The sequence below is a fragment of the Chryseobacterium sp. MYb7 genome (genome assembly GCF_002979455.1).
Taxonomy (GTDB): domain Bacteria; phylum Bacteroidota; class Bacteroidia; order Flavobacteriales; family Weeksellaceae; genus Chryseobacterium.
Genome location: NZ_PCOU01000009.1, coordinates 1 through 115343, shown reverse-complemented (window position 1 = coordinate 115343; position 115343 = coordinate 1). Strand labels below are relative to the sequence as shown.

The following is a 115343-nucleotide window of genomic DNA, read 5'->3' as shown; positions in this document are numbered from 1 at the left end:
CTTCTACTCCAAACATTCCTTTCATCTGTGGGTTGATAGAAACTCCTCCATAGACTGCCATTGTACGAACCTCTCTTTTCAGATTTTCTGTAAACGCTCTAAAAACTTCATCAATCTGAATAGCCAGCTCACGGGTAGGAACCAATATTAAAACCTGAACATTACGGTCTTTTTTAACCTCTGCATTCTGCAATTTTTCTAAAATCGGCATCACAAAACAAGCCGTTTTCCCGGAACCTGTCTGGGCTATTCCCATCAGATCTTTTCCTTGTAAAATAACGGGAACCGCTTGCTCCTGTATAGGAAACGGTTTTAAATATCCCAATTTTTTAACAGAACGAATAATATTGTGTGATAATCCTAAAGACTCAAATGACATAAAAATACTTATTTCCTGCAAAGATACGCTATTGATATTTGGTTTATGCCTCAAAACCTAATACACTGCAGACAAAATTTAATTATTTTAATTTTAAACACCTACATTCCGGGAGTATTATAAAAATTACATTGCCGATTTGTCCGATAATTGGGTTTTGGACAAATTTTTGCCAATTAGTTTTGTAAATTTATCAAAAATTCGAGAATTTAAAATATGAAAAAAGCATTAATAATAGTGGATGTACAGAATGATTTTTGTGAAGGCGGAGCACTTGCAGTCCCTGGATCCAACGAAATTATTCCCTATATCAATCTTCTGATGGAGGAAAATGAATATGATCAGGTAGTTCTTACACAAGACTGGCATCCTGTAGGTCATAAAAGTTTCGCAAGCAGCAATGGCAGAAAGGTAGGAGAAAGTATTATTTTAAATGGTGTTCCACAGTTTATGTGGCCAGACCACTGTATTCAGGGAACTTTCGGAGCAGAATTCCATAAAGATCTGAATAGAGATAAAGTAACCCATATCATCCAAAAAGGTAAAAATATGGAAATAGACAGCTACAGCGGTTTCCAGGATAATAATCACTTTATGAAAACAGGGTTGGATGATTTCCTGAAATATCATGACATTCAATTGGTAGAAATTGTAGGATTGGCATTAGACTATTGTGTTAAGTTCACAGCACAGGATGCAGTAGCCAATGGATATGTAACCTGTCTTCATTTCAACGGAACACGTGCTGTAAACGTAAAGCCGGACAATGCCAGAGATGCAATCTACGACATGATTGGAAAAGGAGTGACAGTCTTAGGGTAATTATGAATTATAAATGATGAGTTATGAATTCCTACATTTAAACCTTAATATAATAAAAAAGCGCAGAAAATATTTTCTGCGCTTTTTTATTCTTTATCCTAAAGATACTTTTTTGAAAGAATGAAATAAGTTAGAAACCTGAATCTTTCATTCATAATTCATAACTCATCATTTATCATTATTTTAAAGCATTTTAAGGTTGTTTACTTCCAGTTCGCTAAGGATTCTCCAGTGTCCTCTTTTGATGTTCTTCTTCGTTAATCCTGCAAACATTACTCTGTCTAAAGATTCTACTTCGTATCCTAATCTTTGGAAAATTCTTCTGATAACACGGTTCCATCCGATATGAATCTCAATTCCGATCTCATTTTTAGGTTTCCCTTCAATGTAAGAAATCTGATCTACCACTGCTACTCCTTCATCAAGACGGATACCTTCAGTTATAAGACGTAGATCTTCAGCAGTCAGTTTTTTATCCAGCGTTACATGATAAATCTTTTTAGCATCAAAAGATGGATGCGTTAATTTTTTAGTCATGTGTCCGTCATTCGTTAATAAAATAACTCCTGTTGTAGAACGGTCCAGCCTTCCAACCGGGAAAAGTCTGTAAGGTGAAGCATTCGCCACAAGATCCATTACAGTTTTTCTTGCTTTATCATCTTTTGTCGTAGAAATATAACCTTTTGGTTTATTCAAAAGTACATATACAGGCTTTTCAGGAGTAATACCTTGCCCGTCAAAAACTACTTTATCAGTTTTCTGTACCTGGTAACCCATTTCAGTCACTACCTGTCCATTCACTTCCACTAATCCCTGAGTAATCAGTTCATCAGCTTCTCTTCTGCTGCAGATTCCTGAATTCGCGATATACTTATTAAGACGGATACTGTCTTTATGAACGTCTTTTTCAATTTTACTCAGTCTTCTTTTCTGTACAAAAGATCTCGTTTTGTCATCATTTCTTTCATCACCGTTAGAAGGTCTTCTTCCATATTTCAGACTGCCTCTTTCATACTTATCTCTGGTATCGAAACTTTTTCCACCTCTTTTAGGTTTTCCGAAAGATTTTTTCTCATAGCTCTCACTTTTGTTCGTGATATAAGCTTTTTTTTCAGATTTTGAACCTGATTCTTCGTTGGAATTTTCGAAGCTGTCTGTATTTCTTTTGAAAGGTTTCTTTTCAAATCTTGAGTTGGATCCCTGATGTTCTGATCCTTTTCTTGCCCCGTCTTTAGAAAACGGTTTCTTAAAAGGCTTTGATCCTGAAGAATTTCCAGATCTGGAAGCACGAGAATCATCAGAACTTTTCTTGGTTGAAATTCTTGGTCTCTTTGGTCTGTCTGAATTATTATTATCTCTGCTCATTCTAAAAATTTCTGCAAAGATAGTAATTTAGTTACGAGTTAAAAATTAAGAATCATAACTTTGCACTATAGTTTACATTTTAACTTTACATAAAATAGAAGATGATAACAATATTAAACGATAATTTTTCTCAGCTTAATGAGTTTCTTCACGAAAAAACTTTCAGTAAAATTTTCATTCTGGTAGATGAAAACACTCATGAATACTGTCTTCCTATTCTTTTAGGAAATATGGAAACAGATCTTGGCTTTGAAATTTTGGAGATTGAAGCCGGAGAAGAAATGAAAAATATCCAGACTGCCAATCAGCTTTGGGAAATTCTTACAGAAATGCAGGCAGACAGAAAAGCACTGGTTATCAACCTTGGTGGCGGTGTGATTACTGATATGGGCGGATTTGTGGCATCTACTTATAAAAGAGGAATACAGTTTATCAACATTCCTACTACCCTTTTATCCATGTGTGATGCTTCAATAGGAGGAAAAACAGGCATTGATCTGATGCACTATAAAAATATGGTGGGTACTTTTGCCTTCCCACAACAGATTTTCATTTTCCCTAAATTTTTAGAAACATTACCTTTTAAAGAATTAAGAAGCGGATTCGCAGAAATGCTGAAACACGGATTAATTGCTGATAAAAATCATTGGGATCAGCTGATTCAGATCCGTAAACTGGAAGTAGAAACTGTAATCCCTCATATTCAGACTTCTATGAATATTAAGCAAAATGTTGTAAACAAGGATTTTCACGAGCAGAATATCAGAAAAACCCTGAATTTCGGACATACAATAGGCCACGCTGTAGAAAGTTTATGTTTGCAGCAAGGAAATCCTATCCTTCACGGTGAAGCAGTGGCTATGGGAATGATTGCAGAAGCTCATCTTGCTTATCTTGAGAATCTTATTACTGAAGATGATGCGAAAGCGATCATTGAAAATGTTCAGAGGTATTATCCTTACCTTGATATCAGCGATTTTAAAGATGAAGATATCACAGCATTATTACTGAATGATAAAAAGAATACAGACAGTAAAATCAATTTCTCTCTGCTTTCCGGAATTGGTGCTTGTACTTACGATCATCAGTGCAGCCAGGAAAATATTCTTGAATCACTCTCTTTTTATAGAAAACTGAATGATGCTTAATCCCTTTTTGGAAAAATATATTCATTTTAAATAAGGTTTTTGACAAAATTGTCAATTTAGACCATATCTAAACAAATGTTTATTTAAAATTATAATAAATTAATAATCAGTTTGTTATTTTAAAAATCACTTAAACACTAAGTGATTTTTTTATTGATTTTACTCATAAAAAATATTTTTGGCAAGCAATTTGAAAGATACTCTGCGTTCAACTGAAAATGCTGAACAGTAGTAAAATTTAAAATTAAGAAAGAGTAAAATTAAAAAAATTAAAGTTATGAAAAAGTTAATTTTAGGATTAGCGTTAACTGCAGGAACATTCGCATTCGCTCAACAGACAGGAAATACATCTTCTAATCCGGTAACATTCGGGGTAAAAGGAGGGATGAACGTATCTTCACTTTCAAAAGACAGCGGTCTTGATGACCAGAAATCTAAAATAGGATTCAACGCAGGTGTATTTGCTAATATTCCATTAGCAGCTTCATTCAGTGTTCAGCCGGAGGTACAGTACTCTCAATATGGTAATAAATCAAACTATACGATAGGAAACACAAAGTTTTCCGCTTCTACTAAGTTAGATTATATTACAGTACCTGTAATGTTCCAGTACAACCTGATCCCTAATCTTTATGTGGAAGCAGGACCAGAATTCGGTTTCATGGTAAGTGCTAAAAACAAGTTTAAAAATGAATCAACCGGGCAGTCTAATACAACAGATAACTACAAAGACAATCTGAATACATTCAACTTTGGTATCGGTCTTGGTGCTGGATATTATTTCACTCCAAACTTAGGACTTACCGCAAGATATGTTGCAGGTTTAACAGATGTAGCGAAAAACAGACCTAGTGGATCTGATGCTACAAGAAACAACCTATTCCAGGTAGGTTTAGCTTATAAATTTAAATAAGCTTATACATTCACTAACAAATTTTATATTCAATAGAAAAGATCAGATTAAAAAATTAATCTGGTCTTTTTTTTATGTTAAAAAAATATTATCCCGGAAAAAGCTGATGAATAAAGATTCAGAAGCAATATTCAACTTTGGCACACCGTTTGATGACTAATGAAATGTTAAATAAAACTTAAAAACTATTAAAATATAAACTTATGAAAAAGTTAATTTTAGGCCTGGCTTTAGTAGCGGGTACTTTCACTTTCGCTCAGAAGACTTCAACTTCTACTGCTGCATCTTCTCCAGTTAGATTTGGATTAAAAGCAGGTCTTAATATCTCTAGCATTTCGAACAGTGATGCAAATTCAAAAGCTGGATTTTATGGTGGTGTTTTTGCAAACATTCCAGTAGCACAAGACTTTTCTGTACAACCGGAAGTATTATACAGCGGTATGGGTGCTAAGGCTAAGGCAAACAGCAATGTAAAACTAAATACAGATTATATTGCAGTACCAGTAATGTTACAATACAACCTGATTCCTAACCTATATGTAGAGGCTGGTCCTCAATTCGGGTTCCTTATCAGTGCTAAAGGAAAAGCTAACGGTGCATCTGTAGATGTTAAAGATGACTTCAAAACTTTTGATTTCGGACTAGGTCTTGGAGCTGGATACTATTTCACTCAAAATATCGGAGTGAATGTAAGATATACTGCTGGTTTATCTGATATTGCTAAAGATAATGGTGGTGATGCTTCAAGAAACGGAGTATTCCAGGTTGGTTTAGCTTATAAATTCTAAGAACTTAGGAAGCTTTTAAAAGCAACCTTTCTAATCAATACAAAGCCAGATTAATATTTAATCTGGCTTTTTTTGGAGTAAATGAAATATTTTTCTCTTAACATAGAATTAAATGCATCTAAAAAAATATAACTTAATATATAAAACACAATGAAAATCAATTTATGGAAATTAATAATCGGATAAAAAACATACCCAATACAAAAACTCTTACAGCTTCTACTCTTCTTAAGCATTTTTCAATTCTCACCTATTTAGTAGATGTCCAGAAGTTAAGAAATATCATTCCTCAAAAATTTGATATTTATACGATTAAAGTTGATGGCAAATCATTTGGCCTTATCAGTGCAGTGACATTTATAGACCATGATTTTCATTTTAAAAAAATATTTCCATTTTGCAAATTTCAATTTCCTCAAACCAATTATAGAGCATATATTATAGACAAAGATACTAAGGAAAAATGCGCTTGGTTTTTTGGAACCGGACTAGGCTCACCTTTAGTATTTATACCAAGAAGAATATGGAAAATGCCATGGTTTTATTCAAAATATAAAACCAAATTCGAGTATTATAATAATTACATCTCATACAAAATAGAAATTTCAGCGTTCAATAATTCCGCAAATATTGATATTATGGAAGATGAAAAATCTAATTTTATTACTAAAGACTTTGATAATTTTGAGGAAGCGATATTAGTATTAACTCACCCAGTTACAGGATATTTTCAAAGAGCGGATAACCATATTGGCAAATATAAAATATGGCATACAAAAATGGATATAAAAACAGGGAAATGCAAAAATGCATATTTTGAAAAATTCGAAAAGCTAGGACTTCTAAACAGAACACAGATGAAACAACCCTACTCTGTTTTATTAACTAAAGAAATAGAGTTTATTATTGATTTACCACCAAGAAAAATTGAATAACTATTATATATTTAGTGTTTTGAGTTTGGCAAGAAATTTGCGTATTGAGTAATGATTGTACTCTATTGCGGAAATTTCCAACTTATAGTTTCTGTTTTTACAATAAATAGTATTGATTCAATTGATAAATCAAATGAATGTACTGCTAAAAATCTAACTATTACCATTATAAACTTTTTTAACAGAAACAGCATTGAGTTGACTAACGTCTTACAGTGCAAAGCAAATACTAAAAGTGTTTTGCTCCATAATTAGATACATTTTGATTTCAATAGAAAAAGTCAGGTTTATTAGTTTAAGCCTGACTTTTTCGCTTTACAGCATGATTTTTATCACTTCTCCTCTTTGTGGCAGATATTTTGCCGCGAAAAAGAAAATTTAAAACTTTAATCATGAAAAAGATATTTTTGGGGTTTGCATTAGCCGGATCACTTTTAATGAACGCTCAGGAAAAAGAGCAGCCAGCATCTTCAAAATCTCCTGTCAGATTTGGTGTAAAAGCAGGATTCAATGCTTCTACACTTAGTAATAGCAACAGAGAATATGGAGATAATAATGAAAAAATAAAGCTTGGTTCTCATGTTGGAATATCTGTTAATATTCCCGTTGCAGAAAAGTTCAGTATACAGCCTGAGCTTCTTTTTAGCCAAATGGGTTCAAAAACAGAAGAAAAATATGTTTATCCATCAGGTTTGGACGGCCATATGATAAGACAGGAATTCAGCTATACAACAAATTTGAATTACCTTACTCTTCCAGTGATGGTTCAGTACAATATTCTTCCTCAGCTTTATGTAGAAGCGGGACCAGAATTCGGGTATCTTTTAGGTGGAAAATCAAAAGGAGACCAAAGAACTGAAAATACATACGGCAGCTCAACAACGGTTACTAGTGAAAGCTTCTCGAATAAAATCCCAATGGAGCTTTATAATAGATTCAATTTTGGGATAGGTATTGGTGCAGGATATTATTTCACTCAGAGTTTTGGAGTAACAGCAAGATTTACAGCAGGTATTACAGAGCTTTTTAAGAATAACTATTATAACAATAAAGTAAGAAATAATGCTCTTCAGATAGGAGTAGCTTATCAATTTAAATAGAGATATTTATTATTTTCAAAATGAATGCCGGACTCTTTTTTAAAGTCCGGCATTTTTATTTCCATCCTAAAAACAACCCGAACAGCTTATTATTTTACTAAAAAATACTGTTGTTTTTTATTTTTTTTATCATTTCAATGATCTGCAATGATACTTTTTTAATATTCAACTTTTTTCACAAAATATGGAGTATGACATCCTATTTATTCATTAAAAAGGGAAAAACATTGATGAAAATCATTTTAAAAACCTTCTAAAAAGCCCTTTAAATAGGTGTTTTTCGACTTTGGCAAGCAATTTGCAAAATAATTGGAGTCAGATTGAGTAATCACCCGACACACAAATAGTAAAATTAAAAAATTAAATTATGAAGAAGTTAATTTTAGGATTAGCATTAACTGCTGGTACACTAGCTTTCGCTCAAGAAACAAAGACAGAAACGAAAACAGTAAATGCATCACCTCTAAAAAAAGATGTTCAACCCGTTAGATTCGGGATCAAGGCAGGAGGAAACTCAGCTTATTTCAGTGAGCAGAAGTTTGGTATCAATAGCCAGCAACTAGGTTTCCACGCAGGTGCATTCGTTAATATTCCAATTTCAAAACAATTCAGTATCCAACCAGAGGTATTATACAACCAAATGGGTGCAAAGGATGTATTTTCTTCTACAGAAACTGATAATGGAGTTACGAATGTAAAGACTAAAGAAGAAGGCAGAATAAAGATGAACTACATTTCAGTTCCATTAATGGTTCAAATGAGACCTACTGATAAGTTTTATATTGAAGCAGGACCTGAATTCAGTTATTTCATCAATGGTAAAACTAAAGGAGAAACTACTGTAGCAAGTACTACAGGAGGTGTTACTACCACTACTACAAGCTCAAATACTGAAGACATCAACAAAGATGATATCAATAGATTCAACTTTGGATTGGGTCTTGGTTTAGGATATGACATCACTCCTAATATCGGTATCAGTGCAAGATATGTAAACAGTTTGACAAAAATTGAAAAGAGCAGACCTGCCGCTGAAAACAACAACAGAGTGTTTCAGTTAGGACTGAACTATAAATTCTAATTAGAAGAACCAATTTTTTAACCGAAGTGCATTAACCTGCACACATAAAATAGCCGGAAGAATTTCTTTCGGCTATTTATTTTATGCATTTGAGTCATCTCAATTGTTATTCAAATATTCTCGGGTCATCACTGATCACTCCGTCTATTCCCATTTCTTTTAATTCTTTTAATCTTTCTTTGGTATTCACAGTCCATGGGATGACTTTCATGCCTAATGCGTGACATTCCTGTACCAATTGGGATGTAACAAGATGATGATCGGGGCTGTAAATAGTTGGAGTAAAGCTTAGAAATTTCATATCTCCTGCCACTCCACTCAAATGATTGGGATACATCTTGAATTTTTCTGCAGGAATGTTTTTAAAATAAGCCTGCTGCTGAGCCAGTTTTTTATCATCTACTTTTTCTACCAGTAAAGCAGTCTTGATTTTAGGATATTCTTTGTGAAGTATCTCCAGTGTTCTGGGATCAAAAGACTGGATGATCACTCTGTCCTGAATCTTTTTTTCGATAATGATCTTCATCATCAGATCCACAAATTCTTTCGGCTCCGGATGAAATATATTGTCAGAGAAAGGACGGGTTTTTGTTTCTATATTATAAAAAGGCAACGGCCTCTTCAGTTTGCGGGCATACGCTTCACTTGCGTCTATAACGTCTGAAAAGAGAGGTTTCTGAACCTTCATTTTCTTTTGATCCGGATAGTTATATAATTTTTTCAAACCAACATCAAATGTTTTAATCTTTGCATAAGACATTTCATAGATTTTGTAATAAAACCCAGAATCTTTTGGGATATAAGTTCCGTCCGGCTTTGTAACCAGCTCAGGTGAAAGAAAAACATCGTGGGAAAGAATAACTTTTTTGTCTTTCGTGATGGCAAGATCCATTTCCAGGGTGTTAACGTTCATTTTCAGAGCATTCTTCATTGCCGGGATTGTATTTTCAGGATAAAGAGATTTTCCTCCGCGGTGTGCCTCATTATCAAAAGTCTGTGAAGAATAAAGCTGGGTAAATACAAGAAAAATACCCATGAAAAATGTATGTTTCATATCCTGAAGTTTTAATTCAACAAAATTAAAGCTCCATTATATATTGTATACTACAGTAATATTAAGCTTTTGCTACATTTATACAACGAAATAGCCGGATTATAAACCCGGCTATTTATTTTTATGAATTCAATAAAGAGATTAGTTGAATAAATCTACCTCTTCACCTTTTCCTACAGGATATTCTTCTGTAAAGCATCCGAAACAGTGATTAGCTGATCCTAAAATGTCTTTCAGGTTGTCTATGCTTAAAAATTCCAAGGAATCTACTCCTAGATAGTTTTTAAGTTCTTCTGTTGTCATATTCGCTGAGATCAGATCATCTTTAGACGGAGTATCAATTCCCAGATAACATGGAGCGATAATAGGTGGAGAAACACTTCTGAAGTGGATCTCTTTTACGCCTGCATCTTTTAGAATTTTAACCAGTCTTTTGGATGTGGTTCCACGAACGATAGAATCGTCGATGATCACGACTCTCTTATCTTTCATCTCGGAGATGATCGGGTTCAGCTTAAGGTTCACTACCCTTTCTCTCATTTCCTGTGTAGGAACGATGAAACTTCTTCCGATATATCTGTTTTTGATCAAAACAGGACGGAAAGGTATTCCTGAAGCTTTTGAGAAACCAATAGCAGCCGGAACTCCGGAATCCGGAACTCCAATCACCAGGTCAGCTTCTACGGGAGCCTGTTCCCAGATTTTCTCGCCAGATTTCTCTCTGATCTCATATACATTGATATTTTCTAATGTAGAGTCAGGTCTTGCAAAATAAATGTATTCAAAAGAACAGATTCTCTGCTTTCCTTTCGCTTCATCCATCATATAAGAATGAAGTTTTCCAGGTTCATTTTCATTGGTATAAATGATCTCACCCGGAAGAATATCACGTACGTATTGAGCTCCTACAGCATCCAGTGCCACAGATTCTGAAGCAACTACATAAGATCTTTCATCGATAGCTCCTAACACCAATGGACGGATTCCGTTGAAGTCTCTGAATGCAAAGAATTTATTTCTGGTCATCCCAACTACGGAATAAGCACCTTCAATCTTTTCCATGGTTGCTTTGATAGCACCACGAAGACCTAAATCAAGGTTTTTCTGGATCAGTCTCAGGATCACTTCAGAATCGGAAGTTGCTCTGAAAACTACGCCTTCAGCCTCTAATTCTTCTTTTAATACTTTTGCATTGGTAAGGTTACCGTTGTGTGCTATAGAAAGTATAATCTGATCGTATTCGTTTTTCGCGAAAAATGGCTGGAAATTATATTTCTTTTTATCTCCTGCAGTGGTATAACGGGTATGCCCAATTGCAGAATTTCCCATAAAAGTTTCAGGTTCCTGAATTTCTTTATAAACATCTAAAACCAGTCCTTCGTCTTTCATGTTTGTGATTCTTCCGTCTTTTAAAACGGAAATACCACAAGCTTCCTGACCTCTGTGCTGTAATGCAAAAAGTCCGAACTGTGAAAGCGAGAAGGTATCCAGATCATTATCCGAATACAATCCGAAGATCCCACACTCTTCATTAGGAGCATCCAGTCTTTCCTCTTCCTGAGTTCTGAAAAGATTTCTTCCGTAAATCTGGGTTTCAAACTGTTTTAAATATTCACTTTTATGAATGTCTAAACTTTTCATTTCTATTTTTTCTAATGATTAGAAGTTAGATATTAGATGTTAGAAATTAGTCTAAGTTAACTTCAATTATAATTTTAAACTTGCTTTTAATGAATAAATTTCAGCTACAAGTTCCTTCAAAGGAATTATTTCTAAAATTATTTTGCAAGTAAATTCTTAAGACGATTATAGATTTCAACATAAGCTTCAGTAACTTCTCCTAAGTCTCTTCTGAATCTGTCTTTATCTAATTTCTTCATGGTATCTTTATCCCAAAGTCTGCAAGTATCAGGAGAGATTTCGTCTGCTAAGATGATTTCACCGTCTGAAGTTTTACCTAATTCGATTTTAAAATCTACCAGGATAATATTGATTTTGTCAAACAGGTCGATAAGGATTTCGTTGATATCAGAAGTTAGCTCATACATTTCGTCAAGCTCTTCATAAGTAGCTGCTCCTAGGAAAACTGCGTGGTGATCATTGATAAGCGGATCTCCCAACTCGTCTTTTTTGTAGCAAATATCGAAGATGGTTACCGGAGATTTGATTCCTTCTTCCACTCCTAATCTTTGTGCCATACTTCCTGCAGAGTAGTTTCTTACTACCATTTCCAAAGGAATGATAGATACTTTTCTTACCAGCTGCTCTCTTTCGTCTAATTGTTTGATGAAATGAGTTTTGATTCCTTTTTCATTTAAGTATTCAAAAATAAGGGTTGTGATCGCATTGTTCATTTCTCCCTTCAGATCCACCTGACCTTTCTTTTGAGCGTTAAATGCTGTAGCATCGTCTTTGAAACGCACTACTACTTCATCAGGATTATCGGTAGCAAATACCTGTTTTGCTTTCCCCTCGTACAACATTTCTTTCTTTTGACTCATAATTTTACTTTCTAAATTGTAGTTAGATTTATTGATTTATTTTATAATTATTCCTGTTAAGACAGCCAGCCCAAAACTCAGCAGTGTACCAATTAATACATATTCTGTAAGTTTTCTCTGTTTTGCCTGTGCAAGGTCGCTGAACCTGAAAACAGATTTTGCAGCTACCATGAAACCTACGCCTTCCCAATGATTCACCATGATAAAAGTAAAAACCAGCAGACGTTCTAAAATTCCGATATATTTTCCGGCACTTGATAAAGATTCGGTTTGAATAGTATTGGGGCCATCCGGAGCAGGCGTCCATGATGACAATAAGATTTTGATAAAAATAGATGCAGGTGTTGTCAGAAACAATGCCGCCATGATGATCTTTAAAAATTCCTGATTCTGTAAAAATCCGAAGCTGAATTCCTGGAAATAAAAAGAAACTCCGGCAATCACCAGAACATGCAGCAGCTGATCAATGAAAAACCATCTTTTTTTAGTCTTTACCTTCTGAAAGATAAGCTTCGCGGCATCAATCATGAAGTGAGTGACACCCACCAGTAGAGCTACCCACCAAAGTTGTAAATCCCAAAGGAAAATAAAACTTAAAGCGGTGTGAATCAGAATATGAAAGTATAAAAACTTACTTTTTAGTTTACAGTTTTCCTTATCTGCAACCCATGAATTTGGCTGAAGTATAAAATCTCCAAGTAGATGTGCCAATATGAGTTTGATGAAGATCATGCCTATAATTCTGAGATTTTTTTTCTGAAATACTGATTGGTCTCCACGATGAGCTCGTAGTTGGCTCGTTTCAGTCTCTGGCTTACAGAAGACTGTGAAATAGCAAATCTCTTAGCAAGATCTTCCTGTGTAATATCCTGATTCATGATCATTTCATGAATAATCTCTGCCGTAGCCATCGTCCAGTTATCAAAATCTTTGGACGACCATTTCAACAGAATGTTAAGATCTCTGTCCACAGGGTCACTCGATGTTTTGATAGCCACAGTATGGCCGTCATTCTTAATATCATTAAGCAGTCTTCCGGAATTGACATAGGCTGTACCATTAGATTCCGTGATTTTCTCAGAAGAGAAACTTTCTTCACCGATGCCTATGGCCATTCTTACATCTAAATTTTCCTGACTTTTAATAAGAGATTTTATGGCTAGAAAACGCCAGAAAACGTCATCAATATTGCATTTGAACTGAAACTCATCTCCTCTGTAGATTTCCCATGTGCCAGGAGCGCTTCCCCATTTTTCGAGAAGATGTTTAAGTCTGGTAATCCAAACTTCAGTATCCGCATGCTGTGAATTTATAATATCACCGGTAATGACCGCTATCATACTGCAAATATAAGCATAATTACTTATATATAAAAGATATAAGCAGAAACACTTATAGATATTGATTATTAGCCAATCAGCTTATATCAATTATGTAGTAAACATAAGGTTTTTAAGGCTTTAACAAAAACTATAAAATTATAAAAAAGTGAAAAATTGACAAATATTCTGTCATTACATTTACTTTAACTCCACATTTCGCTCTTTATTTTTAGTGGAGAAGCTTATTCCTGCTATCCGCTCATACTCCTCGCTCCTACCTATTCCGGCTCCTTAACCCTCCAACTCTCCCACTTATACTCCGGGGTAACCGCTGCTATCAGGGCTAGAATAGTCATAGCGAGCAAAGCGAAGCAATCTCATTACATATGACACCTAAAAAATAACCTTGACAGGTTTGCCAAGGTTAATATTTGTTTCTCTTTAATAGTATTACTTTTTAATAAACTGATGTGCTTTCTCATCAAGCTTTAAGAAATATATACCCGTTGGAATTCCCTGTACTGAAATATTTTTCTTATACCTGAAAGGATCCTTCTCTGTATAGATCACTTTCCCGGAAAGATCTATAATCTGGGCTGTTTTTACTTTTCCTGTTTCTCCGTTTACATAAAGATTATCATACACTGGATTTGGATAGATGGTAAATTCATTATTAGTAGTAATCAATTCTTTAGTAGACAGTGTACCACCCAGATTCTGACAGTAGTTGGAAGGATAAGAATCCCACTCTCCTATACTGAATGTACTCGTTGGCTGATTGATAATACTCTTTCTGTATAAAGATACATTTCCGTTATTATTGGTTGTAAATTTTGTTCCGATTGCATCTACAGTCACGGTCTTATTATAAGCAAGTTCTACATAGTTTCCACCCGCATACATCATAGGATCAGAAGCCGTTGCAAATTTTGCCTGCCCGGCGGTATAACATGACAAGGTTCCTTTTGGATTTAAAATAACAAATGTTTCGTTATTCCCTACTTTGCCTTCCAGTTCGTAGGTATCTCCACTATAATAAGCTCCTGAACTGTTATTTCTGAACTGAATATTAATTCTGTAATTATTTAGATTGACTTCATGCCCAGTTTTATTAACAATTTCAAGCGCATTATTCTTAACGAATTCTGTATTGGTTCCCGAAATATATTTGGTAATCATAAGATCCGGAGCATAAGAATCCGAAGCAATAGTGGAAACTGTAACCGTATTACTGAACGGAGATTCAAGATATCCTTTATCAAAAGCTTTTACAGTAAAAGTATAAGTGGTTGAAGGAGCCAGATGATCAATGCTTATAGAAGTTCCTTTTGTAACAGCAACAGGCGTTGTAGAACCGTTCATATAAATCCTGTATCCTAAAACATCAGCATCAGGAGAAGCAGCCCAGCTCAGATTAACGAAATAAGCATTCTGCTGTGTAGAAACCAGTGATCCTGGAGCTGCAGGAGCTACACTATCAGGAGTTTCAGACCAGATCATATCAATCCATTCAGGGTGATCAATAAATGGGTTTCTGTTTTTTTGTATGGTATAGATCGCATTGTTCCTCTCAATTTCTCTTTGCGAAACAGGGTCTGCGTTGCTCCATTGCTTCAGCATAGCGATATAAGGAAGATCAATAGCTCTTTCTTCCGTTCCGTCAAGCGGACACTGATCCGTAGCAGGAGTTATGGTTGATGATGTACTATAAGCTGTATTAAATGAACCCAGTTTCCCTTCATATCTTACCGCAAAATATAATAAAGTCCTTGCAATATCACCTTTAAACTCATTAATAGGCTCATAAACCCTTCCGGTATAAGGATAATTGGGAATAGCTGCATTAGACATCCTTGAAGTGTTGCTGAAAATATAATGGTTCGTGCTGTTTCCTATTCCGTAAGGATAATTATTTCTTAACTGATTAATTCTAGCATCAGCAGGAATAATAAAATTAAGATCTGAATACATTGGATAATCACTGATTGATGAGCTTGTACTGAAAGTACTTTGAGGCATCATATGCTCCCTGTTGTATCCCAGTCCTTCCGCACCTGCTGTACCTGTCATCTGATCTACGGTATACTCATAAGCATCCGGCCCCGAAGGAATTTCAGAATAGATATCCAAAAGATACTGAGTATTGGAGGCATCATGGTCATAATATTTGTCAAGATCAGTCTGGCCATAATATCCCTTAAGGTCGTCATAATGCCAGTTGATCATTTTCTCCGAAATAATATCGTGAAGTTTTGATTTCAGGGCATAACCCGTCAACCCTGCTGTTCCATTATAATATCCGGCAGGTGCCTGCGCAGAAAAATAAGAGGAAATTAAAATAAGAGGAAATAGAATTTTTTTCATGCCTTAAAAATTGGGGGACTAAAATAGTGAAATAAAAAATGTAAAAGACTGAAAGTTTTATTAAGAAAGTATTAATTATCGAAATATAAAAAATTGAAAATTAAAAGCATTGCCTCTTAAATTTTACGAATGAAATAATTTGTTTTAGCATTCCGTCAATTTGGTTATCTTTGGGAACTAACTATTATTATATGAATACAGAGACTATTGACAACATCAAAATGATCGCGGAGACGGCTAGAGAATTTGCAGAAAAGAACATTAGACCAAATATTATGGAATGGGATGAAAGCCAGACTTTTCCAAAAGACTTATTCCACCAGTTAGGTGAGATGGGTTTTATGGGGATTGTTGTTCCTGAACAATATGGAGGTTCCGGCTTAGGTTATCATGAGTATGTTACAATTCTGGATGAAATTTCTCAAGTTGACCCATCTATTGGTCTTTCAGTAGCAGCACACAACTCTCTTTGTACTAATCATATCTATGAATTCGGAAATGAAGAACAGAGACACAAATGGCTTCCTCAGCTGGCTTCCGGAAAAGTAATCGGGGCTTGGGGGCTTACAGAACACAATACAGGTTCAGATTCAGGAGGTATGTCTACTACCGCTGTAAAAGATGGTGACGAATGGATCATCAACGGAGCTAAAAACTTTATTACTCACGCGATCTCAGGAGATATTGCTGTAGTAATGACAAGAACAGGAGAAATAGGTGCTAAGAATAACTCTACAGCTTTTGTTTTAGAAAAAGGAATGCCTGGATTCTCTTCAGGAAAAAAAGAAAATAAATTAGGAATGCGTGCTTCCGAAACTGCAGAACTTATCTTTGATAATGTACGTGTACCGGATTCCCACCGTTTAGGTGAGGTAGGTGAAGGTTTCAAGCAGGCTATGAAAGTATTGGATGGTGGTAGAATTTCTATTGCTGCCCTAAGCTTAGGTACTGCAAGAGGAGCCTACAAAGCTGCTTTGAAATATGCAAAAGAAAGACATCAGTTCGGAAAACCTATTTCAGATTTCCAGGCGATCAACTTTATGTTAGCAGATATGGCAACAGAAATTGATGCTGCTGAACTTCTTATCCAAAGAGCTTCTACATTGAAAAACGCAAAACAGAAAATGACAAAAGAAGGAGCTATGGCAAAATTATACGCTTCTGAAGCTTGTGTAAGAATTTCCAACAATGCAGTTCAGATCTTCGGAGGATACGGTTATACAAAAGATTTCCCAGCTGAAAAGTTCTATAGAGACTCTAAGCTTTGTACAATCGGTGAAGGTACTTCTGAAATCCAGAGATTGGTTATCGGAAGAGATATTACAAAATAACCTTAATTTAAAACACATACAAATGATTAAACAAGCCTTATTAGGTGAATTTCTGCATGAAGCAGAGAACACAAGAAAAATTTTAAAAGCAATTCCCGACAGTGCCTTAAACTGGAAACCATCTGAAAAAAACTGGACAACAGGTCAATTAGCTTCTCATATAGCAGAAGTATATAATTGGTATGAATCCACTTTCAATCAGGATGTTTTTGATATGGGCACTTACAAGTATGACAAAGGAGATATTTCCAAAGCAGAAAATATCGTTGCCAAGTTTGAAGAAAATGTAGCGAAAGCTCAGAAAGTTCTTGAAAACTCTGATGAAAACGCTTATTTTAATGAATGGAAAATGGAAATGAACGGTAATGTACTCTTCCCTCCTATGCCAAAAGTTCAGGTGGTAAGAGCTTTTCTTTACAATCACCTGTACCATCACAGAGGGGAACTGGTTGTCTATTTAAGATCAACCGGAAATAAAGTTCCCGGACTTTACGGTCCTACCGCTGATGATAATATGTAATTAAATAAATATTATATCAAACCATAAGAATGACATATACTTCGGTATGTGTCATTTTTCTTTTAATAAAAGGTTTTTTCAATTATATTCAATGCATCACATAATATATTAAATAGATAATCTAAAATAATCTTAAAAAATTTTGTTTTCCATAACATATTTTTTATTAGCTTTGATATTCCACAATCAAATTTAATATTTAATATGAAAAAACAATTAACGCTGATTGGAATGCTCCTGATTTCGGGTATTTCTTTCGCACAGACTGACCGTCTTTGGTCTGAAGGTTCCAGAAAAACTTCATCAGAGATTTTTGAAAACAAAACCGGCATCAGCAATCCAAAGGTATACAACCTGGATATCAACGGATTGAAGAATGTTCTGGCAAAAGCTCCCAAAAGACTGGCTGCAGGCGAAAAGTCAGAACTCATCATCTCTTTTCCGAATTCTGAAGGCAGAATGGAAAATTTTAAAGTGAGGGAGAATTCCAATTTTGCCCCTGAGTTGGCAGCAAAATACCCGGATATCAAATCCTATGTAGGACAAGGTCTGGATGACCCTAATTCCACAGTCTATTTCAGTGTTTCTCCACTAGGACTGTCATCCATGGAAATTTACGGTGATAAATCTGCAGTTTTCATCGAACCCTACAGTAAAGATCTTTCTTCTTATGTAGTGTACAGAAAATCCGACAAAAAAGATGATCTTAACAAGTTTGAATGTACAGTAGTAGACGCTGCACAGAAAGGAGTTTCCAACTCTGCTCTTGCTGCAAGACCTAACGCTGATGATGCCAAACTAAGAACATTCAGACTGGCACTATCTTGTACCGGAGAATACACCACTTATTTCGGAGGTACAAAAGCTCAGGCTTTAGCTGCAATGAATACCACAATGACTCGTGTAAACGGTGTTTTTGAAAAAGATTTCGCAGCAAGAATGGTTCTGATCGCCAACAATGATGCTGTCATCTACACCAATGCTTCTACAGACCCTTATTCTGCAGCCTCAGGAATGAGCAGCTGGAATTCCCAATTACAAAGTACTTTAACTTCTGTAATTGGTGAAGCTAATTACGACATCGGACACTTATTCGGAGCTTCAGGAGGTGGCGGAAATGCAGGATGTATCGGCTGTATCTGTACCAACGGATCAAAAGGAAGCGGATACACTTCTCCCGCAGACGCTATTCCATCAGGAGATAATTTTGATATCGACTACGTAGCCCACGAAATGGGACACCAATTTGGAGGAAATCACACATTCTCAATGAACAATGAAGGAACCGGTGCCAATATGGAACCTGGATCCGGATCAACCATCATGGGATATGCTGGAATTACGAGTCAGGATATCCAACCTCATTCTGATGCATTCTTCCACGCAATAAGCATTCAGCAGATCACAAATAATATCAAAGCTAAAACCTGCTCTGTCAATACCAACACAGGAAACTCAATTCCTACAGCAAGCGCAGGTTTAGATTATACCATTCCAAAAGGGACTCCATTTGTTCTTACAGGTACCGGAACAGACGCTGACGGAGATTCTTTAACCTACATCTGGGAGCAAATGGACAACGCTTCTTCTTCTCAGACAGGAGCAAGCTCAGCAGCCAGCGCAACTAAAGCTTCAGGACCTAACTTCAGATCATGGACTCCTACCACTGCTCCTGTAAGATATTTCCCAAGAATGGCTTCTGTTTTAACAGGTGCAACCACTACAGCAGGTTCTGAAATTACCGTAGAAGCTCTTTCTTCAGTGGCAAGAACATTGAACTTTAGATTTACCGTTCGTGACAACAAAGCCGGAGGTTCAGGAAACAATTCTGATGATGCTGTAATCACCGTTAACGGGACCGCAGGACCATTCAACATAACTTCACAGAATTCAGCAACTACTTACGCAGGAGGAAGCTCTCAAACTGTTACATGGAACGTAGCGGGAACTACAGCAAATGGTGTAAACGCTGCTAATGTGGATATTCTTTGGTCTACAGACAACGGAAATACATGGACTACTCTATTGGCAGGAACTCCAAATGACGGTTCACAAGCTGTTACCATTCCTAATTCTACTACCACTACAGGAAGAATTATGGTAAAAGGATCAAATCACATTTTCTTTGATGTCAACAATGCCAATATCTCTGTAAATGCAGGTTCAGGAACTCCTGATACAATAGCTCCAACAGCTCCTACACTTGCCGCTTCAGGAACTACTGCTACTACAACCAATCTTTCATGGTCTGGTGCTACAGACAATGTAGGCGTTACCGGATACGATGTATATCAGGGAGCTTCATTAATTGGTTCTACTGCTTCTACTACTTATACTGTGACTGGGCTTTCTCCAGCAACTACGTATTCTTTCTCTGTTAAAGCAAAAGATGCAGCAGGAAATGCTTCTGTTTCCAGCAACACAGTAAGTGTTACTACGCTTTCAGGAGGAACTGTTTCATACTGTTCTTCTTCAGCGTCCAATACTGCTGATGAAAGAATCGGAAACGTAACATTCGGATCTATTAATAATACTTCTACAGGAACTGCGGGTTATGAAAACTTCACGTCAGTTTCCACTAATGTTACAAGAGGAAGCGCTTACACAATTTCTATTACTCCGGTTTGGACTTCTACAAAATACAGCGAAGCATATGCTGTTTATATTGATTACAACGGAGACGGAGACTTTACAGACAGCGGAGAGCTAGCATGGACAAAAGCAGGTTCTACAACCAGCCCGGTTACCGGATCTATCACAATCCCATCTACAGCAACTGTTGGGTCTACAAGAATGAGAGTAATGATGAAATATAGTTCAATCCCTACTTCTTCATGTGAAGCATTTACTTACGGACAGGTTGAAGATTACACCCTTAACATTGTTTCTTCAGGAAAAGGAGATCTTCAGAATACGAAAGACCTGATCACAGATGTGAAGCTTTATCCAAACCCAGTGAGAGATCAACTTTTTATTTCAAATACGACATCAGAAGATTATAAAATCTTCGATATGGGTGGAAAACTAATTGACTCAGGAAAACTTCAAAGAGGTTCTGTGAACGTAAGCAATCTTGTAAAAGGTGCTTATATGATTCAAATCGGAGAATCAGCTAAGAGGTTCATTAAAAATTAGTAACTAATAGACTTTTTTAAATTAAACGATGTGAAAACCTGTTCTATGTAGAACAGGTTTTCTTTTTTATTGAATTTTATAAAATATTTTTAATACTTCTTTCTATTTAAGGGAATACTGACAAAAAACATCCAGATAAAATATATTTTCAGGCATTTTTTTTACTATTTTTGATGAAAATACATTTGCGTGAAAAAACAATTATTAATGACGGGGATGCTCGCATTGTCGGGTATTACATTCGCACAGACAGATCGTTTATGGACCTTAGGCTCCTCAAAAACATTCTCTCCGATTTTAGAAAACATGTCACGTTTTGAAAATCCACAGCTATATCATCTGAATATAAATGGATTAAAAAATGTATTGGCAAAAGCCCCAAAAAGATCAACACAGAAATCTGAAACAATTATCTCTTTTCCCAATTCAGCTGGGAAAATGGAAAATTTCAAAGTAGCAGAAAATTCTAATTTTGAACCTGAGCTGGCTGCTAAATATCCGGATATCAAATCCTATATAGGCGTAGGCGTGGAAGATCCTGCATCAAAGGTTTATTTCAGCATTTCTTCCCTGGGACTTTCTTCTATGGAAATTTATGGTGACAAATCTGCTGTTTTTATTCAACCTTACACCAAAGATCTTTCAACTTATATCATTTACAAAAAGTCAGACAATAAAGACAACCTGAATAAACTTGAATGTAAAGTTTTAGATGTAGCTCAAAAGGGAAATCTTAAGGCCGTATCAAATAAAAATGCAGATGATGCCATATTAAGAACATTCAGGCTTGCTCTTTCTTGTACAGGAGAATATACCTCTTATTTTGGGGGAACAAAAGCTCAGGCTTTAGCAGCTATGAACAATACAATGACCCGCGTAAATGGTATTTTTGAAAATGATTTTTCAGCAAGAATGGTTCTTATTGCCAATAATGACGATATCATTTACACCAATGCATCCACAGATCCCTACTCTCCATCTTCACAAATGAAAAAATGGAACCTGGAGCTTATGAATACACTAAACTCTTCCATTGGAAATAATAATTTTGATATAGGACACCTTTTCGGCAGAGATGGCAGTGGTGGCAATGCAGGATGTATCGGGTGTATTTGTGATAATGATATGTCTACTTATGAAGATCAGGGTATAACCTATCCCAGCAGTTATAAAGGAAGCGGATACACCTCTCCTGCAAACGGCAATCCTTCAGGAGATACTTTTGACATTGATTTTGTAGCTCATGAAATGGGACATCAGTTTGGAGGAAACCACACATGGTCATACGAACCACAATCTGGGTTAAAACCTGTAGAACCAGGTTCAGGATCTACCATCATGGGATACGCAGGTATTACCAATTATGATGTTCAGAAAAATTCAGATCCGTTTTTTCACGCTTTGAGCATTGAACAGATTACCAATAATATCAAAACAAAAACTTGCTCCCTCAACACCCCTACCGGAAATTCAGTTCCTACAGCAAATGCAGGGCTTGATTATATTATTCCTAAAAGCACGCCTTTTATGCTTACCGGATCCGCAACTGATGCAGACGGAGATCCGCTCACCTATATCTGGGAACAAATGGATAAAGGAACTTCTTCTGAAACAGGAGCTAATTCTGCAGCAAAAGAAACAAAAATTGCAGGCCCCATATTCAGATCATGGACTCCTTCAAGTTCTCCTGTAAGATATTTTCCAATAATGTCTTCTATTTTAGCAGGTGCTCTTAAGACAACAGGAATGCAAATAGATGTTGAAGCTCTTCCCGCTGTTGCCAGAACTTTAAATTTCAGACTCACTGTTCGCGACAACAAAGCCGGAGGTGGTGGAAATAATTCGGATGACACTAAGATCACTGTTAATTCAGCAGCAGGGCCATTTGCCATAACATCGCAAAACACAGCAGTTTCCTATGTAAAAGGGAGTTCACAAATAGTGACATGGGATGTAGCAGGCACCACAGCCAACGGAGTAAATACAGCCAACGTAGATATTCTGTGGTCAACAGATAATGGAATTACATGGACCACATTATTAACAGCAACTCCTAATGACGGATCGGAAACCATTACAATCCCTGATACTTTAACTAATTCTGGTAGAATAATGATTAAAGGAAGCAATCATATTTTCTTTGATATCAATAATGCCAATATTTCTGTAAAAACTTCTGATGATAAACCAACAGATGTAAATTCATCATCTACAGAAATCAAAATGTATCCTAATCCCGTAAAGGATATTCTTACTCTTACCAACACCAGCAATGAAGAATATAAAATCTATGACATGGCCGGAAGACTTGCCAGCGCAGGAAATCTGGAAAGCGGAACAGTGAATGTCAATAAACTAACCAATGGCACCTACGTAATCCAGGTTGGAGGATTTGCAAAACAATTCATTAAAAAGTAACAAGAAAATAATTCAATCAGAAAGCTGCTCATTCGGGCAGCTTTTTTTATTCGAAAAAAAATAAAAAATATAAATTCAAATACGTTTATTATTTAATTAAATTTCACAATAACATTTTATTTGAAACAAAATAACTAATATTTAAGTTTTTTAATTTACATTTATCACATAGTAATATTTCATTGTGCCGTTTACCCAGATTGTATTTAAGGGAGCTCCAAGCCGTTTTTTAACGTCTGATGCAGTTGCTTCTTTTGACTCTGTTTTGATATAAATTGGTATTTCCGGCAATTTATGGTCAGAAAAGTATATTATTAAACCTAATCCAAGTCCTGAAAAATTTTCTTTTACAGCCTGGAAAATAGAAATAATATTCAAATCAGTATTTCACCTAAGATCTTTGTAAAGAAAGTAATGTTTCAAAAAAGGCAGCCCCTCTAATACCTCAATAATTTTAAAATAATTTAAAATTTTTTATATGAAACATTTATTTAAGTACTTCTTTTTTTTAACAATTACTACGCTCTCGGTAGCCTGTAGTTCAGACAATGATGATGTAATAGACATCAATCCTGACGTTACCTCTGTATTCTACAAAACGGCTGATGAGCTGGCAGCAACTTATGACAGCAACAACTCGGTAAGTCAGGCCATCAGAAATCAAGCTTATGATCTGTATAAAAGAGGTAAATGGAGTGAACTGGAATCCCTTTTTAAGGCTAATAATTTAAATGGCGGATGGCCGCCTGCTAATGGAGGCTACAATATTGTTGACGATGTTCCGTTACAAGTTGGACAGAAGTTTGACCGATATAGCGGAGCTGTTGGCAGTTATAACGGAACAGGTGTTCCTACTTTAGGGGGAAGCTTTACAAGTCCGATCATCAACGGATATGTGTATACTTTCACACAAAGAGCTTTGAACCAGACTGAAGACAAATACGATTTCTATTACGAAATTGATGTATTGAACAATTCCATGCAGTTTAAAACCCAGACAGCAGATATTATTCCTTGGTTTAGCCAGGCAGGAAAAGGAAAACAAACCATGTGGAAAATCCCTCTCGACATCAACACAGGATATCAGAAAACATGGAATAAGCTGGCAGAAGAAGGTTATATAAAAATCACCATTAAGAAAAGTCCAAGCGGAAAATATCCTAACTTAGTAGGCACAGTTATTCAGCCATAAATTACCCCAGATGTATTCAATCTCAGAAAAAATAAAAATTACAGAAAAAGCTTCTGTTGAAAAAAGCACCTTTATTAATGATGAAGCTCTTCCATCAGCAATAACAACTTTCAACTGCAGTCATTGCAATCACAAAAATACCCTTGAAATAGCACCCTATTCATCTGGATTCCCTATCCTTCAACTGTATCATGAAGATAAAGTGATATCCAAAGATGAATTGTTACAACACGGAATCGCCAACGGAACCTCTCAGAGTATGTTTCATTTTGGAGAACTGACCGTTAATAATATGCCCACTTTGTATTTTGGAACAGATTGTTCTTCCTGTCATTCAAAATATCTTTGTGTGTTCAGCTATGGAGAAAAACAGCCGGGATTGATGATGCTAACCGTTTCTGGTATCTGGAAATATGAGTAGTTGCAGTAATTGAATAGAATTAAAATATTTCAAAATAAAACCACAATTTTTATAGTTGTGGTTTTATTGATTTTTGCAGATTAAATTTTGTTTTGAAAAATTTTCAATCAATTCTTTATTCACACATTTAGTCCTGTACATTTCACATTTTACAAATCCTTTTCTATCTTTGTGGGAAATAAAAAAATTCATGGATAAAATTGATAGTTTGAACCAAGTAGCAGAATTCCATACTACTTTCAAAGCCCCTATTTTAGATACACCACAAATTCCTTCTCCTGAAAGATGTAACCTGAGAGTAGAACTTTTACAGGAAGAATTAAACGAACTGAAACAAGCCATTGCAGATAACAATATTGTAGAAATTGCTGACGCATTGTGTGATCTTCAGTATGTTTTGAGTGGTGCTGTTCTGGAATTCGGACTTGGCAGCAAATTTGTAGAGCTATTCAACGAAGTTCAGCGCTCCAATATGTCGAAAGCATGTGATAATGAAGAACAGGCAAAGGAAACTGTTGAATTCTACAAAGAGAAGGAAGTAGAATCTTTTTATGAAAAGTCTGGAGAAAAATTCAATGTTTACAGACAGGCTGATCATAAAGTATTAAAAAACAAATACTACTCTCCTGCTGATTTAAAATCAATTATCGAAAAATAAAATATGAAAAAATTTATTACCAATATTGTTGCCTTTTCAAGCTTATTTTTAGCTACTCAACAGCTTAGCGCTCAAAAAGTAGTGGTAAACAGAGAAGTTGACACACAGAAAGATGGAAAGATGCTTTTAGGAAACCAACTGAAAGAGCAGTTTTTAAAAGCTCCTTATGCAGATTGGTATGTAAAAGAACATGATGAGTATGCTATTGACGAAAAAGCAGTCAGCGAATTAAGAAAAGGAAAAATTGGTACTTATGACATCATTGTTTTTATGGGAACATGGTGCGAAGACAGTCACAGAGATTTTCCAAGACTGATGAAAATATTGGAAGCAGCCAACTATCCTGAAAATAAATTAAATATTATAGCGGTAAACCGTAAAAAAGAATCTCCTACAGGAGACGAAAGCCTTTATAATATCCAGAAAGTTCCTACCATTATCCTGAAAAGATACGGAAAAGAGGTTGGTAGAATCATAGAAATGCCTACTACAGGATATATTGAAAGAGATTTAGTTCAAATTCTTAAAAAGAATGATTCATCTGTCATCAAAGAAATTTTTAAATAGATTTTGAGAAATTATAGAACCATATTATCCTTTGCAGCAGGTGCCGGAGCCATGGTGCTTCTGTTTTTTGGTCTGAAATCCTGTCTTAACCTTGGAAGTAAAACTGAAAAGTCGGATTATTACATCCTGACCAATCAGATTTCCAAGATGAATAAGATGGTGGTGATGGAGCAGAATACTTCCAGTATGCAGAAAACCAAAATGGGTTATGAAGTTTTTGGGAAAGAAATTTCCAGCAACAGCATTATTACCTATACCAAGACCAATGCACAGGTTTCTTATGACCTTAACAAAATGAAGATCGAAGTAGATTCCATCAATAAAAAATTGATCATTACTGAGCTTCCTGATGCTGAAATAAGAATTACACCAAGTGTTGAGATTCAATCTTTGGATGATTCTTTTATTAACAGAATTTCGGAAAAAGATATTAAAAATGTTACCCAGAAAGCTAAAGAAACAGCAGAGAAATCAATTGATCAGAATCAATTACGAACAGAAGGTCGTAAACAGCTGATGGAAAATCTGAATAATGTTTTCGTTTTGGCCAAGGCTTTAAATTATGAAATAGAGGATAAAACCGGAAAAATTGGTATCTTAGGTCTTTAAAAGGATAAGATTTTAAGTATTCCCATTTTTGGCAAACACTTTGAATGATAATATCATATAGTATTAAAAATTCAAAGTTATGGATAAAAAAGGAAACACCCACAAGAAAGAATCTGCCAACACCGCAGAAACCCAAAAGCAAAATCAGGATTTCCAGGATATTCCTGCAGCTTCGAAAAAGACCAATCCGCCTGATATTGACAAAGAAGATATTCAAAAGTCTTCCAAAAATAAATCAGGAAAAACGGATAATACAAAATAACAAAGAGCTGTAAAGGCTTATTGATATTAAAAAAAACGAAAAGTTCCGTCTCATACGAGGCGGAACTTTTCTTTCTAACTATCTAAATGAACTTTTTTATACGATGGTTGATTTTCCGATCTTGATATTTTCAAAATTGTAATAGGACTTTTCTGAATATCTGATATGATCTGCAATAAAGCTTCCTACCTCACTTGTTGAGTAATATTGTTTGGTATTAAGATCAATGGTAACATACTTGTTTTCAATAGCATGTTCTACAGATTGTCTCAATTTGTCTGCTGCTGCCTTTAAATTAAGATGATCCAGCATCATTGCCACACTTAAAATAGATGCTACAGGATTGGCAATTCCTTTTCCTTTTGCCTGTGGATATGATCCATGAATAGGCTCAAATAAAGCGTTCTTTTCTCCTACCGAAGCAGATGGCAGCAATCCGATAGACCCTCCGATCACACTTGCTTCGTCTGAAATAATATCACCAAACATATTTTCCGTTACAATAACATCAAAATGCTTAGGATTAAGAATCAGCTGCATAGCAGCATTGTCTACAAACATATAATCCAGCTGTACATCAGGATATTCCGATGCAATTTCCTGACACGTTTTTCTCCACAATCTTGAAGTATCAAGAACATTGGCTTTATCAATAAGGGTAAGCTTTTTATTTCTTTTCTGAGCTTCCTGAAACGCCATATGAACAATCGGAATAATATCTTCACGGCTGTATTTACAGACATCATAAGCATAAGCTCCTTCAGGATCTGTAAATTTTTCACCAAAATAAATTCCGCTTACCAGTTCTCTGAAAATCTGAATATCTGCTCCTTCAATAATTTCTCTTTTCAAAGGACTTTTATCGATCAGAGATGCATACGTTTTCAAAGGACGGATATTGGCAAACAATCCCAACTCTTTACGAAGTTTCAATAATCCCTGTTCAGGTCTTACTTTGGCTTCAGGATTGTTATCAAAAACCGGATCACCAATAGCCCCGAAAAGCACAGCATCAGATTCTTTACAAATCTTTAAAGTTTCTTCAGGCAAAGGATTTCCTGTTTTAAAAATAGCTTCTGCACCTATTAATCCATAATCAAAATGAAATTTGCATTGAAAAGCTTCAGCAATAACATCTAATATTTTAATGCTTTCACTGATGATTTCCGGGCCAATCCCATCTCCGGGAAGAACCGCAATTTTAAAATAACTGTCGCTCATTTGCTTTTTGTGTTTTTAATTCAAATTCTGTGATCGTCTGCTTTCTGCTGATTAAAAAATCAATATCGTCATAGCCGTTTAGCAGGCATATTTTTTTGTAAGAATCAATTTCAAAGGTTTCCGTGGTATCTTTAAAGCTGATGGACTGTAATTCTACATCAATGGCAATTTCATTGTCAGGATTTTCGTTGATTCCTTCTAAAATTTCTTTTAAAAATTCTTCGGAAACCTTTACAGGAAGAAGTCCGTTGTTCAGAGCATTTCCTTTGAATATATCAGCAAAATAGCTTGAAACAATTACTTTAAATCCATAATCTGTTAAAGACCAGGCTGCATGTTCACGGCTGCTTCCACAACCAAAGTTATTACCTGCTACCAGAATCTCACCTCCGAATTTAGGATTGTTTAAAACAAAGTCCGGATTGGGTTCTCCTGTATGCATATTGAATCTCCAGTCTCTAAACAGATTTTCTCCAAAACCTTTTCGGTCTATACTTTTCAGGAATCTTGCCGGAATAATCTGGTCTGTATCTATATTTTCTGCCGGCAATGGAACTGCGCGGGATTTTAAAACAACTAATTTTTGCATGTACTTTTAATCTGTTTAGTTTACACTTTCAAAAGCTGAGATTTTACCTTCTATGGCTGCTTTTGCTGCGGTAAGCGGGCTGGCAAGAATTGTTCTTGAACCTTGTCCCTGTCTGCCTTCAAAGTTTCTGTTGGAAGTGGAAACACAATATTCTCCTTCCGGAATTTTATCATCATTCATCGCCAGACACGCTGAACATCCCGGCTGACGAATCTGAAACCCTGCATCATTGAATATTTTATCCAAACCTTCTTCATAAATCTGTTTCACCACTTGCTGAGATCCCGGAACAATCAGTGCTTTTACAGCTTCTGACTTGCTTTTCCCTTTAATATACTGGGCTGCAGAGCGGAAATCTTCTATTCTTGCGTTGGTACAGCTTCCTATGAAAACATAATTAACCTTGATACTATTAACAGCCTGTCCAGCTGCCAGTCCCATATATTTCAATGCTTTTTCTTCTGATTCATTTTGTGGTGTCGGAATAACTTCGCGGATTGAAATCCCCATTCCCGGATTGGTTCCATACGTAATCATTGGATAGATATCTGAAGCATCAAAGCTTAATTCTTCATCAAAAATGGCTCCTTTATCTGTTTTCAAAGTTTTCCAATAGGCTACTTTTTCATTCCATTCCTCTCCCTCTGGAGCAAATTTTCTTCCCTGTACATATTCAAAAGTGGTTTCGTCAGGAGCAATCATTCCGCCTCTGGCACCCATTTCAATACTCATATTGCAGACTGTCATTCTTCCTTCCATTGACATTTCTTCAAACACATTTCCTGCATATTCACAGAAATATCCTGTTCCTCCGTCTGTACCTATTTTTGAAATGATATAAAGAATAACATCTTTAGGTTGAACATTTTCATTCAATTTACCACTGACTGTAATTCTCATTGATTTTGGCTTATTCAACAGCAGGCACTGGCTCGCAAATACCTGCGCAACCTGACTGGTTCCGATACCAAAAGCAATAGATCCAAATGCACCATGCGTAGAAGTGTGGCTGTCACCACAAACAATACTCATTCCCGGCTGGGTAATCCCTAATTCCGGAGCGATGATGTGAACAATTCCCTGATATTGATGTCCTAATCCGAAAAGCTCAATATTGTTTTTCTGACAGTTTTCTGTAAGCTGCTCTACCTGATTTCTTGAAAGTTCATCTCTAATTGGTTGTTCCTGATGCAAAGTAGGAACATTGTGGTCCGCAGTGGCTACAATCTGTTCCGGTCTGAATATTTCCAGGTTTCTGGATCCAAGTTCTGCAAAAGCCTGAGGGCTGGTTACCTCATGAATAAGATGTTTGTCTATATAAATGATCTGAGGTCCCTCCGGAATGGTTTCTACCACGTGAGCGTCCCAAACTTTATCAAAAAGTGTCTTTTTACTGTTGTTCATTGTTTACTTTATCTTGATTTAAATCAAACCTATCCAATTTTTCTGTTGAAAGAATCCATCATCAGGCTCAGATCATCATTACATATTTCTTTTTTAAGGTCAGCGATTTTTAAAAACTCCTGATATAGGTAATCAAGTTCATTTTTGGTCACTTCATAACCGATATGTTTGAAGCGGTAAGCCAATGCTGAACGTCCGCTTCTGGCAGTAAGAATAATCGAAGAAGCATTCACACCTACTTCTGCAGGATCAATAATCTCATAAGTTTCTCTGTTTTTAATAACACCATCCTGATGAATTCCTGAGCTGTGAGCAAAAGCATTAGCTCCTACAATAGCTTTATTAGGCTGTACAGACATTCCCATAAGATCAGACACCATTGTACTCATTTCATTCAACATTCTGGAATTCACATCGGTATGCAGGTTCAAATCTTTATGTTGTTTCAAAATCATGACGACTTCCTCCAAAGCCGTATTTCCTGCTCTTTCTCCCAATCCGTTGATGGTACATTCAATCTGACGCGCACCATTGATAGCTCCGGCAATAGAATTGGCAGTAGCCAATCCAAGATCATTGTGACAATGACATGAAAGCACCACTTTTTCGATTCCTTTTACATTTTCCCTGAGGTATTTTATTTTCTGACCATATTCTTCCGGCAGGCAATATCCTGTGGTGTCAGGAATATTCAGGACAGTTGCTCCCGCTTTGATAACGGCTTCGCAAACCCTTGCCAAATATTCATTATCCGTTCTTCCGGCATCTTCAGCATAAAATTCTACGTCTTCCACGTATGTCTTAGCATACCTTACAGCATCTGCTGCCCTTTCAATAATATCTTCTCTTGTTGAGTTGAATTTGTATTTAATATGAGAATCAGAAGTTCCGATTCCAGTGTGAATTCTTGGTTTCTTTGCCAACTTCAGAGCTTCAGCTGCCACATCAATATCTTTTTTGTTTGCTCTCGTCAGTCCGCATACCTTTGCATTTTTTACCAGTTTTGAGATTTCTGAAACAGATTCAAAATCTCCGGGACTTGAAATTGGGAATCCCGCTTCAATGATATCAATTCCCAACTCGTCAAGCCTTTCAGCAATAATCAGCTTCTGTTCCGTGTTCAGTTTACATCCCGGAACCTGTTCCCCATCTCTCAGTGTCGTATCAAAAATTTCGATTTTTTCGGAATTCATAAGTGAAGTTTTTTACTTAATTTTGGCTCAAAACTACAGCATGCAATATTTTTTTATTTTCATTTTTTCTGAAAATTACAATATTCAACAGCTAAAAAAACAATTGTATTCATTTGTTAATCAATAATTTAATTTATAAAAATTTACAATGGCAGAATTGCAGAAAGATTTTTTGTTTGTATTGGTAAAGTCATTGACCACCTCTGAAAAAAGACAGTTTAAGTTATATGTAAACCGTCTCGGGATTAACGTAGATGCCAAATTTCTATTGTTATTTTCCGAAATGGATAAGATGAAGGAATATGATGAAAGCATTATCATTGAGAAAAAAATTTCCACCAAACAACAGCTTTCCAACCTGAAAGCCCATCTTTACAAACAGATTCTGGTGAGCCTCCGTATGAACCCAAGTCATCAGAACTACAGAATCCAGCTTCGTGAACAGTTGGATTTCGCCAATATTCTGTATCAAAAAGGGCTTTATAAACAGGCTTTAAAGATATTGGATAAGACCAAGCAAACCGCATTGGAATTGGATGAGAAAAGTATCGCTTCTGAAATCATAGATCTTGAAAAAGTAATTGAATCCCAATTTATTACACGAAGTATTGAAGGACGTGCAGAAGAACTGATCAAGCAATCTCAGGATATCAGTAAACAGAATCGTTACACCACAAAATTATCTAATCTTTCATTGAAATTATACAGTGAAATGCTTACCCACGGCTATGTAAAAAATGATACAGACCGACAGGAAGTGATGGATGTTTTCAATGCTCAGATTAAAAATATAAACCCCGAAAAGCTGAATTTCACAGAAAAACTTTGGTATTACAAAGCTCATGTCTGGAAAAACCAGCTTTTACAGGATTACAAATACACGTTGAAATATGCGTATCAATGGGTAGATCTTTTTCATAAGAAACCGGAAATGATCTACAGCCATCCGGTTTGGTATATCAAAGGGAATACTTATCTGTTGAAAATCCTGTTTTTGTATGGAAATATTGATATTCTGGAAGAACATTTTGAGAATTTCAATACAATGGTACATGCAGAAAATTTTGTTCAGAACGAAAACCTTCAGTCTCTTATTTTCCTTACTCAGTATAACACACTGATGAATATTCACTTTGTAAAAGGAGAGTTTTTTACAGGAACCAAGCTCATTCCTGAAGTAGAATTAAAAATGGAAAGACTTAGAGAGAGAATTGATGAGCACCATTTCATGATTCTTTACCTTAAAATGGCGGCCATGTTCTTTGGCAGCAAAATGTTTGATAAGTCCATTGAGTATTCTATGAGAGTGATAGAATCTAAAGGAAATGTGCAGGAAGATCTTTTGTTCCATACACGAATTCTGATCTTAATGGCAAAATATGAGTCTGGAAATGATGAAGATTATGATGAATTTATTGCTTCTACTTTGAAGTTTGCCAAGAAAATGAAGAAGCCGGAAGAATTCCATTTTGAGAGTATTCAGTTTTTTAAGAATCTTAATAATCAGGTCTTAGATCAGAGACAGAAAGCATTTGAAAGTTTTGACAAAAAGCTGGAAGAGTATTCCAACAACGAATATTACAGACGATCATTATTTTATATTGACATTCATGGATGGATCAAATCTAAAGTACAGAATGTGGATGTTATTGAGATTATCAAGCAGAAAGTAAAATATAAAAGAAAACATTAATTAAAAGTACGTAAATCATTATTTTATAGATATTTAAAATACTTTATTTAATGTAAAATAAAATACCAAAATCAGTTATTTCCCTTTTAATATATGTCCTCATAGATTTAACAATTCTAGCAGGTTTTTTATCCTATCAGCTCAATTTATGGGTGAATAAAATCATCTAAAATTGTAAAGCAAAATATTTTATTTCATTACCAATACTAAGGATAATTATATTGAAAATATTAATATTTATGGCATGTGTTAACAGGTCGCTCCTCTGGAGCTTTATTTTGAGAAGACTTCATTTTTTTCTATTAACACTAAATCCCGATGGGATTCAATCCGGCTCCAATAGGAGCTAACGGTTAATAGGACATATTTGTTTTAAAATGATAGCTCCGAAGGAGCGACCTGTTAATTATGCTTTGATTTAATAAGACAAAAATGATTTTATTTATACATATTCTTTATAAAATTCAAAACATTTTTATGACTGATTTTTTCTACCAGCTCTGATGAAAAGCGTTCTTCAATTTCTTTATTGATGGCAGGATAGCCAGAAGCGTTGGAATGTTCCGGGAAGAAAAAAGGATGACGGGACTTGTCCGGATGATCTTTCCAGTAGAAATAATCTGCTCCATAAGCAATGCTTTCTTCTCCACCAAGATCCAAACCGTATTGAATGTGTTCATAAATTCTTTCGGGATTCTCGATATCAACATAATCTTTAATAAAATTAAGACCAATTAAACCCTTTCTGTTAATGGCTTCTTTTACCAGTTCATCAGGAAGATTTCTGTTGTTTTTATAAACAGATCTGTAATTGGAATGGCTTGCCAGAATAGGAATTGAGTAATTCCTCTGATCAATATAGGTGAAAATATCATAGGCCAGCTGATCACTTGTATGTGCTAAATCAATGGCAATTTTTCTGTCGGCAATATAATCTATCAGTACTTTTCCGTCTTCTTTTAAGCCTGCTGCTGCATTATTTCCACCACCGAAACGGTTTTCCAGATGATGGGTAATACCAATATAAAAGACTTTTTGTACATTCTCAATAATCGTTTCCAGATTTTTGAATCCGGAATCAAGACTTTGGTTTTCATCACAGAAAGCGGATGCATTCTCTATAGAAGCAAGAACTCCTACCCGATTTTTATTTTCCTCAGCCTCATAATTATTGTGATTAAAAAAGAAAAAATTCTCGTTTTTAATAAGGTTTGAAAACAACTTACTCTGCTCCAGGCCATAAACTGTACTGTTTGCTCCTGTTCCGGCATACATTGCCATGATCTGAAGTTTTACATTTCCTTCCTGTAAATAAGGCAGTGAACAGCCAATTTCTTTGTCATCAATAGCAGCATCGGATCTCAGCAGATAATATAATAAATCGCAGTGCAGATCCATATTTATAGTATTCATAGTAGTGTAATATTGGAATTTTTTATTTCTTTACTTTGTTCAGTTCATCATTGATAAATTCCACAGAACTATTTTCAAAAACTTCAAGCAGTTTCTGTACGAAAGCTCCGAATGTTTTATATTTTCTCCTGTTAGAATTATATTCTTTTACTTTTTCTTCTAATAAAGGGATAAAAATGAAATTATTTTTCAGATGATATTCCTGAAGTCTTTTTACCCTTTCCTCATCTTTTTGAATTCTGGCGGTTTCAATTTCGCCTAATCTTACTAAATGTTCAGCAACGCAAGTCTGATAATCTCCATAACCTCCAGTTTTGATCATGGTTTCCTTTAGTTTTGATTTTTCAAATAACTCTTTAAATTTAGTAAGCTTATCTGTTTGTTGATTAACTTCTTTATTAACAAAGGAATGTCCAAATTCATGAACACTTAAAAATCTGGCCTGAAACTGATTGTCATACCCAAATTCTCCCGGTTTCTGTACCCTCACAAAAGGACTTGCAATCTCATAAATATTCTGTTTTCCAGATGGTAATATCACATTGGTAGCAATTCCTCTTCCTTCATTATCTTCAATAGGCCACATCATCATAGGAGAAATAATGATAGTATAGGTGTTAAAACTTTCACCATAAAATTGTTCCATGGCTTTTGTAAATCCGTCAGGAATCTGTTTGTTGTATTCCGCTATTCCGCCATTATAAAAGATTTGATTCTCTTTAAAAAACTGCCCGATATTCTCCTGAATGTAAAATTTTGAAAGCGCTGAAAGATAATTTTTAATTAAATCTGTTGCTTCTTCATTCTGTTCTTTTGTAAGATTATTGTTTTCAAAGCGATAATCATTAATCCATTCCACATCCGGAAATTCCTTATGATACATCAGAGGTTTCATCATTGCATCATTTCCGGCACCATATTTTTCCATTAAAATATCATTGAGTCTGGCAGTTGAAACAGCAATATCTGAGTTTTTCAAATGGCCGTATTTCTGTAAAGCATTTTTAACAACCGGTTGATAAACAGAACATTCTTTTATCTTATAAAGTTCAAAATCCTTATTATTCTTTCGGTGCTCTGCAGACAGTATTTCTGCAAGAAAATAAGTCTCAATATTTCTATTGTAAGTAACAGAAAATGTGGATGTACTTTTCTGCGAAAAACAGAATATGGCACTCAATGAGACAAAAACCACGAATAACTTTTTCATTTTAATATTAATTCTCATTCTAAATATAGGCTAATATAGTATTTTATCTAAAAATTCCGTATTTTTGCATCTTAAAATTTCTTAGTAAACAATGATAAAAATTACACTTCCAGACAATAGCGTCAAAGAATTCGAAGGAGCAGTAACTCCTCTAGATGTGGCAAAATCTATAAGCGAGGGATTGGCAAGAAACACCATCTCCGCAATTGTTAATGATCAACAAGTAGAAATCACCACACCTATAACCACGGATTCTACGGTACAGCTTTTGACCTGGAATGATGATCTTGGAAAGAAAGCTTTCTGGCATTCTTCTGCCCACCTTTTGGCGCAGGCAATCCTTGAGTTTTATCCTAATGCTAAGTTAACGATCGGTCCAGCTATTGAAAGCGGATTCTACTATGATGTAGATTTCGGGGATGAAAGCTTATCTGAAAAAGATTTTGAAAAGATTGAGAAAAAGATCTTAGAAAACGCGAAGAAAGGATCTACATTCTCTCTATATCCGGTTTCTAAAGAAGATGCTTTAAAAACATATGCAGACAACCCTTACAAAGTAGAATTGATCTCTAATCTTAATGATGGAGAAATCACTTTTGTAACGCACGATGACTTCACAGACTTATGTCGTGGTGGTCACATTCCAAATACAGGAATTGTAAAGGCAGTTAAGATTTTAAATGCAGCAGGAGCTTACTGGAGAGGAAATGAAAAAAATCCTCAATTAACAAGAGTATACGGTATTTCTTTCCCTAAGCAGAAAGATCTTATTGAATACCTTGAAAGATTAGAAGAAGCTAAAAGAAGAGACCACAGAAAATTAGGTAAAGAACTTGGAATTTTTGCATTCTCTGAAAAAGTAGGTGCCGGCTTACCCCTTTGGCTGCCAAAAGGTACTGCTTTAAGAAGAAAACTAGAGAATTTCCTTTCTGATGCTCAGAAAAAAGGGGGTTACGAATTTGTAATGTCTCCACACATCGGGGCAAAAGAACTTTATGTAACTTCTGGACACTGGGATAAATATGGGGAAGACAGCTTCCAGCCGATTAAAACTCCAAATGAAGGAGAAGAATTCTTACTGAAGCCAATGAACTGTCCGCACCACTGTGAAATTTACAAGACTTCACAATGGAGTTATAGAGATTTGCCAAAAAGGTATGCAGAATTCGGTACGGTATACAGATATGAGCAAAGTGGAGAGCTTCACGGATTAACGAGAGTTCGTGGATTTACTCAGGATGACGCTCACCTTTTCTGTACTCCGGATCAGCTTTCTGAAGAATTTGAAAAAGTAATTGACCTTACGCTTTATGTTTTCAAGTCTTTAGGTTTTGAAGATTTTGTCACTCAGGTATCATTAAGAGATCCTGAAAACAAACAAAAGTATATCGGTTCTGATGAGAATTGGGAGAAAGCAGAAAGCGCGATCATCAATGCAGCTCAGAAGAAAGGTTTAAAAACGGTAGTAGAATACGGAGAAGCAGCATTCTATGGTCCTAAGCTTGACTTCATGGTGAAAGATGCTTTAGGAAGAAAATGGCAGCTTGGAACTATCCAGGTGGATTATAACTTACCGGAAAGGTTTGACCTTCACTATATTGGAAATGATAATGAAAAGCACAGACCGGTAATGATCCACAGGGCACCATTTGGTTCTATGGAGCGTTTCATTGCTATCTTACTGGAAAACACAGCTGGTGATTTCCCATTATGGCTGAGCCCGGATCAGTTTATTATTCTACCGATCAGTGAAAAATATGTAGATTATTCAAAAAAAGTTTCACAATTTTTGGAAAATCACGATATTAGCGGTCAGATTGATGACAGAAACGAGAAGACAGGTAAAAAGATCCGTGATGCTGAATTGAACAAGATTCCTTTCATGCTTGTGGTGGGAGAAAATGAAGAAAAAGAAGAAACGATTTCTGTAAGAAGACGTGGAGAAGGAGATCTTGGAGTGATGAAACTGGAGGATTTCGTTGCTTACTTCAAAAAAGAAGCAGCAATATAAATTTAAAATAAAAGATTGAAGGATTCAAAGATTAAAGAATTAATGAATCTTTCAATTTTAAATATTTAAATCAATTAAATTAAGTAGTTAACCAATAAAATTATAATACAATAGCACAAAGATTTAACAACAGGGGCCCACAAAGACGTCCGGTACAAGAGGACTTACACTTGATCAACGATAAAATTCGTGTGAGAGAGCTTCGTTTGGTGGGCGATAACGTAGAGCCAGGAATTTATCCAATTGACAAAGCAAGACAGATTGCTGCAGATCAGGAATTGGATTTAGTAGTAATTTCTGATAAAGCAGAACCTTTTATTGCAAGAATATTAGAATATAAAAAATTCTTATATGAGCAAAAGAAAAAACAAAAGGAACTTAAAGCTAAGCAGGTAAAAGTGGTAGTGAAAGAGATCCGTTTCGGACCTCAGACAGATGACCACGATTACGAATTCAAAAAGAAGCATGCTGAAAAATTCCTTGAAGAAGGTTCAAAATTAAAGACCTACGTATTTTTTAAAGGACGTTCGATTATCTTTAAAGACCAGGGAGAAATTTTGCTTTTAAAGCTTGCTCAGGAACTAGAGCATGTAGGTAAAGTAGACCAACTTCCTAAACTTGAAGGAAAAAGAATGATTATGATGATGAGTCCTAAAAAACCAGCAAAATAATTAAGTCATTATTTTAATATAAAGAAACCTCAAATTACTTTGAGGTTTTTTTATGCTTTAATTTTAAGAAAAGATTGCTCCGGACTACTCTATCTATCCTCCAAAATCACCACAATCATGCTCCGTAAAAAGAGACAAGGCTTTTTGAGTGGTAAAATAGGCAGCTATTCTTTTATTTTTCATTTCAAGCTTCTTGCCTTCTATAATAAGTTCGTAAACGGGAGCTTTATCTATTTTGGTTAAAATATAAGTCCGTTCTGGTGTTTTGAAAATAGTTTTATTTCCTTCTATAGAATATGAAAAATCATGGATTTCAAAGGTGTCTTTTTCATCACAGACATTAGCCCATCTTATTTCCTTCTTTGTGATAGACAAACTTGTTAAGTCACAGGAATAACAGTTACCCGAGAATTCTATACCATATTTCTCATACACATTTGTGCTTTTACCATTCAATACATCAATAGGAACTAACGATGTAAAATCAACGGGTATTTCTAATTTTGATATATCCTTTTTTTCCGGATCAGTTTTAGAAACCGAAGCGGGAGCTGTTATTACATCTGGAGAAGCATTTTTCTCCACTTTTTTTTCTGTAGCAGGTGAGCAGGAAGTTAACAATACGATCACAATGGAAAGGCTGGTTATTACGTTTTTCATCTTTTTAAAATAATCTATAATACTTGGTTTATCATTTTGTAAAATTCTCCAAATTCTATCGTTCAATATATCCCGGTTTTCAGCCATTTATTCCCTATATCAGGTGATTTTGTTGGCTACAGGTGTGAATACTGATACATTTGCCCAAAATATAGAAAATGAAAATACTCAATCAAATCGTTATATCATCTATGGTGGTTTTTGTGGGATGCAGTCAACAGAACAAAACATCAGAAACTAAAACAGCAAAAACTGAAGTTAAGCAAAAAATAATAACACTTGTCGATTTCAAAAAAACAAAAGGAGTGGATAATGTTCAGGAGGTGCCCTTTCAATTATTTACCAAGCTGGATTCTATACAGTTTTTTGTTGCTCCGAATAAAGATGCCGCTCATCTGAAAGTAGCCTACAATAAGTTCGATAATTATTATGGATTTGAAGAGTTTGAAGACTTCTACTCTATTCATTACAGCATAAATAACAATATTTCGAACAGCATTGAAGCTTTTGTTTTGAAGTCAGAATTCACTTCGTCATTTGAATTAACTTTAAATGGTGTGGATCTTTATGAGATCAGAAGCAGCACATTTAAACAATCTGATGATTTTAAAAATAAATCTTTTAAGAAATTTGGAACTATTGCAGAGATTTCAGAGCAGGAATTTAAAACCAGTTCAAAAAATAGAATGAATGAACCATTGGTAAAAAATCCGAATATAAAACTACATGATGATAACTGGGTATATATTGAAAATGGCAGAAAAGAGGTTATTACACAACATGAAAACATCTCTACAGAGACCGGACCGCTTGCTAATGAATATGTAGGACGGTCACCTTACTTAAATCTGGAGGTTTTCAAAGAAAACTCTGATGAAGTTGCAGGTTCTTTCTATTCTTTTTACAATATAAAAAATGCAGTGATGTTTGAGTTAAGTACTGATGGCTATCCACAAATTCTTCCAACCAAGAGCTGGGTTACCTTTGTTTCATCTAATAATGATGTGGGGAGTAATTTTATTATCGCTAAATATTTACCGCAAACCAAGAAACAGGACAATCTTTTATACGTGAATTTCACCAACTTCAAAATAGCTGATGATAAAAAGGCATTCTGGACAGATAACAATACCTTTTATGCAGAAGTTTTTCCACTTAATTCTACTGCGGTAAATGGTAAAAAGCAGAAAACAGCTTATATAAAGATCCAGTTAAAGGCGGATTTGTTTTAACCTATTAATAAGATAAAAAACCCCTGAAAACAGCCAGTGTATAAGGGAATAAAGTCTAATATCTTTGCTGCAATTATTTAAAAAGATACAATGAAAAAATTAAGTTTGACGATTCTTTTTTGTTTATTAAGTTTTATGACTTTCGCACAATCATTAAAAGTAGTGATAAAACAGGACGGAAAAGTAATTCAACCTGTGAACGATGTTTATGAGCTGAAGAAATCCACTTTCCAGTTCGAAATCACTTCTACCAATCTGGAAGGATTTTTAGTTGGAGCTACTACAAACAAGGATATTTATGCAGGAGCTTTGGGACTTTTAAGCACACAGGAGGTTCCGTGGTTTCAGAATACGGGTATGGCTGAGGAATTGTACAATAAAGACAAAGAAATGTTTCTGATGGATTCTGCTCCTTCTTATTGGTATTACACAGATGCGAAAGATCACAGATTTGATAAAAATCCTAAAGGTAACGCAAAGCAATGGACTGCCACACGTACTATTACAAGGTTTTATGATATTATGGTAGATCAGCCTATCAATTTAAAAGATTTTGACGGCAGAGTTTTCATCCTAATGTATCAGCCTGAATATAACGACGAATATGATTTAATAGGAAAGAAAAACCTGTTTCAGGCTGCGTTGAAATTCAAAGATTAAAAAACACACCAATTATTTGATTATATAAGAAAAAGGTCTGCTTTTACGATGTAAGCAGGCCTTTTTTGTAGATGAATATTTTATTCAATAATCAATCCATATTCTATTGCTAATTTGATGGCTGAGCTAAGATTGGATGTCTGGAATTTCTCAATAAGGTTCTTTCTGTGGCTTTCTACGGTATGCGGACTGATAAACAGTTTTTCTGCCATTTGATTGGTGGTAAGTCCTTTCGCAGCTTCCCCAAGAATTTCCTTTTCTCTTCGGGTCAGTTTGGGTACATGATTTAACCCATCAGTTGATTTTTTCTCCAAAACAGACTTAGTTTGCGAACATAAAAATTGAGTCCCTTCATACACGCTGGTAATCCCTTCCAGAATTTCAGAAACTGAAGCATTCTTCTGAATGTATCCACAGGCACCTTCAGCCAAAGAACTATTAATGACAGGCAGTTCATTGTGAACACTGAGAATAATAATCTGAAGATTGCTATACTTTTTCTTTAAAGGTTTTATGAGTTCAATGCTGTTGGTATCTGCCAGATTGATATCCAGCAATAAAATGTCAATAGCATTTTTTGCAAGACCGGTATTCATTTCTGAAACGTTTTTGAAACAATCTACTACATCTATGGTATCGCTGTTTCCTAAAATATTCTTCAATCCTTCTAAGAGAAGTGGATGATCATCTGTTATAGCTACTTTTATCATGTTTAATGAATAGGAATTTGAAGTTCTATACTGGTACCAATATTCAATTCGGAAGTGATATTCATTGTTCCTTTTAAAAATTGGATTCTTAATTCTATATTATGAAAACCTGCTGTTTTTCTAACGTCTAAACTTTTAGGATCAAAACCTTGGCCGTTATCTTCTACCGTTATGTTTAATACATTTTCTTCTTCACTTATCTGAATAATAATTTCCGAAGTATGAGCATGCTTTATGGCATTATTGACCAATTCCTGAATGATTCTGTATATGATCAATTGTTTTTCCTGAGATACAGAATTCCTGTGATTGATAAATTCTGTGTGAATTTCTAAAGCATTATTGGAAATACGGGAAGCAAACTCCTGAATAGCTACTTCCAGACCATATTTCATTAACAGATCCGGCATTAAATTGTGCGCAACACGCCTTAACTCCTCTACAGCGCCATCAATCTGATCAATTGATTTGGAAATTCCTTCTTCTATATTTTCAGACTGATGAGGGTTTAAATAAGACAACTGATGCTTAGTTCCGGAAAGCAGACCTCCCAATCCGTCATGAAGATCACGGGCAAGCCGGCCACGTTCCTGCTCCTGCCCTTCAAGCAACGCGGTAAGCGTAGATATTTTTGAATTTTGTTTCTCCTGTTCCATGGCTAAAGCATGCAATTCATCTCTTCGCTTAAGAGACTTGGCGCGTTGTTTATAAGCATACAACAATAACAGGATCAGAATAATGAAGAATATGATAAAGAAAATGTAGTAGGTATTGATCTTTTCTTTAAATGCCAGCAGCTTTTTATAGTTGTTAATATCATTACTCTTCTGTTGGGTTTCTAATTTTGCCAAACGAAGCTGCTGTTCCTTTTTCTCCGATTCAAGTTCTGAGAATTTCAATCTTTCGCGTTGATTTTCTTCTACCAGTTTTAAGTTGTTGTATACCTGTTCACGTTGTGCCCGAAGGATATTGATCAACTTAATTTCCTGCGCTTTTTTATCGCTTTCCAGCTGCAGTTTGATATATTTCTGTTCCTGGCGTTCTTTATCAAACTGAGATTCTAATCTTTTGGTAATATCCAGTTTTTCCTGATCGTAAACGCTTTTGTATTTGTCAACATAACTTTTATAATAAGTGAGCGCTTCTTTATAGTTGCCCTGTTCTTCGCTAATTCTGGATAAAGATTCAAGGATAGACAATTCAATATTATGATCTCTGACAGGACTTTTCCCAATTTCCATAGAGGCTTTTATAAAGTAAGACTTAGCCAAATCATAATTTTTGTCCTGTAGAGCCAGCTCAGCCAGAATCCCAAATGAAGAAGCAATATGAATAGGGTCACCTATTTCCAGACTCACACTGTTGGCTAATCTGGCATACTGCATCGCCTTATCTTTATCAAAACCAGTATATAAATTGGCTAAATTGATGGCCACATAGGAAAGACTGCTCCTGTTGAGCATCGCATCTTTATTTTTATTAAAAGCAGTAATAGCTTGTAAATAATACTGTTCTGTTTTATTCCTAAACCCTGTATCTGAAGGATTTTGAGTATATTTCTGTTCGTACACATAGCCCATTCGCATATAGGCGTCGAAGATAAGATTAGGGTCATTTTGTTTGGATGCAAGCAACAAAAATTGTTTGCTGTATTTCTCTTCCAACTGGTATTCATTGAGGTTGGAATAGATAGTTGATAATTCTTTAGCAACGTTACCAAATCTTCCGTACAGCGTGGAAGTGGTTGGTGAGTTTTCATAATATTCGATAGCTTTCAGGTAAGCAGCAACAGCATCAGTTGTTTTATTATTACGGATCAGAATCCAGCCTTTTGCATATTGCAAATAACCTTTCGCTTCGTTGCTGGTTGTTTGCAGGCTGTAGGTTTTTGCCATCTCCAGACTCTTTGAAGATTCAGATCCTTTATTATCCAACCGGTAATTCATGGCTTGCACGGCGTATAAAATAGTAGCATACTTCCCATCAGCCTGTTTTCTAGCCATGGAAATATTGGTTTCTAAAATCTGGTAAGACTGAGACTTTCGATTGTGAAAGAATAAGGCTGTAGCATATTTGGGAGCAAGATTCAACTGTTCTGCAGTATTGTTTGAAGCATGGTTGTATTCCTTTTCTAATTTGCTTAAAACATCTTGTGCCTGAACAAAAAACGGACAAATAATTAAAGTAAATATAAATAGTAACCTGTGCATCAACCCCTTATCTTTATTAAGTTTTAGTATAGTAAAGAACGTAAATATAGGCAAATACCGCTAATTGATTTTGAGGCTGTTTTGTTCGGTAAAATCACTTTTTATCCCGTAAAGCAAAACGGCAACCCGATCCAGATCAAATATTACTTTTACAGCTTCTTCTCCACCCAATTTTATTTTGTTATTGTTTTTACCCATGCTTATATTGTAGTGTCTGTTCGAAATAAGAATTTATCCTTTCATTATGGGTGAAAAAGAAAGCTATAGAAGTTATTAAATTAATATTGATGTTTCGCCACTTTACTTCTTAATCAATTTTCGATGTCAAAGATAATAACAGCTGTTACACCAAAACATCCCTGATAACAGTGGTTTTTTTAAATCCCATGAATATTTTCTAAAATACTTTTAATATATAATTTCCAACCTGTTAAGACAGTATCATACACAAATAAAATGCAGCTAATACGAGTCCCATAACTCCGGAAAGCAGGAATGAAAGAAAATAATAACGTGCCGTTTTATTTTTCTTCCGTAAAGAATGAATGATCAAAATAATGAGTGTGCATATAATTCCTGCTCCGAAAAAAATAATCAGTACAGCAAAGAATAATGCTCTTTCAAGGTGTAAATCTGCGGATGAAAGCATAGATCAATTAAATTTATAAGTTAGAAAAGTTTTTAAAAGAAGAAAATTATAGAAATCATCAGGTATTTCTGAATTTCATATTATATTAGCCCTCAATATTAGAGAGAATCAAACAATAATACAATCCCGATTGTCAGCTATTTTTCATTGTATCTACAGGCCTTCATAGACAATCTAAAAGCTGTTTTGGGTTTTTATTGGTCTATTTTTATACTATAAAGACTTGTAGCTCATATATTTTAAAATAATACTACCTGTATATTATTATTGTTTAACAATTATTAATCAATTATTATCTTACATCAAGATATAGTGAAGATTTTCTATCTACATTTGTGAATATAAAAAAATAGGATACACTCTATTATTAATCATTAAAAAAAGAAACAATGAGTACACTTACATTAAAAGACGGAACAGAAATTTACTACAAAGACTGGGGAAAAGGACAACCAATTTTCTTCCACCACGGATGGCCATTATCAAGTGACGACTGGGATGCACAAATGTTTTTCTTCCTTGAACAGGGATACAGAGTAATTGCTCATGACAGAAGAGGACATGGAAGGTCAGAGCAGACTCCTTATGGTCACGACATGGATACGTATGCTTCTGATGTAGCAGAAATTGTAGAAGCACTGGATTTAAAAGATGTCATCCACGTAGGACATTCTACAGGAGGTGGTGAAGTGATCAGATACGTAGCAAAACATGGTAACGGAAGAGTTTCAAAAGCTGTTTTGGTAAGCGCAGTTACTCCTATTATGGTTCAGAATGACAACAACCCGAATGGAGTTCCCATCTCTGTTTTTGATGATATCCGAAATAATACGGCTAAGCACAGACAGCAATTCTTCATTGATATTACCTTCCCTTTTTATGGGTACAACAGAGAAGGAGCTAATGTTTCTGAAGGAATCCAGAGAAACTGGTGGAGACAGGGAATGAGCGGTTCTATCAAAGCTCATTACGACTGTGTAAAAGCATTCTCTGAAACAGATTTTACAGAAGATCTTAAAAGTGTAGATGTTCCTGTATTGGTAATGCATGGTGAAGATGATCAGATTGTTCCTTTTGAAACAACAGGTAAAGTAGCTGCTACCCTGCTTAAAAACGGAAAACTAATTTCTTATCCTGGTTTTCCTCATGGTATGCCTACAACAGAGGCGGAAACCATCAATAAAGATTTATTATCTTTTTTTCAATCATAATTAATTTGTATTAAAATATTCCAAAGGCATCGTTTTTTTTAACGATGCCTTTTTAATTAAAATCACCATTTAGTGTTTTAAATAAAATTAAAAATACTTTTAAATAAAGGGTAAATTGATATTTGTTTAGTCTCAAATTTGTGATTTAACGTTGCAATAGTTACATTTGCACCGTTAAATTATAACTTATGAAAACCAAATTACTGACTTTATTAAGTCTTCCGATGCTTTTGGCATCTTGCGCTCAGGATGAAATCCTTGATCAGGGATCATTACCAAATCAAACTGAAGCACAATCTAAAAGTAATACAGCTAAAGGAATACCTATTAATCAGGAATTCTTTATTACAGAAACTACAAATCACCCACAAAAAATATACGGTGGAAGTTCTATTGAAATTTCTCATGAGCAGCGTAAATACAGACTGATCATGCAGGATGACAGTAATCTAGTTTTATACTATAAAGATCAAAATGGTATAGAGCGTCCTCTATGGGCAACTAATACTGACAGACAGGGCGGTTTCCCACACCTTATTGCTCAGGAAGATGGAAATTTGGTTATTTATAATAACGGGAATCCACTATGGTCTTCCAACACAGCTGTAAGCTATCCCGTTTCCAATCCCCATATTAAAATGCAGCTTTTCAGAAAGCGTGGACCTTTTATTCCGGATGGGTACAGAATAAAAATTATTCTGGGAGGTAATAATGAAGAAAGAGCATTAATAAAATCTGTGGATGTAAATGAATATCCTTAAAATGATAACAGCCGCTTCTGCACAGAGGCGGTTTTTTTATATAAATAGGATAAAACCAAAGATTATGGAAGCTCGAATCGATTTTTTTCGTATCTTTGCACACTATTATTCCTAATGTCCTTAGGGGTAACCAAAACAGATATTGATAACAAAAACAATAAAAAAGCAAAACAATGCCAAAATTAAAAACGAAATCAGGTGCTAAAAAGCGTTTTGCTCTTACTGGTTCTGGTAAGATCAAAAGAAAAAATGCTTACAAAAGCCACATCTTAACTAAGAAAGAAACTAAGCAGAAGAGAAATCTTACTACTACTTCTTACGTAGCTAAAGTGGACGAAAAAAGCGTTCAACGTCAATTAGCAATTAAGTAGTTTTTATAAATCTATATTCGGTTTATAAGAATTCAAAACAAATTCAACAATTTAACCCTGAAACGGTGCAAATAAGAGTAACATCAGTTGCCGCCCTTTTCAAAAAAACAATTTAAATTATGCCAAGATCAGTAAATGCCGTAGCTTCAAGAGCTCGCAGAAAGAAAATTTTTAAGCAAGCTAAAGGTTTCTTCGGAAGAAGAAAGAACGTTTGGACTGTAGCTAAAAACGCGGTAGAAAAAGCAATGCAATATGCTTACCGTGGTAGAAAAGAGAAGAAGAGAAATTTCAGAGCACTTTGGATCACTCGTATCAACGCGGGAACTAGAGAGCACGGAATGTCTTACTCTCAATTTATGGGAGCTCTTAAAAAGAACAACATCGAACTTAACAGAAAAGTTTTAGCAGATTTAGCAATGAATCACCCTGAAGCTTTTAAAGCTGTTGTAGATCAAGTAAAATAATGTAGAATAGATTTTGTTATCAATATAGATCCCGGGTTTTTCCCGGGATTTTTTTGTTGCATATTTTCAAGCTTATCCTGGTTTCAGTACAAAATTCAATTCTCTGTAGATTTTATAATAATTTGACATATCAATACTGAAATACATTGCCCCGATGAATCAAATACTAAATATTTAACATTAAATACTTAAAATAATAGAAAAATATAAATCAATATAACCAATTAAAAGAATACAAAACCAACATAATAACAAATCAAATAAAAAGACATATTATTATTGAAAAAATAAGCAATACAGTCAATATATCCATAATTATTGACAATAAATAATGATTTATTGTTATATTAGCAATCTCTAAAAAAAGTATCTATAATGAAAAAAGCTGCAGTTTTTTTACTGACGTCTATTGCCCTACAAACTATTGGTGCACAGAGTTTTATTCAAGCTTATAAAGACAGGGCTGATATGGTGACCCAAACCAATATCAATAACAATCTTCAGGAATTTGCAGGATTGGGTGTAAAAACAACGGGAACAACGGCTAATAACAATGCTTTTGACTGGCTTAAAAACAAATACCTGTCTTACGGATATACAGCCAGTGATTTTTCCGAAGATGCTTTCACCTACGGAGGCAATAGCTCAAAAAATTTCATTATTACCAAAACCGGGACTGTATATCCCAACAAATATGTCATTATCTGTGGACACTATGACACCATTGTAGGTCCTGGAGTAAGTGACAATGGCAGCGGAACTTCCATTATTCTTGAAGCAGCAAGGATTCTGAAAGATGTTCCTACAGAATATTCCATTAAGTTTATTCATTTTTCCGGTGAAGAGCAAGGTCTTGTGGGAAGTAATCATTATGTAAATAATGTTGCTTACCAGGGAGGTACTCGTGTTCTGGATATAAAATTGGTTCTAAATATTGATCAGGTAGGAGGTCTTATAGGAAATAACAACAATACAATCAACTGTGAAAGAGATGAAGGCGGAATATCTTCCAACAACGCAATATCTAATACGATGACTCAGGAACTGATGACCTGCACTACCCTTTACTCTCCTCTTCAGACCAATCTTTCTCATGCTTACAGTTCAGATTACATGCCTTTTGAGAGCAAAGGATATACCATTACAGGATATTATGAAACGATCCAAAGTAGTAATGAGCATACTGTAAATGATACTTATGCCAATCTTGATCCTGTCTATGTTTTCAATGTAGGGAAAGCTGCTGTGGGAGCTTTGCAGCATTTTGCCGTAGCTACTACAACCAACAATCTTTTAAGCACCAAAGAAACCGCACAAAACTCAGCAGAAGCAGTAAGAGTGTACCCTAACCCAGCTAAAGACCTTATAACAATAGAATTTCCACAAAAGGTAAAGCAATTTAAAGTTGAAATTAATGACATGGTAGGAAATTCAGTTCTCAATGTTGAAAATGAGGAAAAAATAAATACTTCAGGCTTTAAAAATGGAGTTTATATGGTTACCGTTAAGACAGAAAAAGGAAATACAACCAAAAAAATAATCATCAATAAATAATGCCATCCTGAATATTTGATGTTAACTTAAATTCCATCAGGATTTCATGAATTAGAATCATACAATGAAGAAAATCTCTACTTTTTTACTGACCTCTATCACGATGTGCAGTATGAATGCTCAAAGTTTCATTCAAGCTTATCAGGACAGAGCGAATATGGTGAATCAAACCAATATTACTACCTCTCTTCAGGAATTTGCAGGATTAGGTGTAAAAAAAACAGGTACCACAGCCAATAACAATGCTTTGGAATGGCTCAAAACGAAATATCTTTCCTATGGTTATACAGTCAGCCAAATGGCAGAAGACCCTTTTACCTCAGGAAGTTACAGCTCCAAAAATCTTGTCATTACTAAAACAGGAACCGTATATCCCAATAAATACGTGATCATCTGTGGACATTTCGACAGTATTACCGGAACGGGAGTTAATGATAACGGAAGCGGAACATCCATTATCCTTGAAGCAGCAAGGATTTTGAAAGATGTTCCAACAGAATATTCTATAAAATTCATCCATTTTTCTGGTGAAGAGCAAGGACTTTTAGGAAGTACACATTATGCAAACACAGTTGCCTACCAGGGAAGTAACCGTGTTTTGGATATTAAACTTGTTTTCAACCTGGATCAAGTAGGTGGTGTGATGGGAAATAATAACAATACTGTTTACTGTGATGAAGATCAGGGTGGATTATCAACAAATAACGCAGCTTCCGCTGCTGTAACGCAGGAACTCAGAAACTGTACTGCACTGTATTCTCCTCTTCTGACGGCCGTAGATCCCGCTGAAGACACGGATTATATTCCTTTTGAACAGAAAGGTGAAGTAATTACAGGTTTCTTTGAAAGAATAAGAAGCACCTATCCACATACCGTGAATGATACTTTTGCCAATACCGATCCTGTATACATTTACAAGATAGGAAAAGCAACTGTGGGAGCATTACAGCATTTCGCGGTTGCTACAGGAACATTGGGGACTTATGAAACCGTTGTGAAAAACAGTCTTGAAAACATTAAAATCTACCCAAACCCTGCAAAGGATGTCATCAATATTGAACTTCCTGATTTGGGAATTAAGAATTTCACTTTTGAAATTACTGACTTCCAGGGAAGATCAATTTTCAAGAGAACCAATGAAACAAAAATCAATTCCTCCGGATTGGAAAATGGTGCTTACCTCGGGATTTTAAAAACAGGAGATCAAACTGTAGTAAGAAAAGTGATGATCGAAAGATAATTTGCTATAAAACTTTATTACATAAAAACCTTTGAAGCCATTCAGAGGTTTTATTTTTTTTACCAACGCTTACAATTCAATCATTTACAATAAAAATCATAAAATCGATATGACATTCATATTAAATTTCATTTTATTTTGAAATATTAAACACTTTGTTGTGATTTATTTACTACATTCGTGTTACCAAATAATATTATTCATATGAAAAAATTCACAACACTTTTGTGCACTGCATTCGTTATGCAGTTCATCGGAGCTCAAAGCTTTATCCAGGCTTATAAAGACAGAGCGGATATGGTTACCCAGGCCAACATTACTGCCAATCTTCAGGAGTTTAGTAATTTAGGCGTAAAAACTACTGGTTCTGTAGCCAATACCAACACTTTGAACTGGATCAAAAACAAGTATACTTCTTATGGCTATACTGCAAGTCAAATCGTAGAAAGCCCGTTTACTTTCGGAAGTACGAGTTCCAAAAATTTAATTATTACCAAAACCGGAACACTTTATCCTAACAAGTATGTTATTATCTGTGGGCATTTCGATACTATTTATGGTCCGGGAGTGAATGACAATGGCAGCGGAACATCTATCATCCTGGAAGCCGCAAGAATTCTAAGAAATGTTCCTACTGAATATTCCATCAAGTTCATCCATTTTTCCGGCGAAGAACAAGGATTGAGAGGAAGCAGCCACTATGTCAATAATGTGGTATATCAGGGAGGTGTCCGCAAATTGGATATCAAACTGGTCATCAATCTGGATCAGGTAGGTGGTGTAAAAGGAAATAATAACAACACGGTGTACTGTGATGAAGATCAGGGAGGTGTTTCCAGCAATAATGCAGCTTCTGCAGCAGTAACTCAGCAGTTGAGAAACTGTACAGCGCTCTACTCTCCTCTTCAGACGGCTGTAGATCCGGCAGCAGATACCGATTATATTCCTTTTGAACAGAAAGGTGAAGTGATTACCGGTTTTTTTGAAAGAATAAGAAGCAATTACCCACATACCTCCAAAGATACTTTTACCAATATGGATCCCGTGTATGTCTATAATATTGGAAAGGCTACAGTAGGTGCATTACAGCATTTTGCAACGGCTTCTACAACATTACCTGTAGCAAAGAATTCATTAGAGACTGTAAAGATCTATCCTAATCCCGCCAGCAATGTTATTAACATTGAATTACCGGATTCTAAAGAAAGTAATTTCAGTTTTGAAATCAGTAATTCTATGGGAAGAACAATGCTTAAAGTGAATAATGAAAAAAAGGTTGATGTTTCCGGTCTTCAAAACGGAGTCTATATCGGAGTTTTGAAAGTGGGTGATCAGACGCTTGTTAAAAATATCATGATTGAAAGATAAAAAATCAATCTATAATAAAAAACAGCAGGAATATTCCTGCTGTTCTTATTTGTAAAAGAAGACGTTCAAATATTTTTATTCAAAACAGTTATTTTTTAATGCCAATTCTTTGATTTTAGAAACAATATCCTCGTCATTAATAAAACCATCTCTGATATCTGTTAATAATTCCTCCAGCGTTACTTTATAAAGATCCGCCTCATTAAATGATAAAAAATGTATAATCTCTGCTAAAGCGTTATCAAAATCTTTAAGTTCACAATAGGACAAATATTTTATCTGGGATGCTATTTCATTGTATTCATCTTTTTGTAATACATTATTAGCAATATCAATAGCCCACTGATATTCTTCTAACTTGTACCAACAGTTTGACATGAATAATAGTCTGTAGTTTTCAGACTTTGGAGATAATCCATTTATATTTTGCAAAATTATAACAGCGGACATATATTGCCCGTTATCCATCAAATCTTTAGCTTTTTGTAACGGAGTCATTATTTAGGAGATTGATCTATTTTTTTTAAAACTAAAAAACATTTTTTATTTTGAGCAGATATTAATTTCTTTCTTTTTATTATGAAATATTCCTTTTCATTTACAAAAGCGCTATCATTTTGTCCCAGCGTATTATGATATTGTGATTTCAGAAATAAAGTATCCTCTTTTACACTCCATATTCCGGAAAATTGTTCTACAGAACCGGGATAAATCAAAACGAAATTACTATTCTTCTTAAGTACAAGTATAGTACCTGGTGCATCTGTAACATAACAGACACTCGCATATCTTCCCAGCTTCAATTGTGGTTTACAATTAATCAATGAAAGAAAAGAAAGCAGTATAAATAATCTTCTCATTTTATTTCTCTTTTTAAAACATTACTTCAAATTAAAAAAGAGTACAGTGATAAAACAAATTCTCACCTATGACTTCTAAAGCATATTTCATTTTCTATAATAATCCATTTAAATTCCTAAAATAAGCATTCTTCCAAATATCATGACTGAAAAATAAAATATAATTTCACTAAAAAAATAAGCCCTTTTCTATTGCGAAAAGGGCTGTTTTTATAAAAAAGATTCATATTAATAATTAAAATTAAGAGAAACCGTATAATATCTTCCGTTTCCGCGTACATATTCTGCATCACGCGCAGTATACATTGAGGTAGGTGTGAAATAAGAGGTATTGAATATATTCTCTATTCCAAGCCCTATGGTCAGGAGTTTATTTAGTTTATAGCTTCCCTGAACATTGAAAAGGTTAAAACTTTTCACAGGTCCTTCTCCTTCATCATACTTTCCTGAAGCTGCGGGCTCAAACTTATCTCTTTTAAATGAGTACATATGATAGACTCCTAATTGTAGTTTCTGAACCTTATCATTCCATTTAACGAAAGAATTCAACCTTGCGGGTGCAATTCTTAAACCGCTTAAATATTTTTCGTAGCTGTTATCATTCTTTACATCTACCTTCCCTTCCTGGTAAGTATAACTGGTTCCGATAGTTAAGCCTCGTGTCGGATAGATATTCACTGCCAATTCTACTCCGTTAATGTACTGAGGAGCACGAAGCGGAGTCCAGAAACCGTTTACAGAAACAAGATCAGCTCCCAGTTTGGAGTAATTATAAAAATAACTGGCTGAAAAATCTACATACTGCCCTATTTTACTGTTGAAACCTATTTCATAATTATCAATAACTACAGGGTCGGTATTGATTTCGCTTAAGACATTGCTCTTTGCATCTCTAAGCACACGGCCAAATCATAGATATTAAATCCTCGGGAATATGAGGTGAAAGGCTGGAAGAAATCAAATGCCACATAGCTCACACCTACATTATAAGATAGATTTGAATAGTTTAATCTTCCTCCTTCTACATTGAACGGAACATCTTTATTGGAAGGCAACGTAGTATAATCCGGAACTTTTACGGACATTTTATCCCATCGAACGCCTGCCTTTACCGTCAAATCATCTGTAAGGAATAATTTTCCCTGTACAAAAGGTGCGACAGCCAGCATATTCATTTCCGGAACCCACATTCTTCCGTCAACCAGCGGCTGGCTTGTTTTTTCATCTAAAAGATCCAGACCATAGGTCAATGAACCTTTTAACCCCTTCTCTTTTCCAAATTCAGTATTAAAATCTGCTCTAAAACCGTATTTTTTTTCTAAAATAGCGGATTGCCCTCCTGTTTTCCATCTCGGAGCATTCCTGTAATCATAAATCGTATAAAAGTCCTGGAAATATAGGGTTGTATTGAGGGTGGTGTTACGGAAAATATTCTTATTGATATATTTAAGATATCCGTTGTAGTTATATCTTGTCCCTTCTTTCACTCCTTCTCTGTCACCTAATTTCCCGGTAGAAGGCTGTTCGCCATATTTTCCCTGATCCAAAATATATTTGGAATCCTGCAGACTCGAATAGTAATTATACATCGCTTCCAATCTGTTATTCTCATTAAGATCATATCCTATTTTCGCGAAAATATTATTGACAGCAGTCTCGCCCAATCCATATCTTGGATTCTGGACTAATCCTTCACCGTCTATTTTTACTCCGTTTTGGGTAAGAGTTCCATTCACCAGATAATCGAACTTACCTGCTTTTCCCAAGAAGCTTTGGGAAACTCTGTACCCTGCACCCCCATCTGATTTGAACATTTTATTATGAAACAAATCATGGCTGGTAAATCCTAATACGGTTCTTCCTGAAAAAATTTTACCGGAAGTACTTTTTTGGGTTATATAATTAATAATTCCTCCTTCTGCACCATTCCCATAGATGGAAGTAGCTCCTTTCACCACTTCAATTCGTTCTAAGACCGAAGGATCAATACTTCTGATTTCTCTGTCATTATTACGTAAAGGGCTGGATTGTGGAATTCCATCAATCATAATCAGAACGTTTCTTCCTCTTAATGTCTGCCCTCTATTGCTCACCAGGTTATTCCCAAATGCTAATCCAGGTACTTTGTAGGCAAGAATATTACTGAGATCGGCAGAAATCAATGATTGTTCTGCAATTTCTTTTTTGTTGATGATATTAACTGTGGAAGCTGTTTTCTTTACAATTTCCGGAGATCTTGATGCGGTAACAATCACTTCATCAAGCCTGTTCTGTTCTAATGAATCTTTTTTCTGGGCAGCCACTTGAGAAAATGCCACAAGGCTTCCGATTAAGAAAATAGATTTATTCATACTTAAGTCTTATTTAGAATAATTAAAAACAAAAGTACGATTTTTGACAGCCTGTGAAATTTGGGTGTTTTAACAACCTTTCGTTTGGTATAGTTTTAAATTAATTCACTAATCACATCTAAATAAAATAATCCATTCATATGACTATTACAGTTTATTTTATCAACACCAACTGATAATCGTCATGTATGAAAACTGTTTTTATAATTTTTTTCTGTCGTAATGAAAAAAACCTTTGAAATAATTCAAAGGTTTTATTTATCTCTGTTTTTAAGAATTTCTTCAATTTCTTCCATCGAAAATCCTTTGGCTTTCAATAAAATCAGGAAGTGATACAGCAGATCTGCAGCTTCATTTTTAAAGAGCTCTTCGTTATTATCTTTAGCTTCAATAACGAGTTCTACGGCTTCTTCTCCTACTTTTTGAGCCATTTTATTAATTCCTCTCTGGTAGAGAGAATAAGTATAGGAACCTTCAGCTTTAGTATCTATTCGTTGTGATATTTTATCTTCCAGTTCATACAGAAATCCTTTGGCATCCTTTTCTCCGAAACAACTGAAACTTCCTGTGTGGCAAACCACATTCTTTGGAACGGCTTTAATTAAAATGGTATCCTGATCACAGTCAATGTCAATACTTTTTACCGTTAAAAAATTACCGGATTCTTCTCCTTTTGTCCAGAGCCTGTTTTTGGAACGGCTGAAAAAGGTAACAATTCCTTCTTCTTTTGTTTTTTCAAAAGCTTCTTCATTCATGTAGCCCAGCATCAAAACCTGCAATGTTCTGCTGTCCTGAATGATTACCGGAACAAGCCCATTATCTTTATTAAAATCTATTTTCATCGTACTTCTATTTTTTGAGTTTTTAACTGTTGTTTTAAATCCTGAATTCCTATTTCATTAAAATGGAAAATACTGGCTGCCAATCCTCCCGTTGCTTTTGTCTCATTAAATACTTTAACAAAGTCATCCACATTACCGGCACCTCCGGAAGCAATCACAGGAATGCTTATATTATCTGAAACCAGTTTTGTAATACGAAGATCAAAGCCGTTTTTTGTGCCATCTCCATCCATAGAAGTCAGCAGAATTTCTCCTGCTCCAAGAGATTCAGCTTTTTTTGCCCATTCTACCGTAGAAAGTTCGGTAGCTTCTCTTCCCCCTTTGATGTGAACTAAATCTTTATCGCCCACTTGTCTTGTATCAATAGCAACCACAACGCATTGGCTTCCAAATTCTTTGGCTAAATCAGAAATAAGTGCCGGATTTTTTACCGCTGAGGAATTGATACTGATCTTGTCTGCACCTGCTTCCAAAAGCTTTCTAACATCTTCCACAGACGAAATTCCACCTCCCACTGTAAAAGGGATGCTGAGCTCTTTGGCAATCTCTTTTACCAATTCTACAAAAGTCTTCCTGTTTTCAATAGTTGCCGTAATATCAAGGAAAACAAGTTCATCTGCTCCTTCCTGCTCATATTTTTTGGCAAGCTCTACAGGATCTCCTGCATTTTTAAGGTCTTCAAAATTGATTCCTTTCACCGTAGCTCCATCTTTAATATCCAAACATGGAATAATTCTTTTTTTAAGCATTTTCAATAAAATTTTGAAGTTGTTGTAAGCTTATTTTTCCTTCATAAATTGCTTTTCCGATGATTGTCCCTGCGCAGCCGATATCTTTCATTTTATACACATCAGCAATCCCGGAAATTCCTCCGCTTGCCACCAACTGAACGGATGTTTTATATAAGATTTCAATATAAAGCCCTGTTGAAGGACCTTCCAGCATTCCATCTTTTGCAATATCAGTACATATTGTGGATTGGATCCCTTTTTCCTGATATTGAAGGATAAAATCAATAATGTCATTATCACTTTCTTCAAGCCAACCGGAAGTTTTAATTTTTCTGTTGTCACAATCAGCCCCGAGAATAATTTTCTCAGCACCATATTTTTGGATCATTTCATAGCAGAATTCAGGATTTTGAACCGCAATACTTCCTAAAGTAATCTGTTTTGCTCCGGAATTAAAAGCGGTTTCAATATCTTCCTGAGTTTTTAAGCCTCCTCCAAAATCAATATGTAATGAAGTAGAGCCCGCAATATTTTCAAGAACCTTTTGATTGACAATATGTTTTGATTTTGCTCCATCAAGATCCACCAGGTGAAGAAACTGAATGCCAAAACTCTCAAATTCTTTCGCCACTTCTACAGGGTCTTCATTGTATATTTTCTTTGTGTTATAATCTCCTTTCGACAAACGGACACATTTGCCGTCAATAATATCAATAGCCGGAATTATTTTCATCATTATAAATTTATAAAGTTCTTAACGATCTGATTTCCCACAATTCCTGATTTTTCAGGGTGAAACTGTACTGCATAAAAATTGTCTTTCTGCAATGAGGCGCTAAACGGCAGGATATAATCACAAACAGAAGTTGTAAAGTCTGAAAGCTCACAATAATAGCTGTGAACAAAATAAACATCACTGCTCTTTTCAATTCCTGAAAACAGTGATGAAGTCTGCCCTGAAAGTGTATTCCATCCCATATGCGGAACAATATCCTTTGCTGGAAATTTTCTAACATTAATATCAAAAATTCCCATTCCTTCAGTATCTCCTTCTTCATTTCCTTTACACATCAGCTGCATGCCCAGACATATTCCCAGAACCGGCTGTTTAAGACTTGGAATTAGAAGGTCAAGCTCTCTTTCCTTCAACAGCTTCATGGTGGATGAAGCTTCTCCCACCCCTGGAAAGATCACTTTGTCAGCTTTTAAGATCTGCCCGGGATCATCGGTGATTATAGAATCTACATTCAGTCTGTTGAGAGCATTCTGGACGGAATTTACATTTCCTCCGTTGTATTTTATTATGGCAATCATATTTATAAACTTCCTTTTGTAGAAGGTAAACTGTAATTACTATCTGATTGGTTCACAGCCATTTTAACGGCTTTTGCAAAAGCCTTAAAGATGGATTCAATTTTGTGGTGCTCATTATCTCCTTCTGCTTTGATGTTCAGATTGGATTTTGAGGCATCTGTAAACGATTTAAAGAAGTGAAAGAACATTTCAGTAGGTACATCTCCAATCTTTTCTCTCTTAAACGGGGTATCCCAAACCAGCCAAGGTCTGCCGCCGAAATCGATAGCCACTTGAGAAAGACAGTCGTCCATCGGAAGCAGGAAACCATATCTTTCAATCCCTTTTTTCTTTCCTAAAGCTTTTAAAATAGCTTCTCCCAGAACAATTCCTGTATCTTCAATGGTGTGGTGCTCATCTACAGCAAGATCGCCTTTTACCTTGATGGTTAAATCCATATTTCCGTGTCTCGCAATCTGGTCCAGCATGTGGTCAAAAAAGTGAAGCCCTGTTGAAATATCTGCCTTTCCGTTTCCATCAAGATTAACTTCAATTTCGATATCTGTTTCATTGGTTTTGCGAGAGACTTTAGCCTTTCGCATTCCGGATTTTAAGAACTGATAAATCTCTGACCAATTTGTTGTAGACAACTCAGCATCACTATTTAAGTTTTGATTAAGATAAATAGCTTTAGATTTCAGATTTTTAGCAAGTTGAACATCTGTACTTCGATCACCAATTACATAAGAATTTTCAAGATCATAATTTCCATAAATGTATTTACTCAGCATTCCGATTCCTGGTTTTCTAGTAGGAAGGTTTTCAGATTCAAAGCTTTTATCAATTAAAATATCACTAAAAATTATTCCTTCATTTTCAAATGCCTGCAGCATTTTTTCGTGTGGTTTTATGAAATCTTCTTCAGGAAAACTTTCAGTTCCCAATCCATCCTGATTGGTTACCATTACCAGTTCATAATCCAATTCACTGACAATTTTTGCCAGGTTCTGAAAGACTCCCGGATAAAATTCCAGCTTTTCCAGAGAATCTACCTGAAAATCTGTAGGCGGTTCAATGATGAGTGTTCCGTCACGGTCTATAAATAATACTTTTTTCATATGTTTTTTATAAAATTGTTTTTAACCATTAAGCTTTTTTAAGTGATTAAGAATTATTAAGGGCATAGCTAAAGATTAATTGAGCTATATTCTTACTTATTCATCTTTGATGAATCTTAATTTTTCTTATTCTCTTCATCTTTCTTAATGGTTTATATTTATATTTCTTGTAAAAGGTTAATTAGTTTTTCATTTTCTGTACGGTTTCCTACATTAATCCTGATACATCCAGGAATGGCTGGGTCTCTTCTGCTGGTTAAAATTTCCTCTTCCAACATTTTTGAATATACGTTATCAACATTTTCCATTCTGATCAGGAAGAAATTCGCATCTGTTGAAAATACTTTCTTAATGCATGCAATTCCTTCAAACTGCTCTTTTAGCCATGCTCTCTCTTCTAAGATACGGCTTACATTTTCCTGCAGCCTGTTTTCTTCCTCTAACGTCTTTAAAATCAGTTCCTGGCTCAGAACATTCACATTGTAAGGTGCTTTTACAGTATTGATAAGGCTGATAATCTCTTCGGATGCATAAGCCATGCCTACTCTTGCCCCGGCAATTCCCCACGCTTTAGAAAAGGTTTGCAATACAATCAGGTTCGAATATTTGTCCAAAAGCTCCAGACTTGATTTTTTTCCGGAAAATTCAATATAAGCTTCATCTACCACTACAATTCCGTTGAAATTCTGAAGATAAAATTCAATATCATCTACACTGTTTCCTGTAGGATTATTGGGTGAGCATAAAAAGAAAATCTTCAGTGAAGGATCTGCTGTCGCTTTTAAAAAATCATTCTTTACGATTTCAAAGTTTTCATTCAAATCCAATTTCAAAACTTTATTCTCGTTGATTGCTGCATAGAAACCATACATCGCAAATGATGGATTCATCATCAGAATGGCATCTTTTTTAGGCTCACAGAAGATTTTAATGATAAGGTCTATCAGCTCGTCGCTTCCGTTTCCTATGGCAATCTGTGAGGGTAAAACATTTTTGAGCCCCGCAAGCTTGCTTTTAAGCCTTTTCTGGGTAGAATCCGGATAGCGGTTGCATTCCCCGAATGGACTTTCATTGGCATCCAGCATAACGGGAGCATTAAATTCATTGTGATCCCTGAAACTGATATAGGGCTGTAATTGTAATATATTTTCTCTTACGAGTGTTTTGATACTATTATTTTTCATTGTATTGACTTTCTTAAAAAAAAATTATTATAAAACCGTTTTTAAACCGTTAAGCTGGATTAAGTTATTAAGAATAATGAAGAAAATATCTTCCGATCTTTATTAAGCAATGAGCTGAATTCAAATGTATTTGAATCTTAACTTTGCTTACATACTTCATTTTCTTAATGGTTCATTTTTTTTGATAAACGCAAGGGCGCAAAGTCTTTTAATTCTGTAACAATTTTCTAAGGCGCAAGAAAATCGAAGATTTTCAGCAAGGGTATGCGCTTTGTTTTGTGTTTTTATATACATTATTCAATTTTATCGGAGATAAAATCCTTGCGTCTTAAAAATGTTTCTCATTATAATTCTCTTGCGTCTTTGCGTTTTCCAACAATTAATTATTTCAATCTTATCGACACTGCATTTTTGTGAGCAAACAGCCCTTCCGCTTCTGCCATAAGCTCTATTGTTTTTCCTAAATTCTGAAGCCCTTCTTTTGAAAGGTGCTGGAATGTTATTTTCTTTACGAAACTATCTAACGAAACTCCACTGTAGTTCTTTGCATACGCATTGGTAGGAAGCGTGTGATTGGTTCCGCTGGCATAATCTCCCGCACTTTCACAAGAATAGTTTCCTAGAAAAACCGAACCTGCATTCTGAACCTTCGGAATATATTTTTCAAAATCATTGATAGCCAGAATAAGGTGCTCCGGAGCATAAAGATTACTGAACTCAAGGGCTTCTTCCAAAGAATTGACTAAAATAAAAGAACTGTTTTCTAATGCCTGACCTGCAAATTCATTTCTTGGTAAATCCTTGATTTGTTGCCCAACAGCCTCTATTGTCTCTTCAAACACTTTAAGGTCTGTCGTGATAAAAACAACCTGACTGTCACTTCCGTGTTCTGCCTGTGAAAGAAGATCTGCAGCGCAGAAATCAGGAACGGCTTGTTCATCTGCTATGACGAGAACTTCACTCGGTCCGGCAGGCATATCAATAGCCACTCCGTAACGTTGGGCGTATTCTTTTCCTGCTACTACAAACTGATTTCCAGGACCGAAAATTTTGTTCACTGCAGGAATGCTTTCTGTTCCAAAAGTCATCGCTGCAACAGCCTGCGCCCCACCTGTCTTAAAGATTTTCGAAACTCCACAAAGTTTGGCGGCATAAAGAATGGCGGGATTGATATTTCCATTTTTGTCTGGTGGTGTACACAGTACGATTTCTTTACATCCCGCCAGATTTGCAGGAACTGCAAGCATTAATACTGTAGAAAATAAAGGAGCAGTTCCTCCCGGAATATAGATCCCAACTCTCTCTACAGCGCGATTTTCACGCCAGCAAACAACCCCTTTTGTGGTTTCAATCTTCTGAATCTCCGTCTTTTGAGAGGCGTGAAATATTGATATATTTTCTTTAGCCTGTTGAATAGCTTCTCTCAAGTCATCATTAATCTGCTTTTCAGCCTCTTGAATTTCAGCATCAGAAACTTTAATGCTCTTCGTTTCTGCTTTATCAAACTTTTTATTGAATTCTATTAAAGCTTGATCTCCATTTTTTTCAACTTCTGCAAATATTTCTGTAATCAGACCTGAAATTTCTTTCTGCTCCAAAACCGGGCGTTTAACCAAGTCTTTCCAAGTGTCTTTTGTGGGATATCTGTATATTTTCATTGTACTTTCTTAATTTTTTTGAACCATTAAGATTCTTTTTAAGTTGTTAAGTTTTATTAAGATCATAGCTGAAGCTATTTTATTCAGCTGCTTGAGACCTTAATAATTCATTTTTTATAAACGCAAAGGCGCAAGTTTTTTTAATCTTTACTTTTTTAAGGCGCAAGAAAATCTAAGATTTTCAGCAAGTGCGTTAGTATAGTTTTGTGATTTAAAACGGCATTCAATTTTATCGCAGATAAAATCTTTGCGCCTTAAAGCAGTATCAAATTCATTTTTATTGCACCTTTGCGTTAACCAACATTCGCTATTATTATTTTTCTAAATAACCATTTTATCAATTGGAATGATTAAAATATCCTGTGCTCCATTTTCTTTGAGTTCGTCAATAACATCCCAGAAACGCTCTTCATCAATAACAGAATGAATACTGCTCCAGCCTTCTTCTGCGAGCGGAATGACTGTGGGACTTTTCAATACAGGAAGAACACCCGCAACTTTCTGGATTTTTTCATTGGGAACATTCATCAGAATGTATTTTGAATTTTTTGCTTTTAAAACAGACTTGATTCTGAATACAAATTTTTCAAGAATGGCTTCTTTTTCAGCCGATAATTGAGGTGTTTGAGCCAAAACAGCTTCCGATTTTAGTAAAGTGACTGTTTCTCTTAATCCATTTTTGAATAAGGTACTTCCGGAACTGACAATATCACATATTCCGTCTGCAAGACCAATATTTGGAGCGATTTCTACAGAACCGGAAATCACGTGAATGTCTGAAAGAATTCCTTCTTTCTCTAAAAAGTTTTTAAGGGTATTTGGGTAAGAAGTGGCAATCTTTTTGCCCTGGAAATAAGAAATTTCATCGGTCTCTACTTCTTTAGGAACAGCCAATGAAACACGGCATTTTGAAAAGCCAAGCTTCTGAACAGTCTTGATATTTTTACCTTTTTCAATCAGGAGATTTTCACCAAGAATGGCCACGTCAACTACTCCATCTTCCAGGTATTGAGGGATGTCTGAGTTCCGGAGGTACATGATTTCCATCGGAAAGTTATCTACTGAAACTTTGAGTTGGTCTTTACCGTTGTTGACAAAGATTCCGCAGTCTTTGAGAAGCTGAAGAGATTCTTCGTAAAGCCGGCCGCTTTTTTGGATTGCAATTTTTAATTTACTCATTTTGCCTTTTTTGGGTCCGAGCAAATAAAAACTGATCTATTAAAATTTCTGAAGAGAATTCAGGAAACAAAAAAACCGCCTATTTACTCAGACGGTTTTAATTATTTTTGATTTTAGCACATACTTATATCAATCAATTCCGTCTAGCAGAGATGATGGTGATAATGATGTAATGCTAAAAATATTGGTTTCATTGTATTGAATTATGATGCAAATGTAGGATTTATTTTTAAAATGCAAACTTTTTTCAGATAATTTTTTGATAGAACTTTATCAATTCCTTTGCAATAGGTTCGTCATTAAACTTCTGAACAAACTCGAAACCCTTTTCCTCACGGCGTTTTCTCTCGGATTCATTTTCCCAGAGAAATTTTAATTTTGCCCGGATATCAAGATCATCGTCAGGATTCACATACACAGAGTCTTTTCCTCCCGCTTCCGGCAGACAGCTGGTGTTGCTTGTAACTACTACAGTTTTGGAGAAAAGTGCCTCAATCACAGGAATTCCGAAGCCTTCAAAGAAACTTGGATAAACAAAAATATCTGCAAGTTTATAGAGACAAGCCAGCTCATCCATAGAAACACCTTCCAGGAAAAGCACCTGCTTTTCCATTTTGTTTTTTTTCAGGAAACTTTCTATTTTCTGGTAATATTTGGTTTTTCTTCCCACTACAACGAGCGGAATTTCTGTATCGCTGATCGCCTTTACAACATTCAATAGATTTTTGCGGTCTTCAATAGTACCAACATTCAGTATAAATCTTTCCGGAAGCTTAAATTTCTCTTTTACTGTCTGCATCATTTCCGGAGACTGCTGTTCTTTAAAAGCGTGATGACATCCCTGATAAATAACTTCAATTTTATTCTCAGAAACTTTTAAATACTGGATAATATCTCTTTTGGTCTGTTCTGAAATAGCAATTATTTTGTGCGCTGAATCAGCCGCTTTTTTAAATTTCCAGAAATGGATTTTCCTGTCAAAAAAAGAATAATACTGCGGAAACCTTACAAAGATCAGATCATGAATGGTAACGACCTTTTTAATAGGTTTTGGATTCCATTTTAAAGGAAGTTCGCCGGATAAGCCATGGAAAATACCGGCTCCTTGTTGTTGGGCATCTTTACCCATTTTCAACTGGCGGGAAAGGTTTCCTTTTGACGTTGGAATAAAGTGAACATTAGGACGTTCCAGAAGCTCTTTTCCCCGCTCGGATTTGTTTTTGCTGAGCAGCAGATATTCATTGTCCGGTTCATATTCTGAAAGGATTCTTACAAGATCTCTCGAGTAATTTCCCAGACCGGATGTATTGTGGAAAAATCGTTTTGCATCAAAGGCAATCTTCATCGTTCTATCTGTTTTTGAAATTCCTGAAATGTAACAAATGTATAACCCTTTTCTTTTAACCAGCCTACGAACGAATCAAATCTTTCCACCATGTCTTTTCCTGAATTTTTTACTGTAAATCCAGGAAGTTTAAAGGCTTCATCTTTTATTTCTGCAAATTCCCACGGATGGAAATAAATGTTCAGATATTTATCTTTTTTCAAACTGTCAGAAGCCAATTTTTTATAGAAAAACAAAGGAAAATTGTGAAAACTTAACCAAAATAAGGGAATTCTGAAATTAGGCGAAACCGAAGCCGGAACCTGAATTACATTTCCTTCTTTGAAATACGTTCTGGATACTTTTAAATTATTATATCTTCCCGGCAAAAATGTAGGATTGATGGATGAGTTATATGAATACCCTGCCCTTTCCACTTCTTTTTCGTCTACAGGCATCATTCTCGGCATTCTTAATCCGGTAACCTTTGTAGAAAATAATTCTTCCAGTTTTTCTCTTGATTCCTTCAGATGTTTGTCTTCAAATTGTGAATGAAACCAAGTGTGAGAAGCCAGTTCATGACCTTCATTTAACAACCTTTCGATAAGGTGTCTGCTATTCTCTGCAAAAACTACCGTTGAAAAAAAGGTAGCTTTGGCCTTATGTTTTTTAAGGATATCAAGAATTCTCTCTAATCCTGTTTGTGAAATTGAAATCTGTTTTTCAAAAGGAATTTCACCCTTATATTCAAAAGGAAGGTCAAATTCTTCTATGTCAAATGATAATAATATCATGAAATTTTTGAAATTAAAATTCTTAACAGCCCCTTTATTTCATTTCGTAATACCTGATTGGAAAAGTTAGTAAACTCAATATCTTCATTAGGTGTTACTATAATATTACTCATTTTTATCTTTCTTCGGGATGCTTTTAATAAAAACTCAAAATCCATAATGAAAGAATTACTATGAGTTTCTAATAAAATAGGAATTACTTTCTTTTTCATTCCTTTTAATCCAGCCTGAGAATCATGAATGGTACCTTTTGAAAATACAAATGCGATGAGCTTAACGATAATAGAAATAAACTTTCTTTTCCAAGGAAGTTTATCATAATAGGAAAAATCTCTTTTGGCAATAATTAAATCTATATCTTCTTGATTAAGCCTGTTATACATATCGTATAGTGCATTCATTCCAAAAGGAAAATCAATATCATAAAAAATAGCATATTCCGCCCGGGATTTTTCCATTCCTTTTTTTATTGCACCGCCTTTACCTATATTCTTTTCCAGATCAACATATTCCAATATATCAGGAAACGTGTTTTGCAAATTTTCAATATGTCTTCCATGAATAAATGTACTGGAACCGTCATTAACCAGAATTATATTAAAATTTTTTATTTTTCCATCTTTAACGATTTGCTTTATATTCTGCTCAAAAACATCCAAAATATGTTCTTTGACGTTATAAAACGGGATGATAACATCTAATGTCATTTTTTTAATTCATAGTGTTTATTAAACAAGAAATCTCTTGTCATTAATTCATAAATAATCCTTAGCCAAACCACAATACACGGAACTGCTTTTAAAGAATATTTTATAATATAGTTCTCTTTAATAGATTTTGGAAACAGATCTGAAGGTGAAAAACATGTTAAAATAATAACAAAAATAAGCATTCCCCATACTATTGGTGTTCTTTCTTTTTGAAGTAAAAACCAAATCATCACTCCCGCTACCGCAATAATATATGTAGGTGATTCTGATCCGGAACTGAATAAAACCAAAAACAATAATGAAGATGATAAGATCATTAATTGAAATGCATAATTTTTATATTGCTTAATTCTAATATAAGGTAAAACAAATAATGGCAAACCAAAAGATATAAAGGTTAGATTTGAAATAGCTGCATCCCCCAAAATTCTTCTTACAAATCCCATTAATGAAATATCCTGCATATTCCCTAATATCTGGTTATGAGCATTTTTGGGACCTAATGCGTAAAACCAGTCAGAATAACACTGAATAACAAACTGGGGACTTGAATACACCATAGGGGCCACAAAAAACAATCCTGCAGCTGCGATCCCCACAAAAATAAATTTAATCTTATTTTTAATAAAGAAAAATTGGGATAACCCTATAATACCATATAGTTTCACAAAAACTCCAATAAGAATAGCTGTAACCGATTTAATTTCTTTCCTTTCATAAATATAAATGGCGGAAAGTATCAGTAGTCCTGTTAATGCAATATTGAATTGTAAACTACTGGCAGCAGTAATAAATTCCTGAAGGCAAAGCAATCCAAAAATCGCTTTTTTAGTTTCTGAAATGGGAAGTTTATGAATAGCATAAATAAAAATTACGGCATTAGCCATATTCCATAATATAATTCCCAGCCAGTCAGGCATTATGGAAAAAGGAAAAACGATTAAACTGAAGAAAACACCATAAAAATTGGTATCAAAATAAAGATCCGGATATTCGGTATACAGGTTTTTCTGTTCTAATGTATGAAGGAAAACATTTTTGAAAATCAAATAATTATTTATAGCCCTTTGCCCTCTTGAAAATTTAGAAAGTGTAACTACGATAGCTGCAATAAGGTAAACCCCAAATATAAATTTAGGGTTTAATAGTATTTTAAGGAATTTTTCTTTCAAGATTGTAATTTAAAGTGGTAATCTTAAACAGCTACATTATTCTCTCTCAATGCATCATTCAGAGATGTTTTCTTATCTGTAGATTCTTTTCTCTGGCCGATGATCAGTGCACATGGAACCTGATATTCTCCAGCCTGATACTGTTTTGTATAGCTTCCAGGAATTACTACTGAACGTGCAGGAACTCTTCCTTTGATTTCAATAGGGGTATCTCCTGTGACATCGATAATTTTTGTAGAGGCCGTTAGTACTACATTAGCACCCAATACTGCTTCTTTTTCTACATGAACTCCTTCTACAACAATACATCTTGAACCGATAAAGCAGTCATCTTCAATGATTACCGGAGCAGCCTGTAATGGCTCCAATACTCCACCGATACCTACACCGCCACTCAGGTGAACATTTTTACCAATCTGTGCACAGCTTCCTACTGTTGCCCAAGTATCAACCATGGTTCCTGAATCTACATAAGCACCAATGTTTACATAAGATGGCATTAAAATAACTCCCGGAGCAATATAAGCTCCTTCTCTCGCCACTGCATGCGGTACAACTCTCACTCCTTTTTCAGCATAGTTTCTCTTCAAAGGCATTTTATCATGAAATTCAAACGGGCCTACTTCAATAGTTTCCATCTTTTGGATTGGGAAATACATTACTACTGCTTTTTTCACCCATTCATTTACCTGCCATCCGTTTTCTGTAGGTTCCGCAGTACGAAGTTCACCTTTATCAACTAAAGAAATAACTTCTCTGATCGCCTTTTGGCTGTCTTCATTCTGCAATAATTCTCTGTTGTCCCAGATATTTTCAATAGTTTGTTGTAACGACATGTTTCTTATTTAAATTAGTTTGAAAAATTATACTGCCCAAAGATACAAAAAAGTTCAGCAAAACGGTTTTTCACATGGTGCTTTTAATAAAGACTCAGCATACGATTTACTCTCTTTTTGTATGCCAGATAGATTTGTCCGTGTTCTTTTAACAGATACTCTTCTTCAAGGCGTATCTGAATCTGCATCAAAATACTTCCAATCATAAGAAAAGAAAAAGCAATTGCAGTGGGAAAAACAAGAAAAAAACCGACAAGACTGATGATTATTCCCAGAAATATAGGATTTCTTGAAAATCTGAATAATCCGTGAGTAATCAGGTTAGTTTTTATTTCGCTGTCAATACCGATACGCCATGAATCTTTCATTTGCTGCTGAGCTATAACCACCCAAATAAATGCCGCCATCATCAAAAAAAATCCTGTATACTGAAAAAAAGAAGATTCCAGAAGTTGAATTTTAAATGCCGGAAATACAGATTCCGGAAACCACAAAAGAAGCATAACATAAGCAAACAGTGCCAATAAAATCAGTTTAAAATATAATCCTACCAGAGCATAAGCTGAGCCATCTCTTGGAAGGACGTTGGGATTTTTGCCCATCTGTTTTGCTACTTTAACGCTAATTCCTAAGAAAGATACAATAAAAAACAACAGGAAGTAGGAAGGAATAAAGAATCTGATGAAATCTGCCATAATGATAATAGTTTTAGGCAAATTTGCAAAGTTTCCTGATGCAATGCTATTGCAATGATAAATGGCAGAAAGATTAGAAACGGAAATCTAAAAATCCCCCTCCTCCGGAGGAGGGGTGGCGAAAATTCAAAGAATTTTTGACGGGGTGGTTTAAGAAGGTTATGATATAAGTTTTGGCTAAAGCCAATTAATTGATTGCCATTTTATTGAACGGGCTTCCTTCGACTGAGCTCAGGATAATAATCCGTTTCTATTGAATATTTCAACTGTTATTTACTCCAAAATAATAAACTCCATTGTTTTCGCAATATGCTTTTCCTGAATTATTCCCTGTGAATATTTAATATTATGGTCAGAATTATATTTTGTCAGATAAGCCTGGTTAATTTCTGCAGTAAGATCACTGATATCTTCCGGAATAATTGCTTTTATAGGATAAATCGTTTCCCCACATTGAATTTCTCCAGCAGAATCTTTTAAAAAAGTATGGTACCAGCTTCTTTCAGCAAGTCCCCACGATCTTGCGAAAATCCGGTTTTGGACTACAACCATCCATATTTCCAGGAATTCGAGTCTTTGATGTCCGGCTTTTATTCCGATGATTGTATTCTTTTGAATGTAATCTAGTGCTCTTTTTTTATTCATTGTATTAATTTTCTGTAAAACTAAAACATGAAAAAAAGAATGAAAACTTATTTACACATACAGCTAAAAATATGATGTACTTGGGTGTTTTTCTTATGTGGAAGTTTAAAGCATCATGTTACCAAGAGCTGTCTGCAGACATTCTCTATAGGTTTTAGCAACTGTAATTTTTAAATCACCGCTGATTAAGTGGTTGTCTTCGAAAGATTCAATATTTGTCAGATTGACAATATAAGAATTATGGACACGCATAAATTCGTCCGGAAGGTTTTCGATAAGATCTTTAAGCGTTTTGTAATAAATATATCTTTTGTGATCTGTGGTATGAACTTCCACATAATTTCCAAGTCCCTTGATGATATTGATATCTTTAAAGAAAAGCTTGATCAGCTTTTTATCTGTTTTAATAAAGGCAAATGTCCGGTTCTCAATCATTTTAAGAGTATATTTTACAGGACTCTTTGGGCATGAAGGTAGGCCTTATTCCAATATTTTTCGTTCAGGGACGAAATCATCACTCCTTTTGAGGTAGAAGCATGAATGAATTTCACTTCTCCATCAGGGCCAATATCATGAACGATTCCTACGTGAGAGACTCTGCTTCCTCCTGCTGTTGCAAAAAACAACAGATCGCCAGGTTTCACTTCTTTGATATCAATGCTTTTCCCAGCCTCGGCCTGATCAGAAGATCTTCTTGGAAGATTAAAATCATTTTCTTCGAATACTTTTACCGTAAATCCTGAACAATCGAAGCCTGAAGAAGTATTTCCTCCAAACTTATACGGTGTTCCTATATATTTTTCAGCATCTTTCAGGATATCATTAATAGATCTTGAAACGTTACCATCAAATTTTGAATCCAGTTTTCTGAGATTTTCAGCTTTGGCTACGGTCTTCGTATTTGATTTTTTGTTACGGGATACACTTTTAGAGGATCCGCAGGAAACCACAAAAACAGACGCTGCCAGTACAACAACCATCTGCTTTATTTTTATTTTTTGTTGAAATAATTCCGTTCCCATATTCTTCTGATTTATAATTAATTAACAAAACACATCACAAATATACATTTTATATTTTAATTATAATATAACTATACTACAACTATATTATAAATATATGTTAAAATTTTGATTTCCATTATTTATTGGTATATTTGATTTCTATTTTGAAGATATGGCAACCTATGAAAGTGTAATCAAGATCACAGGAGCTGTGGGCGACCTGGTATTTTATAATCTGAACGGGAAAAATGTGGTTCGGAAGAAAAGTGGGTTCAATAAAACGGCTTTTAAAAAGAGTCCGTCATATGAGAAAGTACGCCAAAACAGTTCAGAATTCGGACACTGCTCAAAAATTGGGAAGGTGATCCGAAAGAGTCTGGAAATCTATATCAAAGAATCAGGTGATCCCCTCCTCTACCAGAAGTTTGCAAAGGTGATGACGGCCATCAAAGATTTAGATACGATTTCCGAAAGAGGAAAACGAACAGTTGAACTTGGTTTAAAAACTGAAGAAGGAAGAAAACTTCTGAGAGAATTTCAGATGGGTGCAATCAATAAGGTTTCGGATTGTATAAGAATTCAGGATCAGGTACTGTATAAGAATGATGAGTGTACTTCAGATCAGGCAGTGGTTATCACTATAAAATTAGATTCCGAAAACTATAAAACAGAATCTGCTGAAGAAATAATTACTTGGGATAAAAAACAGGAAAGTTCTTTTAAAAAGTATTTTTCCGAAGATGGCCTTCTACTCTACTTTGTGGTATTAAAGAATGAAAAGAATGAAATTACCCATATGGGATTTGTTTAAATAAAAAAGTCTGCAGTAGATTCTGCAGACTTTTTATTTTATTTCTTTTGTCCTTTCCAGGTTCCTGATTTTGGGGGTGTCGGAAGTGAGTTTGCCCAGTTTCCATTTCCATTCTTATCTTTAGGAGATAATGTCCCTTTGAATTCTCCTTTTGAGGGAAGTCCTAATGTTGCGTTAAGATCTCCTGTTTCACTTAAATTCCCGGAAATATTATAGTTTTCATCACTTATATCGGAATGCATTGTTCCTACCACTTTACCACTTTTATCTACCACAAAGTTCCAAACTCCTTTGTCACTTCCTTCATAAGAACCAGACCATGTTCCTACATAATCATAGATGGTATCATCATCAGAGCTGCAACCGATAAATAAAAATGCCGTAAATAAAAGTAAAAAAAGTTTCTTCATAGTTTCTAGTAGTTTTATAACCTAAAATCCTGTTATTCTCTATATACTTTCCTTTAAAAGTTCTGTTACTGAGAATAGTGTTTAATATTTAATATTTTTTTGTTCCGTGCAAATCTACTAATTTTTTATTCAAATTATCTGAATTTTAATTAGTGCTCAATATGTTTATTAAAAAACAACATATTTTGGCTAAAATACAAATATTTTTCAAACAAATACAAGGTGTTTAAATTTTGAGTTATTTTAAAAATAAACTTAAAAACAGATATTATTATATTAAATATTCGTTTACAATTACTTTATATTAGATTTCAGGCTATTTTCCTTCCTGTTTTAAAGATATTTCTTACCTTAGTGAAAAATTTAACCTTTTCAAAGAATAACATGAAAACAAAAACATTCTTTTTGGCAGCTTTTGCTATTTGTGGGAGTTTATCAGCACAGGTTGGGATCAATACTTCCACTCCAACCCATACATTAGATGTAAATGGTCTGGTAAGAGTAAGAGCGCTTTCGAATGCCGAAAAAAAAATTGTTGCAGCTGATGCAGACGGAGTTTTAACCCTGATTTCCCCTGAAGAGATTTTTGCTCCCAAAGCTTTATTAAACACCTCTATGTCTTCTACTGATCAAAGACTAACTATTTATGAAGGAAAATGCTTTCAGCCTATTGATAATGCTTCTTCATGTACCGTTTCTATTAATCACTATACTTCCTGTGCAGGATTCAGTAACCCAGTAGATACTCAAATTGTAGTAGGACAAGGAATTAATACAGGTAACGGACAATTTTTAGGAACCTGGACAGCCCGATATATTGATAACAAAGGATTTGCCGGTACAGCACCTGTTGCCAATCAAACAGCTCCTGATTATCCAAGGATTTCTTATCCAAGTGCCAATACCGTTAACTATTTAGGAAGTGGAAACTTTGCAGGCCAGTGTAATACCGATATTGTAACCACCATTAACCAGACCACCGGAGATATAAAAGTAGAGTCTGTGAAGCGAAGCATGTACGCACACCTTGTGTACCTTATTAATATTGCCCGTTCCAGATCTTTATAATACTCGATATTTGATTTCAAAAAAGACAGCCACAACATGAATTGCGGCTGTTTTTGTTTTCGCTTAATAAAACCCTATTTTTCAGAGGGTCAATAATTTATTTTTTATTGGGAACACATTCGCATGAACAGTCATGCAGATCTTGCATATCATCACAAACTCCTACTGATCTGCACTCATAATGAAACCCAATTTTGCATTGAACAACTGGAGTTGCTCCACCCTTTACTGATTTTAATTGCTCTCTTGAAATTTTCTTTAAATTTTCTTTAAATTTTTCATGGTTTTAAGTATTTTAATTCGATACTAAAATAACAATATTCTCTTTATAACAGGGAAAAAATTGACTATTATGACTATTTTACTAAAATATTTAGAAATAAATATAAAATGACTTCCGTTTAACTATATTTGATTTAAAATATTAAATATGAAAGTAGTTTTTGTGTCTGATGATTTAAAGGAAATTGATATTGACATTCCTGCAGCAGAGTTTGAAACGATGCCGATTGTTGGTGACTGGGTAAATATAGAATCATATGTAGACGAAATACAGTGGCAGCAAATTGAAAAATATTTGTATTCTATCAATAAGCTGGCTTTTGGCTTGATTAATGGCAGAACATGGACCAGAGAGGGGAATGAAAACATACTTTACGCTCATCTGGCATTCAGTTCTATTGATGAATAAATAGTCGAAGAATTCAATTATTACTTTTAAAAAGAATTCGCTTCTATTTTTTTATTTTCATCATAATTACTGAAAAAGAGGCCAACAAAAACAAGACTCCCGCTACCATAATGGCTGCCGAGGGATTACTGCCCAAAATATATTTGTAAACAGGTCCAAAAGTCAAGGTCTGAATCAGCATGGGAATCACAATCATCATATTAATTACTCCCATATAAACACCTCTTTTGCTAGCAGGAATCGATGGAGATACCATAGAATAAGGAAGCCCCATCATAGCCGCCCATCCAATACCAAAGAGAACCATAGGCAATAGTATCAAATATTCATTGGTGATGAATGGTAACATCAGCAATGATACTCCTGTGGCTACCAGACAGAAAGCATATACATTTTTAGCAGAATATCGGAGGGCAAATGGAATCAGAAGAAGTGCTGAAATCAATGTAATAAAATTGTAAAATCCATTCATAAGACCTGTCTGTCCCACTGCTTTTTCAACAAGATTAAGTACATTTTTTGCCCAAAGCAGATCATCCTGAGATACAGCAAGTCTATTTTTTGAAAGTTCGATCAATAAATTGGCACTTTCTTCATCTGTTTCCGAAATATGATAAAGCGTCTGCTTGATCATTGGAGTGACAAATTGCCAATAACAAAAAAGCGCGTACCATTGAAATAGATACACCATTGCCAGCTGCCAAAGTATTTTTGGCATATTAACAATAGCTTTAAAAATATCGACAAATGGTGTAAAAAGTGTATCATTTTCTTTTTCAGCTTTCAGTTGAATAAGTTCTTCGTCTGTCGGAGGAATTTCCGGTGTTTTGTACACAGACCATAAAACAGAGGCGACAGACCAGAAAGAACCCAAAAAGAATGAATAATAAACCCATTCAGGAATACCTCCTACTTCGGTGTTTCCTCCAAAGTCTTTCTGAAAAATAAAAAGAGAAAGATTGGCCAGTGTAATTCCGCCTCCCACAAAGAGACTCTGCATCTGGAAGCCAAAAGTCTGCTGTTCTTCCGGGAGTTTATCCCCTATAAATGCTCTGTACGGCTCCATAGCTGTATTATTGGCAGCATCCAAAACCCAGAGAAGCCCAACTGCCATCCAGATTGAAGAGCTGAACGGAAAAAGAAATAATGCAAGACTGCACAGTACAGCCCCCATCAGAAAAAAGGGTTTCCGTCGTCCCCATTTTACACTCCATGTTTTATCACTTATTGCTCCAATCAGCGGTTGGATAAGCAATCCTGTAACAGGACCTGCCAGATTAAGAATAGGAAGCTGATCTGCATGCGCCCCTAAAAAAGAATATAACGGATTCACAGCAGTCTGCTGCAGCCCAAAGCTATACTGAATGCCGAAAAACCCTACATTCATATTCCATATCTGCCAGAAACTCATTCTTGGTATTATTTTCTTATTCATAGCTTAGACTTTATAATATGATACTCTTTATCCAGTAACAGATCTGCTTTTTCTTTGAACTGACGAATGATTGTATGTTCAATCTCTAATACTTTTTCGATAAAATCACTTTGTTCATCACGGTTTCTTTTCATTCGATTTTCATAAGTATCTTTATAAGTGCGGTCAATAAAAATACTTACATCAAAATCATCAATATCCAACACGTAAGTTCCTTCAATAATAAGAACCTGAATATCTTCTATATTAAGAATTTCCTCTGAAACAGAATTTTCAGCATAATGAATCAGAGGTTTTGTAATGAAAGATTCATTTTCTTTAAAATTCTTTATTGTTTCCTGAATTTTATCCAGATATACTTCATGCACCCCGACATTATTCAGGCTTTTTTGTCTGTTCTCATGATTACTTTTGGGAGGAAGCTTAAAATAATCATCCATTTGTATCACCAGACCTGTTATCCCTTTTTCCTCTAAAATTTTTCTTAAAGCAAAGGCTGTGACTGATTTTCCACTGCCACTTTCCCCACCAATTCCAACAATCCATTTTTGAGACACCTGAAAGGTTTTCTTTATTCTTTCATAAATATTTTCAGCCGTATCCAAATGCTTTTGCTCCAAATTTATGACATCTCCAATCATCTTATAATCCGTTTTTTAAATATATAAATTGTATTGATACTGATCTTTACACTAGATCTTCATCAGAAGATAACCGCAGGCTGAAAAGCAAAGAAATTCAGTTCCTGCAGGGATTAGCTGGTCTGTAGAATAATATTCTCTGAAATCTGAACCTTTCTCCTTGAGGAGTTTTTCGTATTGGTGTAGAATTTCTAAAGGCATTTTATCATATCCTCTTTTTTTCAGTCCCAGACAAAGCCAGCCAAGGTATATGGGCCATGATCCGCCGTTATGAAAATGATAAGGCTGATTTTTAAATTGATAACTGTAATTGTTTTCCAATAAATTCCAGTCGGCGTCTTCAGGGAAAATAATGGGATAAAATACGGGCAGCATCCAATGACCAAACTCAAGTTTTAATTTTTCCAAAAAAAGAGTGAAGGCATCTAAATTTAGGTTCAACCCTAAAAAAACAGCTAAAGCATTTCCTGCCAGATCAAATCTTTCATCATACCCATTTGCATTCAATGATGCCCATAAATAAGGTGTTTTATTGGCTTTTTGATAAGCAGTTTCATGATATCGTTCTGCATGAATACCGCTCTTACTGAAATTGTTTTCTATCAGCTCTTTGGTTGTTTCAGTGAGAGATTGCAGGTGTGCATCTTCATATACCTTTGCTGCACTTTTGAATGCCCAGTAGCGGAGTACATTATCATATAAAACATAACCTGATGTGACATATTCATCTGCCCAGTTCCCTCCCAGCGGACTGTAAAGTAAACCTCTTTGGTTGAATTCCCAAGTCTTCAAACATGAAAATGCTTTATTTATTTTTTCTTTTAAAGCCTCTTTTAAATCTTCATCTTCGGTATACAAGATATATTCACAAGCTCCGATAATCCACCAAACCGTCGCATCTGTTCGTCCTACCAATGTTCCATAGCTGACTTCTTCACCAACAACATTCGAAGGGATCTGACCATTTTCAGCCTGATGCTTTACAAGTGTTTTTATTGATTTCTTCAAGCCCTCTGTAATTGCCTGATTTTTGATTAAAATACCGGTAATTCCTGTCATCATAGAATCTCTGGACCATACTCTGGCATAGTTATCCTTTCTTTTACAAGAGGCAAGAATTCCCTCTTCTGAAATGGACTGTTCTATAACCTGTAAAGCTTTTTGTGTAAACATATTATGAATAAGTTATTTTTAATTATCGTAATGATTATCAAATTAGAAATCAAATTTTACACTTGCTCCTATTGTTCTTCCCGGCAGTGTTCTCGCTCTGACAATTCCGTTGGTTCCCTGTAGTGATCCTTCTTCTGCTTCGGTAATGGCAAGTGCATTAAACACATTATTAGCATTCACATTCAGTGTCAGATTATGTAACAATCTGTATGAGATGTATGGATTTATAATGATATAGCCCGGCATAATCAATTTATTGCTATCCTGAGTAAATGCTTTTGTAGATCCTACAGCAAAGAAACCAAAGCTCAGCTTTTCTATATTGACATTAGGATTAAATGAATACATCAGCTTGGGAGTTCTTCTCGGCATATTGCCGATTATTGCCGGATCGATTGCATTTTTAATTTCGGCATGCGTATAAGTAAGACCGGCTTTGATATCGAAATATTTATTGATCTTATAAAATCCATCAAACTCAATTCCCCAGGACTGATATTTGTTTTCTGTTCTCAGCTGTGTGGTTGCTTCATAGTTGGCCTCAATGGTTTTTGCATAAAAGAAAGTAGTATTCAGAAAATAATTAGCTCCTCTTACTTTATAACCGGCTTCAATCTGATTGAGTTTATTCACTTTTACAGCATCTAAAGCAGGATCATCATTATTGGTATAATTGTATCCTGCAAAAAGAATTCTGTCGGCAGAAGCACTTCCTCCCTGGCTTACTCTGGCAAAAACTGCATGATGAGAATTTAGGGCATAATTGGCTCCAAATGAGTATCCGAAAATAGTATATTTATAATCAACAGGAACGGTTCCGTCTACCACAGCCACTGAAAGTTCAGGAGTTTCAATAATTCCGTTTTGATTCACATCAATGATACGTGTTGTATTTTTTGTTCCGGAAAAACTTCCTGATACATTTCCAAAATCGTATCGTACTCCAAGATCAAAGGTCAAGTTCGCAATGGGATTAATTTCCACTTGAGCATGAGGGGCAATCACAGAATACTTTGTGTCGTAATTTCTATTCACGCCTCCCCAATCCGGAACTCCATAGTGAAGCAGGCCGTTATCTGTAATTTTCGTTCCTGTATTGCTGATAATATCTACTAATCTTGCATTATTATCGGAAACTTCCATCAGATAGGTATTCCAGTTCCAGGACAGGTTGATGTTTTGTCTGCTGTTATACACTCCGGCATTGAGTTTTACTTTATTCCATTTTTTACTAATGTTTAAATCGCTGAAAAAGTTGTTCAGATTATTCAGTTTGGTATTGAATAAAACTGTTTTCATATATTTTCTATCGTTATCTACGGCTGTGCTGGTTCCTGCATAGACTGCACTTCCATATCCGGCAACAGATTCCAGAATTTCGGATTTGCTTCCCACTGCAGCAGGGAAAGGTGCTAAAAACTGTCCGTCATTTGCTACATATCTTGCCTTAGCATCTAATTTCCATCCGGCTCCCAGATCATAATTAAATTCCAAACCTACCGTCTTAGATACGGAATGCATTCCATCACGGATATCACTTTTAAGAATCTGCCCATTCCCTCCAAAAGTAAGATCATTTTTAAAATGAGAAGACTGAAGAGCCCCTGTTAAGATATTATAATTGCTTAGAGAGCTGTAATCAGGATTGGCATCTGAACCTGAAACTGCGATCGGCATTGGCATATAGGCTGCAGTTCTGTCATCGAGATATTTACCATAAACTCGGATACTCCCTTTTTCGAATTTCTTTAGTAAAGACAAACGAAACTGCCCTCCGTTATTAGAAGTATATCCTGTTTTTCTGGGACCGTCTCCACCTCTGTAAAAGCCGCCTACTCCAATATAAAAGTCTTTGCCCAGAGGAGTTCCGTAGTCTATATCTGTTCTGAAGTTGTTATAATTCAAACCTACCTGCTGGGTGATGCTTCCTCCCTTCTTTTCTCCCGTTTTGGTAATAAAATTGATAATCCCTGCCGGTGAATTTGATGCAAAAACTGATGCAGAACCTCCTCTCAATGCTTCAACCCTGGATACAAAAGAATCAAATCTTGTAAACTGGTCCTGCGTTCCAAAAGCAATATCTCCAAACTGCATTACCGGAAGACCATCCTCCTGAATCAGAAGATATCTTGATCCTCCTGCAGATACAGGAACTCCTCTTACCGTAATATTCGAGTTTCCTTCACCTCCTGAAGATTCACTGCGGATTCCCGGGATCGTTCTAAAAATTTCAGCTGTAGTTCTTGGTGCTGAATTGATAATATCAGCTTGTTTTAACGTTGAAATTGAAGTACTTGTCTTAATGGAAGATTTAGGATTGGAATTACCTGTAATAACAACTTCATCTATGATTTTATTTCTGGCTGATATTGTATCATGAACCGTATCCTGAGAGAACATAAAAGCAGCTGTATTAATGGTTCCTAAAATCAGCAATTTCTTTATCACTTGTGCTTCCATAGTATTTTCTAATTTTTTGTTATGTCTCAAAAGTATTTTTTTTAGTGTTTCGAAAAGGGATTTTGAACAGGGTATGAACACAGTATTAATTTCAAACGGTTGCGCAAACGGTTGCAGTTGATAAGTTTTCGTCGAATTAACTTTTAATTAACAAATCACTAGTGTTTATTTAACAAATATTAACAAAATGTTTTAGTACAATTATTCTTAATTTCTCCCAATAATTGACACGAACTTCTTAAAATGAAAAGAACTACCATAAAAGATCTTGCGAAGATGCTCAACATTAGTACTTCCACAGTTTCCAGAGCATTAAAGGATCATCCTGATATAAGCAGTTCTGTTAAGCTCAAAGTGAAGGAAGCCGCCGAAACGTTTAATTACGTTCCGAATGATTTTGCCATCAGTTTCAGGAAAAATTCTTCTAAGGTGATTGGCCTTATTGTTCCGGAAATTTCCATATTCTTTTTACCATCAATCATTAATGGTATTTCATCAGTTCTTAATAAAGAAGGATATCGCTTTTTCATATTATCATCCGATGATTCTTATGAGACAGAAAAAGAACATATAGAAACCTGCATCAATTCCAGGGTGGATGGCATTCTGATTTCATTAACAAAGGAGACAAAAGATGGTGAGCATTTGAAAAAACTGAAGGAAATGGAAATTCCGGTTATTATTTTCGACAAAACTGTTCCTCAGCAGAGTTTCGAATCTGTAATTTTTGACAATATAAAAACAGCCGAACTGTGTGCCCAAAAGCTAATTGATCAAGGCTGCAAAAATATACTGGCTATTTTTGGTGATGAAAATCTTGAAATTACTCAAAGCAGGCTCAGATCATTTGAAAACAAAATCAGCCAATCTTCTGACATCCAATTGGAAATCATATTCTGTAAATCTGCTGATATTGTAAAACAGAAACTTGATATTTTTTTAGATGATCATTCATTTGATGGTTTTTTTGCCATGAGTGACGAAACATTGATGGGGCTTCACAGCTCACTAATCAAAAGAAGCCTTAACAATACGAATAAAAAGGTGGTTGCGATAAGTGAAGGAACTCTTCCGAAATATTTGGATGAAACGTATGAGTATCAAATCAATAATGGATACGAAATGGGAATATTTGCTGCGAAAAAATTAATGGAAACCATCAAAAGGACAACTTCTGATCTCTCAACAAAATCTGATAATTGTTATTATTTATAAATTTCAGGCTTAAAAAGGCTTTGTCTGTATTTTATCCGAGACTAAATCAATCCTTTCAATTTTAGAAAAGGGAAAATTACTTTACAAAAAAATTATCCAATAGAAAAATCTCTGACCGAGAGACCCCAACTATTGGATAAATGAAAAACTTGTTTCAAATCTAAGAAAAGATTTATCCGGTACTTTATGAGTATAATCATAATCAGATATTTTCATTGTCATCGAAGAATTAATTAATGATTTCTCCTTTACTATTATCTAATTTTTCACGAAATCTTTGAAGATCTTCAGAACCTGGTTTAGTCCATTCTGTAATCTCTCCAATAATTTTCAGAGGCATTTCGGAACGGTAAGAACGGGTGGGATTTCCGGGAAACTTTTTATCTGTGACATTGGGATCATTTTCAAAATTCCCTGTTGGTTCCACAATATATACACGCTCTGCTCCATCACCTTTTGCCAATGCTGCAGCCAGCCCGGCTCCATGGGTTAAAGCAGTGAAGTAAATATGATTCATTTTTAATTCCGATTGATAATTAGAATTTCCGCCTGCTGTCAACAGGTCTCCAATCTGTAAATCAGCTTTTGTACCGTGGTAAAAGGATCCTTTATCAGACGGATGATTTTTAAGTAACAATGATAACTCAGCATTCTTTTTTGATTTTTCCCTATCTCTTAAATCCTCATAGCATTTGGAAATATTCAGATAAAGAGAAGGCAAAGCACTTTTAACGGTGTCATCATTGATTTTCAGGGCAAATTCTAAAGAAGTTTCAAGCCATTTTAACTGATCAGCAGTGGTTTTCTGATGACGTGATACATAATGAGCCGCCAAAAACTTTTCATGATCATCCGAACCTTTTTCCCAGGCTTGTAAAAATAATTGAGCCGCTTCTTCAGGCATTCCTTTATCTTCAAAGCCCATTCCTTGCAGGCAAAGTTTGATCACAGGATTAAAAGGAGAAAATTCCATATTTTATTTTTTTTCAAATTTACAAATCCAGACTGTAAAAAATTACAATTAATTTTGGGACATTCATATAATTTTCTTTCAGGAAAAAATGAAAAGATCCGAAATTTTGAATATGAAAAAAGCCCTTATGAAAAAGGGCTTTGTCGTTGTTGAGAATACTTGGGTTACTATTTACACCAATTAAAATCATTAAACTATATGTTAATTTCTGTTAATTGTATGAGGGATAAATAAAAAAAACAAAAAGTGCTTGTTTTCAATAAATTATGTGTACATTTGTAAAATAATCAGGCTACTGCCGATGCTTCTTCTGAAACTTTGAGTTTACTCTTCTATCAGTCTTCGCTTTTTCAGCCGCTAATTTTTGTCCTCAATAAGGTACAGTATTTTTCCAACTTGAATATTTCAAGATTCTAAAAAGACCCATCATTTTTGTTCGCAAATCGATTTATTACTGTTTTGAAGTCATTACAGTAATGGTGAGAGCCAAATTTTAATACAATAATTTTTTAATACATTACAATGCAACAAGGAACAGTAAAATTCTTTAACGATGCCAAAGGATTTGGTTTTATTACACCATCAACAGGTGGACAAGATGTTTTCGTACATACTTCAGGTTTAGTAGACAATATTCGTGAAAATGATGTCGTAACATTCGATTTACAAAACGGAGCAAAAGGCGTTAACGCGGTTAACGTAAAGATTGCTTAGTTTTTAAAGATTAAAAATCTTCAAACAAAGATATTAGCAGATAATTTAGTTTATCTGCTTTTTTTTGAATAATTACCTTTCTCACTGTAATTGTGTGTTCTCATTATTGACATCTGCTAAAATTTATATACTAAAGCATTAATATTAATATTCATACCTGCCCCAACTGATGCAAATAAAACTATATCATTTTCTTTGATATTGTGTTGTGGAAGTTCATTATTTAATATCATAGTGAGTAAAGTAGGTATGGTTGTTACACTACTGTTTCCTAGTTTGCTAATTATCATTGGCATAATATCTTTAGGCACTGGAGTGTCATATAACTTGTAAAAACGCTTTACGATTTCCTCATCCATTTTTTCATTAGCCTTATGAATTATAAGTTTGCTCAATTGGTTAATTTTGTATCCACTGTCATCTAAACATTTTTTCATAGCCTGTGGGACGTTTGTAAGAGCGAACTCATATATCTGTCTACCTGTCGTCTTAATGAATTTTGTATCTGAGAAATCCTCGGTATTATATGACTTTCCAAAATAAAGATAGTTTTTTTCGTTCAAGGTATGAGAAGCTGAAAGATGTGATTTTATTCCACTATCATCATGAGTTGCTTGGATGACCACTGCTCCTGCACCGTCTGCATAAATCATGCTATCTCTTTCATGAATGTCAACTACCCGTGATAATGTTTCTGCTCTAATTATTAGGAAGGTTTTTGCAATACCAGCTTTGATAAATGCATTACCTTGTATTACTCCCTCAATCCATCCTGGACAACCAAATAATACATCGTAAGCTACACAGTGATTTTAAGTTGATGTTTAACTCTTGAAGCTAAACTGGGACCGGCATCAGATTGATTTTTCCCATAAGGGACATCACCAAAATTGTGGGCAAATATTATGTAGTCAAGTGTTTCTGGATTAATTTTAGAGTTTTTTTTCCAACCCGCCCCTTTCAAAGTTTCTTTTTTTGGCAACTGTTTTTGTTCCTCCTGCGCTCCGAGTGGTTAAAAAGTTTTTAACAACCGTTGATACTTTGGTTAAAAACAGCCGGAAAAACTTGTATTTATGGGCTTTTTGTTGTATATTTATACATCTTTACTACATCGAATACGACGCCAATGAAGATTTTGTGCAATGGCTGTATGAAGATGATACTTTTAATATTCCTCATTGGGTTGTAATTGATTGGGAAGCTACGGCAAGGAGTATAATGCTTGACTATTTTGAGAGTAGCGGACATTATTTTAAATCGTAGTATATTTGTTTTAAAATAATCTAGGTTGTAACTCTTAAAGTTCAAATAGGTTTAATTAGATTCAAACAGATTCAAAAAAGCATTTTTCAAAAGTTTGGGTATAAAAACAAAAAAGAGAAAATGTAATTATTTATTTTTCAATAATTTACAAATTCTCTTTAGTTTAAAAAGTGGAGAATACGGGATTCGAACCCGTGACCTTTTGACTGCCAGTCAAACGCGCTAGCCAACTGCGCCAATCCCCCGTACTTTGTTTTTTAAAGCGGTACAAAAGTAAGTATTTAATTGATATTTGCAACTATTTTATAAATTTTATTAAATTAAAATTAAGGAAAACAGGCTCTGCGAACATAAAATCCATAATTCTCCATTGAATAACTTCCCAATTAATCCTATTTTTGCCTGAAATAATAACACAATCATGCAACTCTATACAGAAAGACTACTGCTGCGGGATATTACAATGGATGACAAGCAAGATATTTTCAATTACCGTTCAGATTCGGAAGCGAATAAATTTCAAGGCTGGATTCCTGAAACCCTGGAAGATGTGGAAAGTTTTATTCAAAGAAATACCAAAGAATTCAATCAGCCCGAAAGCTGGTACCAGCTTTTGATTACAGATAAAGAAACAAAAGTGGTCATTGGAGATATCGGAGTTCATTTTTTGGGAGTTGAGAACGTACAGGCAGAGTTAGGAATCACATTAAGTCCATCGTTTCAAGGTAAAGGCTATGCTTCTGAGGTTTTAGAAGGTATTATTGATTATCTTTTTAATGATTTACATAAACATAGAATTACAGCTTCTGTGGATCCTGACAATACAGCTTCCATTCAACTTATGGAAAGAATTGGTTTAAGAAAAGAAGGACATTTCGTGAAAAGTCTGTTCTGGAAAAACAACTGGGTAGATGATGTTATTTATGCTGTTTTACGTGAAGAGTGGCCTAAAAAATAAATTTTCCAATAAAATGAGAATATCTGCTAAGAAGTAAGTGCCGGCTATTCCTTATTTTATATACGTTCAGAAGTACAATCATTAAAAAGAAAAGTCCAAATCAGCAGTAGAAGACCTGAAATTAGAATGCATAGCCGCTGTAAAATAGTCACAGAACACCTGATACACTGTAGAATTGGTATCCGTTGCCCGGATTCCTAATTGTGTGTAAACCGTAAGAATTTGATGGGATAATTTTTGCACCAGCTCTACTCCATATTGGTGAATCTCGTGTTGTTGATCGTTTGAAATCTCTTTATGATCACCTAGTATATTTTCTACTTCTCTGGCTATGTTTAGTACTTTTTCCAAATGTTTTTCAACAGACTCAGCGAAACTTTTGAAATGGATATCAGGACGAATATATTCTGCCTCTTCAATAAAATGAGATGCTATTCCCAGGTAATTGACCAACAGCGTTAAATCTGCAAAAACCCGAAACGGAATGCTGTCCAGAATATCTTTGGTGAAAAAGGTATCATAAACAAAACTGTAATCTTCACTAATAAGAACATTTTCAATGGTGAATGAATAGGTTCCGCTGGCTTTCATTCCCATCGATTTCCAATTGGGAATAATTTTAGCATGTTCTTTCTTAATAATGAATGAACGAATGACCTCATTACCATCTTCATCTATTATAGGTTTCCCGTTGTCTGTAATTTTAGCATTTAAAGTAAAATGCGTCAGATGGGGTGCTCCGGTTGCAAAATTCCATGAGCCATTAATTAAATAGGTATCATCAATTTGTTTTTCCGCAATGCCACCAATCATACCGCTTCCGCCAAAGCATGTTTCAGAATGAGTGAACAGCAATTGAGCCACTTCAGGTTTAATGTTTCTGGAAAAATAATTGGCTCCGGCACAAAGTGTCAGCATCCAGCCAAAGCTTCCATCAGTTTCTGCCCAGCCGAACAATGCTTTAAGTCCTTCCTCAAAACGATAGCCCAGCCCTCCATACTTTTGGGGAACCCAGATCTTAAGTAATCCTTCTTCGTGAATATGCTCTATTACTTTATCCGAAATTACAGAAGCTCCCTGAAGTTCTTGTCTGATAGCTTTAGTACTGAGCATTAGCTTTAGATTTAATGATTTTCTGCCATTCTATATATCCGGAAATGGCTACTAAAAATAAAAATGACGTCAAGACAGCATAGAGATACAATTCCTTATGAATCATTAAAGGAATAGAAATAATATTACTTACGTTCAATATCACCCAGTTTTCAATTTTCCGTCTTGCCATCAGCCACATTCCTGCCCAGGCAAAAGCACTCACCAGAGAATCCCAGATAGGAACATCAGAATCGGTAAAATGGGTCAGAAAAGACCAGAATAAGATAAAAGTTCCCAAAACTATTCCTCCAGTAATCCATTTTTCTGTGGTGGTGGTAACAGAAATTTCCATTTTGGATTTTTGTTTCCCAAATTTCCAATACAGCCATCCGTAGATGCTCATGATCAGATAATAAAGATTTAAAGTAAATTCAGCATAAAGCTTGGAGGTAAGCATCACATACAACGTTAGCAGAATACCTGCAATTCCGAAAAGATAGTTGTTGACATTGTTTTTACGAGCCAGTAAAACCTGAATGACTGAAAATAAGACTCCAAACCATTCCGGTAAGGTAATTTGTTTTAAAATGTCCTGCATCATATTAATTATTAGAAATCAAATGATGAGATGATTGGTAAGCAATCCCTACGCCGGCATTATCCGGATCAGGTGTGGAAGTACATTCCTGGGTATCATCTCAGCCACTGTTCTGTAGCACCCCATTGTGGAGGCAAAGGTGCAGTTTTTTTGTGGAAAAAGAAAGGACTTCAGGTTTTTTATTTTGAATTAATACACATCAATCTACCATTTAAAATAAACATTCTATGCTTCCTGGACCAGCCGGAATGTAAGATTAATACGCTCCTTCATTGTAGTGACTGACTTAGCAATCCGATGTTCCCAATTTTCCTGAAGATCTCCTTTCATAATCAATAATGAACCATGAGGAAGTGGCAGGCTGTATTTATTCTGATGGTGATCCTTTTTCCGGAAATCAAAATTTCTGGTCTGTCCTAAACTTAAAGACGCAATCACAGGACGTTTTCCATATCTGCTCTCTTTATCTCGGTGCCATGCAACCGAATCATTGTGATCCCTGTAAAGATTAAGCAATACAGAATTGAACTGATAACCAAATGTTTCCTCTATCCTTTGTTTTAAAGATAACAATTCTGGTGTCCAGAGATTATTATCCACTTCCCCATTCCCCAATGGATAATCCGTTTTCGGATCACCATACCAGGCTGTTAAACGAGGTGTCAGAACCATTTTGTCATACATTTTCTGGGTTCGTTGTTTCCATGGAGCAGTTTCAAGCAAATGGTTTTTAAGTTGGTCCGCTTCTTCCTGACTCAGGAAATGTTCTCTGTACTCCAAAAGATCTTTTGGAAATTCATACAAATCTTCTGAATCGAACAGGCTGAGTTGGGGCATATTTTTAGTTTTTAAAATAATAGAAAACCTTATGTTATCTGACAAAATGAATTTGATACAAATAGTATCTGCAAATATATTAATAATGATACAAAATAAACCAAACCACAAAGGTCATTAGAAAAAAATACACAAGGGTAGATTTTTACGGAAGCAACATCATTATTTTTATTCGTTAAAAACAACCCTCTTTTTTATATAATTCACTTTTATAACAAATTGTAAATTAAATATCTGAAATAATTAATACATTCAAAAAAACGGGTAATAATGCGTTATATATACATAATAGGATGTCACTTCGGGAAGATTTAATACTTAATTCAAAAATAATTATCCATCTTTGCAGCCTTAAAATCAAACACGCTAGTTTATTTCATGAGCATTACTTTTAAAAAGCGACTAATTATAGCGCTTGTATTACCTACGGCCGCCATATATTATGGGCAAAGTACGAAGGATTCATTAGACAAATCAAAATCTATTGATGAGGTTATGTTGGTAGGTAGAAACCTTTCCCAAACAGCCAAAGAGAGAAAAACACCTGTTGCAGTTTCCAACATTAAAGCAGCAGAAATTCAGGAGAAACTGGGAAACAGAGAATTCCCTGAAATTATGAAGTCTACTCCATCCGTTTACGTGACCAAAGTAGGTGGAGGATTCGGAGACAGCAGAATCAACATGAGAGGTTTTGACGGGGCTAACATTGCAGTTATTATCAACGGACAGCCGGTTAATGACATGCAGGGAGGTACTGTATACTGGTCTAACTGGACTGGGTTAGCTGACATTGCAAGCAACATTCAGATTCAGAGAGGATTGGGAGCTTCTAAATTCGTGGTTCCCTCTGTAGGAGGAACCATCAATATTGTAACTAAAGCTACCGATTCTGAGCAAAAAGCAATGGTAAAAGGGGAAGTTGGTAACGACAATTACTCCAGAATATCTGCAATGTATTCTTCAGGATTAAAAAACAAATGGGGAACAACCGTATTGCTTTCCCGTTGGCAAGGTGACGGTTATATCAACGGAACTCAGGGAGAAGGTTATTCCTGGTTTTTCTCTACAGGATTTAAGCCTAATGAAAAACATGCATTCAACTTTATCGCAACCGGAGCACCACAGGTACACGACACAAGAAGATCTTCCGCAACCGGAGCGAATGTAGCTACTTTGCAGCAACTTGATACCTATGGAAGAAGATACAACCCACAAACAGGAATGCTGAACGGTTCTCAATTCAATCTTGCACCTAACTTCTACCACAAGCCTATCGCTTCATTAAACTGGGACTGGAATATCAATGATAATCTGAAATTATCCACAGTTCTTTATGGTTCATGGGGACGTGGTGGCGGAGGTACCGGACTTAACGGTTCTATCAAAAATGCGGCAGGACAAACTATGAATTTCATGAATTCTGGTGCAGGCGGAGACGGTACGATCAACTGGGATATGATTTATCGTTATAACAGAGGCGGTATGGTAACGGATTATAATGGAAATACTTTCCAAAAATCAACATTCACTGCACCTGCAGGTTCCCCTACGGATTATAACGGAAAATATGTAGCTACGCTGAACGGAACCAATGGGATCGTAAGAAAACAAAGCATCAATGCTCATGACTGGTATGGAGTAATCGCCGACCTTAATTATAAAAAGAATAACTGGACCTTTAACGGAGGTATTGATCTTAAAACATACAAAGGAGCTCTGTATGACATTGTAACTGATATGTTAGGATCAGATGCATTGTATGTTCCTAATACAGCCAATGCACCAAAGGGATATTTTATCAATCAGACTGTAAAGCCTGAACCGCTTACTAAGCTTAAAGATGCTCAGAAAGTATCTATTCACAATGAAGGTTTGGTAAAATGGGCTGGTATCTATGGTATGGTTGAATACAGCTCTGAAAAGCTAAGTGCTTCTGTTCAGGGATCCGTTTCTGAGCAATACTACAAGAGAGTAGATTATATGCTGTATACACCAGGAAATCAGGAAACAAAATGGTATCACAAAACGGGGTATATCGTAAAAGGTGGTGCCAACTATAATATAGATGACCATCATAATGTATTTTTCAATACAGGGGTTATCTCAAGACAGCCTTTATTCAACGCTTTGTTCCCGTCTAACCAGAATATCTACAACGATGCAAAGAATGAAAGAATCTTCTCTGTAGAGTTAGGATATGGTTTCAAATCGCGTTACATAGATGTAAACATCAATGCTTACAGAACGCAGTGGGATGACAGATTTATTTCAAGAACATTCAATGCTACAGCAGCCGATGTTGCAAAATTCTCCCAGTTAAGCCTTGGAAATGCTTATTTCTATAATGCTTTGAACGTTGGTCAAGTACACCAGGGACTTGAGCTGGAGACAAAAGTAAGACCTTTTGCTAACCTTAAGCTTAGAGGAATGGTTTCTTTCGGTAACTGGAAGTACAAAGGAAACGCCAACTTCAACATCCTTGATGTTCAAACTAACCAGGAAATAGCTGGAGCTACAGGTGTGATCAATATCAAAGACCTGAAGGTAGGAGATGCTGCACAAACTACTGCAAGTATCGGGGCTGATTATAATATTACCAAAGCATTCAGTATTGATGCTAACTGGGAATACTATGACAAGCTTTATGCACAATTCAACCCGATCAACTTCCTTACTGAAGCAGCAAGAGAAAAAGGAATTGTAAAATTGCCAAGCTACCATTTATTTGATGTAGGAGCTTCTTACAAATTCACATTGGATGCAAAAAAATCTTTAACATTGAGAGCGAACGTATACAACTTATTCAACAAATATTATATTTCTGAATTAAGCTCCAATATCTTCGCTGGTGATAAAATTGCAAATGGTCCCGATGCCGGAAAAACCTATCAGGATGCAGGCAGAGTCTATCAGGGTGTTGCAGATGGCAATACAGGATTCCTTGGTTTTGGAAGAACCTGGTCTGTTGCGGCCACTTTGAGATTCTAAGATCATATTATTTTAATAATGAATCAATTGAAAAGACTGTCCATTTTTGGGACAGTCTTTTCTTATTTTTAAACATAAGTGTCAAAAATAATATTCTATCTTTTTACAACTTAAAAATTTTTAGGTTTCCTATTCTGAGCAGCCTGTATGGCAATTTCATCAATACGGTTTTTTCTGGTTTCGGGTCTTTTGGCAAGTACAATCCATTGAAGCAGCATTTTTCTTATGGATTTACTCAAACTTAGAAAATACGTTTCAGAACCTTCATGCTGCTTAAATGCTTCATTCAAATCTTCAGGAATGGTAAGATCTTCCACACTGTCCAAAATATTCCACGAGCCATTCTCTTTGGCAATTCGGATGGTTTCAAATCCTGCTTTTGTCATCAGATTATTTTCTATCAATTTCTGAACCTTATCCTTATTAATTTTTGACCAGGTACTCTTCGGTTTCCGTCTGCTAAATAACTGCATAAAAGAACCTTCGTCAATGGTCTTCCTTGTACTGTCAATCCAGCCAAAACAAAGAGCTTCATCTACCAGATCTGTCCAATACACAATAGGTAAATTTGATTTTCTGGTATTACAAATCAGCCATACAGATTGCTCTATATGATGATTCTCCTCCAGCCATTGCCGCCATTCTGCCTTTGTATTGACATTGAAGGTTTGTTTCTCCGCAATTTTCCCCATAGCTTTTCTTTTATTGATGTAAAATTAGAATACTTTAGTGACAATAGTTTGTCAGTATTAAATTTCTATTTCTTAATTATCACATTCCATAATACAAGGCTATTGTAAAGAAATAAATCATAAATTAGACAAGTTAAATCATTAAAAAGGTTTTACTTTTTTTAGTTGGATATGGACAGAGAAACTATAAATTATATTATCAGATATTTTGGGAAATTAATGACCAGGGACGAAGCGTTAGCGCTAAATCATCATATGTATACTTTGAAGAGTTCTGAAAGTGAACATATCAGAAATGTAATGATAAAGCGGGGCTGGATAAATTCTGATCCTGAAGTCATAAAACTATTAGAACATGGATATGAAGTTTTTGAACAAAATGTTGTAACGCGGATATTGGCTGAAACTCCTGAAAAAGTTTTTTTCAATAATTGCCCGAAATGTAATAAACTTGCCCGCACTCCCTATGCAAAACAGTGCAGACATTGTGGATACAGCTGGCATGATGTTACTGCTAAATTTAAGATTGCCAGTGCTTTCCAACTTACCAACAGAAGCTTTTATCTGCTTGGGGAAATTATAGAAGGGGAAATAAATCCAGGTCAATTGATGGATTTAACGATACTAGGACTTCATAAAAAAATTAAAATTGGATCTATTGAATTAGCTGATGGAATGGATAACGGAAAACCCTGGAACAGGATTGGCCTTGGGACCAATGACCTAACGGAAGACGAAAAACAGCATTTAAAACAAAAATCTTTTCTTAATCCTATTATCAATATTTCCCAATCATAGTGTATGAGTCTTGAAAGGGTTGATTGTTAGTACTATTTGTTTAAAACTAATTATTTGCTATGTAAATCCATATCAATGAAATAAGCCAGATGTTCATGCATTTTTTCTACAAAATGAAGTTCCGCGTTCAGGATCTTAGCTGTTGATTTTTCAAAATTGTATTTGGTTTTGATACTGAATTCAAACTCGTCAACAGAAAAATCTTTCTCCTTCTCATAAAGCTTTTTGATATGGCTTTTCATAAGTTCATCATGGTTGTTCAGTACCGAATGAAACTCTACAAAAAGGTTCTTGTTTTCTTCTTCAAGTTTTACCAGTTTCAACTGATAGTGATATTCTACCCCATCAATCAGCCTGGAATGAATATTTGACAGGCTGAATAGAAAACTGTAATATTCATTAGGAGGAAATATAAGGTTATAAACTTCCGGCAGTAAGAGAATGTATTTCAGATTCTTCTTTAATTCAACATCAAAGTTTTTCAATCCCTTTTCATAATTTGTAATCAACTTATTTTGATCCTTTTCCTCCGGGAAAGCACTCGCCAGCTTATTCTCTTTCCATTCTTCCCAACTTTTCCAGAGATCAGGTTTATTCTCAATAGAAAGAATTTTCCCGCTAAGATTTCTTTTCAACTGAATATTGCGGGAAATATCTGCAAGGGCAAGACTTTGCAACAAAAAAGGCTTCATCAAAGCATCATCAGTATCACCCGTGATTTCCTGTAGTTTTATGGTGGTATTGATATCATGATCTCTCTTTTCTTGTTCAATAATAATATCTGATAAGGTTTTTAATGAGATTGGTTTATTCTCTTTACCCATAATAAAAGTATTCTCTACCTTCAGGGTGTATTCCTGCGAGAACTTTTCCAGTTGAAAAAGAGGAATATTTTCCCCGAATAAAAAATTTGAAATACTCATTTCATTACTATTGTATACTCTGAATGCCTTTATTGCTGATAATGAATTTTATATATTTTATGATTCTAACTCTAGTTTCTGATTGATAGTCAGATCATCATTTTAAGCTGGTACTGATGGAAGCTGATTAAATAGATTCTGGTAATCTAATAATACTTCATAGTCTAAATAATCTTTAGGCGTATCAAACCAATGTTTAGATAAATCTGCAGTTCCAAATTGTTCGATGAGTACTGTTTTTTCATTTTCTTTTACAAATTCCTTCAAAAAAACATTGTCTTTCTTCTTATTTGAATAGAATAATAGTGTTTTTCCAAGATCACCATACCAGGAAATTTGTTTTAAAAAAATTTTATTGTTACTGTATCCCTTAAAATCACCTTTAACGATGTCACCTTTGGAAAAGACTATCATTAAATTATGCTTAAGTATATTGTTATCATAAAAATTTAATATTATACTCATAGAATCAATGGTAACCTGGCAATAAGGTTTTTCATCTTTATAATAGTTAATACTATATTCAAGTTCATTTTCAAAAGCATATCTGGCCCACTCGTCAGGGGTATATTTTAGAAACTTCTTTGGAACATTCTGGCTAAACTCTGTAGATAAATGAACTTCTAATGTAGTTTGTTCATCCATTATCTTTTCCATAAGTCCATTATACTTCGAAAATTCTGTTTTATACATTTTTATAATAAATTTTTAATTAAATTAATCCAGAAATATTATCCACTATTTCTACTCCTTTTTTTCTTGCATGCTCAATAACTTCTTTACTTAAGTTACCAACTTTTTCAACATGTAATATTACTTTACCTCCAGCTGAATTTATTACTTGGCCAGTCTGTGTCATAGGTTTACCATTATATTTTGCTGCATCATCAATATAACTTTTGATTGTTTTATCTGAAATTTGACTTAGATCACTAGCTTTACGTTCAATAATTTTAAAAGTTCCGTCAGCATTTTCTATTAATCCATCTATTTTTCCAACTTTCCCCTTCTTTAATAAGACTTCAACTTCATGAGAATATTTAAAACCTTTTTCTAATGCTTGTTTTCTTAATTCGCTATTCCATACTAAATTAAAAAAATATCCACGCCTAACTTTCTGAAACCATTTCTGAGATTCCAGAATCATTTGGGACAAGCATCTGCCAGAATTATGAACCAGTAAAGCCAGCAGGCCTACAAAATAGGTATGAAAATGAGCTACCGTAAAGTTATAAACTTTTTTAGGTTCATAGCTATATTCTATCCTTTCAATAATAACTTTCGTATCATTTTTCGTTAGAATTTTTTCACCTATTTCTAATTCTGAAGCATCTTTCCAGCCTTCCTCAGTATAAAAAGGATGTATTGCAGTTGTTTCAATCACTTCAGCTTCGGTATAAATACTAATGGTATGGTCACTTTCATTGACGATAAGATCAATCACCGGCTGAAGGGCTACGGTATCCGTATCTTCATCATAAGCCCACACCTGATCTCCGATTTGGACATCTTCAATATTTTTAATTCCGTGTTCGGTATGCACAGGTGTTCCGGCTGGAAAACAGGCAAAAACACAGGTCTTAAGCAATTTTTTGGCTACATCATCCACACTTTTCTTTAAAGCTTCTTTGCTCAGCTTTTTTAGTGCCGCTTTTCCCATCTGTTGCAGAGCTTCTTTAGATATGGCTTTTGCCCCTGCTTTTATAGCTCCTTTTACTCCTGCTTTTGCTCCCTGCATAGCTACTGTTCCGGTTCCGAAAGAAACTACACCTACGGCTATAGAAGCGACATCCCAGATTAAAAATCCGGCATTCATAAGACCACCGCCAACATCTCCGGTTTGTATATCATTGATGAGGTCACGACCGCTTCCCCAAACCGGGATCATACCTTCTACAAAACCTGCCTCACCTACACTATCGCCATGTCCACTATCGTCAAGTTCACGCTGTGCCTGATCCTGCATATCTTTTACCTCCTTGGCCGCATCATCCGGAAGTGGAACCTGCCCACTGGTCATAAACTCTATCTTCCCGCCTATAGGACATTGACAAGTACTTTTCCCTATCAAAGAACGGATCCCGTTAATTTTTACCTGCCAGGTATCCTGCCATTTCATAGGAACAGTAGTAGGTGTACAAGGTCCTCCACTGATCTTACACACTTTAAAGGAAGGGATATTAATAAGAGGAGTAGCATCCTGATTGGTCGCTACAAGACAGCCATGGATTTTCACCTTCGTATTGAACGTAGGTTTAAAGAAATCCGGAGCTGCCCCCTGGTCACACATCATCAGGGCATTGAGGGTTATGTATTCTAACTCATCCATGATTTCGGTTTTAGAATTACATAATATTGGTATCTCCTGAAGACATCACAGCGCTTGGTCCGCCGGTAATAGTAAGTGGCGAATCTGTGCTGATATCCATAGGGCCGCCTTTACTTGACAATCCCAGAGCTCCGGTAAGTGCAGTGATATCAATTATTCCTTTTCCTGCTGAAGCCATAATACCTTCTTCGGATATGGTGATAGAATTATCTCCTACCTGTAGGGTAATACTTGTTTTTCCGTCAAGGGTAATATTTCCGCCTGCATCCATTTTCAGCAATGATTGTGGCGGAGCATCTTTTTTGCCCCCCACATTGATGACATTGGAACTTCCTGCATTCACAGTATGGTTGCTATTTGCATTGGTAGTCGCGTTTCCGGTTCCGTCAAAATTCATATTGGCACCGCCCTGATCTTTAAGATTCATAGATCCGGCTCCATTGTCATATTTTAATTCTGCGCCGCTTCGTCCACTGAAACTCATAACATTATTTCCAGTGCCGCCACCAGCTCCAATTCCGCCATGATACATTCCACCCATCACAAAAGGACGATCGGGATGAAGATGTACAAAATTGATAATGACCTGATCTCCCACTTCAGGAATAGACATAAATCCTCTGTTCTTACCTACCTTCTCACTGCTTCCGGCATCAGGAGACATTACACGGATAAATTCTGTGGTGTCCTGGCCGGTTTGCCAGTCAAGCTGAACCTGCACGCGGCCTTGATTTTCAGGATCGGTATTGGAAACTACTTTTCCAAACTGGGGTTCCGCCACCGGAACTGTAAATTCTGGTCTTGGAATAAATCCGGTATCAGAAGCTATGGCCTGGAAAGATCCATCATAGTATCCGCGGGCATCCACTTGATGGGTTACCTCTATAAGCATTAATTTAGTGAAATAAGAGGTTTCGTTAGTATCCGTTTTACGCATCTGGATATCCGCAATACATCCCGGATAAAGAAAAGGAACGGTTGTATTACCGGAAGTTACAAAAACTTCTGAAGCTTTACTTCCTGCAGTTCCCTTTTGAGAAGCATCAATATCCATAAAAGATGATGCTTTGATAGGAGCTACTCTTAAAGATGGGGTTTGAAAAGTTTTTTCTGAAATTTCATAAGCCCTCTTCGCAATATCTGAGGTATGTGTTATTTTTGAGCTTCCGCCTTTAAATTTTTCATTTTTACTACTGTTATATCCATAAAATGAAGGATTCACATGTTGAGCTTTCATTTTAATTTTAACATCCGTCAGATTACTGCCATAGGTTAACAACACAGGCTTTTCCTGTGGTGGCAATTGTCCGAAATGTAAAACTTCTCCATCATAGAAAAATTGTTCTCCATAAGCTTCAGCAATTCTAGCCAGATAGTTATAATGGGTTTCTCCGTATTGAGAACTGTAAGATACATTGCCATGGCGGGCATCTATTCTGAAGTCAAATTTCCCCTGCCCTAATCCTTCTTTAATCACTTCATTGGCAATACTGTTCAAGCTAATGGGTTGTGCTCCGCCGAAGCTTTGAATATGTGGGGCAGCATCTAACAAAATTGTTGGACTGAAACCTGACAGCACAAGATTACCCAGGCTTCCTTGTTCCTGGCTGAATCCAACTTCCGTGATAACTCCTATAAAATTCCGCTCAGCTCCGCCTTCCACATCTTTATATTTGAAAACCACCGTAATCCTTTTTCCCAGGAAATTCTGTATTTCTTCAAGATTATGGTTTTCTGCACTTCCTAACGTATCATGAGCAAGAATAAGCTCAAACTCGTGATGTTTAGTAGCACTTTGAGTAAGGCTAAAATGTTTGAAATACTTTATAGATTTACCTTCCACATGGATATCAAGCTTTACTACCCGGTTGATTCCTACGATGGCACTCTCCGGAATACTGTCAGCATTGAATATTTTAGAAGTAGGCTGTTTGACCCAAAGCTTATCCTTACTTATGGATGGTTCATTGGGCAGTAAAGGCTGGTTTAGGAATTGCTTTCCTGTATTCACCATATTGACTGCATTATTCACTTTTGAAGCAGCTTTCTTTACTTCTTTAACTTTTTTATTGTCTTTGATTTTGCTTACAAAATCTGTCTTGTCTGAATCTATTTCCGGTTTGGGAAGATTATTCTGTTCCTTAAACATGACATCTTTTTTTTGGTGTATGACTTAATTGAATAAGGTGAGACCCTTCGGTTCAAGGAATCAATCTACAAGCATGTAACGGTCTCTTGAACAAGCTTTTCAATGATTGACCTGAGATGGGTACAGTGGGAATTTTCAGAAAAAAATTCCGCTTTAGATACTTAGTAACACTGTAAAAAGTGGTTGATTTCGGTATTTTTTCATAAGTTTTTTTAGTGATTTTGGTATTGCAATATATAACCTTAAATATTCACTCCAAAATGAATTACCGATTATTTGGAAAATTGTCGTAGTTCTACGACAATGAGTTTTCAATAAAGCTTTTTCACATCTTGAACAAAAAGACCTATTATGATTGGATGATCAGTGAGAAGGAATTAATTTTTTTATTTTTTATACATTATTATTTACTATGTAAGTAGAAGAAAACGCTCCGATATTTACTTGGAATTTTTACGTTGCAGCGCCCTCTGATAAAAAGACTGACTGGCAATTTTCTCTTCTGCTTCATCAATAGCAGTCAGCAGATTGTTTTTATTGTCTGCGATATCTCCTAAAATGTGAGCCATCAGCTCCCAAACGGGTTTCATTTGATCAATGAGTTCCTGCCCTTTTGAAGTGAGCTTAAAAAGTCTTTTGCGTTCGTCCTGTTTATCCTTTTCCCATTGGATCAACTCCAGTTTTTCAAGTTCCTTAAGCAGTGTTATGGTGGATGGATGAGTGTAACCGATTTCGTTGGCAATTTCGACAACACTTGCTATTTCTTTTTTATAAATGGTGAAAATAACCGGAAACCATTTCAACTCGAAATCAATTCCGAAGGCTTTATAGATAAGCGCTCCATCTTTCCTCAATTGTTCACTGAGGCGGTGGAGTCTGGTAGATATCGCAAGAATTCCTGCTTCGTTGATTACATTCATATTCAGTCCATATTTAAATGGTAAAAAACATCATCAGCACTCATTAAAGGAAATTTCACAGGAAGATTTCCTTTTTCAATCTTTACAAAATGATTCCTTTCATAGAAACGCTGGGCTGCTTTCAGTACCGTTATGGTTCCCAAATATAAATCATCAATTCCGTTTTCCCGACAGAAAGAAATTAAAACTTCCAATAATTCCTGGGCAATATTCAAGTCTTTTCCTCTGAATTCTTTTTTGACAAACATTTTCCTGATCGCTCCTGCCCTTTCGTCAAACTTAACCAGCGCAATAGAACCTACCAGTTCTCCATCTACAAACGCACCCCAAAAGTTACCTCCGGCTTCCGTATAAAAACTTTCTATCTGCAAAAGATCGGGTTGATCCTGTATGGTAATCGGAATGTTAAACTCTTTCTGCTGAATCGTCAAAATCAGATCAATAGCCTGTTCTGAATAAGAATTTCCTATGGGCTGTATCTGCAATTTCATAGTATTTTTATTTTAAAGTATAAAACTACGTAGTTAAATACATATATACAAATTGATTTTACCTATTAAACTATTTTAACATGATCAATAATAAAAAAACGTATGCCATTACTGACATACGTTTTATAATATTAAATTACAAAATACGGCTACTTCCAGCCTCCGCCTAAAGCCTGGTAAAGCTCTACAGCGGCTTTCATTTTACTGTATCTTGCATTAGAGATGTTCAATTCTGCGTTCAATGAATTCACGCTTGCATTCAATACTTCAAGGTAGTTTGCCATACCATAGTTTACCAATTCCTGAGAATAGTCAACCGATTTTTTATAGGCATCCAACTCTTTTTGTTTTAATTCAATGAATGAATCCTGAACGGAGAAAACCCTGATGGCATCAGAAACTTCTTTTCCTGCAGTAAGAACTGTTTTTCTGAAGTTCAAATATGCTGTCTCCTGATTTGCAAGACTCACATCATAGTTGGTCTTGATCTGTCTTTTATTCAATATAGGCTGAGCCAACCCTGCAACTACATTCGCAAACAATGAATTTACGCTGAACAAATGGTCAATATCCACAGACTGAAGCCCTCCGCTCCCTGTCAGTTTTAACGTAGGATAAAACTGAGCCTTGGCAGAATTTGTCAGTTCAAAAGCATTCATCAGGTTGTATTCCGCTCTCATTACATCCGGACGGTTTGCCAGAAGCTGAGAAGGATACCCTAACTTCAAATCAATCGGAAGGTTCTGTCCTTCCAGTGTAGATCTTGCAATAGAATGAGAAGGCTCACCCATCAGAAGGCTCATGGTATTTTCCAGCAGCTGAATCTGTGTATCAATATCAATCAGTAATGATTTAGCATTGAAAACAAGCGCCTCACTCTGCTGAACTGCTACTTCAGTAACTGTTCCGGCAGTTTTTAAAGCCTTTGTTGCTTCCAGGTTTTTCTCTCTTACCGCAATAGTTTCTGTAATAATTCTCTTCTGTGCATCAAAAGTCAATAATTGATAATACGCAGAAGCGATAGAAGACACAAGGCTGCTTTTTACTGCTTTGTGAGCAGCAACAGTTCCTAAATAGGTTGCTAACTGTGCTTTCTCCTGTGCTCTTAGTTTCCCCCAGATATCGGCCTCCCACCCGATACTTGCCGTAATATCAAACTGATTTACGTAACGTCTTTCTCCAATGATCTGTCCAAACTGAGTATTGATAGACTGGGTCTGGAACGTATAGTTAGGTCCGATGGAAAGTGTCGGTTGATATGCTGCTTTGCTTTGTTTCAGATAAGCCTCCGCAGAATTGATACTTTCTAAGGCAATTCTGATATCCAGATTATTTTCCAGTGCTTTAGAAATGTGCCCCTGCAATATCGGATCTGTAAAGATCTCTTTCCATGAAATATTCGCAATGCTGGCACTGTCTGAAGGAAGCATATCTGTACGGAACAGCTTTTCGTCTACAACGTTCTTCGGTCTTTCATACTCTTTTCTTGCCATACAAGATGAGATGGCTCCGAGTATGAAAACTGAAAAAGTGATTCCTTTTATGATGTTTAATAAACTCTTCATTATTTTTAATTAGAAGTTAGAGTTTAGAAGTTAGAAGTTAGTTTTTAGACCCATCTCTAATTTCTAACTTCTAATTTCTTAAATCTTAATTTTATTCTGCTAAATTGATTTCTTCTTTTTTGATAGGCTTAATTTTTTCCTGCAGTGTTTCGAAAATCACATACAGTACAGGAATTACAAATAATCCTAAAATAGTTCCTATCAATAGTCCGATAGCTGCACCCGTAGCAATAGATCTGTTACCTACTGCACCAATTCCACTTGCCAGAACTAACGGTAATAAACCGAAGATAAAAGCGAACGATGTCATTAGGATAGGTCTTACCCTCGCTTTAGCTGCATTGATGGCTGACATGACAATGGTTTCACCGTGATGCCTTCTCTGAACAGCAAATTCCACGATAAGGATCGCATTTTTCGCCAGTAGCCCTACGAGCATGATCAGGGCAATCTGGAAATAAATGTTATTTTCCAAGCCCATTACCTTCTGTCCGAAGTAAGCCCCCATTACCCCTAACGGAAGAGAGATCACAACAACCAGTGGCAGGATATAACTTTCATACTGTGCAGAAAGAATAAAGTACACAAAAATTAAACTCAATGCAAAGATCAGAAGCGTTTGAGATCCTGAATTTAATTCTTCTCTTGTTAACCCTGTAAATTCCACTGCATAGTTTTGATTCAGGGTTTCGTTTGCCACCTGCTGTACAGCGGTGATGGCATCCCCGGAACTATATCCTTCAGAGTTTGCTCCTGTCACTTTCACGGATGTAAACAAGTTATAACGGCTTACAGATTGTGGCCCATATGCTTTTGTCAATGTTACAAACTGTGAAATCGGAGACATTGCACCTGAACCTGTTCTGACATAGAGCTGGTTCAGATTTTCAATATTCTGTCTGTTCTCAGGAAGCGCCTGAACCATCACTCTAAACTGTTTCCCATACTTGGTAAAGTCGGCAGTATAAATACCCCCGATATACCCCTGCATCGTAGCCAGAATGTCATTTACAGAAACCCCAAGCTGTTTGCTCAGTGGAACATTAATTTCCATCTGATACTGAGGATATTTGGTATTGAATGACGTCTGCGCAAATTGAATTTCCGGTCTTTCCATCAGTTTACCGATGAACTCATTGGTTTTAGCATCTAAATCTGCATATTCACCCCCCGATTTATCCAACAGTACCATCTCAAAACCTGCACTGTTACCAAATCCAGGTACACTTGGCGGTTGGAAGAATACTACTTTGGCATCAGGAACGGCTCCTACAATTCCAAATAATTGTTTGGTGATATCTTCAGAAGTCTGTCCGTCTTTTTTTCTTTCATCAAACGGTTTTAGTTTCACAAAGGCAAGACCGTTGTTACTTCCGTTTCCGGATAAGAATCCTCTACCTGTGGAGATCGTTACGTTCTGTACTCCCGGAACTTTCAATGCTTTAGCCTGAAGTGTTTTCAAGGCGTTGTACGTTCTTTCCATAGAAGCTCCCGGAGGAAGCTGAACATCCGTAAAGATAATCCCTCTGTCTTCTGTAGGTACAAACCCTTTCTTCATACTGCTGCTTGCCCAGAATAAAATTCCTCCGGTAACAGCGAAAATAATCAGGGTTACCCATTTATGTCTTAAAAGGAATACAAATCCTCTTCCGTAGCGCTCAGTAGTTGTTTTAAAAGCAATATTAAACTTATAAAAAAACTTCTGTAGAATGTTTAAGTTTTTATACTCTGCATGATGCGCTTCGTGAGGCTTTAGGAATAATGAACATAAAACCGGGCTCAACGTTAATGCATTAATAGCAGAAATGATGATGGCAATGATCAGCGTAATACCAAACTGTTGATAGAATACCCCTGTAGGCCCTGTAATGAACGTCACCGGAATAAATACTGCTGCCATTACTAAGGTAATAGAAATAATAGCCCCAGTAATCTCATCCATTGCTTCTACCGTAGCTTTTTTCGCATCAGAAATACCGTGCTCCATCTTCGCATGAACGGCCTCGACGACCACAATGGCGTCATCCACCACAATACCGATCGCCAGTACCAATGCAAATAATGTTAAGAGGTTCAAGGAATATCCGAAAAGATTCAGGAAGAAGAATGCCCCTACAATAGATACCGGAACCGCGATAGCCGGGATCAGCGTAGATCTGAAGTCCTGAAGGAAAATATATACCACAATAAATACCAGAATAAAGGCTTCGATCAGGGTATGTACTACCTTTTCAATAGAAGCTTCAAGGAATTCATTGGTATCAAAGTTGAAAGTATACTTTACCCCTTTTGGAAAAGTTCCCTCGGCTGATTTCAGATAGGCTTTGATATTTTTAATAATCTCCTGTGCATTGGATCCGGGAGTCTGGAAGATCCCCATACTGATGGAAGGGTTGTTTCCGTTCTCCCCGATTCCTGTATAAGATTGTCCTGCCAGTTCTACTTTAGCAACGTCTTTCAGCATCAGGTTTTGGCCGTTTGCAAGAGATTTGATGATGATATTATCGTACTGTTCTTTATCGTTGAATTTACCTACATATTTGATGATATATTCAAAAGAGCTGCCACTGTTTTGTCCGATAGAACCTGCAGCAGCTTCCCTGCTTTGCTCATTGATGGCATTGGTAACATCTGTAGGAGTTACACTATAGGCAGCCATTTTTGCAGGATCCAGCCAGATTCTCATCGAGTAGTTTTTACCTCCGAAAACGTTGGCATCCCCTACACCATTTACCCTTTTAAGGTTTGGAATAATGTTGATGTTCAAAAAGTTCTGAAGGTATACATCATCAAGGTCTTTATTTTCAGAATAGAAAGACATATACATCAGGGCACTCGTTTGCTGTTTCTGGGTTACAACCCCTGAACGCGTTACTTCGGATGGCAGAAGAGGTGTTGCTCTGGCCACACGGTTCTGTACGTTTACCGCAGCAATATCCGGATCAATTCCTTGTTTGAAGAAAACCTGGATTTGGGCAGAACCGTCGTTCCCCGCACTGGAAGTGATATAATCCATACCTTCCACCCCGTTGATCTGTTCTTCCAAAGGTACTACAACACTCTTCATGACCGTCTCAGCATTGGCTCCCGTATAATTTGCGGAAACACTCACCGTAGGCGGTGCAATATCCGGATACTGTGTAACCGGTAACGAGATCAGCCCTAACACACCGAGAATCACAATCAAAATTGAGATTACGGTAGATAAAACCGGTCTGTTAATAAAGTTTTTTATCATTAGAATTTCGGTTTTATTGATTGAACAAGACTATCCATTTTGATGGGTTTCGGCTTCACAGCTGTACCTGGTTTCAGACCTCCGATACCAGCTGCAATAACAGTTTCTCCTTTATTAACTCCTGACTTGATAAGAGCCATATTGTCGATTCTGTCAATAACATTTACCACAACATTTCTGGCAGTATCTCCTTTTTCTACTTTGTATACGTAAACAATACCTTGTTGTTCATAAGTAGCACTTTCAGGAACTACCAATACATTATCATAATTCTGAGGGAATCTGATGGTTCCACTGTTACCATTGCTCAATAATTTCTGAGCATTAGAGAATGCTACTCTGAACTGAATGGTTCCTGTTGTAGGATCAATCTGACCGGTAATGGCTTCAATTTTTCCTTTTTCAGGATAAAGACTTCCATTAGCCAGCTGAAGCTCTACCATGGGTAAGTTTTTAATTTTCTCAGGCATAGAAGCACCAGGAGCTTTTTCAAGGAAATTGAAATATTCCTTTTCATTCATCGCAAAATAAGCATAGATCTCAGAAGTATCAGAAATCGTTGTAAGAGGAGTCTGATCAGACGGTCCTACCAAACTTCCCACTTTCAATGGAAGTCTTCCGATCACCCCTGAAATAGGTGCACGAATGATAGAATATTCGATGTTTGCTTCTACTCCTTTGTAATTGGCTTCTGCTTGTCTTTTGGCAGCATTGGCCTGCTGTAACTGAGCTTGTGCCTGAGCCAGCTGAGCCTGAGCGGTCTGCAGCTGTACATTGCTGATGATATTTTTCTGAACAAGAGGTTTTAGTTTGTTCACTTCAACCTGTGCTGCATTTACAGAAGCCTGAGCTGCTGCAACACTGGATGCTGCAGCCCCGATTCCTGCTTTGGAAGCGGCTGCATTTTCGTTCAGAATATTGGTTTCCAGACGGAATAAAGGTTGTCCTTTAGTAACATATTGCCCTTCATCTACCAATACCTGGGTAATATATCCCTGTATTTTTGCGCGTACATCATTGTTTACTCTACCCTGAATGGTAGCCGGAAACGTCTGATAACCCACTATATTTTTTGACTCCACGGAAACAACAGGGTACGGCTTGGCACCATCCTGCTTCGGAGCTTCTTTTTTGCAGGCTGTCAGTGAAAACGCTGCAATGGAAAGTATAACTAGCTTATTATTCATTTTATAGTTTATTAAGAGATTCCTGAATATTTTCTATGTTTTTATTTAAGAGTGCTTTGTAAACTTCTATTCTTTCATTGTATCCATCGTCTTTACTTTTTTTAAAATTGTTTAAATCATCTAATAGTTTTAATTCGTCCTGCATTTTTTGGACAATTTTTTCGAATCGTATTTTCTTGTATTCGTCGTTGATGAAAAAATATCGTTTCCGCTCATCCATTTTATTGTGATCTACGATAAGTTGTGCATTGAGCAGCAGTGAAATACTTGTAGATACGGAACTTTTGCTCGCTGAAAGTACTTCCACAAACTCGTCAAAAGTAATTCCTACTTTCTCATAGTCGAAAAGAAGGTAGGAATAAATTTTAGATGCTAAAGGGGGTAAGCTGAACACGGTGCCATAAAACTTTACGGCATCCTGAAAAATTTTCTCATCAATTTCTATACTTTGGTGCATAATATAAAAATTTGAACAAATGTAAAAATTAGTTCAGAACCAAACGAACAAACTTGATAGAGTTTATAAATAAAGGGCGGTTTAAAAATTCAATGAAAGAGGATTTAACTTTTTGCTTAAATTATAATCTTCTCAAAAGCTTTCCTCATTCCATCTCTCAAAAGAACCTCTCCACAATAGGAATACCCTCTTCCTTCAAGGATTTTCAACATGGCAATATTGTCATGGTTGGTATCTACTTTAATACTCTGAATTCCATGGGATTTTGTAAATCCTTCGATCTGATCAAAAAGTTTTTTTACCATACCCTGTCCTGCAAATTTTTCATCTACAGCCACTCTGTGAACCACAACAAATTCACCGTTACTAAGCCATGCTCCTTTAATGGTACTGTAAGCCGGTTCGTCATTCAGAATAAGAGCTGCATATACTGCAATCTCTCCGTCTACTGTCATAACGTGACCAAATCCTTTTGCAATATCACTTTCTACTGTTCCAAGATTAGGGTATCCGTTCTGCCATTGGGTACTTCCATCCTGTCTTCTCCTTTCAATGGATTGCTGAATAATTTCCCAAATAATGTTTCTGTCCTCAATTTCTGCCTGTCTTAGTGTAATCTCTGGATTCATGTTGTAAAATTTGATTAAAAGATTGAATGTTTAAAAAATCAGAATACTTTGTTTGATCTTTTACCTCTCAATAGTTTGTAATTAATTAAAAAACCGAAAATTAATGTAGATTAATTTTCGGTTCGAAGTAGTAAAATTTAAAATTATGAAATTGTTTATTGATTTTCACTTTGTTGAAGGTAAGCATCAATAACATCAAATGCTTTTTTTTCATCTTCCAGATCTACCATTACCTTCAGCGAAGTAGCTGTTGGCGTTGTAGTAAACGTAAGATAGTTATTTTCAACGGTATTTGTAATTTGTGCATCATCCAATTTAGACTTAACCAATTGAATTTCTGAAGGGTTATCACTTACATACACTGATACTCTCGTACTTCTTTCCATATTCTAATTGTTTCAGTATCTAAATATACGATATTTTTTTTACAATTACAAATCCTGAGTTTTAAATTTTATTAATATTGTTTTCAATTTTGTCTAAAGCAAGCTGAATTTCTTCTTTAGTAACATTTAGGTGAGGTCTGAAACGAAGAGACTGATCTCCACATGGAAGAATGATTAATCCATCCTTGTAAAGTTCGTTCATCAGGTGGTTTCTCTGTTCTGCAGATGGCAGATCAACAGCACACATTAAGCCTCTACCTCTTGCATTTGAAATTTTTTCAGGATATTTTTCTGCCAGGGTTTTCAAATTTTCCAATAAGAAATCTCCAACAACTCTTGCATTCTCAACAAGGTTTTCTTTTTCGATCACCTCCATTACCAACTGGAAACGAAGCATGTCTATAAAGTTTCCTCCGAAGGTAGAATTGATTCTTGAGCTTTCTCTGAAAACGTTATTCGGAACTTCATCAAACTTTTCTTTATTGGCTAGAACACCACAAACCTGGGCTTTTTTCCCGAAAGAAATAATATCCGGTTTTGCTGTAAAATGCTGGAATGCCCACATTTTTCCTGTGATAGCAATCCCTGTCTGAACTTCATCAAAAATAAGTAAGATTTCGTTGTCATCACAGATTCTTCTTAATCCTAAAAGGAATTCGTCTCTGAAATGGTTGTCACCTCCTTCTGCCTGAATAGGTTCTATGATGATACAAGCCACTTTATTGGGGTTCATCAGAATAGCCTCTTCAATCTGAAGTAAAGCAAGGTTTTCATTTTTGATAGTTTCTTCCAGGTTTTCTTCCGTAATCGGGAACTTTAATTTTGGGTTTAAAATTCTCGGCCAGTTGAACATTGGGAAATATTGGTATTTTCTTGGGTCAGAAGTATTGGTTAAGCTCAAAGTATACCCACTTCTTCCGTGAAAAGCCTGTTTGAAGTGGATGCAGATTCCTGCTTCCGTGTCTAGTCCTTTTGCAAAGTTTTTGCGGGTTTTCCAGTCGAAGCATGCTTTCATAGCATTTTCAACGCCAAGAGTTCCGCCTTCGATAAAGAAAGCATATTGTAATTCTTCAGGAATCACTACTCTTTCGAATACTTCAAGAAAATGAGCATATTCTTCAGAGTAAACGTCAGCCAAAGTAGGTTTGTTCACAGCCATTTTTCCCAGCCATTCTGATCTTTCTACAAGATAAGGGTGGTTGTATCCAACGGATGCTGATGCGAACATAGAGAACATATCCAGATATTCTCTGTTTGTCAATTTATCATAAAGCCATGATCCGTGTGACTTTTCAATATCCATCACAAAATCGAAACCGTCTGCAAGAACATGTCTTCCTACTGTTTCTTTTACTTTATTTGCTTTTATATCTAATATTTGTTCCATAATAAATTTGTAGTGTGATTTAATAAGTGAGTGATTAAATGTTCCCCAACAAGGAAACATTTAACCATTCAGGTTATTAAGTTTTAAGTTTTTTGGGTGCTTTAAGTAAAGCTTTTATAAATCAAATTTAATTCCTTGTGCTAAAGGAAGTTGTGCAGTGTAATTGATTGTATTGGTTTGTCTTCTCATGTAATACTTCCAGGCATCAGATCCCGATTCTCTTCCACCTCCGGTTTCTTTTTCACCACCGAAAGCTCCACCAATTTCAGCGCCAGAAGTTCCAATATTTACATTGGCAATACCACAGTCTGAACCAGCGTGAGAAAGGAATAATTCTGCTTCTCTTAAGTTCTGGGTCATGATTGCAGAAGATAGTCCCTGAGGAACATCATTCTGAATGGCAATAGCATCTTCTAATGTTTTATATTTAATCAGATAAAGGATCGGTGCAAATGTTTCGTGCTGAACAATCTCGTAAGAGTTCTTCACTTCTGCTACGCAAGGTTTAACATAGCATCCGGATTCGTAATCTTTTCCGGTTAAAACTCCACCTTCAACAGCGAATTTCCCTCCTTCTTTTTTACATTTCTTGATGGCTTCTTCGTATTGGTTTACGGCATCAGTGTCGATAAGTGGTCCCACATGGTTTTTCTCATCCAATGGATTTCCGATTTTCAACTGACCGTAAGCTTTTACCAATCTATTTTTCACTTCGTCATATACACTTTCGTGGATGATCAGTCTTCTTGTTGAAGTACATCTCTGCCCTGCCGTTCCTACCGCTCCGAAAACAGCTCCGATGATTGACATATCGATATCAGCTTCTTTCGTAATAATGATAGCATTGTTTCCGCCTAATTCAAGGATTGATTTCCCGAATCTTTCTGCTACTTTAGAAGAAACCATTCTTCCTACTCTTGTAGACCCTGTGAAAGATACAAGCGCTACTCTTTTATCATCTACTAATTTCTGTCCGATTTCGTGGTCTGATACCAATACACTCGAAACTCCTTCAGGTAGATTATTTTCCTTGATAACCTCCATCATGATATTCTGGCATGCAATAGCACAAAGTGGTGTTTTTTCAGATGGCTTCCAGATGGTAACGTTACCGCAGATCCAAGCTAATGCAGTATTCCAAGACCAAACAGCTACCGGGAAGTTGAATGCTGTAATAACTCCTACTACTCCCAGCGGATGGTATTGCTCATACATTCTGTGTCCTGGTCTTTCCGAGTGCATCGTGTACCCCTGAAGCTGCCTTGAAAGTCCTACTGCGAAATCACAGATATCGATCATTTCCTGAACTTCTCCAAGACCTTCCTGTAATGATTTACCCATTTCATAAGAAACAAGCTTACCAAGGTCATCTTTATATTCTCTTAATTTTAAGCCCAGCTGTCTTACGATCTCTCCTCTTTTAGGAGCCGGAATCAGCCTGAATTCCTGAAATGCTTTTTGAGCAGTTTCAATTACTTTGTCATAATCACTTTCTCCGGAAGTTTTTACTTTAGCGATCAATTTTCCGTCTACAGGAGAAATGCTTTCTATCACCTTTCCTGAAGCGAAATATTTTCCGCCCACTGAAGTCCCTTTGTTCTCTTCTTTGATACCAAGATTTCTAAGTGTTTTTTCAATTCCGAAATCCTTTACTTTTTTTGACATAAAATCTTACTTTTCGTTCTCTCTAAAGATAAAAATATTATGTGAACCTCAAAACTTTAATTTTTAATACGCTTTTTATTTGGACTAATTATAAACATGCTTATCTTTGCAGGGTAATCATTTTGATAATCGCCAATGGAAAATTCACAAGAAAATAACTCAAAGCTTAAAAAGTGGTTCAAGCGTGTGGGATGGGCAGGATTAGCTTTCTTTACCATTAAAGGCTTGATTTGGCTCGTCATATTCTACGTTGGAGCAGATAGTCTTCAGAGTTGTATCAAATAAAAAAGCAGAGAAAATTTCTCTGCTTTCTTTTTTGATATAAGGTTAACCAAATTGTTATTTATTTATTGAAGTGTTCAAAAAATGGGTCTTTTTTACATTTTCCTTAATGTAAAATCCTGAATAAACAGAGGCTTCTTATGAATAAATTCCCCCAAAAGCACCATTATTCCTTAAAAATTGATTTCTTCAAAATCACTCTTTCTTTTTTCTTCCCGACTCTACCAGGCTCTGATGCAGCAGGTATTCGATCTGGCCGTTCACACTTCTGAATTCATCATTGGCCCACTTTTCAAGGAGTTTATAAGTAGACTCATCTATTCTTATCACAAAAGATTTTTTCCCTTTGCTTTCCGAAGAGTTTTGAGCTTTTTCTGATTTCATTTTCTAATATTCTCTTACATTATTTCTAACTATTTTAGTGTGAAAATCTACACTAAAATTTAACTGTTAATTTTCACTTCTTAATTATAAAGTGTTCCGGCATTTAATATGGGAGTCGCCGCTTTTTCACCGCAAAGAACCACCATTAAATTGCTTACCATTGCCGCTTTTCTTTCATCATCAAGCTCAACGATATTCTCTTCTGAAAGTTTTTTCAAAGCAAGATCCACCATTCCTACAGCTCCTTCTACAATCTTGGTTCTTGCTGCAACAATAGCCGTAGCCTGCTGTCTCTGAAGCATTGCTCCTGCAATTTCTGAAGCATATGCAAGGTGCGAAATTCTAGCTTCCTGAATCACAATTCCCGCTTTTGAAAGACGGTCTGTAAGTTCCTGCTCCAAAATAGAATTGATCTTATCACCTCCTTCTCTCAACGTAATCGGAGCATGATCATCTTCTAAATTATCATAAGGAAAGCTCATCGCCAGGTGTCTTACCGCCGCTTCACTCTGCATTTTCACAAAATCTGAATAACGCTCTACGTCAAAAGCAGCTTTGTAGGTATCTCCTACTTTCCATACGATTACCACTGCTATTTCAATAGGGTTACCCATTTTATCATTTACTTTCAAAGTCTGGCCTTGTAAATTCTCTGAACGTAACGACATTTTCTGTGACGAATATAAAGGGTTGATAAAAAACAATCCGTTCTCTTTTACACTTCCTACATATTTTCCAAAGAAGTTTAATACTCTCGAATGGTTAGGCTGAATAATCATTAAACCTTTTAAGAAAAAGCACGAAAGAAGAAAGCAAAGCATAGCGATAACCACATAGGCTATACTTTGATCTACTCCTGTAACAAAGAAGTAAACTGCTGCAATAAACAATGCAAGGCAGATAACTAAGGTAAGATAACCCGACATGGGTTTTAATGTTTTTTCCATGATTGAAATTTTAGTTTGATATTATTTTGATATCATAAAGATACTAATGAATTTTGAATTATAAATGAAGAATTTTGTTTTTTTTTGAGGAGCAGGGTGCGGGGTTCGAGTTCCAAGATATAAGATTCGGGTATTTTTAACTAACGCAAAGTTCGCGAGGTTAATTTATTAGGATACATCATATTTTGTTCGCAAAGCCACTTCGTTTAGCTAAGACCGCTAGTTTCTGTGCTGAGTGAAATGCCTTTACGAACGACAACTCATCACAAAAATCATTGCGAACTTAGCGTTAATAAGATATTCACTTTAAAGCTAGAAATAATATGAATAAAAAAAATCCCGGAAAGTGAATTCCAGGATTTTAATTTATATGTACAAAAGTCTATTTCTTTGTAAGCATTTTAAACTTCCAATAAGAAACAGCTGATAAAATAATCATTGTTGAGATTCCGATGTATACCCAAGCTGGTACTGGTACCGGATCTCCCGCTGCATACGAGTGAAGTCCGCTTAAGTAATAGTTTACTCCGAAATAAGTCATTACCATTGAACAGAAAGCAAACATTGTTGCTACGTGGAACGCCCATCTGCTTCTCAATCCTGGTACTAATCTCATGTGCAGTACAAATGCATAGACCATGATGGAAATGAAAGCCCATGTTTCTTTCGGGTCCCAGCTCCAGTATCTTCCCCAAGATTCGTTTGCCCAGATTCCTCCTAAGAAGTTTCCTACTGTTAGTGCAAATAACCCGATTGTTAATGACATTTCAGAAACGATTACCAATTCCTTCAATGTAGTATCGTGGTGAATTTTATAGGTTTCTTTATTGGAGATAATATAGAATACCAATGAAATAACAGCAATAATCATCGACAGTGCGAAGAATCCATAACTGGAGGTAATAATTGCTACGTGAACAATTAACCAGTAAGATTTCAACACAGGAACCAATGGTGTGATCTGTGGATCAAGCGCTGAACCTCCGTGTGCGAATCCCATCATAATAACTGCTACCATAAATCCGGCTGCAGGAATTAATGCATTTGAATTTCTATATAATAATAAACCTGCTGTAATACCTACCCAAGAGATAAAGATAATGGCTTCATAACCGTTACTCCAAGGAGCGTGCCCTGAAATATACCATCTTGCAACAAGTCCAAGGAAATGTAATAGATATCCAACTAAACCAAGCGCAATGATTACCTTGATAATCTTGTTTAATAGTTTATTTGATTTGAACAACTCAACAAATCCTAAGATTAAAAGAAGACCACCAACAAGCGTATAGAAGATCAACAATTTGAAGTTGATATCCGCTTTGTTCATAAATACTTCAAGATCTACTTTAGATTTAGCAGGAACAACTGCTTTACCCCATTTTTGCTGGTATTCTGAAAGCTTTGCCAATTCTGTATCTGCTTTGCTCCAGTTTCCGGTTTTCTGTGCGGTAAGAGCTTCTGCAAAATAAGGTCCCATTACCTGCTGAGATTCCATATCTGGTTCGAATTTCTGATCTAACCATGAATGCCATGTATGATTGGCATCATTTTTCACAGGAACAATTCTCATAAACTGACCGCTGAAGAACTCATTGAAGATCTGTACTCTTTCGTTTACAGCAATTACTTCTTTATCATAATTTGTCTGTTCAGCCGGTTTTTTACGGAATGCAGTGTTGTAATCATGCTCCAGAATATAATTTAAGTTTCCGTTAGCATCCGCAGGGAAAAGGTTCATCAGTGAAGTGTAACCATCTTCATCTGCCTTTGTTTTATTTTTCAGTTCATCACCACCTTTAGGTCCTACTTTGATCATAGGCACCATTGTCCAGCTTGGTGTGTCTGTATTGATTGAAAGGAACCATTGGTTAGCTGTAAGAGACTTTCCATCTGTTCCTTTGAATTCGTCTTTTTTGTATAGTTTTCTTAAAACATCTAATGCTTCCGTATTGATAGGAACAATTCTTCCTTCAAAACTTTGTACCAGAAGGTATCCGAATTTATCCGCATGCTCTTTGCTGATTTTGTTTCTGGCAATGATTTCATCCGGAGAAATAGATCTCATCTTACCCATTGGCGTTGCCAGAGAGTTCTGCTTTGGAGCAGCACCATCAAGCGGCTGGGCAGATGGAGCCGGAGCATGAGAATGATTATCTCCTTCCACATGAATGTGTTCTCTGCTTCCGTCAGTCGTTCCGTGAGTTTCAATCTTCTGAGCATTCAAACCTAAGCTTAAGAATAGTAAAAGAACTGCTGCAGCTTTCTTTTTGTTGACATCAGTCAGCATTTTGTTCAGTTTCCAGAAGTGAGTTCCTTTCCAGAAGAAGATCACAAACATTCCTAAGAATAAAAGAGTATAACCAATATAAGAAATCAAGGTTCCCCAGTAATCGTGGTTTACAGAAAGTACTGTTCCCATTCTGTCCGGATCAAAGCTTGACTGGAAGAAACGGTATCCACCATGATTTAGAACGTGGTTCATATAAATTTTATAAGGAGTTTCTTTACCTTCATCAATGATTTTTACATGGCTTTCATAAGCACTTGGAGATGAACTCCCCGGATAGGTTTCCATTACAAAGTCATCCAGTTTCAATGCGAAAGGGGTATTGTATACTTTAGGTCCGAATCCTACCATGATGTTTAAACCATCCATCGTAATCTGTTTGTAAGCATTCGGGTTTCCTTTTTCAACAGAAAGATCTACAATCTGTTTTGTTTTTGGCCCCTGAAGCTCAATCTGAAGCATATCAGGAACATTAGCATCTTTCTTTCTGTCCCCTTCAATCGCCATCAGTCTTCCTTTTTTAAGACCTTCAGGAACTACAAGCTTCAATTCGTTGATTGTATATAAACTTCTTAATGCCAAAGGCTGGAATTCATCTTTCACGGTAGTTCCTGTTGCCTGTGTTGCCATCGTCATATAGTTGGCATCTACAGGAGTTTTGATGAATAATTTTCCGCCTTCATTTTTGAATTCAACAGCTCCTTCAATCGCTCTGTTGAACGTTACCAAAGTTCCGTTGATCGATTTTGTCTCTCCCGGTTTGATGTAAATGTTTTGTCTTCCGGTATTTCCGGTAGAAACCAAGTGAAGATATTCTGCTCCGTTTGGCTCAGCTACAAGGCTGTCTTTTTTTCTTTGAATGTATTCCTTTGCAAAAACTTTCACTTCTTTTCCGTGGAAATCATAAGTTGCATTGAAATCTTTGTGCAATGGAGACATCAGATAAGGAACATCCTGATAATTAAGAACGTCACCTTTTTCTTCAATCTGAATTTTAAAGAAATTTTTATCCGTTACGATTTCGTTTGAAGTTTCACCTTCTCTGATGTGCATTGTTCCTTCGAAACTGATGTATCTTGTGATAGCACCACCGATAAAAATAAAAATAAAGGCAAGGTGGAAAACAAGAACCGGCCACTTGTCTTTTTTCCACAGTCTGTATCTTCCGATATTTCCTATGAAATTAAGAATGAGCAGGACCATGATCAGTTCGAACCACTTGGCTTCATAAATTAATGCTTTTGCTGTAGGAGTTCCGTAGTCATTTTCTAAGAACGTTGCATAAGCCATCGCGAATGCGTAAACCAGCAGCAATACAGCCATTGTCCTGGTTGAGATAAGAATATCTTGGAGCTTCTTCATGATTTATTGTACTTGACATGCAAAAATAAGCATGATAAACCACAAAGAGCTTAAAAAAAGCTGTTTTTTGTCACTTTGGCCTCGCTTTTGCTTATTTTGAAACATTCTTAATAAGCCTGAAAACATTGGGAAAAATTCAATTCCTAATTCCGAAAAAAATTGGATTTATAAAAACTATTTCAGCGATTGAACCCTTCTATTCATAAACCAAATAAAATTCTATAAAACCCTGATTTATAAGCACAAATAGAAATGTAAAATCAACTCATTTATCCCATCAAAAGTTTCTTCCTTATTTTACTTAAAAATTCATGGGTAATTCCCAAATAAGAAGCCACCTGCTGTTGGGTAATTTTCTGTTCCAATCCCGGATACTTTTCAAGAAATTCGAGATATCGTTTATCTGCAGTTTTACCTGTCAAAGAAAGAATCCTCCTCTGCAGTGCTACCGAAGATTTCTGGTTCATTATCCTGAAAAGCTTTTCTATCTGAGGCATTGATTCGTACAGATGTTCTTTATCCTTTTTACTAATCATCAATACTTCACCGTCTTCAAGGGCTTCAATATTCAGAATGCTCGGAACATTATTGATAAGACTGTCTATATCCGTAATCCACCAGCCTTCCACTGCAAAATATAAAGTCTGTTCAAATCCGCTTTCGTTAAGATAATAAATTTTGAAACAGCCACTCAGAACAAACCCTTCAAAGAAGCAGTAATCTCCTTCTTTAAGCACAATTTCTTTCTTTTTAAATTTTTTATATTCAAATGGCTTTACAAACTGTTTAAAATCTTCTTCTGAAAGGTTGATGTATTGAATGATATTTTTAAAAAGTAAATCGGACATGGGTTTATTTAAGTAAAATAAAGGTATCAAAATTATTGACACCTTTTGCGGAATTAAGTTATGTTAAGTTATTTCTGTATTTAAGCAATAGAACTCTGGTTTTTTGTTGGGTAGACGCAAAAATTTATCATACATTTTATTTATTTCAAGACACAAGAACATTTCGACTTCGCTCAATGTGAGATTTTCAGCAAGATGAACTGTTTTAAATTTTATCGGAGATAAAATCTTTGCGACCTTAAAAACACCTGATATTTTAAAAATTCTTAGCGCCTTCGCGTTTTAAAATAGCCTTTAATTTTAATTCTTTAACAGATGAAAAAGGCTTTTTAGATGATTCCAAAAATCTTATCTTAAAAATCGTTGTGCCTTTCCAGCTTCAAAATAACATTATTTTAAAAGTTCATCAGTATTTACGACACGAGCATAAAGATTTCCAAGAGCAGATATTCCTGCCAAAAAGGACTTTTGTACATCTGCTGCTTTTATGACTTCTCCATTTAATTCACGGTTTCTGGTTGCCGTAGCATCTCCGATGATTGTATTGTGAAAGCCAAAATCGAAGGCAGCTCTTGTAGTGGCTTCTACACAAACGTCCGTCATCATTCCTGTAATCACTAGATTTTTAATTTTATTTGACATTAGATAGTTCAATAAATCAGTTTCTTTGAAACTGTTGGGAGAATGCTTGACAATTACTTTTTCATTTTCCTTCGGCAAAACAAGAGTGTTGATTTTAGCACCCTCAGTATCTGGCAGGAAAAAAGTAGCCCCTTCATTGGTAGAAATATGCTGGATATGAATAATTGGGAGATTATTCTTCCGAAAATATTCTAAAATTTCCTTAGTATTTTTGGCTGCCTGTTCAGCTTTTTCCAAAGTCATTTTTCCTCCCGGAAAATAATCGTTTTGTAAATCGATAATTAATAATGCCGTGTGTTCCATTTTTTGTTTTTGTTGTGCGTTCATTGTAATCAGTGAAATAAATATCAGACCAAGGGTCAGAATTGTTTTAAAAGTATTTTCCATACGTAAAGTTTTACAGGACAAAATTACAGAGGCTTCAATTCCTGACCTTTGAACTAGTTCAAAAAATGTTATTGATACATCATAATATCAACCAATTTTTAAATATTATTATTTTTTTTCATTTATATAGATTTAAATAAGAAATTTTATTATCTTTTTTTAAGAAATATGAAGATGTAATCGGAGAATATAATTTAACGGTAAACCTGTTTAAACTTTTATTTTTCTTAGGAACAAAATAGAAAAAGCCAGATAATGTAGGCTGATCCATGTAATATT

The 115343-nt window shown here is 35.6% G+C and carries 106 protein-coding genes, 1 tRNA gene, 2 pseudogenes and 1 riboswitch (1 of these 110 running past the window's edge); of the genes and pseudogenes, 38 read left to right on the top strand and 71 right to left on the bottom strand.

The window, feature by feature from the left end:
• Positions 1-379, bottom strand: the 5' portion of a protein-coding gene (locus CQ046_RS09580; protein ID WP_105702047.1) for a DEAD/DEAH box helicase. It extends 764 nt beyond the left edge of the window; only the first 379 of its 1143 coding nucleotides appear in the window; it begins with the start codon at positions 377-379; the stop codon falls past the left edge of the window.
• Positions 380-595: 216 nt separating this feature from the next.
• Between CQ046_RS09580 and pncA the strand changes: the two genes are divergently transcribed.
• Positions 596-1201, top strand: a complete 606-nt coding sequence (gene pncA, locus CQ046_RS09575; RefSeq protein WP_105702046.1) for a bifunctional nicotinamidase/pyrazinamidase — start codon at positions 596-598, stop codon at positions 1199-1201.
• Between the two features lie 183 nt (positions 1202-1384).
• On the opposite strand, the gene CQ046_RS09570 is transcribed toward pncA, so the two are convergent.
• Positions 1385-2566, bottom strand: a complete 1182-nt coding sequence (locus tag CQ046_RS09570; protein ID WP_105702045.1) for a pseudouridine synthase — start codon at positions 2564-2566, stop codon at positions 1385-1387.
• Positions 2567-2667: 101 nt separating this feature from the next.
• On the opposite strand from CQ046_RS09570, the gene aroB reads away from it, so the two are divergent.
• From aroB to CQ046_RS09540, 6 genes are all read left to right on the top strand, one after another.
• Entirely contained in the window at positions 2668-3714 is a 1047-nt protein-coding gene (aroB, locus tag CQ046_RS09565; protein WP_105702044.1) for a 3-dehydroquinate synthase, read from the top strand.
• Between the two features lie 277 nt (positions 3715-3991).
• Entirely contained in the window at positions 3992-4627 is a 636-nt protein-coding gene (locus CQ046_RS09560) for a porin family protein (RefSeq protein WP_105702043.1), read from the top strand.
• Positions 4628-4830: 203 nt separating this feature from the next.
• The gene (locus CQ046_RS09555) at positions 4831-5415 is read left to right on the top strand and encodes a porin family protein (protein ID WP_105702042.1); all 585 of its coding nucleotides are present in this window, start codon (positions 4831-4833) and stop codon (positions 5413-5415) included.
• Between the two features lie 164 nt (positions 5416-5579).
• Positions 5580-6350: a DUF2071 domain-containing protein gene (locus CQ046_RS09550; RefSeq protein WP_105702041.1), complete on the top strand. Its 771-nt coding sequence runs from the start codon at positions 5580-5582 to the stop codon at positions 6348-6350.
• A gap of 392 nt (positions 6351-6742) precedes the next feature.
• Positions 6743-7450 carry a porin family protein gene (locus tag CQ046_RS09545; RefSeq protein ID WP_105702040.1) on the top strand — a complete coding sequence of 236 codons (708 nt, stop codon included), beginning with the start codon at positions 6743-6745 and terminating at the stop codon, positions 7448-7450.
• Between the two features lie 367 nt (positions 7451-7817).
• Positions 7818-8531: a porin family protein gene (locus tag CQ046_RS09540; RefSeq protein WP_105702039.1), complete on the top strand. Its 714-nt coding sequence runs from the start codon at positions 7818-7820 to the stop codon at positions 8529-8531.
• A 106-nt stretch (positions 8532-8637) separates the two neighbouring features.
• Here the strand turns inward: CQ046_RS09540 and CQ046_RS09535 are convergent, their stop codons facing one another.
• The 6 genes from CQ046_RS09535 to CQ046_RS09510 form a co-directional block, all read right to left on the bottom strand.
• On the bottom strand, positions 8638-9585 hold the full coding sequence (locus tag CQ046_RS09535) for a glycerophosphodiester phosphodiesterase family protein (RefSeq protein WP_105702038.1): 948 nt from the start codon (positions 9583-9585) through the stop codon (positions 8638-8640).
• A gap of 141 nt (positions 9586-9726) precedes the next feature.
• Complete coding sequence (gene purF / locus CQ046_RS09530) at positions 9727-11226, bottom strand: amidophosphoribosyltransferase (RefSeq protein ID WP_105702037.1); 1500 nt, start codon at positions 11224-11226, stop codon at positions 9727-9729.
• Positions 11227-11363: 137 nt separating this feature from the next.
• A complete protein-coding gene (gene purC, locus CQ046_RS09525; RefSeq protein WP_065397805.1) occupies positions 11364-12086 on the bottom strand; it encodes a phosphoribosylaminoimidazolesuccinocarboxamide synthase in 723 nt (240 codons plus the stop codon).
• Between the two features lie 36 nt (positions 12087-12122).
• Positions 12123-12818 carry a DUF3307 domain-containing protein gene (locus CQ046_RS09520; protein WP_105702036.1) on the bottom strand — a complete coding sequence of 232 codons (696 nt, stop codon included), beginning with the start codon at positions 12816-12818 and terminating at the stop codon, positions 12123-12125.
• A gap of 2 nt (positions 12819-12820) precedes the next feature.
• Positions 12821-13426: a SatD family protein gene (locus CQ046_RS09515; protein ID WP_105702035.1), complete on the bottom strand. Its 606-nt coding sequence runs from the start codon at positions 13424-13426 to the stop codon at positions 12821-12823.
• Positions 13427-13858: 432 nt separating this feature from the next.
• A complete protein-coding gene (locus CQ046_RS09510; protein ID WP_105702034.1) occupies positions 13859-15772 on the bottom strand; it encodes an endonuclease in 1914 nt (637 codons plus the stop codon).
• Between the two features lie 191 nt (positions 15773-15963).
• On the opposite strand from CQ046_RS09510, the gene CQ046_RS09505 reads away from it, so the two are divergent.
• The 4 genes from CQ046_RS09505 to CQ046_RS09490 all read left to right on the top strand — a co-directional run bounded on the left by CQ046_RS09505 (position 15964) and on the right by CQ046_RS09490 (position 23176).
• Positions 15964-17103 carry an acyl-CoA dehydrogenase family protein gene (locus CQ046_RS09505; RefSeq protein WP_105702033.1) on the top strand — a complete coding sequence of 380 codons (1140 nt, stop codon included), beginning with the start codon at positions 15964-15966 and terminating at the stop codon, positions 17101-17103.
• Positions 17104-17125: 22 nt separating this feature from the next.
• A complete protein-coding gene (locus CQ046_RS09500) occupies positions 17126-17623 on the top strand; it encodes a DinB family protein (protein WP_105702032.1) in 498 nt (165 codons plus the stop codon).
• Positions 17624-17827: 204 nt separating this feature from the next.
• On the top strand, positions 17828-20758 hold the full coding sequence (locus CQ046_RS09495; RefSeq protein WP_105702031.1) for a reprolysin-like metallopeptidase: 2931 nt from the start codon (positions 17828-17830) through the stop codon (positions 20756-20758).
• Positions 20759-20947: 189 nt separating this feature from the next.
• Positions 20948-23176, top strand: coding sequence for a reprolysin-like metallopeptidase (locus CQ046_RS09490; protein WP_105702030.1), 2229 nt, complete (start codon positions 20948-20950; stop codon positions 23174-23176).
• Positions 23177-23326: 150 nt separating this feature from the next.
• Here CQ046_RS09490 and CQ046_RS09485 read toward each other — a convergent pair whose 3' ends face one another.
• Positions 23327-23554 carry a hypothetical protein gene (locus CQ046_RS09485; RefSeq protein ID WP_105702029.1) on the bottom strand — a complete coding sequence of 76 codons (228 nt, stop codon included), beginning with the start codon at positions 23552-23554 and terminating at the stop codon, positions 23327-23329.
• 100 nt (positions 23555-23654) lie between these two features.
• On the opposite strand from CQ046_RS09485, the gene CQ046_RS09480 reads away from it, so the two are divergent.
• From CQ046_RS09480 to CQ046_RS09455, 6 genes are all read left to right on the top strand, one after another.
• Positions 23655-24368 (top strand): glycohydrolase toxin TNT-related protein, encoded by a 714-nt coding sequence (locus CQ046_RS09480; RefSeq protein ID WP_105702028.1) that lies wholly within the window; start codon positions 23655-23657, stop codon positions 24366-24368.
• A 10-nt stretch (positions 24369-24378) separates the two neighbouring features.
• Positions 24379-24789 (top strand): hypothetical protein, encoded by a 411-nt coding sequence (locus CQ046_RS09475; RefSeq protein ID WP_105702027.1) that lies wholly within the window; start codon positions 24379-24381, stop codon positions 24787-24789.
• A 190-nt stretch (positions 24790-24979) separates the two neighbouring features.
• Complete coding sequence (locus CQ046_RS09470; RefSeq protein WP_047374946.1) at positions 24980-25447, top strand: nucleoside triphosphate pyrophosphohydrolase family protein; 468 nt, start codon at positions 24980-24982, stop codon at positions 25445-25447.
• A gap of 3 nt (positions 25448-25450) precedes the next feature.
• Complete coding sequence (locus CQ046_RS09465) at positions 25451-26014, top strand: TlpA family protein disulfide reductase (protein ID WP_105702026.1); 564 nt, start codon at positions 25451-25453, stop codon at positions 26012-26014.
• 3 nt (positions 26015-26017) lie between these two features.
• On the top strand, positions 26018-26623 hold the full coding sequence (locus CQ046_RS09460; RefSeq protein WP_105702025.1) for a DUF4230 domain-containing protein: 606 nt from the start codon (positions 26018-26020) through the stop codon (positions 26621-26623).
• A 79-nt stretch (positions 26624-26702) separates the two neighbouring features.
• Positions 26703-26885, top strand: a complete 183-nt coding sequence (locus tag CQ046_RS09455; protein ID WP_105702024.1) for a hypothetical protein — start codon at positions 26703-26705, stop codon at positions 26883-26885.
• Positions 26886-26981: 96 nt separating this feature from the next.
• Here CQ046_RS09455 and leuB read toward each other — a convergent pair whose 3' ends face one another.
• The 4 genes from leuB to CQ046_RS09435 are packed head-to-tail and all read right to left on the bottom strand — an operon-like array spanning position 26982 to position 31292.
• Positions 26982-28106 carry a 3-isopropylmalate dehydrogenase gene (gene leuB / locus CQ046_RS09450; RefSeq protein WP_105702023.1) on the bottom strand — a complete coding sequence of 375 codons (1125 nt, stop codon included), beginning with the start codon at positions 28104-28106 and terminating at the stop codon, positions 26982-26984.
• Positions 28087-28695, bottom strand: coding sequence for a 3-isopropylmalate dehydratase small subunit (gene leuD, locus CQ046_RS09445; protein WP_105702022.1), 609 nt, complete (start codon positions 28693-28695; stop codon positions 28087-28089). The genes leuB and leuD overlap by 20 nt, the downstream gene beginning before the upstream one ends.
• A 15-nt stretch (positions 28696-28710) precedes the next feature.
• On the bottom strand, positions 28711-30099 hold the full coding sequence (gene leuC / locus CQ046_RS09440) for a 3-isopropylmalate dehydratase large subunit (RefSeq protein WP_105702021.1): 1389 nt from the start codon (positions 30097-30099) through the stop codon (positions 28711-28713).
• 29 nt (positions 30100-30128) lie between these two features.
• Complete coding sequence (locus tag CQ046_RS09435) at positions 30129-31292, bottom strand: 2-isopropylmalate synthase (protein WP_105702020.1); 1164 nt, start codon at positions 31290-31292, stop codon at positions 30129-30131.
• Between the two features lie 148 nt (positions 31293-31440).
• Between CQ046_RS09435 and CQ046_RS09430 the strand changes: the two genes are divergently transcribed.
• Entirely contained in the window at positions 31441-32985 is a 1545-nt protein-coding gene (locus CQ046_RS09430) for a hypothetical protein (RefSeq protein ID WP_105702019.1), read from the top strand.
• Between the two features lie 438 nt (positions 32986-33423).
• Here the strand turns inward: CQ046_RS09430 and CQ046_RS09425 are convergent, their stop codons facing one another.
• Positions 33424-34398 carry a dipeptidase gene (locus tag CQ046_RS09425; RefSeq protein WP_105702018.1) on the bottom strand — a complete coding sequence of 325 codons (975 nt, stop codon included), beginning with the start codon at positions 34396-34398 and terminating at the stop codon, positions 33424-33426.
• Positions 34399-34420: 22 nt separating this feature from the next.
• Entirely contained in the window at positions 34421-35608 is a 1188-nt protein-coding gene (locus CQ046_RS09420) for a DUF4932 domain-containing protein (protein ID WP_165790497.1), read from the bottom strand.
• Positions 35609-35699: 91 nt separating this feature from the next.
• Here CQ046_RS09420 and thrS point away from each other — a divergent pair, with 91 nt between their 5' ends.
• Both thrS and infC read left to right on the top strand, forming a co-directional pair.
• Positions 35700-37619, top strand: coding sequence for a threonine--tRNA ligase (gene thrS / locus CQ046_RS09415; protein ID WP_105702016.1), 1920 nt, complete (start codon positions 35700-35702; stop codon positions 37617-37619).
• Positions 37620-37789: 170 nt separating this feature from the next.
• Positions 37790-38290, top strand: coding sequence for a translation initiation factor IF-3 (infC, locus tag CQ046_RS09410; RefSeq protein ID WP_185097810.1), 501 nt, complete (start codon positions 37790-37792; stop codon positions 38288-38290).
• A gap of 93 nt (positions 38291-38383) precedes the next feature.
• Here the strand turns inward: infC and CQ046_RS09405 are convergent, their stop codons facing one another.
• Positions 38384-38950 (bottom strand): hypothetical protein, encoded by a 567-nt coding sequence (locus CQ046_RS09405; protein ID WP_123906600.1) that lies wholly within the window; start codon positions 38948-38950, stop codon positions 38384-38386.
• A 158-nt stretch (positions 38951-39108) separates the two neighbouring features.
• On the opposite strand from CQ046_RS09405, the gene CQ046_RS09400 reads away from it, so the two are divergent.
• A complete protein-coding gene (locus CQ046_RS09400; protein WP_105702014.1) occupies positions 39109-40182 on the top strand; it encodes a resolvase in 1074 nt (357 codons plus the stop codon).
• Between the two features lie 90 nt (positions 40183-40272).
• Complete coding sequence (locus CQ046_RS09395; RefSeq protein WP_105702013.1) at positions 40273-40842, top strand: hypothetical protein; 570 nt, start codon at positions 40273-40275, stop codon at positions 40840-40842.
• Positions 40843-40922: 80 nt separating this feature from the next.
• Here the strand turns inward: CQ046_RS09395 and CQ046_RS09390 are convergent, their stop codons facing one another.
• Complete coding sequence (locus tag CQ046_RS09390) at positions 40923-41552, bottom strand: response regulator transcription factor (protein WP_105702012.1); 630 nt, start codon at positions 41550-41552, stop codon at positions 40923-40925.
• A gap of 2 nt (positions 41553-41554) precedes the next feature.
• On the bottom strand, positions 41555-43762 hold the full coding sequence (locus CQ046_RS09385) for an ATP-binding protein (RefSeq protein ID WP_105702011.1): 2208 nt from the start codon (positions 43760-43762) through the stop codon (positions 41555-41557).
• A gap of 1038 nt (positions 43763-44800) precedes the next feature.
• Between CQ046_RS09385 and CQ046_RS09375 the strand changes: the two genes are divergently transcribed.
• The 7 genes from CQ046_RS09375 (at position 44801) to CQ046_RS09345 (ending at position 51380) form a co-directional block, all read left to right on the top strand.
• The gene (locus CQ046_RS09375) at positions 44801-45622 is read left to right on the top strand and encodes an alpha/beta fold hydrolase (protein WP_105702009.1); all 822 of its coding nucleotides are present in this window, start codon (positions 44801-44803) and stop codon (positions 45620-45622) included.
• 188 nt (positions 45623-45810) lie between these two features.
• A complete protein-coding gene (locus tag CQ046_RS09370) occupies positions 45811-46383 on the top strand; it encodes a hypothetical protein (protein ID WP_105702008.1) in 573 nt (190 codons plus the stop codon).
• A gap of 173 nt (positions 46384-46556) precedes the next feature.
• Complete coding sequence (gene rpmI / locus CQ046_RS09365) at positions 46557-46754, top strand: 50S ribosomal protein L35 (protein ID WP_002979658.1); 198 nt, start codon at positions 46557-46559, stop codon at positions 46752-46754.
• A gap of 119 nt (positions 46755-46873) precedes the next feature.
• Positions 46874-47218: a 50S ribosomal protein L20 gene (gene rplT / locus CQ046_RS09360; protein ID WP_034694451.1), complete on the top strand. Its 345-nt coding sequence runs from the start codon at positions 46874-46876 to the stop codon at positions 47216-47218.
• A gap of 375 nt (positions 47219-47593) precedes the next feature.
• The gene (locus CQ046_RS09355; protein ID WP_105702007.1) at positions 47594-48772 is read left to right on the top strand and encodes a M28 family peptidase; all 1179 of its coding nucleotides are present in this window, start codon (positions 47594-47596) and stop codon (positions 48770-48772) included.
• A gap of 64 nt (positions 48773-48836) precedes the next feature.
• Positions 48837-50012, top strand: coding sequence for a M28 family peptidase (locus CQ046_RS09350; RefSeq protein ID WP_105702006.1), 1176 nt, complete (start codon positions 48837-48839; stop codon positions 50010-50012).
• 204 nt (positions 50013-50216) lie between these two features.
• Positions 50217-51380 (top strand): M28 family peptidase, encoded by a 1164-nt coding sequence (locus CQ046_RS09345; RefSeq protein WP_105702005.1) that lies wholly within the window; start codon positions 50217-50219, stop codon positions 51378-51380.
• Between the two features lie 75 nt (positions 51381-51455).
• Here CQ046_RS09345 and CQ046_RS09340 read toward each other — a convergent pair whose 3' ends face one another.
• From CQ046_RS09340 to CQ046_RS09240, 21 genes are all read right to left on the bottom strand, one after another.
• A complete protein-coding gene (locus CQ046_RS09340) occupies positions 51456-51878 on the bottom strand; it encodes a hypothetical protein (RefSeq protein ID WP_105702004.1) in 423 nt (140 codons plus the stop codon).
• Positions 51878-52240, bottom strand: a complete 363-nt coding sequence (locus tag CQ046_RS09335; protein ID WP_105702003.1) for a hypothetical protein — start codon at positions 52238-52240, stop codon at positions 51878-51880. Before CQ046_RS09335 ends, CQ046_RS09340 begins: the two co-directional genes overlap by 1 nt.
• A 228-nt stretch (positions 52241-52468) precedes the next feature.
• Entirely contained in the window at positions 52469-53140 is a 672-nt protein-coding gene (locus tag CQ046_RS23970) for a TonB-dependent receptor domain-containing protein (protein WP_105702002.1), read from the bottom strand.
• A complete protein-coding gene (locus CQ046_RS09325; RefSeq protein WP_105702001.1) occupies positions 53110-54591 on the bottom strand; it encodes a TonB-dependent receptor in 1482 nt (493 codons plus the stop codon). The genes CQ046_RS23970 and CQ046_RS09325 overlap by 31 nt, the downstream gene beginning before the upstream one ends.
• A 254-nt stretch (positions 54592-54845) precedes the next feature.
• On the bottom strand, positions 54846-55433 hold the full coding sequence (hisIE, locus tag CQ046_RS09320) for a bifunctional phosphoribosyl-AMP cyclohydrolase/phosphoribosyl-ATP diphosphatase HisIE (RefSeq protein ID WP_105702000.1): 588 nt from the start codon (positions 55431-55433) through the stop codon (positions 54846-54848).
• The gene (gene hisF / locus CQ046_RS09315; protein ID WP_105701999.1) at positions 55430-56182 is read right to left on the bottom strand and encodes an imidazole glycerol phosphate synthase subunit HisF; all 753 of its coding nucleotides are present in this window, start codon (positions 56180-56182) and stop codon (positions 55430-55432) included. Before hisF ends, hisIE begins: the two co-directional genes overlap by 4 nt.
• The gene (gene hisA, locus CQ046_RS09310; protein WP_105701998.1) at positions 56175-56897 is read right to left on the bottom strand and encodes a 1-(5-phosphoribosyl)-5-[(5-phosphoribosylamino)methylideneamino]imidazole-4-carboxamide isomerase; all 723 of its coding nucleotides are present in this window, start codon (positions 56895-56897) and stop codon (positions 56175-56177) included. Before hisA ends, hisF begins: the two co-directional genes overlap by 8 nt.
• Positions 56898-56899: 2 nt before the next feature.
• The gene (gene hisH, locus CQ046_RS09305; protein ID WP_105701997.1) at positions 56900-57478 is read right to left on the bottom strand and encodes an imidazole glycerol phosphate synthase subunit HisH; all 579 of its coding nucleotides are present in this window, start codon (positions 57476-57478) and stop codon (positions 56900-56902) included.
• A 2-nt stretch (positions 57479-57480) separates the two neighbouring features.
• Positions 57481-58575 carry a bifunctional histidinol-phosphatase/imidazoleglycerol-phosphate dehydratase HisB gene (gene hisB, locus CQ046_RS09300; protein ID WP_105701996.1) on the bottom strand — a complete coding sequence of 365 codons (1095 nt, stop codon included), beginning with the start codon at positions 58573-58575 and terminating at the stop codon, positions 57481-57483.
• A 158-nt stretch (positions 58576-58733) separates the two neighbouring features.
• Positions 58734-59759, bottom strand: a complete 1026-nt coding sequence (gene hisC, locus CQ046_RS09295) for a histidinol-phosphate transaminase (RefSeq protein WP_105701995.1) — start codon at positions 59757-59759, stop codon at positions 58734-58736.
• A gap of 383 nt (positions 59760-60142) precedes the next feature.
• Positions 60143-61417: a histidinol dehydrogenase gene (gene hisD / locus CQ046_RS09290; protein ID WP_105701994.1), complete on the bottom strand. Its 1275-nt coding sequence runs from the start codon at positions 61415-61417 to the stop codon at positions 60143-60145.
• 321 nt (positions 61418-61738) lie between these two features.
• The gene (gene hisG / locus CQ046_RS09285; protein ID WP_105701993.1) at positions 61739-62596 is read right to left on the bottom strand and encodes an ATP phosphoribosyltransferase; all 858 of its coding nucleotides are present in this window, start codon (positions 62594-62596) and stop codon (positions 61739-61741) included.
• Positions 62597-62843: 247 nt separating this feature from the next.
• The gene (locus tag CQ046_RS09280; protein WP_105701992.1) at positions 62844-63941 is read right to left on the bottom strand and encodes a glycosyltransferase family 4 protein; all 1098 of its coding nucleotides are present in this window, start codon (positions 63939-63941) and stop codon (positions 62844-62846) included.
• Positions 63938-64714: a polysaccharide deacetylase family protein gene (locus CQ046_RS09275; protein WP_105701991.1), complete on the bottom strand. Its 777-nt coding sequence runs from the start codon at positions 64712-64714 to the stop codon at positions 63938-63940. The genes CQ046_RS09280 and CQ046_RS09275 overlap by 4 nt, the downstream gene beginning before the upstream one ends.
• Complete coding sequence (locus CQ046_RS09270; RefSeq protein ID WP_105701990.1) at positions 64711-65421, bottom strand: glycosyltransferase family 2 protein; 711 nt, start codon at positions 65419-65421, stop codon at positions 64711-64713. The genes CQ046_RS09275 and CQ046_RS09270 overlap by 4 nt, the downstream gene beginning before the upstream one ends.
• Positions 65418-66596 (bottom strand): glycosyltransferase family 87 protein, encoded by a 1179-nt coding sequence (locus tag CQ046_RS09265; protein WP_105701989.1) that lies wholly within the window; start codon positions 66594-66596, stop codon positions 65418-65420. The genes CQ046_RS09270 and CQ046_RS09265 overlap by 4 nt, the downstream gene beginning before the upstream one ends.
• Positions 66597-66619: 23 nt before the next feature.
• Positions 66620-67432 (bottom strand): 2,3,4,5-tetrahydropyridine-2,6-dicarboxylate N-succinyltransferase, encoded by an 813-nt coding sequence (locus CQ046_RS09260; protein WP_105701988.1) that lies wholly within the window; start codon positions 67430-67432, stop codon positions 66620-66622.
• Positions 67433-67515: 83 nt separating this feature from the next.
• Positions 67516-68127: a methyltransferase family protein gene (locus CQ046_RS09255; RefSeq protein WP_105701987.1), complete on the bottom strand. Its 612-nt coding sequence runs from the start codon at positions 68125-68127 to the stop codon at positions 67516-67518.
• 273 nt (positions 68128-68400) lie between these two features.
• On the bottom strand, positions 68401-68772 hold the full coding sequence (locus CQ046_RS09250) for a DUF2255 family protein (protein ID WP_105701986.1): 372 nt from the start codon (positions 68770-68772) through the stop codon (positions 68401-68403).
• Positions 68773-68877: 105 nt separating this feature from the next.
• Positions 68878-69207: a LytR/AlgR family response regulator transcription factor gene (locus tag CQ046_RS09245; RefSeq protein WP_228406918.1), complete on the bottom strand. Its 330-nt coding sequence runs from the start codon at positions 69205-69207 to the stop codon at positions 68878-68880.
• 14 nt (positions 69208-69221) lie between these two features.
• Positions 69222-69794 carry a C40 family peptidase gene (locus CQ046_RS09240; RefSeq protein WP_185126171.1) on the bottom strand — a complete coding sequence of 191 codons (573 nt, stop codon included), beginning with the start codon at positions 69792-69794 and terminating at the stop codon, positions 69222-69224.
• A gap of 154 nt (positions 69795-69948) precedes the next feature.
• Here CQ046_RS09240 and CQ046_RS09235 point away from each other — a divergent pair, with 154 nt between their 5' ends.
• Positions 69949-70587 carry a hypothetical protein gene (locus tag CQ046_RS09235; protein ID WP_105701985.1) on the top strand — a complete coding sequence of 213 codons (639 nt, stop codon included), beginning with the start codon at positions 69949-69951 and terminating at the stop codon, positions 70585-70587.
• Positions 70588-70625: 38 nt separating this feature from the next.
• On the opposite strand, the gene CQ046_RS09230 is transcribed toward CQ046_RS09235, so the two are convergent.
• Positions 70626-70997, bottom strand: coding sequence for a hypothetical protein (locus tag CQ046_RS09230; RefSeq protein WP_105701984.1), 372 nt, complete (start codon positions 70995-70997; stop codon positions 70626-70628).
• A gap of 384 nt (positions 70998-71381) precedes the next feature.
• Here CQ046_RS09230 and CQ046_RS09225 point away from each other — a divergent pair, with 384 nt between their 5' ends.
• Positions 71382-72065: a hypothetical protein gene (locus tag CQ046_RS09225; RefSeq protein ID WP_105701983.1), complete on the top strand. Its 684-nt coding sequence runs from the start codon at positions 71382-71384 to the stop codon at positions 72063-72065.
• A 97-nt stretch (positions 72066-72162) separates the two neighbouring features.
• Here CQ046_RS09225 and CQ046_RS24050 read toward each other — a convergent pair.
• A pseudogene (locus CQ046_RS24050) lies at positions 72163-72330 on the bottom strand (bacteriocin-like protein); the annotation flags it as partial.
• Positions 72331-72495: 165 nt separating this feature from the next.
• Here CQ046_RS24050 and CQ046_RS09220 point away from each other — a divergent pair.
• A complete protein-coding gene (locus CQ046_RS09220; RefSeq protein ID WP_105701982.1) occupies positions 72496-72756 on the top strand; it encodes a hypothetical protein in 261 nt (86 codons plus the stop codon).
• A gap of 43 nt (positions 72757-72799) precedes the next feature.
• On the opposite strand, the gene CQ046_RS09215 is transcribed toward CQ046_RS09220, so the two are convergent.
• The 4 genes from CQ046_RS09215 to CQ046_RS09200 are packed head-to-tail and all read right to left on the bottom strand — an operon-like array spanning position 72800 to position 78495.
• Positions 72800-74191, bottom strand: coding sequence for an MFS transporter (locus CQ046_RS09215; protein ID WP_105701981.1), 1392 nt, complete (start codon positions 74189-74191; stop codon positions 72800-72802).
• Positions 74188-74832: a uridine kinase gene (locus CQ046_RS09210; RefSeq protein ID WP_105701980.1), complete on the bottom strand. Its 645-nt coding sequence runs from the start codon at positions 74830-74832 to the stop codon at positions 74188-74190. The genes CQ046_RS09215 and CQ046_RS09210 overlap by 4 nt, the downstream gene beginning before the upstream one ends.
• A gap of 51 nt (positions 74833-74883) precedes the next feature.
• Positions 74884-76005 carry a glycoside hydrolase 100 family protein gene (locus CQ046_RS09205; protein ID WP_105701979.1) on the bottom strand — a complete coding sequence of 374 codons (1122 nt, stop codon included), beginning with the start codon at positions 76003-76005 and terminating at the stop codon, positions 74884-74886.
• Between the two features lie 42 nt (positions 76006-76047).
• Positions 76048-78495, bottom strand: coding sequence for a TonB-dependent receptor (locus CQ046_RS09200; RefSeq protein WP_123906599.1), 2448 nt, complete (start codon positions 78493-78495; stop codon positions 76048-76050).
• Positions 78496-78708: 213 nt separating this feature from the next.
• Between CQ046_RS09200 and CQ046_RS09195 the strand changes: the two genes are divergently transcribed.
• The gene (locus CQ046_RS09195) at positions 78709-79680 is read left to right on the top strand and encodes a LacI family DNA-binding transcriptional regulator (protein WP_105701977.1); all 972 of its coding nucleotides are present in this window, start codon (positions 78709-78711) and stop codon (positions 79678-79680) included.
• Positions 79681-79909: 229 nt separating this feature from the next.
• On the opposite strand, the gene arr is transcribed toward CQ046_RS09195, so the two are convergent.
• On the bottom strand, positions 79910-80317 hold the full coding sequence (arr, locus tag CQ046_RS24045; protein WP_410493679.1) for an NAD(+)--rifampin ADP-ribosyltransferase: 408 nt from the start codon (positions 80315-80317) through the stop codon (positions 79910-79912).
• 858 nt (positions 80318-81175) lie between these two features.
• Here arr and CQ046_RS09185 point away from each other — a divergent pair.
• Positions 81176-81367, top strand: coding sequence for a cold-shock protein (locus CQ046_RS09185; RefSeq protein ID WP_072410777.1), 192 nt, complete (start codon positions 81176-81178; stop codon positions 81365-81367).
• A gap of 116 nt (positions 81368-81483) precedes the next feature.
• Here the strand turns inward: CQ046_RS09185 and CQ046_RS09180 are convergent.
• Both CQ046_RS09180 and CQ046_RS09170 read right to left on the bottom strand, forming a co-directional pair.
• Positions 81484-82310: pseudogene (locus tag CQ046_RS09180) on the bottom strand (3-oxoacyl-ACP synthase III family protein); the annotation flags it as partial.
• Between the two features lie 491 nt (positions 82311-82801).
• Positions 82802-82875 (bottom strand) — tRNA-Ala (locus tag CQ046_RS09170).
• Positions 82876-83051: 176 nt separating this feature from the next.
• Here CQ046_RS09170 and CQ046_RS09165 point away from each other — a divergent pair.
• Positions 83052-83588 (top strand): GNAT family N-acetyltransferase, encoded by a 537-nt coding sequence (locus CQ046_RS09165; RefSeq protein ID WP_105701974.1) that lies wholly within the window; start codon positions 83052-83054, stop codon positions 83586-83588.
• An 81-nt stretch (positions 83589-83669) separates the two neighbouring features.
• On the opposite strand, the gene CQ046_RS09160 is transcribed toward CQ046_RS09165, so the two are convergent.
• From CQ046_RS09160 to CQ046_RS09150, 3 genes are all read right to left on the bottom strand, one after another.
• Positions 83670-84701: a hypothetical protein gene (locus CQ046_RS09160; protein ID WP_105701973.1), complete on the bottom strand. Its 1032-nt coding sequence runs from the start codon at positions 84699-84701 to the stop codon at positions 83670-83672.
• Positions 84688-85284, bottom strand: coding sequence for a nicotinamide riboside transporter PnuC (gene pnuC / locus CQ046_RS09155; RefSeq protein ID WP_105701972.1), 597 nt, complete (start codon positions 85282-85284; stop codon positions 84688-84690). The genes CQ046_RS09160 and pnuC overlap by 14 nt, the downstream gene beginning before the upstream one ends.
• Before the next feature lie 25 nt (positions 85285-85309).
• A riboswitch (TPP riboswitch) is annotated at positions 85310-85416 on the bottom strand.
• Positions 85417-85506: 90 nt separating this feature from the next.
• A complete protein-coding gene (locus tag CQ046_RS09150; protein WP_105701971.1) occupies positions 85507-86118 on the bottom strand; it encodes an alpha-ketoglutarate-dependent dioxygenase AlkB family protein in 612 nt (203 codons plus the stop codon).
• 378 nt (positions 86119-86496) lie between these two features.
• Here CQ046_RS09150 and CQ046_RS09145 point away from each other — a divergent pair, with 378 nt between their 5' ends.
• A complete protein-coding gene (locus CQ046_RS09145) occupies positions 86497-89106 on the top strand; it encodes a TonB-dependent receptor (RefSeq protein ID WP_105701970.1) in 2610 nt (869 codons plus the stop codon).
• A gap of 110 nt (positions 89107-89216) precedes the next feature.
• On the opposite strand, the gene CQ046_RS09140 is transcribed toward CQ046_RS09145, so the two are convergent.
• Positions 89217-89798 carry a YdeI/OmpD-associated family protein gene (locus CQ046_RS09140; RefSeq protein ID WP_105701969.1) on the bottom strand — a complete coding sequence of 194 codons (582 nt, stop codon included), beginning with the start codon at positions 89796-89798 and terminating at the stop codon, positions 89217-89219.
• 171 nt (positions 89799-89969) lie between these two features.
• Between CQ046_RS09140 and CQ046_RS09135 the strand changes: the two genes are divergently transcribed.
• Positions 89970-90596, top strand: a complete 627-nt coding sequence (locus tag CQ046_RS09135) for a hypothetical protein (protein ID WP_105701968.1) — start codon at positions 89970-89972, stop codon at positions 90594-90596.
• A 50-nt stretch (positions 90597-90646) separates the two neighbouring features.
• Here the strand turns inward: CQ046_RS09135 and CQ046_RS09130 are convergent, their stop codons facing one another.
• From CQ046_RS09130 to CQ046_RS09065, 14 genes are all read right to left on the bottom strand, one after another.
• On the bottom strand, positions 90647-91519 hold the full coding sequence (locus CQ046_RS09130; RefSeq protein WP_105701967.1) for a hypothetical protein: 873 nt from the start codon (positions 91517-91519) through the stop codon (positions 90647-90649).
• 102 nt (positions 91520-91621) lie between these two features.
• On the bottom strand, positions 91622-92212 hold the full coding sequence (locus CQ046_RS09125) for a hypothetical protein (RefSeq protein WP_105701966.1): 591 nt from the start codon (positions 92210-92212) through the stop codon (positions 91622-91624).
• 19 nt (positions 92213-92231) lie between these two features.
• Positions 92232-93848 carry a polymorphic toxin-type HINT domain-containing protein gene (locus tag CQ046_RS09120; RefSeq protein ID WP_105701965.1) on the bottom strand — a complete coding sequence of 539 codons (1617 nt, stop codon included), beginning with the start codon at positions 93846-93848 and terminating at the stop codon, positions 92232-92234.
• A 16-nt stretch (positions 93849-93864) separates the two neighbouring features.
• Positions 93865-95997, bottom strand: coding sequence for a type VI secretion system Vgr family protein (locus CQ046_RS09115; protein WP_105701964.1), 2133 nt, complete (start codon positions 95995-95997; stop codon positions 93865-93867).
• Between the two features lie 440 nt (positions 95998-96437).
• Positions 96438-96917 (bottom strand): MarR family winged helix-turn-helix transcriptional regulator, encoded by a 480-nt coding sequence (locus tag CQ046_RS09110; protein ID WP_105701963.1) that lies wholly within the window; start codon positions 96915-96917, stop codon positions 96438-96440.
• 2 nt (positions 96918-96919) lie between these two features.
• Positions 96920-97408 (bottom strand): GNAT family N-acetyltransferase, encoded by a 489-nt coding sequence (locus CQ046_RS09105; protein WP_105701962.1) that lies wholly within the window; start codon positions 97406-97408, stop codon positions 96920-96922.
• Positions 97409-97557: 149 nt separating this feature from the next.
• The gene (locus tag CQ046_RS09100) at positions 97558-98973 is read right to left on the bottom strand and encodes an efflux transporter outer membrane subunit (RefSeq protein ID WP_105701961.1); all 1416 of its coding nucleotides are present in this window, start codon (positions 98971-98973) and stop codon (positions 97558-97560) included.
• A 91-nt stretch (positions 98974-99064) separates the two neighbouring features.
• Complete coding sequence (locus tag CQ046_RS09095) at positions 99065-102211, bottom strand: efflux RND transporter permease subunit (protein ID WP_105701960.1); 3147 nt, start codon at positions 102209-102211, stop codon at positions 99065-99067.
• The gene (locus CQ046_RS09090; protein ID WP_105701959.1) at positions 102211-103398 is read right to left on the bottom strand and encodes an efflux RND transporter periplasmic adaptor subunit; all 1188 of its coding nucleotides are present in this window, start codon (positions 103396-103398) and stop codon (positions 102211-102213) included. The genes CQ046_RS09095 and CQ046_RS09090 overlap by 1 nt, the downstream gene beginning before the upstream one ends.
• Before the next feature lies 1 nt (position 103399).
• Positions 103400-103855, bottom strand: a complete 456-nt coding sequence (locus CQ046_RS09085) for a transcriptional regulator (RefSeq protein ID WP_065394571.1) — start codon at positions 103853-103855, stop codon at positions 103400-103402.
• Between the two features lie 116 nt (positions 103856-103971).
• Positions 103972-104484 (bottom strand): GNAT family N-acetyltransferase, encoded by a 513-nt coding sequence (locus CQ046_RS09080; RefSeq protein ID WP_105701958.1) that lies wholly within the window; start codon positions 104482-104484, stop codon positions 103972-103974.
• 155 nt (positions 104485-104639) lie between these two features.
• Positions 104640-104870: a DUF2007 domain-containing protein gene (locus tag CQ046_RS09075; RefSeq protein WP_105701957.1), complete on the bottom strand. Its 231-nt coding sequence runs from the start codon at positions 104868-104870 to the stop codon at positions 104640-104642.
• Between the two features lie 61 nt (positions 104871-104931).
• Positions 104932-106257: an L-lysine 6-transaminase gene (gene lat, locus CQ046_RS09070; RefSeq protein ID WP_105701956.1), complete on the bottom strand. Its 1326-nt coding sequence runs from the start codon at positions 106255-106257 to the stop codon at positions 104932-104934.
• Between the two features lie 114 nt (positions 106258-106371).
• Positions 106372-107922, bottom strand: coding sequence for an aldehyde dehydrogenase family protein (locus CQ046_RS09065; RefSeq protein WP_105701955.1), 1551 nt, complete (start codon positions 107920-107922; stop codon positions 106372-106374).
• 135 nt (positions 107923-108057) lie between these two features.
• Between CQ046_RS09065 and CQ046_RS23540 the strand changes: the two genes are divergently transcribed.
• Positions 108058-108207, top strand: a complete 150-nt coding sequence (locus tag CQ046_RS23540) for a histidine kinase (RefSeq protein WP_047375093.1) — start codon at positions 108058-108060, stop codon at positions 108205-108207.
• Between the two features lie 192 nt (positions 108208-108399).
• On the opposite strand, the gene CQ046_RS09060 is transcribed toward CQ046_RS23540, so the two are convergent.
• From CQ046_RS09060 to CQ046_RS09040, 5 genes are all read right to left on the bottom strand, one after another.
• The gene (locus tag CQ046_RS09060) at positions 108400-108588 is read right to left on the bottom strand and encodes an Arc family DNA binding domain-containing protein (protein WP_089691429.1); all 189 of its coding nucleotides are present in this window, start codon (positions 108586-108588) and stop codon (positions 108400-108402) included.
• A gap of 80 nt (positions 108589-108668) precedes the next feature.
• Positions 108669-109535: an SPFH domain-containing protein gene (locus tag CQ046_RS09055; protein ID WP_105701954.1), complete on the bottom strand. Its 867-nt coding sequence runs from the start codon at positions 109533-109535 to the stop codon at positions 108669-108671.
• A 382-nt stretch (positions 109536-109917) separates the two neighbouring features.
• On the bottom strand, positions 109918-113187 hold the full coding sequence (ccsA, locus tag CQ046_RS09050) for a cytochrome c biogenesis protein CcsA (RefSeq protein ID WP_105701953.1): 3270 nt from the start codon (positions 113185-113187) through the stop codon (positions 109918-109920).
• 269 nt (positions 113188-113456) lie between these two features.
• The gene (locus tag CQ046_RS09045; protein ID WP_105701952.1) at positions 113457-114035 is read right to left on the bottom strand and encodes a Crp/Fnr family transcriptional regulator; all 579 of its coding nucleotides are present in this window, start codon (positions 114033-114035) and stop codon (positions 113457-113459) included.
• A gap of 390 nt (positions 114036-114425) precedes the next feature.
• Positions 114426-115064 carry a cysteine hydrolase family protein gene (locus CQ046_RS09040; RefSeq protein WP_105701951.1) on the bottom strand — a complete coding sequence of 213 codons (639 nt, stop codon included), beginning with the start codon at positions 115062-115064 and terminating at the stop codon, positions 114426-114428.
• Positions 115065-115343 lie beyond the last annotated feature (279 nt).

Coding starts and splice junctions, on each gene's coding strand:
- CQ046_RS09480 (WP_105702028.1), top strand. CDS start 23,655: ATGAAACATTTATTTAAGTACTTCTTTTTTTTAACAATTACTACGCTC.
- CQ046_RS09340 (WP_105702004.1), bottom strand. CDS start 51,878: ATGACTCCGTTACAAAAAGCTAAAGATTTGATGGATAACGGGCAATAT.
- hisB (WP_105701996.1), bottom strand. CDS start 58,575: ATGAAAAAAGTATTATTTATAGACCGTGACGGAACACTCATCATTGAA.
- hisA (WP_105701998.1), bottom strand. CDS start 56,897: ATGAAAATAATTCCGGCTATTGATATTATTGACGGCAAATGTGTCCGT.
- CQ046_RS09505 (WP_105702033.1), top strand. CDS start 15,964: ATGAATACAGAGACTATTGACAACATCAAAATGATCGCGGAGACGGCT.
- CQ046_RS09160 (WP_105701973.1), bottom strand. CDS start 84,701: ATGCTCAGTACTAAAGCTATCAGACAAGAACTTCAGGGAGCTTCTGTA.
- CQ046_RS09210 (WP_105701980.1), bottom strand. CDS start 74,832: ATGATTGGAGATGTCATAAATTTGGAGCAAAAGCATTTGGATACGGCT.
- CQ046_RS09100 (WP_105701961.1), bottom strand. CDS start 98,973: ATGAAGAGTTTATTAAACATCATAAAAGGAATCACTTTTTCAGTTTTC.
- CQ046_RS09220 (WP_105701982.1), top strand. CDS start 72,496: ATGAAAGTAGTTTTTGTGTCTGATGATTTAAAGGAAATTGATATTGAC.
- CQ046_RS09545 (WP_105702040.1), top strand. CDS start 6,743: ATGAAAAAGATATTTTTGGGGTTTGCATTAGCCGGATCACTTTTAATG.
- CQ046_RS09085 (WP_065394571.1), bottom strand. CDS start 103,855: ATGCACCAAAGTATAGAAATTGATGAGAAAATTTTTCAGGATGCCGTA.
- lat (WP_105701956.1), bottom strand. CDS start 106,257: ATGGAACAAATATTAGATATAAAAGCAAATAAAGTAAAAGAAACAGTA.
- CQ046_RS09430 (WP_105702019.1), top strand. CDS start 31,441: ATGGCAGAATTGCAGAAAGATTTTTTGTTTGTATTGGTAAAGTCATTG.
- CQ046_RS09375 (WP_105702009.1), top strand. CDS start 44,801: ATGAGTACACTTACATTAAAAGACGGAACAGAAATTTACTACAAAGAC.
- CQ046_RS09145 (WP_105701970.1), top strand. CDS start 86,497: ATGAGCATTACTTTTAAAAAGCGACTAATTATAGCGCTTGTATTACCT.
- CQ046_RS09250 (WP_105701986.1), bottom strand. CDS start 68,772: ATGAATAAAAAAAGAGCACTAGATTACATTCAAAAGAATACAATCATC.
- CQ046_RS09465 (WP_105702026.1), top strand. CDS start 25,451: ATGAAAAAATTTATTACCAATATTGTTGCCTTTTCAAGCTTATTTTTA.
- CQ046_RS09370 (WP_105702008.1), top strand. CDS start 45,811: ATGAAAACCAAATTACTGACTTTATTAAGTCTTCCGATGCTTTTGGCA.
- rplT (WP_034694451.1), top strand. CDS start 46,874: ATGCCAAGATCAGTAAATGCCGTAGCTTCAAGAGCTCGCAGAAAGAAA.
- CQ046_RS09510 (WP_105702034.1), bottom strand. CDS start 15,772: ATGAAAAAAATTCTATTTCCTCTTATTTTAATTTCCTCTTATTTTTCT.
- CQ046_RS09435 (WP_105702020.1), bottom strand. CDS start 31,292: ATGAATTCCGAAAAAATCGAAATTTTTGATACGACACTGAGAGATGGG.
- hisF (WP_105701999.1), bottom strand. CDS start 56,182: ATGCTTAAAAAAAGAATTATTCCATGTTTGGATATTAAAGATGGAGCT.
- CQ046_RS09425 (WP_105702018.1), bottom strand. CDS start 34,398: ATGAATACTATAAATATGGATCTGCACTGCGATTTATTATATTATCTG.
- CQ046_RS09225 (WP_105701983.1), top strand. CDS start 71,382: ATGAAAACAAAAACATTCTTTTTGGCAGCTTTTGCTATTTGTGGGAGT.
- CQ046_RS09275 (WP_105701991.1), bottom strand. CDS start 64,714: ATGATATTATTATCATTTGACATAGAAGAATTTGACCTTCCTTTTGAA.
- CQ046_RS09095 (WP_105701960.1), bottom strand. CDS start 102,211: ATGATAAAAAACTTTATTAACAGACCGGTTTTATCTACCGTAATCTCA.
- leuD (WP_105702022.1), bottom strand. CDS start 28,695: ATGCAAAAATTAGTTGTTTTAAAATCCCGCGCAGTTCCATTGCCGGCA.
- CQ046_RS09120 (WP_105701965.1), bottom strand. CDS start 93,848: ATGGATGAGTTAGAATACATAACCCTCAATGCCCTGATGATGTGTGAC.
- CQ046_RS09150 (WP_105701971.1), bottom strand. CDS start 86,118: ATGCCCCAACTCAGCCTGTTCGATTCAGAAGATTTGTATGAATTTCCA.
- CQ046_RS09245 (WP_228406918.1), bottom strand. CDS start 69,207: ATGATTGAGAACCGGACATTTGCCTTTATTAAAACAGATAAAAAGCTG.
- CQ046_RS09215 (WP_105701981.1), bottom strand. CDS start 74,191: ATGAATAAGAAAATAATACCAAGAATGAGTTTCTGGCAGATATGGAAT.
- CQ046_RS09400 (WP_105702014.1), top strand. CDS start 39,109: ATGAAAATACTCAATCAAATCGTTATATCATCTATGGTGGTTTTTGTG.
- CQ046_RS09550 (WP_105702041.1), top strand. CDS start 5,580: ATGGAAATTAATAATCGGATAAAAAACATACCCAATACAAAAACTCTT.
- CQ046_RS09255 (WP_105701987.1), bottom strand. CDS start 68,127: ATGGCAGATTTCATCAGATTCTTTATTCCTTCCTACTTCCTGTTGTTT.
- CQ046_RS09520 (WP_105702036.1), bottom strand. CDS start 12,818: ATGATCTTCATCAAACTCATATTGGCACATCTACTTGGAGATTTTATA.
- pncA (WP_105702046.1), top strand. CDS start 596: ATGAAAAAAGCATTAATAATAGTGGATGTACAGAATGATTTTTGTGAA.
- CQ046_RS09055 (WP_105701954.1), bottom strand. CDS start 109,535: ATGGAAAAAACATTAAAACCCATGTCGGGTTATCTTACCTTAGTTATC.
- CQ046_RS09500 (WP_105702032.1), top strand. CDS start 17,126: ATGATTAAACAAGCCTTATTAGGTGAATTTCTGCATGAAGCAGAGAAC.
- hisG (WP_105701993.1), bottom strand. CDS start 62,596: ATGAGTAAATTAAAAATTGCAATCCAAAAAAGCGGCCGGCTTTACGAA.
- hisC (WP_105701995.1), bottom strand. CDS start 59,759: ATGAAAAATAATAGTATCAAAACACTCGTAAGAGAAAATATATTACAA.
- rpmI (WP_002979658.1), top strand. CDS start 46,557: ATGCCAAAATTAAAAACGAAATCAGGTGCTAAAAAGCGTTTTGCTCTT.
- purF (WP_105702037.1), bottom strand. CDS start 11,226: ATGAAAAGTTTAGACATTCATAAAAGTGAATATTTAAAACAGTTTGAA.
- CQ046_RS09105 (WP_105701962.1), bottom strand. CDS start 97,408: ATGAAATTGCAGATACAGCCCATAGGAAATTCTTATTCAGAACAGGCT.
- CQ046_RS09065 (WP_105701955.1), bottom strand. CDS start 107,922: ATGTCAAAAAAAGTAAAGGATTTCGGAATTGAAAAAACACTTAGAAAT.
- CQ046_RS09165 (WP_105701974.1), top strand. CDS start 83,052: ATGCAACTCTATACAGAAAGACTACTGCTGCGGGATATTACAATGGAT.
- CQ046_RS09350 (WP_105702006.1), top strand. CDS start 48,837: ATGAAGAAAATCTCTACTTTTTTACTGACCTCTATCACGATGTGCAGT.
- CQ046_RS09130 (WP_105701967.1), bottom strand. CDS start 91,519: ATGAGTATTTCAAATTTTTTATTCGGGGAAAATATTCCTCTTTTTCAA.
- CQ046_RS09540 (WP_105702039.1), top strand. CDS start 7,818: ATGAAGAAGTTAATTTTAGGATTAGCATTAACTGCTGGTACACTAGCT.
- CQ046_RS09140 (WP_105701969.1), bottom strand. CDS start 89,798: ATGGGGAAAATTGCGGAGAAACAAACCTTCAATGTCAATACAAAGGCA.
- CQ046_RS09390 (WP_105702012.1), bottom strand. CDS start 41,552: ATGATAAAAGTAGCTATAACAGATGATCATCCACTTCTCTTAGAAGGA.
- CQ046_RS09455 (WP_105702024.1), top strand. CDS start 26,703: ATGGATAAAAAAGGAAACACCCACAAGAAAGAATCTGCCAACACCGCA.
- CQ046_RS09125 (WP_105701966.1), bottom strand. CDS start 92,212: ATGTATAAAACAGAATTTTCGAAGTATAATGGACTTATGGAAAAGATA.
- hisD (WP_105701994.1), bottom strand. CDS start 61,417: ATGAAAATATACAGATATCCCACAAAAGACACTTGGAAAGACTTGGTT.
- CQ046_RS09040 (WP_105701951.1), bottom strand. CDS start 115,064: ATGGAAAATACTTTTAAAACAATTCTGACCCTTGGTCTGATATTTATT.
- CQ046_RS09270 (WP_105701990.1), bottom strand. CDS start 65,421: ATGACATTAGATGTTATCATCCCGTTTTATAACGTCAAAGAACATATT.
- CQ046_RS09560 (WP_105702043.1), top strand. CDS start 3,992: ATGAAAAAGTTAATTTTAGGATTAGCGTTAACTGCAGGAACATTCGCA.
- thrS (WP_105702016.1), top strand. CDS start 35,700: ATGATAAAAATTACACTTCCAGACAATAGCGTCAAAGAATTCGAAGGA.
- CQ046_RS09535 (WP_105702038.1), bottom strand. CDS start 9,585: ATGAAACATACATTTTTCATGGGTATTTTTCTTGTATTTACCCAGCTT.
- CQ046_RS09185 (WP_072410777.1), top strand. CDS start 81,176: ATGCAACAAGGAACAGTAAAATTCTTTAACGATGCCAAAGGATTTGGT.
- CQ046_RS09230 (WP_105701984.1), bottom strand. CDS start 70,997: ATGAAGAAACTTTTTTTACTTTTATTTACGGCATTTTTATTTATCGGT.
- CQ046_RS09280 (WP_105701992.1), bottom strand. CDS start 63,941: ATGAAGATTGCCTTTGATGCAAAACGATTTTTCCACAATACATCCGGT.
- CQ046_RS09475 (WP_105702027.1), top strand. CDS start 24,379: ATGTATTCAATCTCAGAAAAAATAAAAATTACAGAAAAAGCTTCTGTT.
- CQ046_RS09135 (WP_105701968.1), top strand. CDS start 89,970: ATGGACAGAGAAACTATAAATTATATTATCAGATATTTTGGGAAATTA.
- CQ046_RS09240 (WP_185126171.1), bottom strand. CDS start 69,794: ATGGGAACGGAATTATTTCAACAAAAAATAAAAATAAAGCAGATGGTT.
- CQ046_RS09205 (WP_105701979.1), bottom strand. CDS start 76,005: ATGTTTACACAAAAAGCTTTACAGGTTATAGAACAGTCCATTTCAGAA.
- CQ046_RS09195 (WP_105701977.1), top strand. CDS start 78,709: ATGAAAAGAACTACCATAAAAGATCTTGCGAAGATGCTCAACATTAGT.
- leuB (WP_105702023.1), bottom strand. CDS start 28,106: ATGAGCGACAGTTATTTTAAAATTGCGGTTCTTCCCGGAGATGGGATT.
- CQ046_RS09495 (WP_105702031.1), top strand. CDS start 17,828: ATGAAAAAACAATTAACGCTGATTGGAATGCTCCTGATTTCGGGTATT.
- CQ046_RS09345 (WP_105702005.1), top strand. CDS start 50,217: ATGAAAAAATTCACAACACTTTTGTGCACTGCATTCGTTATGCAGTTC.
- ccsA (WP_105701953.1), bottom strand. CDS start 113,187: ATGAAGAAGCTCCAAGATATTCTTATCTCAACCAGGACAATGGCTGTA.
- CQ046_RS09420 (WP_165790497.1), bottom strand. CDS start 35,608: ATGAAAAAGTTATTCGTGGTTTTTGTCTCATTGAGTGCCATATTCTGT.
- CQ046_RS09080 (WP_105701958.1), bottom strand. CDS start 104,484: ATGAATCCAGAGATTACACTAAGACAGGCAGAAATTGAGGACAGAAAC.
- CQ046_RS09570 (WP_105702045.1), bottom strand. CDS start 2,566: ATGAGCAGAGATAATAATAATTCAGACAGACCAAAGAGACCAAGAATT.
- CQ046_RS09355 (WP_105702007.1), top strand. CDS start 47,594: ATGAAAAAAGCTGCAGTTTTTTTACTGACGTCTATTGCCCTACAAACT.
- CQ046_RS09395 (WP_105702013.1), top strand. CDS start 40,273: ATGAAAAAATTAAGTTTGACGATTCTTTTTTGTTTATTAAGTTTTATG.
- CQ046_RS09385 (WP_105702011.1), bottom strand. CDS start 43,762: ATGCACAGGTTACTATTTATATTTACTTTAATTATTTGTCCGTTTTTT.
- CQ046_RS23540 (WP_047375093.1), top strand. CDS start 108,058: ATGGAAAATTCACAAGAAAATAACTCAAAGCTTAAAAAGTGGTTCAAG.
- purC (WP_065397805.1), bottom strand. CDS start 12,086: ATGAGTCAAAAGAAAGAAATGTTGTACGAGGGGAAAGCAAAACAGGTA.
- CQ046_RS09260 (WP_105701988.1), bottom strand. CDS start 67,432: ATGTCGTTACAACAAACTATTGAAAATATCTGGGACAACAGAGAATTA.
- CQ046_RS09325 (WP_105702001.1), bottom strand. CDS start 54,591: ATGAATAAATCTATTTTCTTAATCGGAAGCCTTGTGGCATTTTCTCAA.
- CQ046_RS09555 (WP_105702042.1), top strand. CDS start 4,831: ATGAAAAAGTTAATTTTAGGCCTGGCTTTAGTAGCGGGTACTTTCACT.
- leuC (WP_105702021.1), bottom strand. CDS start 30,099: ATGAACAACAGTAAAAAGACACTTTTTGATAAAGTTTGGGACGCTCAC.
- CQ046_RS09515 (WP_105702035.1), bottom strand. CDS start 13,426: ATGATAGCGGTCATTACCGGTGATATTATAAATTCACAGCATGCGGAT.
- CQ046_RS09405 (WP_123906600.1), bottom strand. CDS start 38,950: ATGAAAAACGTAATAACCAGCCTTTCCATTGTGATCGTATTGTTAACT.
- CQ046_RS09090 (WP_105701959.1), bottom strand. CDS start 103,398: ATGAATAATAAGCTAGTTATACTTTCCATTGCAGCGTTTTCACTGACA.
- CQ046_RS09115 (WP_105701964.1), bottom strand. CDS start 95,997: ATGTTTAAGGAACAGAATAATCTTCCCAAACCGGAAATAGATTCAGAC.
- aroB (WP_105702044.1), top strand. CDS start 2,668: ATGATAACAATATTAAACGATAATTTTTCTCAGCTTAATGAGTTTCTT.
- hisIE (WP_105702000.1), bottom strand. CDS start 55,433: ATGAAAATAGATTTTAATAAAGATAATGGGCTTGTTCCGGTAATCATT.
- CQ046_RS09060 (WP_089691429.1), bottom strand. CDS start 108,588: ATGAAATCAGAAAAAGCTCAAAACTCTTCGGAAAGCAAAGGGAAAAAA.
- CQ046_RS09235 (WP_105701985.1), top strand. CDS start 69,949: ATGGCAACCTATGAAAGTGTAATCAAGATCACAGGAGCTGTGGGCGAC.
- hisH (WP_105701997.1), bottom strand. CDS start 57,478: ATGATTGCCATAATAAAATACAACGGAGGAAATGTAAATTCCGTCCAG.
- CQ046_RS09075 (WP_105701957.1), bottom strand. CDS start 104,870: ATGGAAAGAAGTACGAGAGTATCAGTGTATGTAAGTGATAACCCTTCA.
- CQ046_RS09335 (WP_105702003.1), bottom strand. CDS start 52,240: ATGAGAAGATTATTTATACTGCTTTCTTTTCTTTCATTGATTAATTGT.
- CQ046_RS09045 (WP_105701952.1), bottom strand. CDS start 114,035: ATGTCCGATTTACTTTTTAAAAATATCATTCAATACATCAACCTTTCA.
- CQ046_RS09470 (WP_047374946.1), top strand. CDS start 24,980: ATGGATAAAATTGATAGTTTGAACCAAGTAGCAGAATTCCATACTACT.
- pnuC (WP_105701972.1), bottom strand. CDS start 85,284: ATGATGCAGGACATTTTAAAACAAATTACCTTACCGGAATGGTTTGGA.
- CQ046_RS09110 (WP_105701963.1), bottom strand. CDS start 96,917: ATGAATGTAATCAACGAAGCAGGAATTCTTGCGATATCTACCAGACTC.